Source organism: Paenibacillus pasadenensis (genome assembly GCF_023715725.1).
In the GTDB taxonomy this organism is placed as follows: Bacteria; Bacillota; Bacilli; order Paenibacillales; family Paenibacillaceae; genus Paenibacillus_O; species Paenibacillus_O pasadenensis_A.
The window spans coordinates 1-115343 of the sequence record NZ_JAMBOT010000007.1; the positions used below are offsets into that span (position 1 = coordinate 1).

Consider the following 115343-nt stretch of genomic DNA (forward strand, 5'->3'; position numbering starts at 1 on the left):
CATGTATTAGGCACGCCGCCAGCGTTCGTCCTGAGCCAGGATCAAACTCTCCATAAAGGGTTGTTCGACTTGCTCATTTATAACGTTGACTTGCTTCACTCGTTGTTCAGTTTTCAAAGAACAAATTTCCAAATCGCTCAATCAGCGACCTTTATAATTTACCACATTCGCCTAGTGCATTGCAAGAACTTTTTTTCGAGAACCTTTATTCAAGGTCACTCATCAGTTTGTTTTTGCAGCCCGTTCGAAGCGGCGAGATTTAATTTAACACATTGCTTTAGACAACGTCAAGGGTTGTTCGACTTTTTTTTCAAAGTTTTTTAAAAAGCCTCCAACCCTTGATATGTCTGAATTTTTACTGTTTTCGATGTACTCCGGCAGAAGCTTTAGCAAAGCCAATAATCCGTATTGGAAGCTCCGTATTTTTACGGACACCGTTTCTGTAAATCACCTCAAACTGCAGTGTGTAGTCTCCTTTTGACAACCCTGAGGCGAGCTCTCCCCAACGCTCATCAAAAAGCTCACCTGTATAATGTTCATTTAAACGAACCATGTTCAGAACGGTTGAGGTCTCTATTTTGTCCCCTAGCTTACCAACGGCCGACAGCTTAACCGTCACCCGGCTTACCTCCGCCGGTACCGGATAACCGTGAACAATTAGTTTTTCTCCTGCATAAAACTCCTTGGGATTATGCTCGGTTTCATGGCCGGCTTTTACATGGATGTCCTTCCATTGTTCCGTGTGCTCTACTTCTGCATCAAGGCGGAGCGGAACGACATGAATGGATTTAGAAACAAAAGCTTGGGCTTTTCCATCACTAACCTCCAAGCGAATCTTGTATTCCCCAGGAAGCGCCCTCTGTATAACAGGAGCATCATGAAACGTCTGGACTTGTCCCAAAGGATCTCTAACTTCCCATAATTCCGTCAGTCCGTCTCCATCCGGATCGGTGGAACGGTTCAAGAGCTGCACCCTGTCCCCCTCATAAATGGGTTTAGGCGACCAGTCAAATTCCGCTTCGGGAGGTCGATTCGTTTCTATATAAAAATATCTGGCTGCGCTCACTCCCCAGTCGTATCCGTCAAACACTCTGACATTTACATACATATAGATACGCTCCGGCAGGTCAGATGCGGGCTTATGCGTTAAAGCATTTCCGTTTTGAATGCCCGAATCATAGATCAACGCGCCTCCGTACCGATACACTTTAACTTGATATTTTGACTCAGGATCCCCGTCTGAATCGCTATACCCCCATCTGAACCCGGGTCTAAGCTCTATCAGCTTTTCAGGAATGTTCTGATTACTAGACGAGGGAACGCTTAATGCTGCTGTTGGTATCCGATTAATGATTTGAATATCGTTAATTGCAGTAGCCGTTTGGCCCAGTTTATCTTCCACGACTTGACGGAAGCGGAATGTACCCATCGAGCTGAAGGTTTTTGACCAGCCTTCTCGGTTCTGGCTCGCCATCGTCTCCGTGCCTCCGTCAAGATTCCGGATAAAGTAATCGTGTTTTAAATTGCTTCGGCCTCCGTCCTCTTTATCCCATGCCGTTGAATTGACATTAATAGCAACCCCTCGATATGAGATAGAATGACTTAGCTGAAATCCGGCATGAGGAGGTTCGTCCGGCTGCGGCAGGCTGCCTATATAGATCGTCTTTTCCGTAAAATCGCTCCATGCTTCGTATTCATCTTTTACTGCAAGTCCGACAGTATATTCCCCAATCTCGTCTGGAGCAACTAGCTTGCTGCTGACAAATTTACCGGATGGTGAGATATAATAGAACTTTTTCTCCAGAATCCCTTTGGTCCGTGCGTAATCAATACCCGTATTTTCTGACGAGTACGTAGAGCTATTCATATATCGGTCAGGATCGCGACTTCGGTCGCTCCAAAGCACCGTTCCGTTAGAAGCGATTGAAAGATCAAAGTCCGAAACCGGTCTCCGGTGCACAATTACATCTCTGATATAAGTGTTGGACTTTTGGCGATAGTCGTTAAATTCTGTTTTGGGATATGGATAAGTTGTGTTGGGATCGTCCGTTGCGGTATATGACACTCGATATAATCCGACTTTGTCCAACCTATTAAGCGGCGCTGTGTAGGTTTTGTTGTTATGATCGGATGATCCTGACTTGCCATCACCAGCATCAAGGAATTTGAAATTAAGCTGAGTATACTTCCATGCCGTTCTTTCTTTAATAAATGGATCATTTTCGGTGTCGCTGCCTGAAATGGAATATGCAATGTCTGAGTCAATAATGGCCACGCCATTCATAATGGTTGAACTGCTCAAACGGTTCAAATCAGCGTAGTTCATGTTTAATATCTCTGTTTTGGGTATTTCCGCAAATGGGCCGAATGTTCCACCATTGCTGTATGAACTGTCCATGATATCAATGACCGGAGTTCCATCTACGTACACTTTAATTTTATTGTCCAGATACTGAAGTTTAACTGAATATGACTGGTGCAGCGAAAAAGGGTAATCCACTTGCTGAAGAACGGCTCGATTTCCACTGGAAACTTTTACAAGCTGAATCTTTTTCTGATTTAGCTCCACCCGGTACATATTACGGTGATCCTGTGCTGAAAAGCTGAATCCGGAGAAAAGCTCGGAGCTGCCCGTCGACATATTTAATCTCAGCTTAAAGTTAAAGGCAGCGTTTTTTAGCCTAATTGTGCCAAGAAGCTGATTATGAGTGGAAACGGATTTAACTTCTTTCCGCTTTGCGGCAGACGGATCGTAAAAGATTACCGTCCTTCCTGTGTAAGTGCCAAAGTTTCCAGAATCGCTCTCATACCCGATAACCGTTCCGTCATCATTCAGCTGCAGCGATGGATAGGATAGTCCGCTTCCGCCTGCCACATCCACAACCTGGCCTGTATTCGCATTTTCCTTTTTTAGCGTACCGCCAGATATATAGAAGGAGTAATTGTTGTTATCCAACAAACCAGCGAAATCTTTTGTTCCAGGATTAGTCGTTGTTGATCCGTCTGAATTCAGTTTTCTGGGCTGAGCGTAGCCCCCTAAAGCGATGTTATCCCAAGTAAATAAACTTGTCGGATTGTATGGCCCGTTATTAGGCGCATTTGGTGTCGCAGCTCTATTTTTGATGTCAATGATGTCATTAGTTGTAAAGGCCCATTTCCCGTCTAAAGTTTGAGCAACCCCGCTGTAGCTGGAATAGGTCGACAGCCCCTCCATTATGAGCTGGTCTTGGTCCACGTCCCATAGCGATATCCCCTGTCTAACTCCGGAAGGCCGGGTAGAATAGCTGCTAACATTGTACAAATATTGCATTTGGTTATTTGGAGCATTTGCGTACTGCGATCCATAAAACCATTCTCGTTTTATGCCATCCGGATCTGTCCAAAGCTCGGGGGCTTCCACTCTGCTTGTACCGTCCCAGTTCACGATGATTCGTTTGTGTCCATATGTGTAACCACTGCCGTCCTCCTTATAGTCATAAAAATAATCCGCAAACCTCCCGGAGATGCCATTTGAACTGATTGTTGATGAATTACCAGAACGATATATAATCGATCCGTTTATTAAAATGAAATCCGACGTCCGGAACGGCTGTCCAGCCGGATTGATGAAACTATCAACGTAATACCATTTAAAGGTTCGATCCCCTCCGCCCCAAACCCAGTTCTGCGCGGTATAAACGATGCCTTTGCCGTAATCGATACCGTATATTCGCAGCGATTCGCGGAATCCTTTGTGCTGAAACGAACCATTTTCAAATTTGTAGATGTTATACCCCAGTGGAGAGCCTCCGGCCTCAACCGCAAAATATCCGTTGCCCAAACTCTTGGCTCCCTTAAAATCGCTATCAACATTGGAAATGACTCCACTGTCGAAAACGTAGGTTCCTCCGGGACTTGGGCCGAAAGAAAGTTCGTTTCTTCTAAAGGAAGTAACGAGTAGCGAGAGCGCCCCATTGGCTTCATTGTAAGACCAACTGCTTGTTTTCCTATCCGTCTGAAAATCGCTGTTATTCCAATTGGCTACGACATTTCCTTTCATTGCAACCGGAATAACTGGTTCAGGAGCGATTGCTTCGGATTTAATATCAAAAGAGACGGTGGGAGAATCATTAATGCAGTTCAGCGTATAGTTTTGGCTGGCCTCTTTGCCGTAGTCTTCTTTGACATAAACGATGAACTGATAGCGGCCAACCTTGGTACATTTAAAATCGAAGGTTTTATCTGATCGCATTGTTATGGATCTGGTCGTTTCTTCCGTAAATGACCCGTTATTATTGGAATCGTATCGATACGTCACGCGGTTCTCAACGATGGTGTCGCCGTCTGGAGAGTAGGATGTATTTTTAAAAGGCACATTGATATTCCTTAGTGATGGTGTTGGGAACTCCAGCCTTGGCGTCGGCGGCATATCTTCCAACACGGTTAATTCATGTACTGCCGGTTGAAGAGACTTTAAGCCCAGCGAATCGTAAACATTCAGCCTAATTTCTACTTCACCTGGCGTTTCATAGATGGTTCGAATATCCCCGCTCCACTCGTCCTTTGAATGATTGATAACTCTTTCTTTGATCGGGCTATAACTTTTAGTCGAGGTAAATGGTGAAGGCAGCGGTCGATTCTGTTTCACTTGGTCCGGTCCGTCTATGACAGCCACGGGATTCGGAGGTACAACCGTAATAATGGTGCAGCCGCTCCCAACAGCGCCCCACTGATCGCGGACCGATGCGCAAATTGTAAAATAACCGGGCTTATCCATTAGTACATTTGGATATTCCCACATCATGGTTTCCCCGCCATATCGAGAGGGAATATTTTGAATCCATTGGCTCGAGTTTCCAGCAAAATCGTACCCTTCAAATGTAACATCGTCGCCATCCGAATCGGATAAGCTAAGGACATTCAAGATAAGAGCTTGTCCTTCGTAGGCGGTTGGTATAGATTTGGCAGGATCTCCAGAAGGATCAATCCAGCCTATTTTAATTTGTGGTGGGACATTATTGTTGGGCCCGGTAATGGTAAGCGTTTTGGGTCCGACTATTTGTTCGCCGCAGCCAGTTTTCAGAAGCATATACACTTGGAAAGTGCCTACGCCAAGGAAAGACGGCCATCTGTCAAAGGAATAAGTCGTCTCATTTGGGTACGTTGAATAAGCCGGACTGGTGTAAGTAAACATGCCCTGCTTGATTTGCCATGTATGAGAGATGTACGTGCATTGATTTAGGTTAAAATCCTTCGGTTTTAAGCTGAAGGTTTCTCTGTAGGCTGTTACCGGTTTGATAACGTCAAAATCACCGGTGAATTGCTCTGGTGATGGTGTTGGTAATGAACCCGGTGAGAATGTTCCTTCAACAATATTATTCTCTTCACTCTCCTCTGTTATAGCACCTGCGCTGTCGACTGCAAGTGTAAATGTCTTTGGTGTGTTTGTTGTGAATGTACTGGTGAAGGTCAGCGTGCCGGATGTATCTTTCTTCATTGAAGGGATTGTTTCGAGCTTTAGAACAGTTCCGGTTTGGTCGGTAACTTTTATGTTAAAAGGTTGTGTTACATCAAGGTTTTCAAGATCGTAATTAGCCGTGAATGTTGCTGGTTTGCCAATTTCGATCTTACCGGGTCCAGTGATATTTACTGCAACAAGATCGGGTTTGGTTGGCTCTGAAATCCGTTCGTAAGTTACGATGATTTCATAGCTGACTTCGTACGTGTAACCTTCCCAATCGGTTTTGGAATCAATGACATATCTTCTTCCTTGCACGCCCGATTCGGAAAACGGAGATAGCTTATCGTAATCCAATCCGACCCTATTATACTGACTTGTTAATGGCTTATGGGCTTTAATATAGCCATAACCATCCTGGCCTTTTCCGAAATAATCGATTTCCAGGCCATCGGTATATGGCTCTGCATTCACAATATTAATTGATTTGGGTTCAATCTTTGAGCTCGGAATAGTTGTTCCGTTACTGTCCTTGAGATTAGGAGGACCTAATCGGTCCGACCAGGCCGCTGCATGGCCTGCGTCTGGAGCAGTTGGGTATCTCAGACTGGGATGTATGGCAGCCCCTAAGTTGTCTGTAGAAGGAATCAATCCTGGATACAGTGAAACCCCATTGCTTAACGTGGACGATTGAGCAGTAAAAGTGAATGGTCCTGCATCCCCGGTGGACATCGTCCAGCTTCGTCCGTCAGATGTCCGCCAAATATCGTAATACATATGAGAATCGCCTTCGCCTGTTAATTTGACGGGCTTCCCAGTAATCTCAGGAATTTCAATTTGATTGGCACCCGCATTATAGCTGCCTAGTTGCCCTTTATCGATTCCATTGATTTTAACTTTGTAGGACTTTAACTTGTAATTGCTCCACGATCGTATCGATCGTTTGAAATCTTTTATAGTCGTTATAGAATAACGATCCGAACCGACTAATGGGCCATCAACAAATGTCTGGCTGGAATCCGTGGCTGCAAAAACTGGTGGAAGATTGGTAAGCATTGCAATGTAAGAGGACAGGAACGATAAAATTAAAAATACAGCCAGTTTTTGTTTCATACCAATGGATCCTCGCCAAAGATTCTACCTTTAAATTTATCGTTTAGAGGTATCTCGATTTTATTATTGCTATACCATACGAAGTAAAAGAAAGGGTAATTTCTTCTTTTGAGATCATTAAACTCCGTCTTATCAATGCTAAATAGCGCCCACGTATCGAGTTTATTGTTAGCACTCAATTTCAGCTGATACTCCGTCATAAATGGGCTATTTTTATTTTCGAGGACCATAGCTCCGGTCATTTTAGGAATAGCTACTAATGCTCTAAAAGAAGTAACCTCTTTAGGCACGATCTTTTTGTTTTTCATGGTGACTTTAAAAGCAACAACATAATCGTTTGTCGGGGATTTGCCATTGAACTTAACGAGCCCCTTCACCCAATCCCGATAAGGCCCATTAGGATCTGCCGGATCAATAATCAGAATTTGCTCAAACTTGGCGTCTACGTTATAGCTCAACGCCGCTTCAAACGGGAGGCTCCTGATTTCCCCGCCCCACATCGTCCCCACATTCGTTCCCTTATAAGCAACTTCCGCATAAGATGCGGCACGTTTATCCATCGGCAGCGTACCGCCATCTAATAGAGTTAGCACACGATCAATGACAACCGTTGCCTGTGCCCGAGTAGACTTCTCCTTCAAGCCAAGCTCCCCGCCGGACAAGCCGGAAAGGATGCCGCGCTTCGCTGCCTCATAAACGAGCTGAGGGTCAGTCGTTTTTCCTTGGCGGAGCTTCTCGTCCACCGCGCGCACGGTTAATCGAGCCATCTCCTGGCGTGTAATCGGCTGAGACCAGCCTCCGTTATACTCGCTCGTCTTATGGATGCCCGCAGCTACTGCCGCGTTTACAAAAGGCGTGTACCATGTCTCTGTTGCTGCCGGTACATCCAGCTGCAGCGCAGCGCCCACCAGCTTAATAAATTCAGCGCGGCTGATTTCCTTTTGCGGTTTAAACGTCCCATCTGCAAAACCATTCACATAACCTTTGCTAATCAGCTTTTGAATTGAAGAATAATACCAGTCGGACTGCTTCACATCTTTAAATACAGCCGGAGCTGACGCCTGCATAGGAGTAGACTGTATATTAGCGGCTGCGACCAGTAAAGCTCCTATAGATAGCGATGTTATCGCTTTTGTTATCGTTAATCTCATATAAATAGCCCCCTTATATATCTGTAATCGGCAAATAAAATAGAAAAAGCACCCGCCGCAGAATAGACCTGCGAACGGGTGCTTCCCGGTTCCAGAAAATAGATGATTTTCTTAACTGAGTTTATTATATCTAATATCTGGAACTTTTCAAGACTTTCTTGATTTACTTCGTTACGTTGACCTTCAGAACGTCGCTAGACGTTGTGCCCGCTGCATTCACGAGCTCAATGCGGTATTCATAGACTCCTTTAGCACGGCCGGTAAGCGATTTTACTGCCTGCTGAGCGCTCGGCGAGTTCGCCGTAAGTGCTTTTGTTTCAATCAGAACTCCATTCTCATAGAGACGGTACTCCGTACCGTTCGTGCCCCACCACATGTTCATCGTCAGCTTAAAGCTGCCGTCGCCATCCCAGTTGTCGTGGGAAAGAACAGGTTTGCCTGGTGCAGCATCCGTTACGGTTACAACAAGCGGATCACTCTTCGTTGTGCCGAGAGAGTTAACCAGCTCAGCCGTATACGTGTAAGTTCCGTTTTTATTTCCTTTTACTTCAACTTTAGCGGTTTGAGCTTTTGGAGAAGCGTCATCCAGCGCTTGCGTGCTGATAAGAACGCCGTTCTCGTATACTTTGAGAACATCTCCGTTATTGCCCCACCACATATTCATCGTGACGGTGTAATTGCCGTCTTTCAAGCCGTTCGCCTGAGCGATATTGCTGGAAAGAACCGGTTTGCCCGGAGCTCCGGTATAAAGCGGCAACGCAACCTTAACCGTCACGTCCTGCGCTTGTACCGTGAATCCGTTCCATTTCACCGTTGCTTTGATAACGGTGGTGCCAACGGCTACAGCTGTGATTTTGCCTCCTGCGTCAATTGTTGCGACATTCGGATTGCTGGAGGTGTACGTTACAACCGCGCCGATCAGAGAGGTCGGAACGCCGCTGCTCAGCTTGCCGGACACACGAGCGGTAGCCGTCTTCTCCGGTTGCAGCTTAGGAGAATCGACCGACAGCGTGACCTGGGAAAGCGTGTTGAGCGGAGCCGGATTCAAAATGGTAACTCCAGTATCTGCCCCAACTATTCCGCTCGCCGGCTCCTGCACATTCACCGGAAGCGTGGAATAGATGCCCATGCGGTCAATGGTATTGCCCGAGAAGGTAATATTTTCAGCATTTTTCACCAATATGACGGAGGTTGGATCAATGCCCTTGTCGGCTCCATTGTTGTTAGGCTCCGTCAGATGTGTTTTCAGGAATTTGTTGTTTTTGACCGTTGCATTGCCCACGCCGGTCAAGTTTAGATTAAGTCCGTTGACGTTATCAAATGTGTTGCCTTCAATTAAAATGTTGTCAAACGCGAGCTCACTCTTAACGTTGCCAGCTGCAAATCCGATCGATCCTGATTGATCGGACCAAGGCATGTAATGATGATAACCAGTTCCAATAATCTTGTTGTTGCGAATAATCAGATTGTTAGCCGCACCAGCGTGGCTATCCGTTACAACTTCAGGAGACACAATGATGGCCTTGTCGCCGCCACGGAAAGTATTGCCCTCAATCAAACCATCGCCGGCTTTCAGCAGCATTCCGCGACCCGGGCTGTAAACGTCATTGTTTTTGAACACAAAGCCGTTGGCCATACGGTCAGGACTGAAAATAAATTGTTCAGCTTGGAAAGGCGACTGACGGTCGAGCTTGATTTTATAATAGGTTTCTTCCGTAAATCTCCACGGTGTCCAATCTGCAGCGGAAACGATTTTTTGAAGAAGCGCCGCATCCATGCCAACCGCAGCTCTAGTTACATGTTCAACCGATACAACAATGGCTTCACTGCCGTTTTTGTTAAAATCTCTAAGACGGTCGCCTGCTTTAACGCCTTGGCTTCCGTCGCGGAGTACGATATGGATTTCGTCGCCTTGAGCTTTAACGACGCCATAGTCCCCGGATTGAATGCTGAAGGAATCATCCCCTGCACTGTAAATGGTGGAGTTTTCAACAATCGGTCCTTTTTTGGACGTTTTGAATTGGACTCCGTCCCATACTGCAGTAAGCAGCGGTTTTTCTGTACCTCCTGGAGGTGGAGGACCTGGAATCAGCTTAAAGCCATCCAATACCGTGCCGCCTTCGCTGCCGGCCTCAAGGAAACCGAAGCCAGGAGCGGTATGAATCGTGAAGTTTTTGAACACAATTCCGCTGCTGCCGCCTACCGTAACACCATGCGGAATTCCGCCTGGTCCAGGTCCGCCGGCGAGCGTTACCGGATCGCCAACATCAACATTCCGGCCAACGCCGTTCAGCTTGATGCGAACCGTGCCGTCCTCGTTCCATGCAGCGCTTGTTCCCCAAAGATGGTTAATGCCGTGTTTTTGGAAGTTGGTCTCCTGATCATAGATGGAAAGTCTGGAGTATAGCTTGCGCGGGTAACCTGCGGCAAGCTCGATATCAACATAAGACAGATCCGCAGCAACAACCTTCACTTTGCCTTGCGTAAACGGCAGCGGATCATAGTTGATGACCATTCCGCTGATCTTCACGTTTTTACTATTTTCAATGTTAAGAGCCTTGGTCAGTTTGGTGCCGATAACCGTTACGCCGTCAGCTACAATTTCCAGGTTGTTCGCATTCGAAATGCTGATGAGCACATTTCCGGCTTCTTCCCCAATCCGGTACGTATTTGGTGGTATAACAACTTTGGATTTGCCAGCTGCAATGGCAGCGTTAATCATCGATTGAATATCCATGACGCCAACCAGCCTTTTTACCATGTCAAAAGCTTCCATTCTAGTAAGGGAAGCCTGCGGCCCGAATTGCGCCGGGTACGGGTCGTTTGTCGCTACAATGCCCAGCTTGCTATCGGCTTTAACGTAGTCAACCGCCCAATCGCTAATTGAAGCCAGGTCCGACAGGGAAGAGATATCGCCAAGCTGTGCATCCTGCTCCATCGCGCGGTTGTATCCATTGATGAGAATGGACGCCGCTTGTTCGCGCGTCAACGGCGCATTCGGGTTCAGCTTGCCATCCACAATCAGATTACTGTCAATCAGCTCGTTGTCATAGGCGCTTTGCAGCATATCCGCTGAAGTGTTTTCTGCCGTCACATCGCTGAAAATGCCCTCATACGGCACGCTTGGAAGCTTCAGCATCTGAGACACCATGTAAAGCAGCTCCACCTTAGTGAGCGCGCCTTCGCCGTCTACGACAATTTCCGCTTGATCTTTCAGCGCTCCGTCAGCAGTCTCAACGGTAATAATCGCTGTGCCAGGGCCATTAACCGTGACAAGACCGTTCTCGTCAACTGATGCAACCTGCGGATTGCTTGTTGTCCAGTACAGGTTTTTGTTTAATGCGTCAGCTGGAGCAATAGTTGCTTGAAGCGTAATTTTTTCGCCGATTCCAGGAGTAAGCTGCTCTTGGTTCAACGTTACGGATGCAGGAGATACGGTATTAACGATTTCCGTAAATTTAATGACCGGATCCCAGATCAAATCATCGTATCCGTTTGATTTGTCCTTACCGCTGTTCGAGATAAAATAAATCCGGTCGCCTTTAATGACCGACACGCTCAGATCCGGGAAATCGATCTGTTGTTTAGAAGCAATCGGCTTCCATTCACCGTCGGCAACCGCTGGCCAAATCTGCGTACCGTTTTTCATAATCTTCAGCTGTGCGCCGTCGAATGTATTCTGATGAATCGTAATTTGATGCGCTTTAATGACCATCGTTCCCGTTGCAGGGGAAATGAACGTGCGGGAAGTGTCCGCTTGCGTTCCCGGGGTCATTTCACTTCCGGAAATCCGGCCCAAATCCCAATTTCCAGATGTTTTCCACCAGCTGTTTCCAGCAAACGTTGGAAGATCCACATATGAACTGGAGTTGAGCAGGCGATATTGGTAACGCCAGTTGTCAGCTCCTTGAGTTGCCGAAAATCCTTCGGATGCTTTAAACGCAGGGAAACCGGCGGATACAACAGTGGCGCTGTCCGTAAGTCCGCCATCCATCGTTGTAACCGTAATGACTGCCGTCCCGCTTGAAACCGCTGTCACAGAACCGTATACCACAGTCGCAACAGAAGGATTGCTGGAGGACCAGATCAGATTTTTGTTTGTCGCATTTTCAGGCGCAACTGTCGCGTTAAGCTGTACGGTATCGTCAACGTTCAGCGTCAGCTCATGCTGGTCCAACGTGACCGAAGTTGGCGAAACAGCTTCCGTTACTTCGGTATAACTCACAACGGGATCCCATGTAACATCATCCTGCCCGTTGACATGGTCTGCACCGCTATTAACGATAAAATAAATGCGGTCCCCTTGAGTTACTTGTGCCGTCAGCTCAGGGAAAGTAACCGTTTGGTTGGCATTAATTGCTTCCCACTCGCCTGTAGTCGGCCAGATTTGTGTCTCATTTTTCAAAATTTTCAGTCTTGCACCGCCATACGTACCCGGATTAATAGCAATCAGCTTGGCGGCCGATAGCTTAACCGTTCCGGATTTGGGCGCCACAAACGTACGGGAGGTGTCTGCCTGTGAACCGGGGGTAACTTCAATGCCTGCTACCTTGCCCCAGTCCCAGTTTTGATTCGCTCTCCACCACGTGTTGCCAACATTGGTAGGAAGATCCTTGAATTCTGACGAATTGAAAATCCGGTACTGGTATCGCCACTGGTTTGCGCCCTGCTGGTTGGAAAAACCTTCTGATGCCTTGAACGACGGCAAAGCAGCTTCTGCGGCATATACGGCGGCATCCATTGGAAGCCGAACGCTGAACAGCAGCATCATAATCGCCAGTATACTGGCTAGTTGTCTGCGGGTACTGCCTATACTCATCTAATTTTCCCTCGCTTTCAAGCTCGCAACACCCAAAAAATACTCAAGCTGTTGCCTCGCTTGGTAGTGGTTTTAAAGCGCTTTCATAATCCTGAGCATCCTTCCTTCATCGATTGAATCTGGCTTTCCAGGCATAGGGAAGAAGAAGGCTGCATCCGATTCCTCAGAAAGCAGCCAACTCAACATGAATTATGATAAATGTTTCGGAATCAAACCACCCCCTTTAAGTCCAGCGTTTACGCTGGCTAGTACCGGATAATAGTTTTACCTGCGGGAGCCTTTAAGCTCCATGATGTCCTGCTCTTTGCTTGTCAGTTCAAGATTCAGGCGGCGGATTTGCTCTTCAAGCTTCGCAATTTCCTCCGGTTTAGCTGGAGCGCTCGCTTGTACAGGAGCTGTGTCCCATTTCGGAGCGGAAGATTTGGCTTCCGTTGCCGCTGGAACGTAGGAGGCATCAAACACAAGCGGTAGCTCTGGCGCCGTGGAACGCAGCGTGATGACATCCGACTTCAGTCCATGGATGCTCGCTTTAACACGGATTTCACCCGGCTCGGTCGTAGCGCGGACAAAAACCGTTGCGATACCAAATTGCGTTTTCATCGGATTCATCCCAGGAACCGGACCTTCGATAATTTCGGCAGGACCTTCGACTTCGAAATGCACAAACTCGTCAGCCAGCACTTTTGGGACGCCTTTGTGATCGACGAGCACAGCGCGAACCGGTACGAAGTCGGAACCGTCTGCTGTAAGGGCAACATTGACGTCATCCACTTCCAGCTTGACGCCTGCCAGCCACTCCGAGTAGGTTTTTACCTCGCGGCAGACTACTTCTCCTCCGATAAGGCCTTCGGCAATCATTTTGATCTCGCCCGTTCTGTTCCGCCATTTGCTCGAAATGACGTGGAAATCGAACACATCCGGGAACACGATCGGCGGATGAGGAACATCCGTGCCCGATTCAGGCTTCAGCGTGCCGACAACTTCGCCAAGCCAGGTCAGACGAACCTCTTCACAGTTAGTAAATACGGTAACGTCGCTTCCCGACACCTGCGAAATCTCATGCGCAATATACACCATCGGACCGGTATTGATGCCGTTCAGCTTGTAGTCCGGAGCGTACTGGCTCTTGAACAGATAGAACGAGTAACGCGGCAGACGGAATACGTCCAGAACGCCTCCGAAGAACGGATCCGGATGGTAGCCGCGCTGATGGTCGATTCCGCACCAGAGCGTTGCGCCGATCCGTTTTGGCGGAGTGTTATAAATGTCCTTCAGGTCATGTGCGCGTACACGTGACTGGTTAAGCATCGCTTGCTCGCCCCACTCCCGCTTAACACGCGTCATCGCGTTCTGGGAACCGAAGTTGTCTACCTCTCCGCCATCGCCGTATTCGCGGGTTAGAGAGCATTTTTCATCTTCCATGCTGCCATGGTAGTAGAAATCAAATCCGGCCAGCTTTGCCCCGTCGACGTCTGCACAGGTGAATGCGCCTGGGAAAGGGAACTCCTCGTGAACGACACGATGCAGCTCCTTCAGCATTGAAATCGGCTGATCTTCCGTTTCGTTCAGCGCCGTCTCCCACAGCAGCACGGCAGGACGGTTGCGGTCGCGGCGTACCATAGCACGAGTATCCTCAATAACTCTTTGTTCAAAAATCGGATTCTCATGGTTGTAAAATTGCCAGCCAGGCGTTGCTACCGTTACGAGCAGTCCAAGCTCGTCGCACGCATCCATGAACGCCGGATCAAGCGGATAGTGAGCAGCGCGCACAACGTTGGAGCCGCCTTCCCGCAGCAGCACGGCATCACGCCATTGACCCGAGTTCGGCAGCGCATTGCCGACATAAGCGTAATCCTGATGGCGGTTTACGCCGCTCAGCTTGTAGCCGATGAATTTTTTGTTTACGAACAGGCCGTCATCTCCGCGCATTTCAAACAGGCGAATGCCGAAACGGGTTCTGAAGCTGTCCACAATTTTCACGTCTTCCAGCACCTCGGTGCGGATGAAGTGCAGGTATGGATCGTCCGGATGCCAAAGATGAGCGTTTTTCACCGAAAGCTGCTGTTCAAACGCCTTCGCCTCGCCAGGCTGCAGCTCCGCCGACTCTTCCTTAACAAGCAGCACGCTGCCTTCCATGTTTTCCAGAATAGTGCGCAGAGTGAACCGGCGGCTAGCCGTTCCCTCATTGATCACTTCCGTTCTCACCGCAAGCTCGGCACGATCATCTTCCGCGTCCTCAACGGCTACGAATACGCCGCCGCCGGCAATCGTTTCGCTCAAAAGATCATGCGTCACATGGAGGGACTCCGTTTCGATCAGGTACACATCGCGGTAAATACCGCCAAGATACGTGAAGTCGAGGTATTCCTGCGGTTTGCCCGGCGGGTACAGCGGATCGTTGGAGTTGTCGGCGCGAACAGCGATAATATTGTCCCCGTCATGGCGCACCAGCTCCGTAATATCGGCTGCAAAAGGCAGGTAACCGCCAAGATGTTGAGCTACGCTTTGTCCATTGATCCAAACGTCGCCGATGCCCATAACGGCTTCAAAATAAACGACAACACGTTTGGTTTTCATCGATTCCGGAAGAGTGAAACGCTTGCGATACCAAGCGACCCCTTGATAGTTTCTCATTCCGCTTGCGTTTTCGCCGAGAATTTCGAGACCGTGCGGAAGAGCCGCTGCCTCCCAGTCGCTATCGTCAAAACTTTCGTTCTGCGCCCCTACTGCGTCGCCTTTGCGAAAGCGCCAACCCGGATTGAAGTTAAATACTTGCCTTGGGCTTCCTTCAATTCCGTAAAACCCGGCTGTGGAATATTGCGGTACTTTCGTTTCGTCTCTCATTCTTCACTCACTCCTCTTTATTCGTTAAAGAATTTGATTCTCTGCTAATCCAGTCCCAGCTCTTCGCGCAGCTTCGGTGCAACCTCGTTATAATGCTGCGCCTGGTCAAAAATTGCCTTGTTTAAGTCTTTGCCTTCCCTAAACGCATCCAGAGTTTCGCCGTCCCACCAGTTAATGTATTGATCCGATCCGACAATTGGTCCGCCTGCCATCATCTCAACGGCTGTTACAGCATTAATGTTGGTGCCTTTCCAGATCGGGGTTTCCAGCAGAACCTGCTTCAGTTCCTCGTCTTCCGTCAGTGGAAAGTCGCCATTTAACATCATTAATTTTTGGGCTTCCATCGTGTGCATAAACGACAGGAATTTCACCGCTTCTTCCGGGTATTTGGAAGCCTTCAATACGCCGATCCCGGTAGCGACGTTAATGCCAATCTGCTTCGCCTGGCCTTTTGGAAGCGGAAGGACGTCCCAGTTGAACTTGGCCTTTTCCTTCATGTTTTTGCCTTCCCATACTCCATGGACTTCAAAGGCGACCTTTCCGGCTAGCCACTCTATTCCTTCCTTCTCAGTCTTCTCCCATGTTGCTCTCGAACCGTCGACCCTCGAAAAATCAGCGAGCCATTCGATATCTCTGCGCGCTTCCGGTGTCGTCAATGTGCTTTGTTTATTGTCCGCATCCATAAAGTTCAGATTGGCCGCGCTTCCGTTGGAAACTCCCAGTGCGCTGGCAATCGAATTAATATTGAAGGGACCGTAGGCAACTCCATACTCGCTATCACTTGGCTTAGTTACTTTTTTGGCAATTTCACGGTAGTCGTCCCATGTCCAATCGTTTTTTGGCATATCAATGCCATTTTTGGCCAGGAGGTCCTTGTTGACGTAAATGACAATAGGGTTTTCTGCCCTCGGAAGACCGAGCTGTGCCTCCTTGTACTGCAGGCCCGGCAGTGAGTTTTTAGGGATTTTTGCCAAACTGAGAACCGGATCGGATTTCATATAAGGAGTCAGGTCCAGCAGCAGTTCGTCTTTTCCAAATGGAATAACATCCTGCACCCAGGTAATGTCAGCAGGAGTGCCGGCCGCTTGCAGAGCTGCAATTTTCTCCATCACATCGCCCAGACCGCCGCCTTTGGCTTGCTCGATCTGAATCTTGATGTTCGGATTTTGCTCGGTGAACAGATCCAGCATTTTTTGCTCGCCTTCGCTAACTCCAGAACCGCGCACATAACGCAGTGTAATCGGTTCGCCGTCTCCGGTCGCCTTTTTATCTCCTGTTTCTACCGATGGACTGTTCTCGCTTGTATTAGCAGTGGTAGCAGAAGTAGGACCGTTTTGGGAACATGCAGCCAGCGTCAGCATACTTAAAATCAGCAGGCTTACCTTCTTGTTCAACATGTTTATTTCCTCCCAAAATGTACTCTCTTCGCTTCCTTGGTGGAGCACCTGAAAATTTCGTTTACTCCAGACCAAACTCTTGACGAAGCTTCAGCGTTGCCTCGTTGAAGTGCGCCGCTTGATCAAAAATCGGTTTGTTCAAATCTTTGCCTTCTTTAAACGCATGCTGCACGTCGTCGCTCCACCATTGAACGTATTGATCCGCGCCTACGATCGCACCAACCGGCTCTGCTCTCATTTCTACACCGATTGTGGCCAGAATGTTTGTGCCTTTCCAGATCGGCGTTTCCGTCAGCGCTTGTTTCAGCTCCTCGTCTTCCGTCAGCGGGAAGTCGCCGTTTTGCATACCTAGCTTTTGAGCTTCCATCGTGTGCATGAACGACAGGAACTTCACAGCTGCATCCGGGTTCGCAGACGCTTTCAGAATGCCGATACCCGTGCCGACGTTATATCCGATTTGTTTCACTTTGCCTTTTGGCAGCGGCAGAACATCCCAGTTGAATTTCGCCTTTTCACGTTTGTTGCGGCCTTCCCACGCGCCGTGAATCTCAAACGCTACGTTGCCGTTCATCCAGTCCGTACCGGTTTTCTCGATGACTTCCCAAGAACCGATGGAGTGATCGACACGCTGCAGATCGGCGATCCACTCGATGTCGCGTCTTGCTTCCGGTGTCGTCAGCTTGCTTTGCTTCCAGTCCGCATCCATGAAGTACAGGTTTTCGGACGTTCCGTTGGCTACGCCCAGTACGCCTGCAGTAATGATGGAATTGAAGTGGCCGTATGCGATGCCGTACTCGCCCTCATCCGGCTTTGTCACTTTTTTGGCGATGTTGCGGTAGTCATCCCAGGTCCAGTCGTTTTTCGGCATATCGATGCCATTTTTGGCCAACAAATCTTTGTTTACGTACAAAATGATCGGGTTTTCCGCACGCGGCAGCGCCACTTGCTGTCCTTTGAATTGAAGCGCCTTCAAAGAACTTTCCGGAATTTTTGCCGTGCTTAGCACCGGGTCCGATGTCATGTATGGCGTGAGGTCGACAAGAAGTTCGTCCTTCACAAACGGAAGGATATCCTGCACCCAGATCAGATCCGCTGGCGTTCCGGCTGCTTGCAGCGCCGCCGCTTTTTCCAGCATGTCATTCAGGCCGCCGCCTTTGGCTTGCTCGATCTGGATTTTGATGTTCGGGTTTTGCTCTGTGAACAGGTCCAGTGCTTTTTGCTCGTTCGGGCTAACGCCGGAACCGCGCACATAACGCAGCGTAATCGGTTCGCCGGATGCTTCCGGCGCCTTGCTCGGTTCTACCGATGCGCTCGGTTGCGGTGAAGCTGTACCGGAATTGTTAGCTGGCGCCGAGTTGTTGGAGCAAGCGCTTAATACTAGCGAGGAACCCATCACTAAACTTACGAGCATTGTACCCATTTTCTTTTTGTTCATTGTCGACCCTCCCATTTTGTTGGCCCTTCGTATATAACTGTCCGGTGAAAACTATGCCTTACCTCGGCTACGCTCTGATTTTCACCGGACTCTGATTCTCTTTCTGTACCGTTATTGCAGACCTAGCTCTTGACGAAGCTTCAGCGTTGCCTCGTTGAAGTGCGCCGCTTGATCAAAGATCGGTTTGTTCAAGTCTTTGCCTTCCTTGAACGCATGCTGCACGTCGTCGCTCCACCATTGAACGTATTGATCCGCGCCTACAATCGCACCGACCGGCTCCGCTCTCATTTCAACGCCGATTGTCGCCAGAATGTTCGTGCCTTTCCAGATCGGCGTTTCAACCAGCGCTTGTTTCAGCTCCTCGTCTTCCGTCAGCGGGAAGTCGCCGTTCGCCATGCCCAGCTTTTGGGCTTCCATCGTATGCATGAACGACAGGAACTTCGCAGCCGCATCCGGGTTTGCAGACGCTTTCAGAATGCCGATGCCCGTACCGACGTTGTAACCGATTTGTTTCACTTTGCCTTTTGGCAGCGGCAGGACATCCCAGTTGAATTTAGCTTTTTCTCTTCTGTTCTTTCCTTCCCACACGCCGTGGATTTCAAAGGCGACGTTGCCGCTCATCCAACCCGTGCCGGACTTCTCCAGCACTTCCCATGCTCCGATGGAATGATCGACACGCTGCAGATCGGCGATCCACTCGATGTCGCGTCTTGCTTCCGGCGTCGTCAGCTTGCTTTGCTTCCAGTCCGCATCCATGAAGTACAGGTTCTCGGACGATCCGTTGGCTACGCCAAGTACGCCAGCGGTAATGATGGAATTAAAATGGCCGTACGCGATGCCGTACTCGCCCTCATCGGGCTTAGTCACTTGTTTTGCAATGTTGCGGTAATCGTCCCAAGTCCAGTCGTTTTTCGGCATATCGATGCCGTTTTTCGCAAGCAGGTCTTTATTTACAAATATAATGATCGGGTTTTCCGCACGCGGCAGCGCCACCTGCTTCCCATTGAATTGAAGCGCCTTCAAAGAACTATCCGGGATTTTTGCCGTGCTCAGCACCGGGTCCGATGTCATATATGGCGTGAGGTCGACAAGCAGTTCGTCCTTCACAAACGGAAGGATATCCTGTACCCAGATCAGATCCGCTGGCGTTCCGGCTGCTTGCAGCGCCGCTGCTTTTTCCAGCATGTCATTCACGCCGCCGCCTTTAGCCTGCTCAATCTGGATTTTGATGCTCGGGTTCTGCTCCGTAAAGAGATCCAGCATCTTCTGCTCGTTCTCGCTTACGGCCGAACCGCGAACATAACGCAGCGTGACGGGATCGGAGGACGGCGCCTTGCTCGGTTCAACCGATGCGCTCGGCTGGGGTGAAGCTGCGCCGGAGTTGTTAGCCGGCGCCGAGTTGTTGGAACATGCGCTTAAAACAAGCGAGGAACCCATTATCAAGCTTACGAGCATCGTGCTTAATTTCTTTTTGTTCATGTCCATGACCTCCGCTTGAATTTTATATTGTGAATTGATATTTAACTTTCAAATATCAATCAACCACCCCAGTGCGTTCGATCCCTTCAACAAACCAGCGCTGCGCTACCATATAAAGAAGCAGCGGCGGAAACACAATCAGAAACGCTCCTGCCATCTTTGTGCCTTCTGTTACCGGATTAAGCGCCTTTGCTTCGGCAACCGGGTTTGGCCCGTAGATGACGGTTTCAAGAGAGCCTAGCCGGATGGAGAGCGGCGTAAAATCGTTGATAAGGAAAAAGGACGTTAAGTAGAACTCGTTCCAATACCAAACGAAGGAGAACAGAAACACGACGAGACAGGCCGGAAGCGACAACGGCATGATGATGCGGAAAAACATGCGGATTACTGTAGCTCCGTCAATAAGCGCGGCTTCTTCCAGCGCCTTCGGCAGCGATCTGAAAAATTGCCTGAAGATGATGATGAAAAGTGCGCTTTTTAAACCTTGGCCGAACAACGCCGGGATAAGAAAAACAAACGGCGTATTCAGCCAGCCCAGCTTACTGAAGATGACATAGAGCGGGATGATAATAATTTGCGGCGGGATCAGAAAGGTCAGGAAGACGAGTCCGAAAAAGATGCTCTTTCCCGGAAACTTCAGCCTAGCCAAAGCGTAGCCTGTCATGCCGCAAACAAGCACCTGAATTAAAGAGCCGAACAGAGCAATTGTTGTTGTATTCAGCAGCGACTCCGGATATTTCAATCCTTTGAAAGCCCGCTCCAGGTTGCTCCAGTCGATGGAACGCGGAATCCATTTTACGGTAGGATCCAGCAAATCCGTTAAATCCTTGAGCATCGTCGTAATCATGTAGAAGAATGGCTGGAGGTACAGGAACGCTACGATCGATAACAGGTAATAGATGAAAATTTTGGCCAGCCAGCCGTCGTTCATGTGCTGCCCCAGGACGAGCATCTTGATCTTCTGGGCCTTTCTTCCTTCCAGGAAGGACCGAACCGACCTCTTGTTCGGAGTCAATTCTGCCTTCATGCCGTATACCTCCTCTTCCGGTTCGAGCTGTTCAGGAACCATAACATGAGAGCGATGATGACGATAATCAGCAAGAAGTAGAACCATGCCAGCGCGCTCGCATACCCGTATCCGGTTGACACATTGAACATGTGCTTGCGGATTTGCTCCATGACCGGATTAATCGGTGAAGTAAACAGATCAACCGTTGTATACAGAAGGTTCAGGGCGATGAAAGGCACGATGCTGGGGAGCGTAATTTTCCAGAAGCTCTCCCACGGCGAAGCGCCGTCGATCCGAACTGCTTCGTATATCGTCCGCGACACCGTTTGGAACCCGGCGATAAAGATCAGAATCTGTACGCCCGAGGACCAGAGGATAATAATGATCATGCTTAGCAGGCTAATAATCGGCTCCGCAAGCGAAGAGCTGAAGTTCTCTTCCACGAAGGTGTCGATGCCGTATTGCGAGATGAAAGGAACGTCTCCGGCGCCTTGCTGGAACAGCTCTGTCAGAACCTGGCCAGTCGAGAAAATAACGGGAAGGAAAAATATGGCCCGATATATAAAACGGCCTGGAAAGTTCTGATTAAGCAGAATGGCGACTAATAGAGCAAAGATAATGATGATTGGCAGAATTAGAATCATTTGCTGGAAAAAGGCGATAATCTGTACGCCGTATTCGTTGTCTTTCAACAAAGCGTCCCGATAGTTTTGCAGCCCGATCCACTCGTACTTGAAGCCCTCTCCAGTAAAACGCACTTTATTGAAGGTCAGGTAGAGCGACCAGCAAATTGGAAACGCCATGAAAACGAGGAATCCGATGATCCACGGAAGCATGAACAAGTATCCCATGCCGTACTCATTCCATCTGAACAGGAATTTCGCCCTTTTGCGGCTGCGCAGCTCCGATTTCTCATTGCTTTCGGGTCTGCTTTCATTACTCTGGATGACCGGGTTCATCGGCTCCCTCCCTTCTCCACGCGGAACGATTTGCTGTTGTAATCGACCGTTACGCTGACTCCATTGGCGTATTCGGTTACGAACACGTTGTCGGACAGCTGCCGGTGATCCTTAATCGGCTGGTCGTACGTAGAAGCCAGCCCATCAAAATCCTTGTACTCCTTGAGCAGCTTATCTTTCCAGAACTCATAACGGCTGCTGTAAACGCCCCATGAATAAGTGTCCAGCAGCGTCCGCGTCGACTCATGCGTCAGGATGAAGGCCGGAACCGCGCCATACTCGATTGCCTTCAAAAATTCCTTTTCATAGTCGTTGCGGACATTTCCGTCGCCCATGTTGTAGCTGATGCTGCCGTGCAGAACGATTGGCATGAACGGAACCATTTCGTCTACGCCGTACTGATCGTTTACATCGTTCGGGACTCCCTGGATATGCTTGGCGTATTTCAAGGAATATGCGTTTCCAAAATAAACTCCATTTGTTCCAAGCTCTTCATTCGCGTATTGCTGCATCTGCTGGAACACTTGAGCCGTATCCTCACGCTGGAAGTTGTACTTTGGATTGTAGTCGCGATAAATGGCGGAACCAATGCCGTCAAACTGGAGGCCGTCAACGCCAAATTTCTTCAGGTTCTGTCCAATATTTTTTGTCAGGTTATACGCTACGTTCGGGTTGAACCAGAACCAGCCTCCGTCAATCAGCACGTTGCCTTCAATGGAACGAATGCCGAATGTTTTGGGAGAGTGTTTAACAAACTCCGTATCCGCTTCGGTCACTTTTGCCTGGAACATAACTTTGTAGCCGTTCTCGTGCGCGGAGTCGACAAACGACTTTAATGCTTTGTCTCCGCCAAGCTTGCCTTCGAGCGAGAACGTCCGCTTTTCGCTGAGGCTTCCGTCCTTCAGCCAGGCTTCGTAAGTAATGTTCATTGCTTCAACGCCGGATTTTTTGAGATCCTCTTGAATGAACTTTGCTTGCGGGAACGTCGTTGCCGGCGCATATCCCGCATAACCGTTCCAATCCGAGTCTCCCGCGATCAGCGTCAGATCGAGCGGCACATGATCGACCGGTTCCAGCTTCGAGGTGATCTTCTCCGAATCCAGCATGTACTTCCGGTAGGCTTGAGCCATTCCTACATAATCGGCGTCGTCGCCGGTGAGGAAACGATATTCCACCGCTCTGTCCTGTTTGGTCATCTGTTCCTGAAACGCGCGGACGGATGCTCCTCCAAGGCTTAAGCGGCGATCATACTCCTGTCTGTAAATAAACTTGGCGCTTACCGAGTTCATGGTGCCTACAGCTCCAGATGGAATCGCCTTAATCCAAGCGGTGAATTCTCCCTTGTCGATAATAGCGACAAACGCGTTATCTCCCTGTTTCATGCCGAATACCGGCAGTGCAAGCGGAGCCATATTCGTCTCAGGGAACTGATTGCCCGTGTATTCCGGTCCGTATATCGGCTGCTCATAACCTTTGCCGACCAGAATATTCTTTTGCGGGAAACGAATCAGGCCGCCCGGACCGTCGGGTATGAACATGTAGCCCGCTTCCGCTTCCGGTGCTGCCGCTCCGAAGAATGGCAAAGACTCAATGGAAATGAGCCGGAACTCAGCTTTTTCGGTAATGCTTTCGACGGGAATATTCACCTTCAGGCCATTTTCGGTCAGCTCATATTCCATTCGAAAGCCAATTTTGATGTCCTTGAAATGATAGTCTGCTGCAAAGCCGGTTTCCGTACGGCTATACTTGACCTCCAGCTGCTCATCCTTGGCGTTTTTAATTTGCCGCTGGATTTTGGAGGATGTGAAATATTCCATAATGAACGCCGACTCCAGGTTCGTGCGGAGCAGTCCGGATACTTTCTCCTTTGCAAGCTGTTCCGGAGTTGCAAAAGCTTTCCACTCAAAACCTGTTTCCGCGTCACGTACGGCGACATTGCCCGTTGCTTCATGAAGCAGCAATGCGTACCGCCCGTTTTCCTTGATCGTCGTCCATCCCTTTGCGTCGGCTGCGCCGGATCCCAGCGAAGTCCCTTGCGCTACAGGCATAAAGTTGGACTTCCTTGGCTCAAAATCCACCTTTCCCGATAGGTCGGGAGCGGACAAGATCGAATAGAGCCATACCGCCAACAGCACGATAGCAACCGCGGCCGTAATGGTTACTTTCCGATTTTTCCAGATCGGTTTATCCAAGGAACGTCACCTCCTTATACAGCTGATAGCCAAAGTCCCATAGGTTGAAGGTAAGACCAGCGCTTACGGCAATGAAAATCCAGATAATGCCGATTGTAATCGCGGTCGTAATCGAATTCCGAATGTTTTCGATGAATTCGAAGTTGTGGGTGACTTGAGCCTTCACGATAAAGAGAGTGATAATCCATAACCACATTACAATGGATAAGGACGAGATCAATACTTTCTCCTCAAGCACCAAAATGTTGGACAGAATCATAATCGGAATCGAGAATACGACAAACGGCACCATTGCAAATATCGACCCCTGGAACACCTCGCGGAAACGTCCTTCTCCGTCTTTGATTGTGCTGACCAGATAGTTGGCAACAATCCAGGTAACGATTGGAGCAAGGAACGGAAGCAAGTCAATCCACCATACAACAGCTTTCAGGTTGATTGGGTTGAAGGTAAATCCGGTCCAATACAGGCTTACAATTTTCACAAAAATAATAAGAATAGCGATAATGCCGAGCGTTAAGTAAGATACGTTTCTCCCTTTCAGGCGGTAAAAGCCGTCATAGGGATGAATCATCGTATAGAGAGCTGTTTGCAAATCATCCAGCACCATCTGTACAACCTTTGGCAAGCGGCGTTTGAGCGCCCCGGCATAAGGTTTCACAGCAAAGCGGTAAAGCAGCCAAAGAGCAAGGAGAGAAACCAGCGTAAGCACGAAGTATTTTTCGATCCAGCGCATCCGGTACGTCCAAAACGCTTCCGAGTAGCCTTCCGCATCGTACGTAATTTTGAAATACTCCATCGCTGCTTCAATATTGCCTTCTTTATTGGCCACCTCGGCAAGACCGCTGTAGATCAAGCTAATCAGCTCGTTCTGCTCGACAACCTCCTGCCAGTTCGCCTTGCTCTTCTCGTAATCTCCTTCGTAATAATCCGTAGCGGCTTGGAAAAACGTAGTGCCGAAGCCAGTGCGGTTATACATCTGAATCAAGTTGAGATTACTGTCCAGAACGAGCAGATCATTGCGGGAGTTAATATCGATGCTTACCGGATTGGAAAGAATGCCTCTCTGGTCCGGCTCCTGCAGCGTTTTGCCGAAACGGAACAGCTCCGTGCCGCTCGGGCTGTAAATCGTAATGGTGCCCTTTCCACGCGTTTCGCGGCTCGACAGCCGCTGGTCAAGCACATAGATGAATTGATTGCTGTCCAGAGCGACATCGACAAGCTGCGCCGAGTCATGCTTTACGCCCTTCAGGCTGTTGCTGCCGCCAGCGCTCAATTGTTTGATCTGGTCGCTTTCCGCGCCGGTTGTTGTTGTGAAAATAAAACCCTCATCGCTCAACGTTACGTTGCTGACTTCCTGCGGACGAATCGCCGTTTCCTTCTCCAGCTGCTCTTCCGTAAAAATCAGCCGCTTGATGCGGTCCATCAACGTTGCGCTTGATTTGTTGCCTCCGAAAAAGCCGGTGAATTCGTCCTCTTTACCGATTCTCATGAGCCCTTGATAGGAGCCGCGGGATACCGCGTAAAGTACGTTGCGGTCGTCAACGACGATTTTCACAGGCACAAAATAGTAGCTTTCCGGTAAAAATTGCGAGTCCGGTTTTTTCAGCTCTTTCGTGAACACGCCTTCACTGTTGTAAATAACGACGCGCTGATTGCCTGTGTCTGCCACATAGATCATGCCGTCGTGAGTGACAAACACTCCTTCCGGCCCGCTCAGCCTGCCTGGCCCTTCCTCAGTGCCAATGGCACGAATCCATTTTCCCTTATCATCCAGTTGCACGACACGGTTGTTTCCCGTATCCGCCACATAAATGTCGTCATTATCAGCTACAAACAAATCCGCCGGCCGGTTCAGCGCGGTGTCTCCAGAGCCAACGATCATATCTCCCGTCGTATACACATCCTGCATATAGGAGATCCATTCCTGGCCAGTGCCATGATTCACATAAAACGTATCGTATGGCTCTGAGGCGCTGGCGGAGGCGGGAAAAAGCATGATGACGATGAGTGCAATCCAAATGATTTTCCTGCTTTTGAGCATGCAAGCCCCTCCTTCCCGATCCACTTGCGTTTTGCATCGCTCCGCCATCATTTCACGCCGGAATGGACCATCGTTTCCATCATTCGTTTTTGGAACAGAAGAAAAATGATCAAGTTCGGCAGAAACATAAGCAATCCGGCTGCCGCTGCAATTCCCTGTCCGGCAATTGTGTTACCTCCGGCTCCTGCAGACGTAAGAGTCGTAATGTAATACGGCAGCGTCTTCATGGTTTCATCCTGCATAAACAAAGTGGATGCCTGCGTATCGCCCCATACGGCTTGAATCGTAATGATTGAAATCGTCGCAACAGCCGGGAACGCCAGCGGCAAAACCAATCTGGCAAATATTCTGAGCTCCGTCGCTCCGTCGATTTTGGCCGCTTCGATCAAGTCGTTTGGAATCTGGTCGATAAATTGCTTCATTAGAAACACCGCGACCGGCGAAGCGATAAACGGGAGAATATGTCCCAGATACGTATTGTTGATGTTCAGCCAGCTGATAACGAGGTAGCGGGGGATGCCTACCGTTTCAGGCGCATACATCAGAGCCAGCATAATAATGGCCATCACCAGCGACTTGAAATAAAACTTGTGCTTCGACAATACGTATGCGGCCATCAGACTTGTAAAAATGACTGCGAACAGCGTACACACAACAACGATCAAGCTGTTGAACATATACCGGGTGAACGGAACAGCGCCAGTCGCTGTTTTCATAATGAGATCGTTGAAGTTCTGAAAGGTCGGCTGCCTGACGATAAACGTCGGCGGATAGTTGAACAGCTCGCTGAACGGCTTGAACGCATGGTTGAAAATAAAGAGAATGGGAAGAAACAGAAACGCCGCTACAAGAACCAGAGAGATCAGCAGCACAATCTCCGACCAGCTCATTCTCTTAATTTGATAAATAATCGCTCCCACCGCTATTCACCTTCCTTTTGACCAAACAGGCGGTAGCTGAGTTTCATGGCAAAATATGAGATGACTAGCAGCACGACGGAAACCATGGATGCGTAACCAAGCTCATATCTCAAAAACGCGTAATCGTCGACATGGTTTAAGATCAAATGCCCGGAATACTGCGGACTGATCGGCGCACCGGACAGCTGTGTTGAGATCGCGCCTGCCTTCAGCGTTCCGACAATTGCCATGACGGAGCTGAACAGCATTTGCGGTTTCATCGATGGAACGGTAATGTAGAAAATCTCCTGCAGGCGGTTGGCAATACCGTCGATGCGGCCCGCTTCATACAGCTCGCGGTTGACCGTATCAAAGCCGGCAAGCATTGCCAGAAAGCCGACGTTAAAGCCCATCCATACCGTAACCACGATCATGATATCCAGGAAGTAATCCGGCGTTTGCAGCCACAAAATCGGTGCTTTGATAAAACCGAATTTGAGCAAAAAGTGGTTGAGATAACCGACATAGTCACCGCTGAACGCAGCCTGCCACACGACTGTCAGCGCAAGCCCTCCGACCATGGAGGGCGCGTATATGGCCAGTGCGACGATATCCCGGACGCTTTTTGGCAGCTGGTAGATGAGCCAAGCCAGGAAAAAGGTCAGCACATAACCGACAGGTCCGACAAAAAAGGCGAATTTGATCGTGTTCGGCAGAGCGTATTTCATGAAAATCTGATCCTGGGTAATGAGCGAGATAAAGTTGTCAAAGCCGACAAAACGCGGCATATGAAACCCGTCATACGAGGTGAAGCTCATGAACATCGCCATAAACACCGGGACTAGAATAAACAGCGTAAAACAGATCAGGAACGGCGCCAGGAAAATGTACGACAGGCGCTGCCTCCATAATGCCGACAGCATTTTTTGAATCGAGATGGCGGGCATCATGCGCATGGGACGCTTTGTGGTCGTTAGATTTGGTTTCATTAACGAGAGGCCCCCCAATCGTATGGCTTAATATCGGAATCCATACGCAAATCCTGCGATGATGTGATCCCCAGATTTTTTTGTTTTCTAAGCATTTCTTTTTCAAGCGAACTGATTGATTTATCCAGAGATTCCTTCGGCGGAACCTTGTCAACAACAACCCGGTTCCAGGCGAACTCCAATTCACGAGTCAGGAAGTAGCCGCCAGGCACGTTTGGCACGTTTTTGATCCAGCGATTTTGCTCCAGAATCGCGCTCAGATCGTCCGGCGACCAAGGCATTGTAGCCAGCGCGTTCATATTGGCCGTATTCCAGCGGTACTCAACGCCGAAGTACGATTCAATGTTGCTGCCGTACTGCCGCTGAACTTCATCCGAGGTCCACCATTTAAGGAAGGTCCAAGCTTCTTCCTTTTTATCGCTTTTGTCCAGAATCATCGAAGCCATCTGTCCGTTCTGAGCCCATCTTGCAATTTCCCCGTCGCCCTGCGCGATGCCTGGCATCGGTGCAACGCCCCAGTCTCCGCGGATTTCCGGCGCCGAGGACAGCAGCTGGAGATAAGTGTTGAAATCGGCTACGCCGATCGGCATGTCTCCCAGCTTGAAGTGGTTAAAGAAGGATGGAACGTCTTTTGGAAGACCGTACTTCGTGAACAACTCGGCCCATAACTTGAATCCGTCATAGGCTCCGTCCGTATTGAATCCAGGGCGAAGGCCGTCTTCCGAGTAAAACTCCGCTCCATTCATGTAGAAAAACGGCGCAAAGTCTTTATTCGGATAGTAGAAGGTCATTCCGGCTTCCTGCAGCGAAGGAAGCAGCTTTTTCACATCGTCCCATGTTTGCGGAAGCTCTTCCCCGAGTCTCTCCATCACGCTTTTCCGATAGAACATAAGATGGAAGATTTGCGTTTCCGGAAGAGCGAAGACGCCTTGGTTGTATTGGAACGCCCTCATTCCGCCTGGATGAAACCGCTTTACAATTTCTTCATAATCACTGAACTTCGTAAGGTCGGCTGCTGCTCCCCGCATTGCAAAATCCACCGGGGTATCCTGCCATACGCCGAGCACTGCATCCGGCTGATCGCCGCCGGCGTTGCTCAAAATCAGCGCATTCGGATCAGGCATTAGGTTAACGTTTACTTTAATGCCGTACTTTTGCGTAAACTCCTGATTGATCATCTCTTGAAGCAGGTTGGCGTAATCGCGGTTACGGCCGATCCATACATTCAAGCTCTCTTTTTCGTTGAATTCACGCGTATCGTATTTTTGATAGAAGGTGCGGAAAAAGTTGCCCAGCATGTATGGCGCTTGAATCAATGCGCCAGATTCCTTCAAGCCGGTTTTAGTGCCAGGCTCTCGAACGACCAAATAATCTACCGTCATACCCTGCAGATTGTAAGACTCAAACCAGGCGCCCAGCTTTGATTCCGCATCAGCAAAGGAACGCAGCGAATTCGGAATTTTATCAACATCTGCCATCATGTCATCCACGATGGAAATGCCGGTTTTGATCGTGTTCGTAGCTGTCGAGGAGTTCTGGTTCATTCCGTTCAAATATCCTGTAATGGCGTCCAGTCTGTCCCGGATCGACTGAAGCCTCGTTTTGATATCTGGAATGTAGCTTGCCAAATCCCACGTACGGGTGCTGTCACCGCTGTTCGCGCCGTAATCACCGGTTACTTTCCGGACTTCTCTCTCAAGCTCGTAAATGTCGTCGATCGTTTCGCTAAGCGAAAGATACGGACTGTTGACCCCCGATGCATCCGCTGTCATGCGTATAACGTGTTTGCCTTTTTCCAGATGGAACTGGTACGGCTTGCCTTCCGTGTCTTGAAGCGTGTAGATGTCCAGTCTCTTATTGTAAGGGAAGGTATAATGAAGCATTTCGCTAAATGGAACTTTTCCGTCGATTGCAATCGTACGGTATACATTGGTGTTGCCTTGATAACGCTGAAAATATTTGACGTCAAGCTCGTACATGCCGGTTTCCGGCACTTCAAACTCCCACTCAATCCACTCGCCGGGCTTTTTCCAGCGCTCTCCGTCAATAACGTTGTACTTAATTCTTCCGGCAGGATCAGGCGACACATGAGCCTCGTTGCGGCTGCCCGTCTGCACGGAGGTATGTGATTTTTGCTTGTAAAGCTCCGCCTCGATTTTGGTAAACCAGGATTTCCCTTCGCTCTTTGCGTCCGCATTTTTCAGGTATTCCGCATAGGCCGGAATTTGAGCAGGAGCAATGAAACGAATGGTTTTCCACAGCATCGGCTCGTTCTGGGCTTCAAACCGGATCGTGTGTTTACCCTTCGCCAAGTAAAACTCCAGCGGCTTGGAGGAAAGGTTAAAGTCGGAATAAACCATCGACTTCCAGCCTGGGATCTGGACTTGTTGGGAACGGATTTCATTTCCCAGCACATCCTTATTGTAAGGAACGGTTTTATCCCGCCAATGCTTAACGAATTCAATGGAACCGGCTTCAGCAAACGGAGCTTTTCCGTCGATTTTCAGTCCGTAATTGATCGAGACGCTGCTTTCGCTTGCCGATGTATACAGCACCTCCAAATTGTAGAGACCGTCCTCCGGAATGTCGATCTCCCACTCCACGGCGCCGCTTCCATTTTTCCAGTCCAGAACTTCCGTTCCAGATTCGGCGTCTTTTACCTTCTCCGTCCTCGCACTGCCGGAAACGGTTGTATACGCTGCCGCCTGAATCTCGATCGGCTGACCGGCATAGCTTTTTTTGCCTGCTGCCGTATTCTCGCGCAGCAGCGACTGATAGAACGGGATGCCCTGATCGTTTTTCTCCGGCACCTTCACGTTATCGGCCGAGATCGTCGTAAAGGAGTTTTTGTCCGTAACAGATTTAATGCTGTAATACCCTACGACGACGGCAATAATCGCTAAATATATGAGGGGCTTGCGATATTTCATAAGAATGCCTCCGTTCCATCTAGCGGCAGATCGAATTACCGGTCGTCTCGTCAAAGAAATGCGCTTTGTCCATTTGCAGCGCAATCTCCAGCTTTTCCTCCGGCAAATACTCTTCGCTGGCTTCAACGATTCTCGATATGACCTGCTCTTCTCCCAGTTTTAAATACAGGAACGTATCTGCGCCCATCAGCTCTTTAATCTCGATTAAAGCGTTTACTTTCCAGTCCGGGAAGTTGTTGACCACAGCTCTCTCGCTAATGACATGTTCGGGGCGCAGGCCGAGCACGATAGAGCGCAGGTTGTTCGGATTCACTTTTCGGATGTGAGGATAGTAGGATTCAGGAATCCTCATTCTCATTCGTTTGTTTTCAAAATAGAATCCGTTCGAGCTTTCCGTAATGGCTCCTTTAATGAAGTTCATTGCAGGAGAGCCGATAAATCCGGCAACAAACATATTGCTTGGATTGGAATAAACGACGGAAGGCGTATCGACCTGTTGAATGAGTCCGTCCTTCATGACCACAATGCGCGTCCCCATCGTCAGAGCCTCTGTCTGGTCATGCGTTACATATACGGTCGTCGTTTGCAGCGACTGATGCATCTTAATCAGCTCGGCGCGCGTCTGCGCTCTCAGCTTGGCATCCAGATTGGAAAGCGGTTCGTCCATCAGAAACACCGCCGGCTCCCGCACAATCGCCCTGCCCAGCGCAACGCGCTGTTTTTGTCCGCCGGACAGCTGGCTTGGCTTTTTCTCCAGATGATTCGTAATTTCCAAAATGCGCGCCGCCCGTTTAACCCTGAGTTCAATTTCATGCTTTGCTACCTTGCGGAGCTTTAAGCCGAGAGCCATATTTTCATAAACAGAAAGGTTAGGGTACAGAGCGTAGTTTTGGAACACCATCGCGATATCCCGGTCTTTTGGCGACACATAGTTGATGAATTTGCTGCCAATATAAATTTCACCTTTCGAAACTTCCTCAAGTCCCGAAAGCATACGCAGCGTGGTCGTTTTGCCGCAGCCGGAAGGGCCAACCAGGACGAGGAATTCCCCATCCGCGATCTCAAGCTGGAAGTCCTTTACGGAAGGTTCCTTTTCGGATTTGTAGTATTTATAGACGTGACGAAACGAAACACTCGCCATTATGACTCACCTTCGCTTTCGTGTTAAGTCATCCCTTGGAATGCGCTTTCAATTTTATCACATGGTTCAGAAAGCCAGCCCTTTTTCTTTCCATAATTCATCTAAAGATAATGATGCGTAATTGTTGCTCAGATCGATCGTTTCCGTTCCAATTGTACCTTGCAGCTGATCCGGAAGGAATTCGTTGTTTTCAATAATAATATTTTTGCAATTGCGGAACGACAGCGCGTTCATTAATGAAGATGTTGCCGGATACCGCTCTGAGCGTTCCACCGTATTCCCTGAGAAAACGATGCCGTCGACCGAGTTTGCATTAACCAGCGTCGGATGGAACGTAACGAAGCGATTGCCCTCGATACGGATATTGGCATGGTAACAGTCCTCGTGCGGATTGTTCGGGTCAATCTCAGGATCAATATCAATCGCCGCGTGTCCCCACTGCGGATAACAGTAATTGCAGTCTTGGAATGTGTTGTTGCGAATCGTAATGTCCTGAACGGCCCCGGACTCGTACCAGTAATTGCCGTCTCCCGAAATTTTGATGCCTGCTCCAGGCGTGCTGATTACGTTTTGCTCCACCAGCACTTTGCCGGCAGTCGTAATCAGGAATCCTCTAGCCCGGTTTCCTCTTACTACACTTTTACGGATCGTCAGATCGGCCTTCCAGGAAATATTTTCGATCAGATCCTCAGCGCCAACCGACGCCGGAAGCTTCTGAGTGAAAGTAACCAGACTGTATTCCGGGTTGAGTGTCTTCACTTCTTTTACAACGGCCAGCTCGAATGGCAGCAGCGATACTCGATTCAGGAAGCGTACCGTTTCTCCTGGGAGAGCAACCACTGCACCTCTTTGCTGTGAATGCACCAGCTGAACCATGATCGTATGTTCGTCGACCAGTTCCGTAATTGGAGAATAAATTCCGTGAACATTGCAAGGATCATCCATTTGATTTTCGAACAGGCAGCCTTCCAGCAGAATGCTTCCACGGCAATACACGAAATGTGTCGCATCGGCTGCTGTGGAGAACAACCGGCCCGAACCCGGCTTGATCATGACGTTAAATGCGTTCAGCTTAATGTTTTCGCTGCGTTGAGCGATAACGCCCATGCCAATCGTGTGGTACATATTAATGGAAGCAAGCTCAACCTCGGTGCTGTTGTTAATAAACACCCCCGGACAATCCCGGTAGCCGCATTGGAAGATCAGCTCGTTGCCGATTTTTGGCTGCTCGCCGGCACCATGATAACGCAGCAAGCCGGGAGCGAGCTCTTCCACTTTGAACTTCAGATAGCTGCCGTAGTTAAGATAATCTCCGCTTCCGTAGGCGGGGCCTTTCGTTTGGGAATCCATCTCGATGATTCCTTTGCAAGGCTCCGTCCATCCCTCGCCTAGAAAAATCAGACTGTTTTCGACAACTTCATACGGGTATTCCTTTGGTATTTCAACATCGAATGTTCCATCCCCTACCGCAATTACTTTTCCTTGAGAAAGAATTGGGCGTTCCCAGTCGATACTAGCATTTTTTACTGTAATATCATCGCAGCCGTCAAGCACAAAGGGCACTGTCAAACCATGAAAGATGAACTCAGAGCCCTGTCCGTCGATAGTAAGCCCTTTCATTTCAAACAATGGAAATGCAATCCTGCGGTTTTTATCCTGATCATGATTCGGGATAAAGTACTGCTTCTCTACCGCTTTATCCGGCCAAAAATGATAGCGCCCCTTTGGAAAAAGCAGCGTAGCCCGATCCAGCTCCCTGCAGCTTTCAATGGCTCTGAATACGGCGACGGTTGCGTCCTTTTCTTGATCCGGCCCAACACCAAAGTCCTGTATGTTGACAATAGACACTCTCATCTCTCCGATCCCAAAATCTCTCTTAGTCGTCAAGTAAAAATTAACGTGGAATTTCGACTTAATATCTTGATCTGTTTTTAGTTTAATTTAGTTTAATTTAAACGTCAACTAGTAATTTTTTTGGATGAGAGAACATATAGAACGAACTTGATGCATAGCTAAAAAAGCCATCTCCTCAAGGTAAAACACTCCTTGAAGGGATGGCTGGAACAGCTATATTCGTCTTTAAACTTATAGAGATTGCCGCTCCACATAAGTGGTCGGCAAAATATAGCGAATCGGAAAATCCCGTTCCTCGCGCAGCTTGGAAATTGCGGCCTGTACCGCCATAACGCCGATTTCAAAAGTCGGTACGCTAATTGTCGTCAGACCCGGCGTAAGGTATCCGCCCATTTCGTTATTGTCAAAGCCCAGTATTTTGACCTGCTCCGGCAGCTGAACGCCTTTTTCCCGGAAAGCGTGCATCGAGCCGATCGCAATGAGGTCGCTGGCTGCAAAAACAGCCTCAGGAAGCTCGTTCGTCCGTTCCAGAAATTCCGACATGGCGGACTTGCCTGATTCAATCTCCCAATCCTCATGCTCAATAATAAACTCCGGGCGGAGCTCTTTCCCAAGCAGCTTGTGGGCATCGGCAAAAGCCTCGTACCTGGAGCTGGCCTTGGAGCCGATGAATGCCATTTTATCAAAACGGTTCACCAGCTTGGATTTGAGCCAGCCCAGCGTATCCGCGTAAAAATCGATGCCGACATAGTCTACGTAATCCGGAATGAACTTGGGTTCAATTCCGGCAATCGTGACCTGAATATTCTTGTTTTTGAGCATGTTAAAATATTCAGGATTGGTGCCAGCCACCCAAATAATTGCATGAACACCCAATTCTTCCAGCTTATCGCATAATTCGGACGGTTTATAAAGGTCCAAATCAAGACAGTTAAAGGCAATCGGGATGCCTTTTTTGACCGCCTCCGATTCAATGCCCTTAATAATATGATAGCCGTAAGAGCCTTGAGACGCATAGGATGAGAGTCCCAGGACGTAAGCGAGCTTATAGGCAGTCTGCGGCTTCTCCGCCGCAACGCCTTTTTTGCTTTTCACTTTATAATTCATACTTTCAACAAGCGACCAAATTAGCTTTTGAGTTTCTTCGCTGCAAACGCTTGTATCGTTAAAATTGACGACGCGGGATACGGTTGTAACCGATAGATTCGTTTTCTTCGCGATATCTTTCAACGTGACCATGCTTATCCTCCTCGACTCAACCTGACTGCCGCAGAAACGTTCATTTATCTACTTTACTTTATCCCAACTTTAAAAATCAATAATTATACTTAAATTAATCTAAAATTAAATTGAAAACGTCTTGAAAGCTTACGCGTTCGACAAAATTGAGCAGCTTGTTTCTGTCAAAATCTTAACCGCCTGTTTGGTATCTCCAATTGGCCTCAATGCTTATCTTATCAAAAATTCAGTGCAATATATAACTCAATCCGGATCAAAATCAATTTATTTTCATTCAAATCGAGTCTTCCTTACTAGTTAATTATTCTGATTATACAATTCTGCTTGAAAATCCGAATTTAATATCCTCATTTTACAAATGTTAGTTAGAATATATGATATAGGTATAGGTTGATCTGCATATTAAAAAAGCATCCGCCGCAGGGAAACCTGCGAGCGGGATGCTTTCCGGTAACTGGAGTTGAGTCAGAGAAGAGGATTACCTCGGCAGCTTGTAGCGAAGTTCTAGTGCATCCGGCTCAAGAGGACCCGCAAGCACCGCAACCTCGCGCAAATAACCGCGTTGCACGCTTTTTTGCAGCAGCAAGGAAAGATCGATCGGCAGATCGGAAAGCGCAGGATGGCGGGAAAGCTCAGACATGCTCCACGGCTCATCGCGAGATCCCATAATTTGAAATATAAGCGTACAGCTTGATTTCATTTTGCTCATCATCGAGAATTCACAGGCAAGCAGCACCAATTGAATGCGCTGCTCCAATGTTTCCGGGCTTGTTGAAAGTTCTTCATAGAGCTTGTATATACCGGGGTGAAACCGCCGCATTTGGCGCCAGACCGAAGGCTCGGGATGTCTGCCGGCCTCGATCAGCTCCAAATGCGCGTAATGATTAAGCGTTTTGATAATGTGATTGTGGGCATCCAGCAGGAAGCCGTCTTCAATATTCTGCTTAGCCAGCAGAAAGGAATGCAAAAATTGGCTGTATTCAACCAGCAGCTTACGATTCATCAGCTCATCCGAATATATGCGAACATCCGATTTCAAGCGTTCGATCACATCCTCCGGATCATAAATAATGTCGCCGCGCAGGATCCACTCCATGACGTCTCTATGCCGGCTGTTCTTAATCCAGTTCAGAAGAAGATCGCGGGCCACACGCTGAATCATGACATGCTGGCCATCCATGCGCCGGTGCTCAATGGAGGAGGAATTGCAGGCTGTCTCACTGACGACAAGAAGAAGCACATCCAGCCCTTCCAGCTGACGCTGAAACGGATACGGATCTCGGACGGCCACAAGGCCGATTACATCTTCCTCCTGCTCAATCAAGCTGGAAACCTGTTTGTTCAAAATTTCCACAACGTTATCCCCCATATAGCTTCCACAGGATGTTTCCGCTATAATAATATTCTGTAGGTTTATTTCGACAAACTCCGGCGGTTTCCTGCCGATGCTGTAACAATTCGGGACTTCGTGAAGGGATTGTGGAACAAAATGCTACTAAAGTCCAGTAAAATCAATGAATTTCGTCTATGGGGCCTAGTTCTGATTCTGGTCGGGATGGGCGTTATGATTCTTGGGACCGCAGGCATCGTATTCTGGGGACAAACAGGCAAGGTTTTTGCCGGAATATTTATGGTTATCGGCATGATTGCCCTTCTGATTAGCGTCGGCATTTACTTCTGGGCCGGTATGCTGTCTACCAGCGCCGTCATGCTGATCTGTCCGGAATGCGGACGCCAGACCAAAATCCTTGGCCGCACCGACCGCTGCATGTATTGCAAGACGATTTTAACGCTTGATGCCCAAAATGCCACGCATGGCTTGGACGAGCAAATTCAAGCGGAATCAGCTGCTCCAGCGAAGCAAGACGCGCCGTCTTCACAAGGCTGACATTACTTCCGCCTCAACATGACCTTCACGCCAAAAGCCGCTTGTCCTTCTTCAGTTCAACTGAAGCGGACAAGCGGCTTTTTATATTGGATTTACTTTTTGAGCTCGCTGTCGATAACCTTCCAAATGCTGTCCGTTTGAAAAGAACGGGCCCAAGTCGCGACGCCGGCTAAGCCGTATTTATGAACAAGCTGCACCCTTGCCTTAATCGACACCTCATCCTCGATCCAGATCCGCTTAGTCAGCTTATCGCTCTCCGCGTATTCGACATAATTCTGGCCCGCGTCCGAATCGAAAGTCGGTTTAAGCTTCCGCTCCCCGATAAGCTTTTTGACGGCGTCCATGCCAACCGCTTTGGAGCTCACGTCAACACTTCCGTCCGCAGCTTTTGTTTCGCTCCAAATTCTTGTATACAGCGGCATGCTCAGCACCAGCTTGGAGGCGGGAACGCTGTCCTCCTCGAGCAGCCGTTTAAGCGATTGCTCTACCCATGGAAGCGAAGCGACGGAGCCGGATTTGGGACTGGCTGCCCAATGCTCGTCATATGCCATCAGCATCATGTAATCAACGCTTTGCGCCAGCGCTTTGCGGTCCAAAAAGAGCGACCACAGCTCACTGTTTGACTTTGGCGTAACATCAATCGATACGATAAGCCCGGCGTCATGCAGCATCGGGGTCATCTCCCGCACAAACTGCACCAGATTTTCCTTATCCGCGGTATACACATTTTCAAAGTCAATATTGATGCCCTGCAGCTTGTACATCTTAGCATAAGCAAGCAGCTGTTGAATCATTGAAAAGCGCGCTTCGGCGCTGGCAAGCACTTTAGTCGTAAGCTCCGGGTCAAAGGCATTGCTGAAAAGCCCCCATACTTGAATTCCGTTTTTGCGCGCCCAAGCGGAATAAGCGGCATCAGCTTTGCTGCGGATTTGTCCGCTTTCGTCACTCAGCTCGAACCAGGTCGGGCTGACTACGTTAAGCCCCTGCATAGCGGGATATTTTGTAGGATCAGGCTGTTTGTTATAAACAGCTTCCCACGTCATATTAATTTTTTGGCCTTCCTTCCAAGGAAGGTTCGGTTTCTCTTCTTTGAGCGGAGGAATCGTTTCCTCGCCGGTAAGCTTCAGCTCTTTTTGACGGACATAACCGCTGTTTCCAGCAGGTCCTTGAACTTTGTACCAGCCCTCCAGCTCTTCCCATACCGTCATTTTGCCGCCGGCTGGAGCAACCTCGACATACGGGCTGCGAATGGACGGTTCAGTGCGGATATAGGCTTTTTCTTCGAGCGGCTCAGCCGTCTTTAGCTTGTCCCCCGCCTTTACCAGCGTCACGATGCCGGATATTTCCTGCACCTCAGCTTGTATGCCATAGAGGGTCGTAAGCGGCTCCAGCGGCGTATATATCCGTCCGTCCCGCTCGTCCGGGGCGACGGCCAGCTGAATCGGCTTGTTGCCGAGCTTCGCCTGCTGATCATTTTCCTTCATTCGCAGCACTTGGGAATCGCTTGTGAGAATAATTGACTGCGACTCTTTTTCGTAATGCACCGGAAGCTCGCTTCCCAGCACTTCAACGAGAGCTTCCAGCGGAATCAGCGTTTCGTCCTTTTCGAACACAGCGCCAGCATTTAAGTATTTGCCTTCATAAAAAATAGGGTGATCCGTCCCGTATTCCGGCTTTTCATGCTTTTTGCTCGGAACTAAATTCATATAAGCCGCCCATGCGCCGGCAACCATTCCAATAATGACGCAAAATCCGATCAGCTTTTTAAATCCGCCGTTACGGCGCCGGCCGCCGTAGGCGTTGCTTCTACTCATGATTCACTCTCCTTCAGTCTACCGTTATGACGAGCCGCTGCGCGGAAAAGTTGTCCCTATCAGTCTATGAATCGGCTAGCAAAATAATGAAAAACCTGGGGAAGCACAATCGCTTCCGCCAGGTTCAGTTGTGATGCGCGGCCGCGCCGCATTGGGTGCACACCCCGTAAATTTCCATTCGGTGGCCCTCCACCCGGAATCCGGTCTCTCTGGAAGCAGCCCGTTCCACCTCCATCAGAGGAGGGTAGTCAAAATCAACGATATCCCCGCAAAGCTTGCAGATCGCATGATAATGATCGGATAGATTCGCATCAAAGCGGCTGGAGTCGTCTCCATAGGTCAATTCCCGCACCAGGCCGGCTTCGACGAAAAGCCGCAGGTTATTGTAGATCGTTGCGACGCTCATGCTCGGGAAATCAGGTGACAACGCTTTATAGATCTCATCCGCAGTCGGATGAGTCATGGAGTTCATCAGAAACCCAAGAATCGCGTGACGCTGCGGGGTCATGCGGACGCCGCTTGATTTAAGCTGCTCTAAAGCTTGTTCTACGCTGGCTCCCATACCCGAATCACGCCTTCCTTATAGTGTTAATTACTTTGTAGTAGTTCTATTGTACGCACGGAATTAACGATTTGTCAACGAAGGAGGGCGCCCAAAGGCTGGAATTGTCAAGGCGTTGCCGGATACGCCATGATCGAAATATCGCTGTTAGCGTCAACGCGAATTCGATGCGTGCCTAGTCCAATGATGCCTTCAACCGTTTTGTTTGTCACCTCAAGCGGCAGCTCTGACGTGATGGCGCCAAACGTCACCGCTCCGTCCATCTCAAAGGAAGCTGTTTTCGGAAGCGACAGCTTCACCTCGCCGATGGAGCTGCTGATCGTCCAATTGCCTCCGACAACAGAGCTGCGGATGCGAATTTGTCCGTTCAACGTATCCGCCTGCAAGCTATCCTTTGCGTCCTCTACTTGAATGAAACCGTTTTTCGTCTCAAGAATCGCCTTTCCCGCAACTTTGGCAATATCCAGATTGCCGTTGCTCGTTACGGCGCTGAGCTCTCCCTCGATGCGCGACGCTGTAATTCCGCCATCTCTAGCGGTCAAATGAACGTCTCCTTTAATACCCGTCGCCGTTATGTCGCCGGTGCTCGTTTCGGCCTGGACAGGACCAACAATGTTGTGCAGCTCAATGGAGCCGTTCCGGTTGCCCAATGTAACGCCTCCTTTAACGGTAAGCCCCGCTACGCTAACGCTTCCGTTGCCAGCTTGAAGCGTTAGCTTAACTGCATCCTTGCCGGGAGCTTCCGTAGGCGATACAGATGGGCTCGGCGTGCCGGCGGCGAGCAGCAGCACATTGCCGGTATGGTCCGGTCCGCTCGTTGCAGATGCCGGTCCCACAAGAGGAGAGGAAGAAGGTGAAGGACTCGGCTCGTCCTCCTGTGTCCGCAAGGAGCTTTCCAAATCTGCCGGTACTGTTACGATCAGGTTATACCGGGGCAACCGGGAGCCGTTCGCACCGTATGGCATGCCTTGCGCCGTAATCTGCAGCTTGTCGTCAGCACTGAGCTTAAGCTTGGATTTTTGGCTCACGGTGTCGGCTTCCTCTGAATCAGCCGTATCCACCCATAATTCCGCCTGTACCGTAACAAGCTTTGAATCCGGGTCGCTTGAGGCCTGAATCCGAACATCGCCATTCGGGTTGTCGATTACAACGCTCGATACTGAGCTTTCAAGCGGCAGCTCAAGCGGCTCCTGACTGTAGCGGAAGCCTTTTTCCTCGGATAAATTCTCCAGGCTTACTCTTCCCGCATATTGATCCAGCCAGCGAAAAGGCAGTCCGCCATATTGCGTTACAAGATAAGCGGATCCGACAAATACGATTGCAGCAAACACCGCTCCTGTGCCGGCAGCAAGCCGCCGGCCTGGATTGCGACGCTCCAGCAGCTGGTACATCAGCATTTCAACGCCTGCCAGTACGAATAGCAGCGGCCACCAGGCGGAGAGCAGCCCAATATCGTTGCGTTCCTTAACCTGATCCCATAATAAGATGAACCCGCAAACCGCTAAAACTGCGCCTGCGCTGAACCGGCCCAGACGAAACAATTCCGGCTTTCGGCGAAAGCCCATCCAAACCGCCAGAATAAGCAGCACAACGCCAGACGCCATATCGCCAATCCAATCCAGACGCGGCTGCACCGCTTCCGTCGGCCGGATCAGGAAAAACAACAGCAATCCTCCGAGCACAAGCATAATGCTATGTTTCGGAGTAAGCGGCCCGATGCGGCTATCCGTCCCTGGCGCCAGCTTGTTGCGGCTGGAAATTTCCAACGCATCAAATACGCTGAAAAAGTACAGCGCAGGCAGCGCATATCCCAAATACAAAAGGAGCAGCGCCCGGCTGCCGCTTGTCGCATCCGAGAAACGGACAAGTGCAGCCAGATCAAGCAGCACGAGCAGCAAAATCATTAAACCCCGCCCGTACCAGCCCAGATATAGATGTCCCCCTCCCGGCATAACGGCGGCAAACAAGCCGGTCAGCCACCGGCTTTTTGGACGCTGCCCCCCGCTCATTCGGCGCTCACCGCGTGAACGCCCTCAAGCGATTTTATTTTTTCCATTAATGGAATCAGCTTATCCTGCTTGGGAAAACTAACGTTAAGCAGCAGCATCACTCTGGAGCGCTCCAGCTCCCGGTCGCCGTATTCCTGCAGTGACAGCCTGCGCATAATAACGCCCTGCTCGGTCAGCAGTGCGCTTAATGCCATCAGCAGCGTTTCCTTTTCATCCGCCAGCACCTTGATATGGTGCTGCTTTTTGCCGTTGCTGAATTTTTTCTCCAGCTTGTTGAGTACAACGAGCACGAGCAGCACGAGCACCGTAGTGGCTACGGCGGGCAGCAGGAACCCTGCGCCGACTGAAAGTCCGATCGCTGCCACGACCCACAAAGTTGCTGCAGTTGTCAGACCCGTTATCGATTTACCAGTAAAAAGAATCGTTCCTGCGCCTAAGAAACCGATACCAGTTATAACTTGAGCAGCAAGGCGGGCCGGGTCGAGCCGTACATTCGTTTCATTGACGAATTGGGCAAACCCGTAAATTGACAATAACATAAGCAGGCAGGAGCCGAGGCAAACAAGGATATTCGTTCTAAGGCCTGCCGCATGATTGGACTGCTCCCGCTCAAAACCGACCAAACCTCCAAGCAGCACCGCTAAAAAAAGCCTCAATAATAATTCCCATTCATTGATATACCACGGACTATTCGGAGCAATTGAATTCATCACACTGTTCATGGAATGCCTCCCGAATCAAGAATGCGGCTGACAGCGCCGGATAACGGATAACCCTCAGGCTACTATATGCGGCGGATGCCGGTAATTAGGATGAGCTAAAATTGCGGGATATAGGAAAAACCGCCCTCCTAAGCCTGGAGGGCGGCCGCTGCGGAACGAGCGATTAACGATTGAGATAATCGACCAGCAGCTTGTTGGCGAGTCCCGGATTGGCTTTGCCGCGGGATTCCTTCATCACTTGGCCGACGAGGAAGCCAATCGCTTTTTCCTTGCCAGCGCGGTAATCTTCCACCGACTGCGGATTGGCGGCAACGACTTTTTCTACGATGCCTTTAATAGCGCCTTCGTCGCTGATTTGCACCAAGCCCTGTTCTTCGACGATTTGCTGAGGCAGCTTGCCGCTCTCCAGCATTTCCTTAAAGACGGTTTTGGCGATCTTGCCGCTGATCGTGCCTTTTTCCAGCAGTCCGATCATCTCTCCGAGTCCTTGGCCGGTAATCCGTACCGCATCAATTTCTTTATTGTTCTGGTTCAAATAAGCGAGCAAATCGCCCATGATCCAGTTGGAGACAGCCTTGGCATCCTGCGTATAGCCCAGACTTTCTTCAAAGAAATCAGCCAGCTTTTTGGAAGAAGTAATGACCCCTGCATCGTAAACGGGCAGCCCATACTCCGTTGTATAACGGGCTTGCCGCGCATCCGGCAGCTCTGGAATGGAGGCGCGCACGCGTTCCTTCCATTCGCTGTCGATATGCAGCTGCACCAGGTCCGGGTCTGGGAAATACCGGTAGTCATGCGATTCTTCCTTGCCCCGCATCGAAAACGTTTTGCTCTGGGAATCGTCCCAGCGGCGCGTTTCCTGCACGACAGTGCCGCCAGAATCGAGAATGTCCGCTTGGCGCATCTGCTCGTACTCAAGACCGCGCTGCACGCCACGGAAGGAGTTCATGTTTTTCAGCTCGGCGCGCGTGCCGAATTTCTCCTGGCCCCAAGGGCGCAGACTGACGTTGGCATCGCAGCGCAGGCTGCCCTCTTCCATTTTCACGTCGGAAACATCGCAGTATTGCATAATAGCGCGAAGCTTCTCCAGATAGGCCTTTGCCTCCTCCGGCGAGCGTAAATCCGGCTCCGACACGATCTCCACGAGCGGCGTGCCGACACGGTTGAAATCGACGAGCGAAGCGTAGCCGCCCTCGACATGCGTCAGCTTGCCTGCATCCTCCTCCAGATGAAGGCGGGTAATGCCAATACGTTTTGTTACCCCGTTGACCTCAATGTCAATCCAGCCGTTCTCGCCGACTGGCTGGTCGAATTGAGAAATCTGATACGCCTTGGGCGAATCGGGATAAAAATAGTTTTTGCGGTCGAATTTGCTCACGTCGGCGATGGTGCAGTTAAGCGCCATCGCGGCTTTCATCGCATAATCGACTGCCTGCCGGTTGAGCACCGGCAGAACGCCGGGATGACCGAGGCAGATGGGACAAGTATGGGTATTCGGCGGGGCTCCGAACGATGTGGAGCAGCCGCAAAAAATTTTGCTGGCCGTATGAAGCTCCACATGCACCTCAAGCCCGATGACCGTTTCGTACGAATTGAATTGCGTCATGGCTAAAGCTCCTCCTGCTTGCATGATACGGGCGCTCTACAGCTGCGGGCGCGCCTTATGATGATCCGTGTTCTGTTCAAAGGCATGCGCTGCGCGCAGCACTGTCGCTTCGTCAAACGCTTTGCCAATCAGCTGCAGGCCGACCGGAAGGCCGTCTGCAAACCCGCAAGGGACGCTGATAGCCGGAACGCCGGCCAGACTGACCGGAATCGTGACGATATCGTTCATGTACATCGCGAGCGGATCGCCGACCTGATCTCCCAGACGGAAGGCAGGCGTTGGCGCCGTCGGTCCCAGCAGCAGGTCGTATTTCTCAAATGCTTGATCAAAGTCGCGTTTGATCAGCGTGCGTACCTTTTGGGCTTTCAAGTAGTACGCATCGTAGTAACCGGAGCTCAGCGCGTAGGTGCCGAGCATAATGCGGCGTTTAACCTCTTGGCCGAAGCCCTGGCTGCGCGACTTGCGGTACAGATCAATCAGATTATCCGGATTGTCCGCGCGCACGCCGTAACGGACGCCGTCGAAACGGGCCAGATTAGAGGATGCTTCCGAGGAAGACAGCAGGTAGTAGGTCGCGACCGCATATTCGGTATGCGGCATGGACACTTCCTCCCATGTAGCGCCGAGACTCTCGAAAACTTTAAGCGCCGCCTGCACCGACTCTTTTACTTTCGGATCGATGCCCTGGCCCATGTATTCCTTGGGAACACCGATGCGAAGCCCTTTGACGTCGCCGGTCAGCGAGCTGATATAATCGGGAATCGACACATTCGCCGAGGTGGAATCCATTCCGTCATGACCTGCTATAGCTTGCAGCACATAAGCGGAATCCTCAACGTTTTTGGTGACGGGGCCGATTGCGTCAAGCGAGGAGGCAAACGCCACCAGGCCGAAGCGGGATACAAGCCCGTACGTCGGCTTCAGACCGACAACGCCGCAGTAGGAAGCAGGCTGGCGGATCGATCCGCCTGTGTCGGAGCCGAGCGCAAAATACACTTGTCCAGCCGCAACGGATGCGGCGGAGCCTCCGCTGGAGCCGCCCGGCACATAATCCGTGTTCCACGGATTGCGGACCGGCTTCACGCTGGAGTTCTCGTTGGAGCCGCCCATCGCGAACTCGTCCATGTTCAGCTTGCCGATTGTAACGGCGCCAGCCGTGCTCAGCTTGCCTGCGGCCGTCGCGTTATAGATCGGATCGTAGTTGGAAAGAAACTGGCTGGCGCAAGTCGTACGCAGTCCCTGTGTGACGATGTTGTCCTTGATGCCCGCAGGCAGCGCGTGCAGCAGCCCTTTCTCCGCACCGGCCCGGTCCAGCTCAGCCGCTCTAGCCCGCGCTCCTTCCTCGTTCAGCGCCAGAAACGCGCCTATGCGCTGGTCCGTTTCAGCAATGCGCTTGAAGGACGCCTCGGTCAGCTCGGCCGCCGACAGCTTGCCGGATGCCAGCTCGTTATGTAACTCTTGCAACCGCATATCAAATAAAGCCAACCGTTGTTCCTCCTTTCAATACTTGAACCCGTTATTCCAGCACCGCCGGAACCTTGAACTGTCCGTCCTCGTCATCCGGAGCGTTCTGCAAAGCCGTCTCGTTGGACAGCGACTCCTTCACGGCGTCTTCACGCATGACGTTTGTTACCGGCAGCACATGGCTGGTCGGCTCCACGCCTTCCGTATCCAGCTCGCCAAGCTTCTCGGCGTATTTCAAAATCGCATTTAACTGGCCGGTGAACTGCTCTTTCTCCTCCGCGCTCAGCTCCAGCCGCGCCAGGTTGGCCACATGCTCGACGTCTTGAACCGTGATGCTCATTGCTCTAATCCCCCTTGCCTTGTGTCAAAGCGTTGACTATATTCAAATCATTCCTTGTATTATACCTTGATTACGCCAACATTCTCAATGCAAAGCGTTAATCAAGCAGTATGGTGAGCGCAGCAATTCGCATGTTTTCCCCGGCCGCTTTTAAAAGCACAAAAAAAGCAAGCAGCCGTAACAAATTCCGGTTGCTTGCCTGCTGACTCGAGTGTATGGCTGAGTCCGTCTCTTTTGAAGTTAACCTTCCAGCGCTGATAAATCGACCTGGCCGCCCGGCTCAACGACCTGGCCGCGAATGCCGAGCTCTCCAAGCTTGGCCACAAAGGCTCCGGCATCCTGCCTAATCGGCGGGAACGTGTCGTAATGAACAGGCACAACGAGCTTGGCTCCGTACCATTCGGCCGCCTGAAGCGCATCCTCAGGTCCCATCGTGTAATGATCGCCAATAGGAATAAATGCGACATCCGGCTTCAACCTGCGTCCAATGAGCGCCATATCCGAGAATAAACATGTGTCGCCTGCGTGCAAGAAACGGATTCCTTCCACCTCAATGACGTAACCAGCCGGCATGCCGCCATAGATAATTTTTTGTTCTTCGGCAATTACTATGCCCGAGCTGTGAAAAGCCGGAATCATCGTTGCCTTGGCAAAACCGAGATCCACCGTTCCGCCCATATTCATCTCAAGGGTTTTGGCCCCTTTCCAGCCCATATAGGCTGCAAGCTCCGGAATCGCCACAATCGGCGCTCCAGTACGCTTGGAAATCGACGCTGCGTCCAGAATATGATCCTGATGCGCATGGGTGAGCAAAATGTAATCTGCCTGCACTTCTTCCGCACTCGTTTTGGCGAGCGGGTTGCCGCTCAAAAACGGATCTACTAACAGGGACTTGCCATTATCCAGCGTAATTCCAATACAGGACTGACCATGAAATACAACTTCCATCATGCCACACCCTTTCACAAGTATCGTATTAAATCCAAGCTTTGAGATTCACCTGGCGGATAAAATCCTCGCGGCTTTGAACGTCCTTGGAGGAGGCCTCTTCCTCCTGAGGTTCGGCAGTGTCTCCCTTTACAATGCGGTTGAACAATTCTTCATTATGCGTCGCCAAGGCAAAATCAATGAGCGCCTCGCGCTCAATACGGTCTGCTTCAAAACGAAGCAGAACTTCCTCAACCTCCACATCGTCCCCCGGGACGAGAAAATTGCGGTTTTCAGCAGGCACTCTTACTACATAATCAAATACATTATCCGCATTGCGGTCATACGCAATTATATATCCATACTCCCCGACAGGAAGATTCTGCTCATATTGATCGGACACGATCACGATCTTTTCCCCGAGCTTTAACATTCGTAACCCCTCCCCTAACAGCTCTATTAAAAATTGTACTAGATGAGAGTAGGGTTAGCAAACGGTGGAAGAGTTCGTTTCTTTTAAATCAACTCGTAATCCAAATGGACATCTCAGCTTCCTGGTTTACCCAATTAAGATTGTAGTGTACTATTTTAATGAAAATTTACAATCAAATTCAATAGTTGTGTGGGAGGTAATATAATTGATTGAATTTAACGGAGAATCACTCAAAGATAATGAAATGAATATAATTAATACCGCAAAAAAATATTCAGAAACAAAAAAGTGGAGCATTGTAGAACATGAATCGAACTATTTACTTCTTTCACCTCACCCAAAATGTGAATCATTAGAATTCGATTTTACTTCAGGTTCAAAATTTGAAGGATCTATTAAAACTATATATGCCCCTGAGTCCGTTCATATTGAAATTGTTGATTTATTTATTGAATTAAAAAAATTAACAAAATACCTGGAATTATATGATGTATCAGGAAAATGGGATAACGAATTTAAAGTAGACTTAAGCTTCGAATTGAATCGCTTTTTTGAATTATCAACAAAAATAGAGAAAAACTTTAAACTAACTAAAAGTCAGAAATTAATGGAGGGCGCGCCAAAAGGAGATATACAATACTGGACCGAGGATTATCATAATGATTTTTTGGATTCAGATATCATTAAACATATCCTGTCTGAAAACATAAGAGATTCGATATATTTAATGTCATCCGAAGAACTACATGAAACCCTAACAAATAAACATAATTCTGTAATTGGCTTATATCCGATTAACTATCAAGATAATTTCTTTCATTTTTTTGTGCATATGGCTTTTCTTTGGGCATGGGAAATTTCCAATGTTAAAGGAATTTCAAGAAGAAAAAATAATTGCATAGCATTTGCATCAGCTCTTTATGATGGAATTTGCGGAGAAGTGTTAAACGGATATGTGAATAAGAAACATAAAAATGCTTCAGATTTGCTCTTAGAAATATATAAAATTAAAGGTGCTGTAGATCAAGACCAGACGATAGAAATTTTATTATCCTTGGCTGTCTATTGTGAAGTAATTAAATAATAACAAAGCAGGACGTTATTTAACCCACTCCTCCATCCGGCTGAAATTCAAGCCTGCCTCATACCTCGAAATAGTGCCGCAATAAAAACACTCACGCTTAGCCAGTCTCTCCTGACTTAAAGCGCGAGTGTTGGAATCAGCCTATTCAATTATACTTTCGCTGCCCAAAGCTCGATTTCAATCTTAATCTCCGGCAATCCCAACTCGGAAATATAACCGACGGTCATAGCAGGATAACTCCCGCCAAACAGGGCTTCCCAATCGGCATATAGGAAATCCCAATCGATCTTTTCGGTTGCCCATAGATTAGCTTTAATAACATTCTCCGAAGTCAAATTCTCGGAATCCAACACGCTTTTGATATTGTCAAACGTGTTCCGAATCTGTTCGTTCATCGGTTCCGGTATTCGGCCGTCCTTGTCGGTGCCGATTTGGCCGGAGGTTACGTACAGCTCTGCATTTCTCGGAATCTTGGTCAGATGGGTATAATTCCCTACAGGGCCCGGCATTCCCGCCGGGTTGCTGCGTACGATTGTATTCTTGTCCATTTCAAAACCTCGCTTCGATTAAGTACTGTTTCATTACAGAATCAATTAAGGACAGAGCTATCCCGTTACACCCGATTCTAGAAAAAAACAGCCGTGGAGTAGCCATAACCCGAAGGCAAACTTAGCAGAGACTTTTTCTTCATGGCCGGCAACTCCTCTCTACGAGATGTCTTGAATTCAATTCATAATACCAGTCATCTACTAGCCTGGCAACACGAGCTGGGCCGCCCCTTTGATATGCCATTCCACCGGTTCCATAATGGAAAACACGCGGGCATAGACAACATGCACGATTAAAATGACGCCGGGGCGGTCCAGCGTCACCTCGTAATTAAACTCGCTGTTGCGATAGGTAAACGGGAAGCTTTCGTTTCTTCCGACTACATGCCAAGCGTCCACCGTCACGCGATCTCTTAATCGTGAACCTGGCAGCGGCACTCCCTGTTCATCCAGCTTTAAGTTCTGCTGCAAATAGGTCATTGCTTCCTCTAAAGCCTTGGTCTCATCCAAAATAAACCTTCCCTCGGCGAGTTCACGCTCGTCCAGTTGCTGCGCGGCCGCATGAGCAGCCCGGTTGACGGCATGTTTAGCATCAAAAAGAACACGAACCGCCCGCTCCTCGTCGGTTTGAGCCGCCTGCGCCGCCAGCCAGATAACCGTCATGAACAGCGCAAATAGAAGCTTATGCACCTCGATTCATCACCTCTCTTTAACGAAAGCGCTGCAACGTAAATAGTCTAGAACTACGGCACAAACTCGCTCATTTTCAGTCCCGTGACAACAATTAACTGTTCTTCACCGGGAACATCGATTCCAATCAGGCTGTCGATCCGAAACATACCTTCATAGGGATAACTGGCTGTAAGCCTGAGGCCTGTCCCCCGCAGCAGCGGCATCGAAGGATTGTCGGCCGGCTGCCCATTCGTCGAGCTAACGGTGAACAGCACCGACTCCGTTCTCAAACCGACTTGTTCGAGCCGCTCCCGCGCTTGCCGCAGCATCGGTTCGTCAATGTAGCCTCGGCTGGCACTGGCCCCGATCTCTAGCAGGTAATCCACTTCTTTTTGCAGCATCGCTTCCCGCATCACAAGAACATGTTTGTAAATCGGAGAGAACATCATCCAGCAGAATAAGGATGCAAACAGCACAAAAACAAGAATTTGCTTCAAGGGTCCGTTCCCCGGATGCTGTCTGACATGGCGCCGCCGAATCCCCGCAGTCCGGCCCGTGTCCCTTCCGGCCCTTCCACAGTTGCCATAAACAAGACAACAACGGCGATGAGCAGCAGCAGGGAGGCTAGCAGCTCCTTCACTTAGCAGGCCCTCCTTTCTATTGCGAACTAAGGGACAAGATTTCCAATTTGGGTGTTGGCGGAAGTTCCTTGAGACTGAATACGAGAGCGAGTGCCGGTAGCATTATCGGAAATAATCGTATTAAATAGCACGAGCATGACTACGATCATCATGACGGTCATCAAAATGTTGCGCATCGTTCCACCTCCTTAGACAGAATTAACTTTCTATTTCGTTTAAGTTTTAAAGGCTCCTCAGTTCAAGGAATCGAACAGCTTCTGGCTTTCGCGGACCCATGGATAGATGAATACTTGGAAAGTGTACAAAATAGGAATCCCCGCGATAATAAACAGCACATAGGAGCTTGATTCCTTCCGGCTTTCCTTCATCGTCTCCAGCTTTTCCTTGTAATCTCGGATACGCGCGCGAAGCAGCTCGTAGTAGGCTTCATCCTCATGCTGCCGCAAGGAGTCGATCGTTTCCGCGAAGCTGATGACATCCTCGGTGCCAATTCGCTCTTTGAACTCCCGGATCGCACTTCCCGCATCGTGATACCACTCGCCAAGCAAATGCTGCAGCTCGCGCCGGATTGTCCGGGTATAGGGAACACAGCGCATCAGCTTGGCATGAATATGCAGCGACGAGCCCTGCAAATACAGCAGCTGTGTGCTGACGGTATGAATCTCACGGACAACTCTCGCCGTACGGGCCAGCCTAAGCGCCTGCAACACGGATTTGTCGGCTAACAACAACACGATTAAAACTGCCAGCAGCAGCCAAACATAAACCGGGAGCAGCATTCCCTGCACAAAGCCAAGCCAGTTGCCAACAGCCATAACCATTGCCAAACCAGGAATAACCGACAATCCTATTCTGCGTGAAGCCGCATAATAAGCTGCGTCCACGATCCAGCCGCAGCCGGCAAAAAGCTTTTCCCTCTCCAGCAGCATCGGACTGGAACGATTTAGGCCGAAGTACCGCAGACGATGTTCCGGCAGCTTGGCTGTCTTCCAATTGGCAGGCTGTAAATGCAGCCAACGAGGCCGGATTTTTGTCAGCCGTTTCAATAATACAAACAATAAACCGCAGACTATCAGAATTTGTCCGGCATAAGTGGCTGCATAGATCATACGCCCCCAAGACTCATAAACTTCCATGCCCACGACCCCTTACATTTTTTTGCGGGAGAGCCATAACCCCATGATGAAGGAAGCAAAAATCATCATTAACGAATTGAGCAGCATATTCCGCCCTCCTGCATCCTGCACATAGTAACGATAGGAATTATCCGGGTTATAGTAAAAATTGATGCCGATATAAAAAGCCAAAAATAAAATCGGTGTAAAATTGGCAATGCGAATTTCCAGCATTTTGTGCCGCTCCTGCTCGTTCGCCCGGCGGGATTTGCGCATGTCGCCGATCAGCTCATGCAGATTGCCCGACACCGAATGTCCCTCGGTCAGCGCAACCCGGATAATCTGCACAAAATAATCCGCCCACACATGACCGAGCGACCCGGCAAAAAGCCTAAGGCTTTCCTCGTCATTGCCTCTGACGCTCAAATTTCGGTAAAGCTGCTCAAAGGCTGCCTTTAAATGACCTTCAAGCCGATTCTCCTCCACCATTCGTTTCAGCGCCCCCCTTACCTGGCGCTGGCCTGCAATCAGATAACATTGATAGAACAGCTCTACTGCGGGCAGGAACTCAAGCCTCGTCTGCATCTGCCGATGGACCAGCATCGACTTCAGCATTAGATAAGGAAGCAGGCCTAACATCAGACCGAGCAGCAGCGCTCCCTTTGCACTGCCGAACAGAACTGCTCCCGTACCCGCTCCAGTCACGAGGAGCATACCTGAAAGCAGCACCAGTCCTTCCGGCTTAATGCCGGACTGAAGTGATTCCAGCGTATCGGCAATCTCCCGGTAAAAGGCTCCAGACCGCTCCAAAAGCTGTCTGAGACGAAAGCTCAGGCTTTTCCTGCGCCGGTAGTCCAGCCTGGAAGCCGCTTGGATGGAATCTTCTCCAAACCGGAGCAGCGCTGCCAACAGAGGATAAAGGCTGACCGTAAGCAGCAACCCCATTGCCAAAACAAGCCAAGAAGCGTTTAACATCGGAAGCTTTCCTCGACATGACGGATGAAAACATCGTCAGCTTCTACCGTTTTTCCCGGTAAACAGCGATGACCCGCCTTCTCCGCCGCATCTGGTTCTCCCGGCGTTGATCCTGCATCCTCTTCCATCACGGAAGCGCTGCTCCAAAAGCCCGCCTCATCCAGCGACAGCCCGGCATCTGCCAGCCTGCGGCGAGTGGCTTCGCCGGGAGCCGACGCCATTGTCCACCCTCTCCCCGTACGGTATGCCGCCCATTCCTCCAACCTTACCTCGCCTTCCTCCCAATGCAGCTCGCCTAGCCGGGTTATCCGTCTTTTGCCGTCCGCCAGCTTCATCTCGATTCCAATCTGCGTCACATAACGGGTGATTCGCTTGCACAGCCTATCCGGATTCATCGCCCGATTGTCCAGCATGCACATATCGGTAATTGCCTCCGGCACATCCTCCAGTCTGCTTGCATGAACGGTTGTCATGCTGCCCGAGTGGCCGCGCGTACAGGCGCGGACATAAATGTTGGCGTCCTCATCACGAATTTCGGCATGGATAATGCGCTGCGGAGATTGGCGGAGCGCAAGCTTGAACGCCTGCGCGGGCCGATGAAGCGCATCCTCTTCGTCCGTCTCGTATTCCACAACGTTTTTGTCAGGAAAATCTCTTCCGAGCATCATCTCCAGCCTGGACTCCAGCGTGACGAGCCGCTCCTCGTCCGGCAGCTCGGCGATAAGGGATTTCAGCAAATGTGTCTTCCCGGAACCCGTCGGCCCAATGAGCACCAGATTGTATCGGCAGGCCAGAACTGCCTTCAGCATAAGCACAATTCTGTGAGTCAGCGTGCCGTAGTCTGGAAGGGCCAGCTCGTCCAGCCGGAATGCGCGGGCATTGTAAAAGCGCATCGTCAGTGTCGGCTGCGAGGTGAAGCCAAAACCCGTCATCGTCACGCGCGTACCGTCACGCAGCATTACTTCCGCCCATCGTTTGCGGCGATTAATGCGGTCATTGTTGTACAGCACCAGATTTTGCTGAATCCGCTCTACCTCCTTCAAGCTTTGAAAGCGGTAGGACGAACGCTCGGTCCTTCCCTCGCGCATGAGGTATATCCCCGTGCCGACAACCTGGATCTCTTCAAGTCCGCTGCGGTCCTGCAGCGCCAGCTCAAGCACGCCTAGTCCGATCACCTCCGCGAACAGCGCTTCCGCCAGCGAATGATACTGGCCGCTCATGCCGGGCAGCTCCTGCAGCCTCAGCTTCAGCAGCCTGTCCTGCACAAGCGCCATGATCTCCTTGCGCTCTCGGGGATAACCCAAAACGGCGCGATTCAGCCGTTCGCCGTACTCCCGGCGTTCTTCCTCCGTCATGCCTCTCGGCGATGACAAATACGCACGCATATCCTCAGCCGCTTTCGCAAAATCAAGGGCCGGTTTTTCGGATGATGAGCTGATCAAGACTGCCTCTTCAATGCGTCCTTCCACTTCATCGGAACCTGTGCCTGCCCGGACCCGCGCCGAGTATGCCGATGGCGAGAAACGGCTGGCACCGCTCATACACCAAGCTCTCCCCGATGCGCTTTGAGCTTGCGGTACCAAGGCTGCGACTTCATGACCGGTTTGCATGTTAATCCATGCCGTGCTGCAAGCTTGTCTGCCGCCATGTCCATTACAACCCTTCCGTCGGCATCCTGCTTAAGCCAACGATGATACTGCCCTCTGTCCAGCGACCGGTAAAAGGACTCATTCATTCTGAACTCTCCGATCGCGGCCAACCCCACTTCCTTCTCAATCTCCTTCATGCGATACCCTCCATTCATCCAATTGGATTGCACGACAAGCAGCTCATACTGCTCCGGCTGAATCCCAAACAGCGGGGAGATTTGCCGAATCCACCGGTTGCCGTCCTCCTGAAAATGCGACAGAGCCGGTGTCGTGCACAAAACTCTTGAATCTGCCGCGATTACGGCTCCTATCGTAGCCGCATTATCCCAGTAACAGCCTCCGTCCGCGAAAACAAAGTCAAAGCTTTGTCTGGCCGTTTCGAGCAGATGCTCCGTTTCTTCCATCGTGTAATGCTCCGCCTGATCGCGTAGCAGATTACCCGCCAGAACATGGACCTTCGGTTCGTCTGGAACGGAAATGCAGGCTCTGCGCAGCCGCTGCGGCGTCAAAGAGGCGGACGAAAGCTCCGGCCGTAAGCTGTCCAGCGTCACAGCCGGTATATCCAGCCCTAAGTAACGATGAATTTTGGCGCTTTTTAAGTTAAGACAGAGAAAGCCAACCTCCTTGCCAGTACGCTCAGCCATTCGGCATGCAGCAGCAAACGCGGCCGTTGTTGTTCCGATGTTAGGCGTCGTTCCTACAAAAGCTGCAACCGGCGCGCTCATCGGGAGCTCTCCCCGCCAATACGGTTCAGCGATTCCGGGCTAAAGGCGACGACCAGCTTGTTATCTCCGCCTTTGCAAAGCGCGTCTATTTCCAGCCATTGAGCCTCCGACAGATTCAGATTGATAAATTCGATCGCTCCGTTCGCATCCCGCCGCGAAGCGTACATTTTCTGCCGGTCTCCTTCGGCGAGCGATAACAGATTGGGGTTGTCCGGATCGTCAATTTCCTGGTTGCCGCTTGTTTTGACCGAGGCCACCGTAACTGGCTCCAAGAACAAACGCCTGGATGCCAGAGCGGGGCCCGACACATAAACAAGAACACTATCTCCGGCACGAATGCCGCTTGACACTGAAAGCATATATTCTCTTGGCAGCTGGAAGGTCGACTGGCTTCGGCCTGGCAGCAGCCGGTTAAGATCTGTCTTCCAGCCCCGAAGCGGTTCGCCTTCGCCAAGCGGAACTACCGCCTCTTGCCCGGCAGCATGCTCGACGTTTGTAACCATATCCTCGGTATACGCCGACGATGCAATCGTCTGGTACTGCAAATCCCGCGCTTCCAGGCGTTCTCCCGCCGCAATGAATCTTTTCGGAACGACCACCTGCACCGAATGCTCCTTTTCCAGCACATGAAGCTGGACTAAATACAGCCCGTACACGAGAAGCGCCGATAACAGCGCCGCTGCGATAAACAGCATTCTGTTTTTCCCTTTGCCCATCTGTCTCCTCCCCCATCGCAAGCCTGGAAAATAAAAAAACGCAAGCAGGAACCCGATTGGGTTCAACTGCTTGCGTTCTTCGCGAGCTAGGCGATGCACTTGCATCGAATATGCAATTAATTGAGTCCATAGTATCAATAGAATAAATGGCTGTCCAGCTTTTTTTTCCATTTTTCGTAATTTTGGGCAGAAATCCTTCCTTGGATTCCTGCCCGCCTAAAAATCAATCAAGCCCACGCTGATCTGCAAAGCATCATCGACATGACGCATCATCTCGTCGTCAAGGTGGGTTATTTTGTCCGTGAGCCGCTGTTTGTCGATCGTCCGAATCTGTTCAAGCAAAATGACGGAATCCCGGTCGAAGCCATGGGCTTTGGCGTCAATCTCGACATGAGTCGGCAGCTTAGCCTTCTGAATCTGGGCCGTAATGGCCGCTACGATAACGGTGGGGCTAAACCGGTTGCCGATGTCATTCTGGAGAACGAGAACAGGGCGGACGCCTCCCTGCTCAGAGCCGACAACTGGGGATAGGTCGGCGAAAAATACATCTCCGCGTTTAACGATCAATCGCTACACCCCGCTCACGAGACGGCCGAGTGCTCGGTCTGCGTCTTCCTCCGCTTGGAAAGCTTCCGAGGCCATATTCAGGTTGATCTTGGCCATTTCCAGATAACCGCGCTGCATCAACTCACGGATTTGACGTTTTTTGCGCTCCACCAGATAAAGTTTCATCGCTTGGCGGATAAATTCGCTGCGGTTGGAATTTTCCTTGGCGACGATCCCGTCTACTTCTTCCAGCAGATGATCCGGGATACTGATCATGATTCGTTTGGTATTCTGTACATTGGCCACCAACTCGCACCTCCAAAACTTGTCAAAGCCCATTACCATTATGTCTCCGTTGCCAATTGCCTATACTCCACCATACCTATGAGATGCCTGTTTCCATTAGAACAGGAGAGGCTTCGGCTTGCTAAGGCATGACAATTCGCCGCTTGCCGACGAAATTCCTGCTTGACCTGCGCAAAAAATGACACATCAACGGAAAGACGCCGCGAAACCTGTCATCCGCTTCAAGCTGCGGTTATTAAGGCGCTTGGAGCGGATTGGAAACCTCCACAATCTCGCCTCCGCGTGTATACACTCTTGGAACGCGCGCTGCTAACATACAGATCAGCTCATAAGGGATTGTGCCCAGCTGCGCAGCCACCTCTTCGGCTGTAATGACAGCTCCATGCTGGGAGCCAAACAGTACAGCCTCCTCACCGGGTGCAACCGGCGCGGAGCCGGCTGCGTCCGCAGCACCGAGCGCAATCATGCACTGATCCATACAGATCGTACCGGTAACCGGAAGCCGTTGGCCGCGCACCAGCACATGCGCTTTGCCGGTTAACATACGGCTGAAGCCGTCGGCATATCCAACCGGCAACGTGCCGATCCGATCGCCCGCGCCGGCGAAGTAGCGGGTGCCGTAGCTGATGCCCCACTCCTCCCGCAGCTCCTTGACCATGACAATCTCGGTTTTCAGAGACATCACCGGACTTAGCTTCACCCGGGAATGATCCACCTCGGCGGAAGGATATAGGCCGTACATGCCGATACCGAGCCGGAGCATGCCGCCTCCAAGCTCAGGCGTATCAATGCCCGCGCCAGTGTTGGCGCTGTGCAGAATCTCAATCGGCAGAGAGCGGCTGCGAATCTCGTTCACAATTAACGAGAAACGTTCATGCTGAAGGTTTGTATAGGTTTTGTCCGCCTCATCCGCTCTTGCAAAATGGGTGAACAGCCCTTCCACCTGCAGCTGCGGCACGCGCAGAGCGGCTTCAATAAACCGCATGGCGTCTCCGGATCCGTCGGCCAGCACGCCGAGCCGGCCCATGCCGGTGTCAAGCTTGATGTGCACCTTTAGTTTGGAACTGTCCGCGGGCAGAGACCTAGCAGCCTCCAGCACATCGTCCCGGAACAGGGCAATAGTAATATCAAGGGATCGGGCGATTGCCAGACCTTGCGGAGTCACATAACCGAGCACCAGAATCGGTGTTTTAATTCCGGCTTGCCGGATCTGAATCGCCTCATCAAGAAATGCAACTCCAAGGTAGTCCGCGCCGCAGGCTTCCGCCTCGCGGGAAATCGGTACCAGCCCGTGACCATAGGCGTTGGCCTTAACCGATGCCATCAGCTTCATTCCATCCGGCACCGAATGACGGAAAGCCCGGATATTGCTGCCAAGGGCATCCAGAGAAATTTCGGCGCGAGTCGGACGGTAAAAATTATCCATCCTTTTCATCCCACTTCCTCAAAAAAACACAATCCCCTCCATGTTACCCGTGACACCTTGTACTGTCAATGAACGCGCGGCCCTTCCACCCCGTCATTTCTTGCCAAATCCGGCGCTGCGGCTGGACTTCGGAAATCCCGCAAAAAATCCGTTCACTAGGGATACAAAGCGCCGCAGCCTTGCCCGGCTGCGGCGCTTCTTCCGTTATTTGGTCATCTCATCCACGACGGATTGCGCCACCTTGATCAGCTCGGCTTCAGGAAGATTGCCGGATGTGAGGCGGAATTCCGTACCGGAGTAAGTCCAGACAAGCGTCTGCTGCTCGCCTTCGCTAAGCTGCCCCATCGTAAAGCCGAGATCGATGATTGAGCCCGACCCGGTTGCGGCATCGACATCCTGCGGCTGGGTCTCAATTAACGTGTAGCTGTAATTGCCGTCGGCGTCGCCGTAGCGGAACATTACGCCTGGATTGCCTCCAAATTCAATGTCGCTGGAATCCTTGAGCGCGATTCCAACCGGCCCCAGATAGGAAGGCTCCATCGGAATAAAGGATGAGCTGGACGAGTCGGCAGCCGGATCGGATCCCTCTTGCTCGCCTGAAGTCGCTCCGTCCTTGCCGCCGTTGCCTTCCGTTCCTGCCGCTCCCTCCGCTTCCTTGCCGGAGGAGGCTCCGCCGTCCTGGCCCTCTGGAACTGCAGTCGTCGCCTCCGCTCCGGATGCCGGAGAGGTGGACAGATTTGTTTTTGTGTCAAACACGCTCTTATCAAGCTTTTCATTGAATTTGAACGAATCAAACTTCACATCCACGAGCACTGCCGAGTTGGAATCCAGCACTTCAACCTGCTTCGGCGCATAGTCCGATTTGCTCAGCCATATTTTTTGCCGGGTCAGCGAAGTGTTCGGATAGTTGGCCATAACATCAAAAACATAGTTTTCTTTGTCGTCGGCGAACTGCCGGGAATTATCCTTCAGAATGCTGGACAGCAGCGTTTGGTACAGGTATACCTGTCCGTTATCCTCCGGCCAATTGCTTTGGAAGCGGAAGATTTTATTGAGGCTAGGCGTCAGCACGAACACGCCCTCATCGTTGCGCAGCACGATTTGCGTCAGGTCTTTCTTTTCGTTCGTCAGCGCAATACGGTAATAGTTCGGCTTCTGGAACTTGATGTCGACCTTGTACTGGAGAGGCTGCGACGCGGTATGCAGCGTCATCGTTCCTGTTCCTTGATACGTATCCGTTTTCTCCTGCAGCTTGCTGAGGTCCTTCACGACCGCTCCGGCGTCCTTTTTACCGCAGCCGGCGATCACCATAACAAAGCAGGCCAGCAAAGCCGCAATCATTCCCATGCGACGCATCTTCTCATCCCCTCTGCTCCTTGAGTTTTCCTAAGCTGATAACATGTCTATGAGGGGTCTTGGCCTTTTATGCGGACGAGAATGACGAGCTTGCAGCTTTGTCCGAAAGAAGAGAATTTTCCCCTACCCGATTCCCGGATTTTGCCCCATGGCAGAGGAATATCCCCCTTTCAGCGAACCAATCTTGCCTTGGCGCTCCCCCGCTGCGGTTCTAGAATTTGTAGTAGGCGAGACGAAATGTCCCGCAGCTTGCACGAAGAATCGAGGGGGAGTACTACCATGATGAAAAAGAAATCCACGACTGCATTAGCCGCACTGTCCATGGCTGCGGTAATGGCTTTGACCGCCTGCGGCGGCAACGAAGGCGGAAATACGGCAAGCCCTGGCCCAAGCGCCGCTCCCGGCGCCAGCTCCGAGCCATCAACAGCTCCCGCAAAGGAAGTATCGCTCCGCGTTTTCTCCACGTTCGGCGGCACGGACGCCGCCCGTGAAGCGTTCCAGAAGCTGCTCGACGATTACTCCGCCAAATACCCTAATGTAAAAATCGAAAACGACGTCATGAGCGCCAACGACGACGGCTTCCGCACAAAGGTCAACTCCGACATGAACAGCGGCAACGAGCCGGATCTGCTCTTTTATTTTGTCGGCTCCGATGCCAAAGGCTTTGTGGACGCAGGCAGGGTTATGCCGCTGAACAGCCTGCTCGACGAGGATGCAGAGTGGAAAAACGGCTTTATCCCTTCCGCCCTGGAATCCGTGAAGCAGCCGGACGGCAATATTTACGCCGCTCCTCTAACGGGCTTTTACGAAGGGCTATTCGTGAACAAAGCGATATTTGAAAAGTATAACCTGGAGCTGCCGACCGACTGGGACAAGCTGACCAAAGCGGTTAAAGCACTGTCCGACAACGGCATTATTCCGCTGGCAGCGCCGTTTGACCAGTCCCACTATGTCATCGAGCATTCCGTGCTGGCTGCAGCCGGCAGCGACGGCCAAAAAGCAGGTCTGCTGAACGGCATTAATCCGGAATGGGAGCTTGGCATCGGTAAGCTGAAGGAGCTCGGCGAGCTTGGCGCATTCCCGAAAGACGCCGCTACAATCGATCTGACGATGGCTGCCAACTACTACTCGCAGGGTCTGGCCGCGATGGTGCTGGAAGGCTCCTGGGCAATCGGCGGCATGCCCGAGGACGTAAAAGCGACGACGACCGTACTTCCTTTCCCAGCCGTTCCGGGCGGCAAAGGCACCGGCAAAGACGTTGTTGGCGGCTTCGGCAGCGGCTTCTACCTGTCCAAAGCGGCCTATGACAACGCGGACAAAAAAGACGCGGCAGTAAGCCTGCTCAAATATCTGACCAGCTCTGAAGCAATTAAATCGATTGCAGCCGCCAACGGCGGAACGCCGGCTGCGAACGTGCAGATCGACGGACTTCCTCAGGTCGCGCTTGACGGCTTCAAAATGGTCGCGGACTCCACGTCCGTCAACTCGCCGATCGACAGCTATCTGAGCCCGGAAACGTTCACAACGATCCGCCAAAACGTAATGGCAGTTGTTAAAGGCGACAAAACGGCGAAGCAGTCCCTTGAAGCCGCCGAAAAGATTGAGAAAGCGAACAAACAATAGGAAATAATCGAACCCGGTCTATACCCGCATTTCTCGCCGCCCCTCTGGCTACACGGGCGGCGAGTCCATTTCGGCAGACTAATGGCTTTGGCCGCACGCCTGTCCGATACCCATTCCAGCTCAACGAAAAAGGTGATTGCATGAAGGGCGATAAAAAATACATTGCCGCATTTCTCGCTCCGGCGCTTATCCTCATCTCGATTTTTGTTTATTATCCATTTCTGAAAAGCCTGTACCTGAGCTTCTACCGCACGAGCGGGTTTTTTGATAAAAAATTCGTCGGCCTGGACAATTACAGGCGGATGTTCACCGACGAGCTGCTCGGCGCCGCAACGCTTCATACGCTGGAGCTGATGCTGTACGTTATCGTATTCCAGGTCGGAATCGCACTTGTGCTTGCAGTCATGGTGGACAGCATATCCAAAGGCAAGCAGTTTTTCCGCACCGTATTTTTCTTTCCGATCGTCATTTCCGGCGCGGCCATCTCGCTGCTGTTCGTGCTTATATACAACTATCAGTTCGGCATGCTCAACAACGCTCTTTCGAGCTTTGGCTTCGAGAAGATATTATGGCTCAGCGAGTCCGGCTCGCTTAAATCCATTGCGGTTCCAACCGTATGGCATTACGTCGGCTTTTACTTCGTGCTTTTTTTGACGGCCATGTCTAAAATTCCGTCTGACTTTTATGAGGCCGCCAAGCTGGAGGGCATTACCGGCATCCAAAAAACGACGATGCTAACGATCCCGCTTATTTTAAGCGACATCAAGGTTGTGCTCATTCTCGCCATTACCGGCACGCTGAAGGTGTTCGACTTTATCTGGATTCTTTCCCGCGGGCAAAACGGCACCGAGGTGCTTGGCACCTATATGTACAAAAAAGCGCTTGTGGACCAGAACTTCGGTTACGGCTCTACAATTGCCATTTATATTGTTGTGTTCGGCGTCGTGCTTTCTTTGATTACGAACCGTCTGCTCAAAAAAGAAGAGATCACATATTAGCTGTAACGGGGTGGAAAACATGCAGCAAACGCAGCAAATACGCAATGCTCCGCTGGAACGGAGCCGCACCGGCAAAAAATTTCCGATCGGCACGGCGTTTGTTTACTTGTGCCTGATCCTATGGGCGCTGACGACGATCTACCCGATGTTCTGGATCATCAACAACTCCTTCAAGCTCTCAAACGACGTCATGAACGATTCATTCCGCATCGCGCTATCCCCGGTGCTGACGAACTACGAAACGGCATTCGAGCGGATCAACATCGGCCGCGCTTATGGAAACAGCTTGATTATGTCGGGCTCAACGGTCCTGCTCGTTCTCCTGTTTGGCGGTTTGGCCGCATATGTACTTTCCCGCTTCAAATTCCGTGGCCGCAACGCGCTGAATTCCCTGCTCATCGCCACGCTGCTCATCCCGGCGTTCGCAACGGTCGTTCCGGTGTACGAGCTGCTGATTCAGTGGGATCTAGTCAACAAATATTGGGGACTGATACTGCCGCATACCGCTGGCAACCTGACGTTTGCCATTCTGGTCATGACCGCATATATGGCGACCATTCCAAAAGAGCTGGAGGAAGCGGCATTTATCGACGGCTGCAACCGGTTCACGATGTTTACCCGGATTTTTATGCCGATCTCCCGGCCCGTATTTGCATCGGCCAGCATCTTTGTGTTCCTGTGGTCCTATAACGATCTGTTTTCTGCACTAATTTTCGTCAACAAGGAAAATGTCCGGCCGATCGTTGCGCTGCTTAACGAAATCAGCTCTCAATACGGCACTGACTTCGGTCTGATGGCCAGCGCCGTATCACTGACGGTTGTCCCTGTTATGATCGTTTACCTCTTCATCCAGAAGTATATTGAAAAGGGAATGACGGAAGGGGCAGTTAAAGGCTAATTTCCGTACAACCTATCCCATTTTCCTCTCTCTTGCATAGGATATCGAAAGAATCCTAGATAGATATACAGGAGGAAGAATATGATACTCATTTTGTTTATTTTGCTCGTTCTTGTTGTTGGAGTCTTTGATGCAAAACCTAATTACTGCAGCTCCGGCGATGGCGGCTCTTCTATAACCGGTACGAAGGGATTCAATATTTTCAATAACAGTCCTTACAGATTAGAGCTTATTTCAATCAGCAACCCCCTATTGAATCCTCCTGACTTGAATATACCTCGTGGAGGCAGCCATCACTTTGAGGTGCCGTGCAGCTCTTCCCTTTACCTGGAATATTACGCTTATTCCGAAGATAATTATTACTGGGGCAGCTTAAAGGTTGAATTTTTTACGAGCTCGTTATGTTTGAACTACGGGATCAGAAACGATAGCTCAACGGGAAAAATCAACTATACAAAACGTTCTTATATCGCTGTATATGTATATTAAAAAACAGCACAAAAAAAAAGCTGTCCCGCTTTTCAGAGCGCGGACAGCTTTAATCATTGGTTATGATCGTTGTCACCAGCCGCTTCCGGCGGCGGGGCGGGACCGCGTTTAAGACGGCCGGACTTGCGCAGCGCTTCTCGCAGCAGAAATTCAATATGGGCATTTACGCTTCGGAATTCGTCGCCGGCCCACTGCTCAACCGCCTGATAAATTTCCGGGTCGAGCCGGAGCGGGAAAGATTTGCGTTCTTTGGCCATGACGGCTAATTGTATAACGTGCCGGCATTGATGACCGGCGTCGTTCCCCGCTCGGACACAATAGCCACCATCAGATTGTTGATCATCGCCGCGCGCCGCTCGTCATCAAGCACAATTCCGCGTTTCTCCAGCTGCTGCAGCGCCGACTCCACCATTCCGACTGCCCCGTCTACAATTTTCTGCCTTGCTGATACGATTGCTTCCGCCTGCTGCCGCTGCAGCATTGCACCCGCAATTTCCGGTGCATAGGCCAAATGGGACAAGCGGGTTTCCATAACCTCAACTCCAGCCACCATAAGCCGGTCCTGCAGCTCTGCGAGCAGCAGGCTGCTTACCTCATCCGCATTGCCGCGCAGGGAAATCGCCGAAAGATCCTCATAGGTATCGTACGGAAACTGGGCGGCCAGATGACGGATCGCCGTTTCACTCTGAATTTCCACGAACGTTTCGTAATCATCCACTTCAAAGCTGGCGCGCGCTGTGTCCGTTACCTTGAACACAATTACTGCCGCAATCTCGACCGGATTGCCAGACGCATCGTTCACCTTCAGCTTCTGGCTGTTGAAGTTGCGGACTTTGAGCGACACCCGAGCCTTCGAGCTGAACGGCATTACGAGCCAGAGCCCGCTATCGGTTATCGTGCCTTTATAACGTCCGAAAAATGTAACCACCTTCGCCTGATTCGGCTGAACAATCGTTAAAGCACTGAACAGAACGAATGATACGATCAGTAAAATCGCTCCAGAAACGTAACCGATCGCCGCCAGGTCTAATCCATCGCTAATAATGAATAAATACACAGCTACCGCAATCGCCGCTAAAGCGATCAGCATCGCCAAAAACCCGTTTGTATGCCATGCCTTGCGCTCCTTCATCAGACCAGCTCCCCATATCTTTTTGATATTTATATGATATCACTTTTTCTTGGAATTGGAAACTGGAAATTTCTTAGCTTCGTCCATATCGCCAAAAAAAGCCGGCCGCCAAGATTACTCGGCAGTCGGCTTTGCGGATGACGAATCGTATGGACAGGCGAGTTACTGCGGCGCAGGCGAAGCCTTTGGAGCGGATGACGGAGCCGGTGCCGGCGCAGGAGCAGGCATTTTGAGCTTGCCTTCATGATGCAGCTTCCGCAGCTCCTCGCGCAGCTGCTTCTCGTTCATGCCTTCGGTTTTAATCCCCTGTGCCGCGGCAAAAGCTTTAAGGCGCACCAGCCTTTTCTCCTTCATTACCTGTTTGAATTGCGCCCATTTTTCCGGCTGTTTTTCCTTCATAGCGCGGACTTCGCGGATCAGCTGCTCCTCGTTTTTACCGTCTGTTTTTATGCCAAAAAAGACGACCGCCTCCTTCAGCATATGGCGCTTATGCGCCTCGCGAAAACGTTTATGGCCAGGACGGCCCTTCGGGTGATAAATTTCGCCATGCTGCTTGTAGGAGCCTTCCGGCTGTGTCGTTTGCGTTTGCTGCGGCTGCGCGGCAATGCCCGCACCTGCTGGAAGGACAAGCGCGGCGGCCAGCGTAAGAGTAGTGAACAGATTCATCGTAATGGCACTCCTTTTGAATCGGTTTGGTTTCTCCTTTACGTTCCCCCAAACTTAACTGATTATTCCAAAATATTCTTATATGCAGCAAAAAGGCGCCCGATCAAGGGCGCCTTCAAGGTTCATTTATACCGATTGCCTGTTCAGCATCTGCATGAATTGATCATCCGTCAAATTCTGCCTCAGCACTTCGGATACGGCAATATCGTCGCAATCCGCTTTGGTCAGGTTTTTGCCCTTCATGTAGTATCCGTTGGTTTTGGCCATGGCGTAGAAGCCGCATAGCTGATCCGCCATTTTGACTGCCTCTGCCTCGTTATCGCAGCTCGCCAGAATGTTGCCGAAGCTGAGCGGATTTTTAGAGCTCTGAATGTTGACACGATAGGGAGCTGCAGCGTCCGACTCCTCGTACTTGACCAGAATCTCGATGTCGGAACACGTATTTCGATATTTGATAGACATCATCAACACCGCCTATGGGAACCTCGCTTGAGGTAGATTCGGTCAGTGCCGTTAGCGCTGCCGTACTAGCTATTAAACCGCTTCCCGGACCGCTAAACAGCGGACTCACATTTGTTCCCGCCGGTTGTCGTCCCGCAGCAGATCGCCCATCCAGCCCTTGCTTCGCATCCAGACATAAACGGACAGCGTGGAGGCGCCGATGACGCCAAGCGCGATCCAGTAGCCCATCTGCCATTTCAGCTCCGGCATATTCTCAAAGTTCATGCCCCATATCGCTCCGATGGCCATCATCGGCGTGCACAGAATCGTAAATACCGTGAGCGTCTTCATAATTTCATTGCCCCGGTAATTCGAAATGTTCTCCTCCAGCAGCAGCAGCGATTCCAGCTCCTGATTGTACTCATCCTGCAGCATGATCATGCGCTCCAGGCGCGATTGCAGCGCGTTGTGAATCCTGCTGTTCTCCATCCGCTCGGGAAATGCCTCCTCCAGCGCGTAACGGATTTCGCGGATCGGCCTCGTCAGCCCCGTCCAGTGCAGCAGCGCGTAGCGCAGCTCGACGATTTGCCGGAACATGTTGCCGCCGTTGCGGACGCGCAGCGTTTCCTCCATTTCCCTCAGCTTTGTCTCAAACCGGTCCATGCCTTCAAAAAAAGGCTCCATCACGCCGGCGAGCAGGTGAACAAAGCCGTCCAGAGCGGTATCCGCATCCTCGGCATGCTCAAAAAACAGCTCCGCCTTTTCGCATTTATCAATGACGGTTTTTGGCTCGAACTGAATCGTATACAGCTCTTTTTCCGTCAGCAAAAAGTGAAAATAAGTCGTGCTGCCGGAGTCGCTGTCCGCGTCCCCGATGACAAGCGTGCCAAATACGGCATTGTTTTTCTTCTGAAACGATATTGCTGACAAATAATTCGTATCCCGATCCCGGCATGACTCCGCCCATTTTTGAAAATGCATGTTATCGCTAAGCGCCTCTGATGCTTTGTCCGGATCCGAAAAAGCATGCCATGCCCATTGCTCCTTGTTTCCGGATTCACGCGTCCCGTCCAATTGGTCCGCCTCTTCCGCAAGCTCCATACCCTCGCTTTTGCCAAACTGCTGTCCTTTCATCCCCGAACCCCTCTTTCGCCGTATCTATTCTAGTTCCCCATACCCGTAACTTCTTATTCTAGAAACAATCTGCAGCCAAACGGACGCTTCCAATTTCTGATAAAAAAAGCCCCTGGAGCGCTGCTCCAGAGACTGCTTGCGATTAGCCGATAATAATCTGCCCTTCGGGATATCGGAAAGGCTCTTTTTTTGGTTTGGAGCGGAAAGCAAACGCCAGCGTCAGCAGGCCGAGCCTGCCCATAAACATAAGCGCGATAATGATTCCTTTGCCGTAATCGGAAAGCTCCAGCGTCGCTCCAAGGCTGAAGCCGACTGTGCCAAATGCCGATACCGCCTCGAAAAGCAAGACGAGGAAGTGGCCGTCCTCCACCGTCGTTAACAGCATCGTAGCGCCTACGATGACGATTACCCCCATCAGCGTAACCGTGATGGCCCGATAGAGCTCACGAGCCGCAATGCGATGCCGGAAAATAACCGCATCCTCGCGGCCGCGAATGATTGCCCCAATGCCGGCCAGCAGCACGACAAAGGTCGTAATCTTGATGCCGCCTCCCGTTGAGCCCGGCGCCGCTCCGATAAACATTAGAATGACCATAAGCAGCTGCGTCGCCTGCCGTAAATCGGCAATCGGCACCGTATTCAGGCCGGCCGAGCGGAGGCTGACGGACTGGAACATCGAGGCCCACAGCTTGCCGTCCAGCCCCAATGCGCCGAAGGTGCGGGGATTTGTGTATTCAAAAATAAAAAACAGCACCGCTCCCCCAACCGTCAACACGAGAGTCGCCCATAGCACTACCTTGCTATGCAGCGACAGCTTGCGCTTTTCCGGCCAGCGGATCAGATCCGCCATGACGATAAAGCCCATGCTGCCGAAAATAATCAGCGCCATGGAAATAATATTGATCGCCGGATCGTTCACAAACTGGCTCCAGCCTCCGAGCAGCTCAAACCCCGCATTATTAAAGATCGACACCGCGTGGAAAATGCCGTTGTACACGGCTTGTCCAAACGTCATGCTGTCCATCCACACTGCGGCGAACAGGATCGCTCCTACGCTCTCGATCGCAACGGAAAACAAAAAAATCCGGATGACAAGCTGCACGATGCCGCTCATCTCGGTTTGATTGAGCGCTTCCTTGAGCACGAGCCTGTCCCGCAGTGATATTTTGCGCCCTAGCGCCAACGCAAACCAGGTCGCCGCCGTCATGAAACCGACACCGCCAAGCTGGAACAGGCAGAGCAGGACGATTTGGCCGAATCTGGAATAGTGCGCGCCGGTATCCATGATCGTCAGTCCCGTCACGCAGGTCGCCGACGTCGCCGTGAACAGCGCATCGAGAAATTTAATCCGCTCGCCGCTGGCCGAAGCAGCCGGCAGGCTGAGCAGCGCCGTGCCAATGATGATCAGCAGGAAAAATCCGGCGGTGAGCACCCTGGGCGGCGTCAAATAATGCGGTTTGATGATACGGTTGGAAAGCACTGAAGAAGCCCCTTTCTTGCATGTCCGACACAGCGCATGAGCGCATCCTCTATACTATAGCCGAATACAAGAAAAGCAGTCCACTTAGGACTGCTTTCCTGCACGATATTCGGGCATCAAGTAACGGCCGATCATCCGCTCCAGCAAGTCCGGCCGAATCGGCTTGCTGATATAATCCGTCATACCGGCTTCCAGACACTTCTGCCTGTCGCCCGGCAGCACGTTAGCCGTCATCGCTACGATAATAGGCTTCGGCGCGGCGGACTTCATTTTGATCAGGCGCGTCGCTTCAAGACCGTCCATTACGGGCATTTTCATATCCATGAAAATAAGGTCGTACCTGCTGCTGAGCGCCATATCTACCGCAAGCTCGCCGTTTTCGGCCACATCGGCAGCAACGCCGAGCCGGTCCAGCAGCTTCAGGATGAGCTTTTGATTGACGTCATTATCCTCCGCCACAAGCACTCTGGGCTGGCTAAGCGGCTTATACGAGCGATCCTGGCTCAAGCTCGTGAAGGGCACAAGCTCGCCGCGAAGCTCAGATGAACCGGCCGTTAATATTGAAGTTGCAGACGAGGCAGCGCTAATTTCCGCGATGGAGTCGCTCAGCATGGCTGAAAAGGAGAAGGGCTGGGACTCCTGCCAGCTGAACGGCGTCTGGTTTTGCGACACCGCCGGGTAATCGTCCGCTCCAAAGCTGAGCCGCTCGTCTACACGCTCCAGCCGTGTCGTAAACCGGAATTTCGCTCCCGCAGGCGCATTTGGCTCGCAAATAATTGTGCCGTCCATAAGCTCCACCAGATTTTTGCAAATGGCGAGCCCCAGGCCGGTTCCTCCATACTTGCGGGTCATTGAGGAGTCCAGCTGAGAGAACGGCTGGAACAGCTGCGCCATTTTCTCCTCTGGAATTCCTACTCCTGTATCGCAAACCTCAAATTCCAGTATCAGATCGTCACTCATCGACAATGCCGGCGCATGCAAACTAACCTCGACCTTGATATGCCCCTCATTCGTAAACTTGATAGCATTGCTGATCAGATTCATTAATATTTGCCGGAGCTTGGTCACGTCGCCGTACAAATATGCCGGAACATCTTCCGCAATCGTGCATACAAGATCAAGGTTATTTTCACGCGCTTTGGCCATGAACAGGTCAATGGACTCATCCAGGCAGCTCTGAAGCGCAAACGGGATCTTTTCCAGCTCCAGCTTGCCCGCTTCAATCTTGGCATAGTCCAAAATGTCGTTGATGACTCCAAGCAGGGAATCTCCGCTTTTCAAAATAATTTCCGTAAAATCCCGCTGTTCCTCGTTCAATTCCGTTTCCGTCAGCAAATTGGTCATGCCGAGAATGCCGTTCATTGGCGTGCGGATTTCATGACTGACCATTGCGAGGAAATCCGTCTTAGCCCGGTCGGCAATTTCGGCCGCTTCCTTGGCGGCTAACAGCTCACGCTCCGCTTTTTTGCGCTCCGTGATGTCGCTCACCGTACAGGCAAATATCAGCTCGTCGTCCACATGAGTGCTGCCCATCTTGATTTCAGCGTGGAAGCGGCTGCCGTCCTTGCGCTTTGGCATCACCTCGATGAGCCGTCCGGACGATAAGCCCTCTGCCGTCTGCTCCGTCATGCCCTCCAGCCGCTTCATGCACAGCTCCGGCATCAGCTCGTGAATATGCTTGCCAATCACTTCCTGCTCCTCGTAATTAAACATCGGAAAGAGCGAAGGATTAACGGTCAGAATCATGCCCATGTCGTCAAACGTAATCATCGTATCCATCGAGGTGCTGCTGATGACGCTTTTGATCGCCTCCGCCTTTGTCAGCTCGTAGGCGGTGCGCATCAGCTCCTTGTTCATCCGCTCCAGCTCCTGCGTCTGCTGCTGCAGAAGCACCTTTTGCTGCTGAAGCTTTTTGTTGCTGATAAACATGCCGACGAAGCCTTCGATTTTGGAGCGGAATATTTGCGGCACAAACGGCTTCAGCATATAATCGATCGCGCCGACCGCATATCCGGTAAATAAATGCTGCGACTCCTTGCTCGTAGCCGAAACAAATATGATCGGAATTTCCTTCGTTTTTTCACGCGACTTGATCATGCGCGCCGTTTCAAAGCCGTCCATGCCCGGCATCTGCACATCCATCACAATAACAGCAAAATCATCCTTAAGGAGAGCCCGCAGAGCCTCTTCGCCGGAGAGGCATTTGACAAGGTTGTAATTCAAGTCCGCCAACACGGCCTCGATGGCAAGAAGATTCTCCGGATAATCGTCTACGAGCAAGATGTTGATCGGTCCGTCGTACTGGATCATGATCCCTCCTCTCCTTTTCGGTCATTTGACTTTGCGGTAAATCCGGTTGATGAGATCGAGATCGTCGAACTGGCTGGAATGCCGGGTGAAATTAATCGATTCCTTCGTGCCGAGCAGCAGCACGCCGAACATGCTGAGACTGTCATACAAAAGGCCGTGCACATGATTTTGCAGCTCCTTGTTGAAGTAGATCATCACATTGCGGCACAAAATGACGTGGAACTCGTTGAACGATCCGTCTGTTACAAGGTTATGCTGGGCGAACACGATATTTTTCTTAAGAAAGCTTTGAAAAATGACGGACTCGTACCGGGCCATATAATAGTCGGAAAACGACTCCGTCCCTCCAGCCTCCTGGTAATTACGCGTATACTGCTGCATCCGTTCAATCGGGAAGACGCCCTGACGGGCGACATCCAGCACCGTTGCGCTCATATCCGTCGCATAAATGCGCGTCCGGTCGAGCAGCCCTTCCTCATGAAGCAGGATGGCCATGGAATAAACCTCTTCACCCGTGGAGCAGCCGGCATGCCAGATGCGGATGAACGGGTACGTTTTGAGCAGCGGCACAACGTTGTGCCGGAAGGAGCGGAACACCTCGGGATCGCGGAACATCTCCGTTACATGGATAGTAAGATCCGACAGCAGCCGCTCCATGCAGCCCCGGTCGTGAATCATTTTATCCGTAAGCGCCGTCACCGTCCCCAGCCGTTCCGCGTGCACGCGATGCCAGATGCGGCGGCGAATGGAGGCATAAGCGTAATTGCGAAAATCATATCCGAACAGGCGGTACATCGCCTCCAGCAGAAGCTCAATTTCAACCTGTTCCTTTTCATCCGATTCACTCGGACCCAAATGGTTATTTATACAACCACACCCTCATCAATGAGAGCAGCTGATCGACGTTAACCGGTTTGGCTATATAGTCGCTCGCGCCTGCCTCAATACATTTGTCCCGGTCGCCCTTCATAGCCTTGGCGGTTACGGCGATAATCGGCAGCTTGTCGAAGCGGTTGTCCGCCCGAATGTGTCTCATCGCCTCGTATCCGTCCATCTCCGGCATCATAATATCCATCAGCACCAGATCGAGATCCGGATTTTTCTCGATCTGCTCAATTGCCTCCCGCCCGTTCTCGGCATAGATAATGTTCATCTTATACCCTTCCAGAACGTTGGACAAGGCGAATACATTGCGGATGTCGTCATCAACGATAAGCACGTTGCGGTCCTCGAAAATCGTCTCCACGCTGTGCAGCATGCGCAGCACGTTGCGTTTATCCTCCGGTAAGTCCGCCTCGACCCGATGCAGGAACAGCGTCGTCTCGTCAAGCAGCCGCTCCGGCGATTTTACGTCTTTAACGATGATCGTTTCGGCGTATTTTTTGAGCATCATTTCCTCGCGCTTATCAAGCTCGCGTCCAGTATAAATGATAATCGGCAGGTCGTGGAGCTCTTCATTGCGGCGAATCTGATCCAACAGATCAAACCCGGTAATGTCCGGGAGGCCGAGATCAAGCACCATGCAATCGTAATGATGCTCGGTCAGCTCCCGCAGCGCTTCCTTGCCGGAGGATACCCCGGTAATGACCAGATCGTCATGACCGATCAGCTCCTCAATCGCCAGTCTCTGCGCCTGGTCGTCCTCTACGATAAGCAGCCGTTTCAGGCTCCGCTCCAGAAACACGCCAATCTGCGTGAACAAATCGTCCAGATGGTCTTTGGACACCGGCTTTTTCAAATATGCGATTGCCCCGAGCGACAATCCCTGCTGCACCTCATCAATGACCGAGATCAGATGAACCGGGATGTGGCGGGTGTTAGGATCGTTTTTGAGATGATGCAGCACCGACCATCCGTCCATAACGGGTAGCTGAATATCCAGCAAAATAGCGTCAGGCGTATACGTTCTGGCGAATGAGAGCCCTTTGTCGCCCTGTCCGGCGACAATCGCCTTAAAGCCGCGTGCATGCGCAATATCGACCAGCACTCTCGCAAACGCTTCGTCATCCTCGACGATCAGCACAACCTTGTCGCCTTCTTTGAGATCTTTAATATCGTCTTCAACCTCAAACGACGACATGGCCGAAGGAGAGTTCGGCTTGCGGATCGCGGCCGGGACCTCAACAAGAGCTGGCTGCTGAGGCTGAACCATTGCCGCAGCAGCCTCGTTCATGCCGCTGAAGCCGGTTTGCGAATCAAATTCGGCGCTCTCCCCCTCCCCTTTGAACAGGTGGAATTCGGGAAGAGTAAATACAAACGAGCTTCCTTCACCCGGCTTGCTCGTCAGGCGCACGCTGCCCCCCAGCAAATTGGCGAGGTCGCGGCTGATTGCCAGGCCGAGCCCGGTGCCGCCGTATTTGCGGCTTGTTGTGCCATCCACCTGTTGGAACGCTTCAAAAATAATCGACTGTTTATCCTCCGGAATGCCGATCCCCGTATCGCGAACCTCGAACGAAACCCATTCTCCTTCAGCGTTGTCAGGCATCTCTTTATCGGCAGCCTTGCGGATATTCAGAGTTATCGAGCCCTTGGTCGTGAATTTAAATGCGTTAGACAGCAAATTCCTTAAAATCTGCTTGACGCGATGGCTGTCCGTAAAAATCTCCGAAGGTACGCCTTCATCAACCTTGGTCTCAAAAACTAATCCTTTCTGAATGCTGACCGGCTGGAAGCTGCGTTGTGCATAGAGTTCAAGATCGCGAATCGGAACATGCTCGGTCACAACGTCCATTTTGCCAGCGCCGATTTTGGAAAGATCCAAAATCTCGTCGATCAGCTTCAGCAGATCCGAACCTGACGTATGAATTGTTGTAGCGAATTCAACCTGTTTCGCTGTCAGATTGCCGTCCTTATTGTCGGACAGCATTTGGGACAGAATAAGCAGGCTGTTGAGCGGCGTCCGCAGCTCATGCGACATATTGGCCAGGAATTCCGACTTGTACTTTGAAGCCAGGCCCAGCTGAACCGCTTGTTTTTCAAGCGCGTCGCGCGTTTCTTCGATTTGCTTGCTGCGTTTCTGCGTTTCCTTCATCTGAAGCTCGAGCATATGCGTTTTTTGCAGCAGCTCTTCGTTTGTCTGCTCGAGTTCCTCTTGCTGGGATTGCAGCATCTCCTCGGAGGACTTGAGCGCGCGGGTTTGCTCCTCCAGCCGCTCGTTGGAGCTGCGCAGCTCCTCCTGCTGGCTGATCAGCTCTTCGGACTGGGACTGCAGCTCCTCGCTCATCGTTTGAGATTCGCGCAGCAGCTCTTCAATGCGGATGCGTCCAAATAAGTTATGCAGCACCATACCAGCCGATTCTCCGACCTGCTCCAGCAGCTCCACGTGAATGCCTGTGAATTTTTGCAGCGTTGCAAGCTCCAGAACGCCGATGACTTTGTTCTGGTACTGGATCGGGACGATGTACAGCTCGCGAACATGCGCTTCGCCGATTCCGGAAGAAACCCGCAGGTAATGATCCGGCACATCGGTCAGATGAAGCGGTTTGCCGTCGGCAGCTGCCTGGCCCGCAAGACCCTCGTTCATGCGGATGACGGAACGCATGCTCGTCTCTTCCATACCAGCATAACTGCCTCTAAGGCTTAACGTCCGCCCTTCGCCCATATGATCCCGAATATAAAGAGCGGCATAAGTGGAGCCCGTCAGCGGCGCGACCAGTTCGGCCAGCTTTCCGGCCAGCTCGTCCAAGTTAGTCGTGCTCTGGGTTTCGACCGTAACATTAGCCAAATTTGTTTTGAGCCAGGTTTGCTCCTGCATGTTTTGGTTATACACTTTTTCGGCATGTGTTTTTTCATCGAGATCGTCGGCAAGGGCGATAAAAGCATCCGTAACTTCCTTGAACTCGCCCTCTTGGACAGGCAGATTACGTCTAGCCTCGTACGTAAGCGTACCTTGCGAAAAGCCTTCAATTATTCCCGACAGCCCGCGAAAGCCGCGATTGAGCGACCTTGTGTTCCAAACCATAATCAGCGCTCCGGCGAGCATGCCGGCAATCGTAAGAGCAACCATGATGCTTGTTGTCGCCTCATTGTCAGCCCGGGTCTGGTCGACCAGCTGAGTGAGCGCCCGTTTATGATAAGCGGACAGCTGATCCGCTTTATTGACGACAGCTTCCTGATAAGCAAGGCCAACCGATTCGCGCAAGGCGACTGCTTCGCTCCCTTTTCCCATGCTCACCAGACTTGTTGCCTCGTCGACGTAGCCAAAGAACAAGGTGACATCACGCTCAAGCTCGTCCATCATCTGAACCTCGGCGTCGCTGGTAGAAATCGCTCCGATCTGAGCCATGCCGTCGAGCACGGCTTGGCGGTACTTTTCAATGCTTTCGCGATTTTTCTCCACGGTCGCGGCCGTTGGAACCGTCAGCACGTTGACCATATATTTGGCCGCGTTGTTCGTATTGCTTCTCAGCTCCGTAGCCAAAGAAACTTTATTATAACGGCCTTCATAAATTTCGTTGAGCTGATTACTCATATTGAATAAGTTGCGCACTCCCGCAACGCTGAAAATAATAATGATAGCCAGCAGCAAGGCAAAGCCGATCTGAACTTTTGTCCGTATTTTCATGGAGCTTTCCACCAGATCCCCTCTATTTGGTATCTCTTTTATTGTACATAGTCCTGTGAGCAGAGTCATCCGATTTACCGCGTTCAAATTATGGGAAGGTTATTCTTGCATATACGCACGAAGCGGCCGCTGCCCGAGGGACTGCGACCGTCATCATGCTATTTATCTGCCTATTAACCTTTTTAGCGTAATTTGAAACAGCTAATTTGAAAAAAGTTTACTCATTCCTCGTTTGCCCAGAAAAAGTCGATTGAAATGACAAGGCCTGAGTCTCGATCCAGAAACAGCTTGGCTGCAAATCCGTTTGCATCCACATATCCGACGCCATCCTCGGCCTTGAACATCGGTTCGCCGAACGTTTCCACCCAGCCCTCTACAGAAAAAGGCAGCTTTGCGCCGTTTAACTTGATATAGCCGGCTTCCGGAGACACGCTAATGTAATCGATCGTTTCTTCGATAAAGCCGATTTTCATTTCCGGGTAGCTCCATAACGTTTGCTCCTCAAAAAGCTCGTCCTTGAGCGCCGATTCCGGTATGCCAAGCTTGGTCACAACATCCTCTTTTCCGTCTGCAAGGCTGATTCCGTTCACATTGCGAAAGTGAGGAGTTGATGTTTTTACTGCAGCTTGCTCGGTTTCCTCTTCATCTATATGGCTTTTAAGTGGAGGCGCAGATTTGGTATTCGCTTCGATCAAGACATGGCTTTCGGCAGCAAGCGACGGCGCATACGCCGGACGCAGCAGCACCCCAATCATTGCCGTCACCATCAGCAGGCAAGCGGCGGCAGCGAGTCCTATCATCCTTTTCATGCGCCTTCCTCCTTTGATCTAGTGGTCATGCTATTTCTTCCATTACCACTTTCTTCTGCGCATAAAACAAAAAAAGCGCATATTGCGCTTAATTGTGTCGGCCGCTAAATCCGTCCAGTCGGGATAACGCTTCAAGCAGTTCATTTCGCGAAAAATGCTCGCCGATAAATACAAGCACATCCGGCTGGCTGTATTCCGGAGGAAGCGGCATAAAATCGGCTTCCTTAAACGCATATTGCAGCTGGTAACGGCTCGGCGTGTCGGAGAACGTAACGATTCCCTTGACGCGATAAACCGTATCAGGCAAGGAATTCAACATCGATTCAAATGCGCCGCTGTCAAACGGAGTCTCCGGGTAAAATGAAACCGCCATGAGATGCTCATGCGACTGGGCTCCATGGTCATGCTCATGATTTTCACAGGTATGATTATGCTCCGATTCGCATCCACAGCTTGCACTTCCAAAAGCGCCTTCACTGTTCCGGACTTCCGCCGGAGTTACGGCCTGGCCAGAGCCATCAAGCAAACCGCCAAGCCAGTCCAAATCTACTTTGGAGTGTTCCGTACAGACCAGCTCTGCATGGGGATTAAGCTCCCGCAGCTGCTGCTGCAGCTCCACCAGTTCCTCGGGATAAAGCCGGTCGCATTTGTTTAGCACAAGCCGGGTCGCGCAGCGAACGCCGTCCAGCAGAAGGCGGTATGTGCGGCGGCTTCCTTTGCGGAGCTGCAGCAATCCAGCCCCGTCAACGACGGTAACAGCAGCCGCTAGATGAACGGATGAGGACATGGAAGCCTCCATTACTCCTTCCATCAGCTCCAGCGGATTGGCCGCTCCAGTCGCTTCCACCAGAATGACATCCGGACGCTGTTGTGTAAGAAGCATCAGCTCACCCGCCAGATCCGCTTTCATCGTACAGCAGATGCATCCGCTCAGCAGCTCCTTGACCGGCACGTCCACGCCTGCAGGAAGCTCCACCAGTCCGGCATCGCCGAGTTCGTTCATGATGACAGCCGGTTTCATTCCGCGTTCTTGATAATAAGCCAGCAGCCTGGCAAGCAGCGTCGTTTTGCCGCTGCCCAAAAAACCACCTAATATAATAACAGGCATGGATGCGCCTGTCTTAGCGTATGTATAGGACATTTGGTTGCCTCCTGCGTTTGATGCTTTTCTTCTCCTGATGCATCGTCAAGTATACTCTTAAGCAGTGTCATCGTATACGGGGAATAAATCTTTTAAAAATTAATGAACAAAAAAGGGAAACTAATGCTCAGTAGGGAAATATTCATCATGAGGGAGGGGACAAACGAAATTCAAATAATAATTCACCTCCTTAACTAGTTATGAAAGGGGCGTTATGGGATGGAACGACTCGAAATTGCGATGGGCAGCCTCGCTGGCATGTTGAATCCTGCCAAGGCAAGCCCGCGCGGACAACCTAAGTTCCCCGGCAGGTCAGCCGGTACCCGGAGCATGGAGCGTACACGGAGGAGCCAGGGTGAGAGCATGGCTTGGCTGCCTATTCCGACATGACAAAAAACCGGAGACATCCTTTTGGACGCTCCGGCTATTGTATAAGTTATGAATAAAAATCAGTGAGTGCGGGCGATGATCAGAATTTTCCCCTGATCGAGAACTTCCTCGTAGCGCTCCGCTTCCAGATCCGTCAAGCCGACCGATTCCAGCTTAGAGCGCAGTGCATCACCTCTCGAGCGGAACATGTTGGCCATGGAATCAAACATCCCTTCTTCGGACATACCGATCTTATTCGCGTCCGAATTCTCTACGAGCCTGTCGGTTTGATCCCGATCATGCGCCAGCACGTAGATCTCATCTCTGTTATACCCGCGCCGATTGAGTTCCCTGACTGCGGACATAGCGTCCGTACCGTTTTCCACGACTTGAATGCTTGGCTTCATCGAAAATCCCTCCTATGGTGTTCGGTAGATATGGTGCCCATGTCAAGCGAATGCCTTGTGCATTCGTGTCGAGATCCGCTGCTGTGCGGTTCCCGTCTTGCATACTATAACTCTACCCCTGACTTCCGGCTGATGAAACAAGCCATCCTGCTTCGCGGCATCTAAATCCTATTTGACACCCTTGATTTTGCTCTGCAGGTGAGCCTGCACTTTTTCAACCTCGGTTTCAAAAGCTATTAAACACGTTTAGATTATACCTAGACAAGATATTCCGAGCGAAAAAATGGAGGGTGTTCTCATAATGATTCATTCCAACAGCTGTATGGCCATGCTTCTTGCAGGAGGAGAAGGGAAACGCCTCGCCCCCCTGACCAATAGACTCGCTAAACCTGCGGTTCATTTTGGGGGCCGTTATAGAATTATCGATTTTCCGCTGAGCAACTGCGTGAATTCAGGGATTACTAAAATCGGCGTTTTAAGCCAATATATGAAAAATTCCATCACCCAGCATATCGGCGACGGCCGCGCATGGGATAATGCCGAGATTGCGCTGCTCTCTTCTTCCGACGAGAAGAACGGGTATGTAGGCACGGCGGATGCAATTTATCAACATATCGATTTCATTGAAGAACAAAATCCGGAGCATGTGCTGATCGTGTCAGGCGATCACATTTATCAAATGGATTACACGGAAATGCTCACCTTCCATAAACAACGCGGCGCTGCTGCAACGATTGCCGTAAAGGAAGTGCCATGGGCGGAAGCTTCCCGCTTCGGCATCATGAACACCGACGAGCGGTTCCAAGTAACCGAGTTTGTTGAAAAGCCTGCCGAGCCAAAAAGCAATCTCGCCTCGATGGGCGTCTACATTTTCCGCTGGGCGGACCTTAAGGCCGCTCTGGAAAATGACGCTCGGCAGCCGCAATCCTCACGCGATTTCGGCAAAGATATCATTCCGCAGCTGCTTCGCGAGGAGCGCAGCGTAGCGGCGTTTCCATTCCAGGGCTACTGGAAGGACGTCGGCACTCCGGATAGCCTTTGGGAGGCCCATATGGACCTTCTGAACGGAGTTATCGACTTGAACCGTCCGGAATGGCCTATGTTCACCCCTTCTCTTTCGATGAGCCCAGCCATTTATATAGAAGGCCGCGGAGAGGTGAGCAACTCCATCGTGCAGCGCGGCTGCCGCATTCAAGGCGTTGTGGACGGCTCGATTCTGTTCCATAGCGTGCAAATCGGCGAAGGCAGTACGATTACGGACAGCATCATTATGCCAGGCGCCCGAATCGGACAGAACGTCCATGTGCACCGCGCCATAATCGGCGAGGGCAGCTACATCGCGGACGGCTCCACGATCGAAGGCAACGGCGAAACGCTCACCGTGCTCGGTGCCGGAGAGTTCCGCTACAGCCGATCCCCGCTTCGCCGTATTCGTCCGGCCTCGGCGCTGGAAGAGGTTCGCACAGGGTCTTAAAAACTGTAGCGCTGCTCCAGCTGTTATAGAATGATTTCAAATGCCTGGCTTCCTAGTTAAGGAAGCCGGGCTTTTTTTGCTCGGGTACCACCTTCCGTTATCAGGCAGTTCAACAAAAAACCGCCGAACCATAGGGTCGGCGGCCGTGAATCATACAGGCGAATCGGACATAAGAATCCCATCAAAGTTTTCCGGACCAACGCGAACCGTTCCAAGCAAGTTAGACGAAACAAATGCCGTGTAAACAATTTCAGACCCGACAACTGGCGGATTGAAATCAGCTGCGGAAAACGAAACAATTTGCGGTGCCAAAACACTTAAATCAAAGGTGGAAGTGGCAGAGTAAACAACTGGGTCAGTCGGCGAAGTGCCACGAACAACTGTGACTGTGATTCCAAGCAATGCCAAAGGAAGCTGCAAAGCGATTGTCCCCGTAAGAATGACACGCGGATTGGCTCCAATACCTTCTGTACTTAAACCAATTTGGCCAAACAGCTGCGGCGTATTAATAACTAGAATTGGAATTGCGATGGAGTTGGCAAAGCTGGCGTTTTGAGAGGTTCTACCGTCTACGAATTTGTTCATTAGTCTCACCTCCTTATCTCTTGATGATCTATTCTATGATCTATTTTTGGAAATGATTGGACGGTTTCAATGGGAGGTTCACATATTCTATCATTCGACCCCTCTTTGCGAGAAAATAAAAGAGCCACCGTATAACGGTGGCTCTTAAACAAAAACGGGACCCCGAAAGGTCCCGTTTTCTTATCTATTGGGCAAGATGATTACATCATGCCGCCCATGCCACCCATGCCGCCCATATCTGGCATAGCTGGTTTGTCTTTTTCCGGTTTGTCGACAACAACCGCTTCGGTCGTCAGAACGACAGCCGCAACGGAAGCTGCGTTTTGCAGAGCGGAACGAGTAACCTTCGTCGGATCGACGATTCCCGCTTCAAACATGTTCACCCAGTCGCCGGTAGCAGCGTTGTAGCCGATGCCGACTGGTTCTTTTTTGAGGCGTTCTACGATAACGGAGCCTTCAACGCCAGCGTTGGTTGCAATCGTACGAACAGGCTCTTCCAGAGCGCGCAGGATGATGTTCACGCCTGTTTTCTCTTCGCCCGTCACGTTAAGCGCTGCAACAGCGTTAAACACGTTTACAAGCGCCGTGCCGCCGCCGGAAACGATGCCTTCTTCCACAGCTGCGCGAGTGGAGTTCAGAGCGTCTTCAATGCGAAGCTTGCGCTCTTTCAGCTCGGTTTCGGTCGCTGCGCCAACTTTGATAACCGCTACGCCGCCGGACAGTTTTGCCAGACGCTCTTGCAGTTTCTCGCGGTCGAAGTCGGAAGTTGTTTCTTCCAGCTGAGTGCGGATTTGTTTTACGCGAACGTCGATGTCGGCTTTGTCGCCAGCGCCGTCAACGATGATCGTGTTTTCTTTGGTTACGCGGATTTGGCGAGCGGAGCCGAGCTGCTCGATTGCCGTGGACTTCAGATCCAGGCCGAGCTCTTCCGTAATAACTTGGCCGCCCGTCAGAGCTGCGATATCGCCCAGCATTGCTTTGCGGCGGTCGCCGAAGCCTGGTGCTTTAACGGCAACACAAGTGAACGTGCCGCGCAGACGGTTCACGATCAGCGTCGCTTGAGCTTCGCCTTCAACGTCCTCAGCGATGATCAGCAGTTGTTTGCCGGATTGAACCACTTTCTCAAGCACAGGCAGGATCTCTTGAATGTTGGAGATCTTTTTGTCCGTAATCAGAATGTACGGGTTATCCAGAACAGCTTCCATTTTGTCCGTGTCCGTAATCATGTACGGGGATACATAGCCACGATCGAACTGCATGCCCTCTACAACTTCCAGCTCGGTGTAGAAGCCTTTGGACTCCTCAACCGTAATAACGCCGTCGTTGCCGACTTTTTGCATCGCTTCTGCGATCAGCTGGCCGACTTCCTCGTCACCGGAGGAGATGGCAGCAACTTGTGCGATGGATTGCTGGCCTTCGATTGGTTTGGAGATGTTTTTCAGCTCTTCAACAGCAGCGCGGACTGCTTTTTCGATGCCTTTACGCAGAACGATCGGGTTAGCGCCAGCCGTAACGTTTTTGAGGCCTTCGCGAATGATCGCTTGTGCCAGAACGGTTGCGGTCGTCGTGCCGTCACCGGCAACGTCGTTCGTTTTGGTTGCTACTTCTTTAACCAGCTGAGCGCCGGCATTTTCGAACGGGTCTTCCAGTTCGATTTCTTTCGCAATGGATACGCCGTCGTTTGTAATGAGCGGGCTGCCGAATTTCTTCTCCAGCACCACGTTGCGGCCTTTTGGTCCGAGCGTTACTTTAACTGCGTTCGCAAGCGCGTCAACACCGCGCAGCATACCGCGGCGCGCGTCTTCACTAAACTTGATTTCTTTAGCCATTGATCATTACCTCCCAATAAAATAGTCGTTGCACTAAGTATTAAATCAAGATGTATAAGCGCCGGAACTAAGCTGAACAGCTTAGCCGAAAATCGCGTGAATGTCGCTTTCTTTCATAATCAAGTACTCTTTGCCTTCATACTTGATCTCGGTTCCTGCATACTTGGAGAAGAGAACACGGTCGCCGACTTTAACTTCCAGCTCGACGCGAACGCCGTCCTTCAACGCTCCGCTGCCTACCGCTACTACTTTACCTTCCTGCGGTTTTTCTTTTGCCGTATCCGGCAGAACGATACCGCTGGCGGTTGTTTCTTCTTTCGCGATCGGCTCGATCAATACGCGTTCACCCAAAGGTCTGATCATGAAAAATAGCCTCCTTAATTGAAAATGATCGAAATTTGTCAAATTAGCACTCGTACGAGGTTAGTGCTAATAACCTTTTTTATCATACTCAAACTTGAAGCCAATTTCAAGAGGTACACGCTTGTTTGGAATTTCTTCATCTTCCTTATTCCAAAAAAAACCGGCAAAAGAAAAAGAAGCCGCATTGCGGCTTCCTCGTAGTAACTGGATGAAAATCAGAAGCGGTCCTGCTGGCCTTCGTCCATGTTTTCAAACTTTTGGGATACAAGGTGCAGCGCTGCACCTGAAGTATAAATAAATACGCTGCCAATCAAGAATCCGATGCCAACCATTAGGGTTAGATTCGTATCGCTGAAGTGCGTGATCTTCCACAGGGAAGTTACAACTCCGATAATCAAACAAGCCCAAGCCATTATATTCATGAATTGGAAGAGACGGTCGACCGCATTCTTCGTTTGTTGTACCGGTTTAATGGACATCATTTTCGCCATGCTTGTCACATCCCGTTCAATATTGTAAGTGGTTTCATGTCTATACTATAACACATTCGTAAAGCTTTGTTCAAACATTTTTCACATTTTGAACAAATTTATGTCACGAAGGCTTCACATTTACTATTTACACCGATTCCATTGAACTTGACACATCTAACTTCAAGACTTAATATACCTCAAATTCGTCGATTTTATGAAAACGCTGCGATTAAATGTGAACTGGATTTTCTTAAACAAAAAAAGCCCCGCATATGCGGAGCTTAGTCAGCAAAGCTATTCCGTTACGGCTGCTGCTTCGTACTGCTGCTCAAACTCAGCATCCTTCTGCTGCTGCCTGCGGTAAATTCGGGCGCACATAAGAATGCTGAGCTCGTAAAGCAGAATGAGCGGAACGGCCACGAGCACGTCGGACACGACATCCGGCGGTGTGACGGTAACTCCAATGACCAGCATGACGAAGTACGCCACCCGCCTCATCTTGCGGAGTCCGGCCGGAGTTAAAATCCGGATCGCGGTCAAAAACATCAGCAGAAGCGGGAGCTCAAACAGTAAAGATATCGGCACAACGATATTCACCAAAAAGGTGAGATACTGCACAATTCCGTACGTCTCCTCTAAACCGAGGCTTTTCGAAATTTCCGTTGTGAATGTAAACGCCATTGGAAACACAACAAAATAAGAAAAGGAGATGCCAAGCAGCAGCATCAACAGCGCGTAAGGAACGTATCGCAGAGCAGCTTTCTGCTCATGCTTGCGCAGCGCGGGCTTGACGAAAGCCCATAACTGATAAAAAGCGAGCGGCACAACGGGAATTAGCGCGATAATAAAAGCAAATTTCATGTAGATGCCAATGCCGTCCCATAGCGAGAAGGTGTGGAAACCTCCGATTTCTTTGGCCTGCTCCGTCGCGGTCAAATAACCGTACATCGGCTTGGCAAAAAAAAGACCGAGCACTAGGCCCGCAATCAGCGCCAGCATTACGATGAAAATCCGCTTGCGCAGCTCTCCCAGATGCTCCATAAGGGACATAAGCCCCGCGTCGCTGAGCAGCTTGCGCTCGCGGACGGGCTTATCCCCGGGTCGGCTGGCCATTCGTGATCCTCCTTATTCATGCCATACGCCGCGCTTTCGTCTGGCGACGGAACGAAGCGTACGCGAGAAAAGTACAGTAAAAATTACGACAGCATAACGCAGCAAAGCGCCAACAGGCTGCGGATTACTCCGGCAGCCTGCGGGCATCGGCACGGCTTGCTTCAGGCTGTTGGGAGCCTTCGTTGCCGGATACCTCGATCCGGGAAGCAGAAGCGGAGCGTTTTTGGTCGTCATCATCCATTAGATCGCGTGCGCCGGCTTTGAATTCCTTCAGCGTGCGTCCAAAGGCGCGTCCCAGCTCCGGGAGCTTGTTCGGCCCGAACAGCAGCAGCGCAATGACGGCAATCAGCAAAAATCCAGTAGCACCAATTCCACCAAGCATATATCTGTTTCCTCCTTCGGAACCGGCTATAGGCCAATTCCACTGAAAATGCGCATGAAGCGGACTAACAGCCATGCAGGCCGCCGTAGCCCATTGCGGTTATATCCTCCCGGCGGATCTTCTCCCCCGCAAGCAGACGGGGCAGTAGAACGTCAAAGGAGGTGTATGGATCGTGCATGACACAACCGGGAAGCCCAAGTACGGGCGTTCCTTCCAAATATCCGACTAGCAGCATAGAGCCTGGAAGCATAGGCGTCCCATAGCTGACGATATCCGTTCCGGCAGCGCGTATTGCACCCGGCGTCCGGTCGTCTGGGTCAACGGACATGCCTCCTGTAAGCAGTATCATATCATAATCTTTGGCTTTATACGCAACGATATTGCGAACGATTTCATCGCGGTCGTCCGGCACAAGCACCTGCTCGGCCACGACGGAACCGAGAGCCTCCAGCTTGGCGCGCACCGCAGGGCCGAAGCGGTCCTGGATGCGGCCGCTGAATACTTCCCCGCCGGTCGTAATTAGGCCTACTCTCATCAATTGCAGCGGCTTGACCTCGATGGGAGCCCGGCCGTGCTGATCCCGGAAGCGGGCAGCCAGCTCCTCGACCCTGGCGATTTTATCCTCCGTCACGATGAGCGGAATAACGCGCGTAGCGGCCAACTGGCCGCCAGCCTCCACGAGCCGGTCTCCCCGGATCGTGGCCAGTGCGATTTCGCCGAGCCGATTCACCTCGTTCACGTAACCGGGGTCGATTTTGGCCAAACCTTGAATGGTTGATTTAAGCGCTACCTTGCCCTCATGAGGCTGTCCCAAATCGACATGGGCTCCTCGATGCGCAACGGCCATGCGGATGGCGGCGTCATCCTCGTGCAAGTCTCCATCAGCCAGCTCCATAACATAAATATGGGCTTTTCCGATATCCAGCAGCGCCGGGATGTCCTCTTCCCGAACGACATGCCCTTTGGCGAATAAACGGCCTTTGAAGCTCCCGGGGATAATTCGGGTCAGGTCATGCGCGAGCCTCATGCCAAGCGCTTCTTGCACGGGAATTTCCAGCAGTCGGGTGCGACTGCTCATGCCCCGTGCTCTCCTTCTCTTCCCGAAACGATGGAGAGCGCATGAGGCAGCTGATCGATGACGGCCATCAGGCATTCGTGCACGCCTTTGGGATTGCCCGGCAAATTAATGATTAGCGTACGGCCTCTGATTCCGCTCACTCCGCGGGAAAGCATCGCGCGCCTCGTCCGGGACATCGTGCTGCTGCGCATAATTTCCGAGATTCCGGGAACCTGCCGCTCAATCACCTTCAGCGTCGCCTCTGGCGTAATGTCGCGCGGGCCAAGCCCCGTTCCGCCTGTCGTCAGCACCAGATCGGCTTGAAAGTAATCCGTCATCTCGATCAGTGCCGCCATAATTTCGTCCTGCTCGTCCGGCACGATGCGGTAATCGACGATACCGCCGCCGAGCTCCTCCTCGACGAGCTCACGGATTACCTGCGCGCTTGTGTCCTCGCGCTCGCCCCTCGAGCCTTTATCGCTCGCTGTGAGAATCGCTACCTTCCAACGCATCTTGCGTTCCTCCCGTCCCTATGCCCCTCTATGTCCGGCTGTAGTCGCCGTTTATGCCGCCTGTCTTGGATACAAGCTCTGTAGGCCCGATTCCCATATCCTTTTGCATCGCCTTGCACATGTCGTAAACGGTCAGAGCCGCCGCTGACACCGCCGTCAACGCCTCCATTTCAACGCCGGTCAGCCCTTTGGTTTTGACAAGCGCCTCAATATAAAGCTCATTGCTGCCATTGTCCGAAAAGGCGATGTTCACCCCAGTAAGCGGCAGCGGATGGCACATTGGAATCCAGGCGGAAGTATTCTTCGCAGCCATAATTCCCGCCACCTGGGCTACGGCGAGCACATCGCCCTTAGCGATCCCGCCTGATTTGATGCGGCCCAGCGTATCCGGCGACATCGTGACGGTCGTACGGGCAGCCGCCGTGCGCGCCGTCTCTTCTTTTTCCGATATATCGACCATCTTGGCGCGCCCTTGCTCGTTGAAGTGGCTGAGCGTTTCTCCGTTTCGTTCGTCCCTGCTCACTCCGATTCCCCCTTAACCTGCGATTGCGTCCAAATCAGACCCTGCTCCGTTATAAGCCCGTCCAGCACCGTGTCGTGAGGCTCCATCGGGATGTTTGAGATCAGCTGGGAGCTGAATCCTAGCCCAATCCATAACGGGATAACCTTATGCTGAGCGGCAAAAGCAGCCCTGTACCGGTCGTAGTACCCGCCTCCATAGCCCATTCTGCCTCCGTACCTGTCAAAGCCCGCTCCAGGAACAAATACCGCCTGCGGAACGATGTCCGCTGCAGGCTCAGCCTGATCCGGATTCGGTTCTAAGATGCCAAAAGCCCCTGGAATCAGCTCGTCCCACGATTGGAAGCGGTACACGCTCATCGAGCCGTCTTGCTTCCGCACCTTCGGCAGCAATACCGTCCGTCCCTCCGCCCAGCACCGTCTCAGCAATGAAGCCGTATCCAACTCCGTACGGAACGATACAAAAGCCATAACGCACTTAAAATCCTGTGAAGCGATCCATTCCGCCGCATGTCGGCAGGCTTCGGCAGACGCTGATTCCCGCAATTGTTGCGGTAATGCGTCCCTTGCTGCAAGCAGCCTGCTCCTCAGCTCTTTTTTGGTACCGGCGGGCCGGTTCAGACCTGAATCGTTCATAAGCTCACCATTCTTGCCATAATTGTCTATAGTTTACCACTGAGCGGTTTGTTTCGCCAATAAGGGTCGATTATAGCCTCAGATTAAGGTATTCTACATCTATATAGAAGTTTTATTGAAAGGAACATCTGAATTTATGCTGCTGCAGGTCAACGATCTATCTAAAAGTTATGGCATCACAGCCATATTGTCCAATATTAGCTTTCAAATTCAAGACCGTGAGCGCGTTGGGCTCGTCGGTGTTAACGGAGCGGGAAAGTCCACGCTGCTGCAAATTCTCGCCGGACTGATGTCCCATGACGGCGGCGTCATTCACCGCGCCAAGGAAACGCGCATCGGCTATCTGGCTCAAAACAGCGGCTTGCAGTCCAATCGCAGCATTATAGAAGAAATGCGTGCGGTATTTGCCGCGCTGATTGAGGCGGAACAGGAGCTGCGGCGCCTGGAGCGCGAAATAGCTGACCCAGCTTTGCATGAAGACGAAAAGCGCTATCAGGATACGCTGGAGCGGTACGCCAGGCGCTCGGACTGGTTCAAGGACCAGGGCGGCTTTGAGATTGAAACGAAGATCAAAAGCGTCCTGCACGGCATGGGCTTCGGAGATACCGATCCCGGCACTCCCGTCAGCTCTCTTAGCGGCGGCCAAAAAACGCGACTCGCGCTCGCCCGTATTTTGCTGCAAGCGCCGGATCTGCTTATGCTCGACGAGCCGACCAACCATCTGGATATTGCCACGCTCACCTGGCTGGAGGACTATCTTCGCGGGTATGCCGGCGCCATACTGGTCGTATCCCATGACCGCTATTTTCTGGACGCCACTGTCGGCACGATTATTGAGATCGAACGCCATCAGGCGAAGCGATATGCCGGGAACTACAGCCGTTTTGTTGATTTAAAGGAAGCGGAATTCGAATCGGCTATGAAACAGTTCGAAAAGCAGCAGGACGAAATTGCCCGCATGGAGGAATTTGTCCGCCGCAACATCGTTCGTGCGTCTACAACGAAGCGTGCACAGAGCCGCCGCAAGGCGCTGGACCGAATGGACAGGCTGGATCGTCCGCAGGGCGATTTGAAACGCGCTCATTTTCGCTTCGAAATTGAACGTACAACCGGCCGCGACGTGCTTGAGGCCAATGACCTGTCCGTGGGATACGGAGACAATCCGGAGCCGGTGTTCCGTAACGCTTCGATACGGCTGGAGCGCGGCGATACTGCAGCGCTAATCGGGCCGAACGGCATTGGCAAATCCACTCTGCTTAAAGCTCTGATTGGCAAACAGTCTCCCTTGACCGGCTCCATTCGCTGGGGAACTCATGTGAAACTCGGCTACTACGATCAGGAGCAGACCGAGCTGAGCGGGACTAACACCGTTCTGGAGGAAGTATGGAGCGCTTTTCCCGGCGTAGAGGAAGCCCGTATTCGCACTGTGCTCGGCAATTTCTTGTTTAGCGGCGACGATGTCAAAAAACGGGTCAGCTCTTTAAGCGGCGGCGAAAAAGCCCGTGTTGCGCTGGCCAAGCTCATGCTCCTGCAAGCGAACGTCCTGATTTTGGACGAGCCGACCAACCATTTGGACCTGTACAGCAAGGAAGTGCTTGAATCGGCTCTGCTGGACTATGAGGGCACGCTGCTGTTCATCTCTCACGACCGTTACTTCCTGAACAAAATCGCCGAGCGGATGATTGAGATGACCTCCTCCGGCACCGTCGACTACTTGGGCAATTACGACGACATGATGGAGAAAAAGAAAGTGATGGAGGAGCTTCGCCTTGAAGCGCGGGAAGCTGCCCGGAACTCCGCTTCAGCCGCTGCTTCCGCAAACGCGGGAGCTGCAGCGGACAAACAGGCTGGCGGCGCAAGCTCTTATGAAGCCGACAAGCAGGCGAGGCGGGACGAGCGTGCGCGCCAGCGGCGAATGGAGCAGCTTGAGTCGGATATAACTCGGCTCGAAGAGCTTAGCAGCGAGCTGGAGCTGCGCCTGGCCGATCCTGATGTTTATCAGGATTATGTTCAGGTGCAGTCCGTGCAGGAGGAGTTGAGCTCCGCTAAGGCTCTTCTGGAAGCAGCGTATGCGGAATGGGAGTCGCTTGCCTGACGGAAAAAGGCTCCTTGAATTGTTCTGTGTATAAATGGGGCTGACTTTAAAGCTACACAGGCGGCTTTTGAGTCAGTCCCTACGGCAAATTTGGCGTCAGTAAGGTGATCAGATGACTTTACTGAGCCCGGGTTGCCGGGTTCCGGCTTCCGTAAGGTCGTCAAACGACCTTACGACGCTCACTTTGCCGGGGTCCGGCTCCCGTAAGGGCGTCAAACGACCTTACGACGCTCACTTTGCCGGGTTCCGGCTTCCGTAAGGGCGTCAAACGACCTTACGACGCTCACTTTGCCGGGTTTCGGCTCCCGTAAGGGCGTCAAACGACCTTACGACGCTCACTTTGCCGGGGTCCGGCTCTCGTAAGGTCATCAAACGACCTTACGACGCTCGCTTTGCCGGGTTCCGGCTCTCGTAAGGGCGTCAAACGACCTTACGACGCCCACTTTGCCGGGTTTCGGCTCCCGTAAGGTCGTCAAACGACCTTACGAGGCTCACTTTGCCGGGGTCCGGCTCCCGTAAGGGCGTCAAACGACCTTACCGCGCCCGGGTTGCCGGGTTCCGGCTCTCGTAAGGTCGTCGCTCATGGCACAACCTCATTTTGGCAACCTTATATCAACTTTTGACTTGACTTTAAACGACTTCTCGTTATACAATATTCCGTATTGATTAACCCGCCTATTCCCCTTCTTAAAGGAACCGAGCTATTACCCCTGGTTCCGCCGTTACTTGATTCCCATTGATTAGCCTTATGAATGATTCTGATTCACACTGGCGCGGTCTTCGGAGCCGCAAGGACGGAAGAGAGGTAGGGCTTCCGTTGTTTTAGAATGCCGATTAGCCGAGCTAAACGTTCGGGCTCACGGCGCAGAAGGGCAACACCAAGCAGGACATGATTAGTCTGTAGGTTAAGGATAAGAAGCAGGAATATCCGTCTTGGCGAATGCACATCGGGCTTGCGAGCAGCAAGCGCATCGTTTCAAGCATGGGTCAATCATATCGCTGATTAAATTCCGGTGCCCGAGGCACCGCGTTCAGCGCAGCAAACTACGACTTCACCGCAAAAGAAGTCAAAAAAACACTCAAAAAGAAGGCCTTCCGCCGCAGCTGCATGCAGCCGGCAGAGGGCCTTCGTCCATTTCTCCCTAGTTTTCCACAGGGTTGTCAACAAGCAGTGAATAATTTTCAGTTTTTTCTAAAGATTAACGGTATTAAACAATCCCATTACAGCGCCTTTTGTCGAACTTTGAACAGGAAATGAATGTTATTCACCGATTTTATCCACATTATCCACAGTTTCATCTACATTTTTATTCACATGGCTGCCGAGAATCGCTGCATTGCAAGCAGCGACATACGCCTCTGCGGCAGCAAGCACGATATCCGCATGGATAGACGTGCCGCGATACCGCTCGCCGTTCATCAGGACGGAGACGACCGCTTCGCCATGCGCATTCTCGCCTGTGGACAATGAGTGCAGCTCCAAGTCCTCCAGCTCTGACGCATGCGGAATTCCTTGTCGAATGCAGCTGACAACTGCCTCTAACGGCCCGTCTCCCTCGGCAGTGAATACTGCCTCTTTGCCGGAGGAATCGCGCAATGCGACGGTTGCCTTCCGCACGCTGCAACTGCCAGCCAGCACCTGCAAATCGGTCAGCACATAAGGATCGGGCTGCGTGTCCGTTTGTTCGCCGGCGATGCGGATCAGCTGCTCGTCGGTGACGATTTTCTGCGCGTCAGCCTTCTCCTTAAACGCGGCATAAACAGCATCCAATTGGGCGTTATCCAGCTCAATGCCGAATTCCGACAGACGGTGCTTGATCGCATGACGCCCTGAATGTTTGCCGAGCACGATCATGCTCCGTGGAATGCCCATCGCTTCCGGGTCCATAATTTCATAAGTGCTGCGGTTTTTGAGCAGCCCGTCTTGATGAATCCCGGATTCATGCTGGAAAGCATTACGTCCGACGATCGGTTTATTAAAGGCGATTGGAAAATGCATCATTCGGCTGACCAACCGCGACGTTTCAAAAATCTCTTTCTGGCGGATTCCCGTCTGGACGCCGATTACCGATGCCCGCGTGTCCAAAATCATCGCCAGCTCCTCCAGCGAACAGTTGCCCGCGCGCTCGCCGATGCCGTTGACCGTTACCTCGACCTGTGAAGCTCCGGCTCGTACCGCTGCCAGGCTGTTCGCCGCCGCCATTCCAAGATCGTCGTGGCAATGAGCGCTGTATCTTACGGTCTCCCCGCCTCTTGCTCCACGGCGGACGGAGGTGAACATATGCGTAATTTCTTCGGGCAGCGCGTATCCGAGCGTATCCGGCAAATTAATGATCGTTGCTCCTTCGGCAATCGCCGCCTCCGTAAGCTCCGTCAGAAAATCCAAATCAGCGCGGGTAGCGTCCATAGCCGAGAACTCAATCTCCTCGACAAACTGTTTGCCATAGGCGATAACCTCTCTGGCGCGAGCGACCACTTCAGCCCGGCTCATTCGCAGCTGATACTGCAGATGAATGTCCGATGCGCTGATGAAAATATGCAGCCGCCGCTTCGCCGCATCCTGTGTCGCTTTCACGGCAGCGTCGATATCCCCTGTAACGGCTCGGGCGAAACCAGCGATTTCTACCGTCTGGAGCTCACGGGAAATGCGTTCAATTGCAGCGAATTCGCCCGGACTGGATACGGCAAAACCCGGTTCAATGACGTCAACTCCAAGCCGGGCCAGCTGTCTGGCGATGATGATTTTGCGTTCTGGCGCAATTGCCGCCCCCGGCGATTGCTCTCCATCGCGCAGCGTCGTATCGAAAATTTGAATTTTGCGTGCGCCGGCTGCTGGCGAGCCGTTCGGTTGTGATGCTGTGTTGATGTCCATTTGGTTTTGGTCCGTTTTGCTCATAGTATTCCCTCCATTAAATTCGGTTTTTATTAAGCTTATTGGCACAAAAAAACCTGCCGTCTCACGCAAAGGTTTCCCTTTGCAAGAGACGACAGGCTGAAAGCCTTGCCGCGGTACCACTCTTGTTGCCCGCCCTTGCAATGGATTCCGGGGATAAAGTGAAGGCATCCTTTACCCAGGAATCCGCTCCAAGACGGACCCGCTCTGCTCCCCCCGCTATCAGCTGCCCTTTTTAGGACAGACCACAGCAAGGCGAAGTCCCGATGACGGAGGACAACCGTAACGAAGTATTCGCAGACTAACTCTGCTTTCCACCGTTCCGCTCCCAGGCGAGTTACAGTTCGTCCTTGGCTGCGTCGCACCACCCCGCAGCTCTCTGCATGACCGGACGGAGCTGTTGCTCCTGTTCTCAGCGTTTCATCTATTAGACCCGACGGCAGTGGCAGTCGGGCAAATGAATCGGCAAATGGCGACGTCTCGCCCCAGCGGTTGGTATGATGCATGCCTGGTTCAGCCAGAGATTGGTTTCCGCAACAACTCAGCTGCGCAAAAAAAGCCTGCCGTCTCACGCAAAGGTTTCCCTCTGCAAGAGACGACAGGCTGTGCCCGCGCGGTACCACTCTTGTTGGCGTTCTGCGAAGAAGCGCCCTCTTAGCCGCAGCTGATGTTCAAAGTCCGGACTGTGAACATCAGCTGCGTGGCCGTAACGGGGCCGTCCGTACCGCCCTGACGTCTTATCCGCTGCCGCTTTCAGCCTTCGAGGCCGGTGCGCGTGCAACCCAATATGACGATTCAGGCGATCCGCTCCCAGGTGAGCTTCGGTTGTCCTTCGGCTGCGTCGCACCTTCCCGCAGCTCTCTGATTCGGCCCCTCAGGAGCCATTGACCCGGACTTAATCCTACTGTTCCTGTTCTGCGCGTTTAAGCATGATCGATTCCATCCAACTGTTGAAACGACTATACGCCAGCCTCCTGCAGCATGTCAAGCCTGCTTTGCTGCTGCCAAAGATGACCATACGTCAACGATATGGTAGAATAAGTGATTCATAGGAAACGGACGCAACTTATTCCATTCCTATATCGTCTAAGCTAGAGCGCAAGACCGCATGAGAGGTGATTTTTCAACATGAATACTGAAACCCGCGCTGTTCATCCGGCATCATCGGATGCGTCTGTCCCCCGCCGCACCGCCAAACGTTCTCCACTGCCGTTTCTTATCGCCTGGATCGTTATTATTGCTGCCGGAGTTTCCGGAGCCTGGTTATATACGCAGCATCTTCAAAAGCAGCTAACGCAGCAAATTCAGCAGCAAACGAACCAGCAGATCGCGCAGATGCAGTCCGAATACAACGCCCGTTTGGAAAAGCTGGAAAGCACTTACGCCAGCGATATGGCTGCGCTGCAAAGCAAGGTCAACAGCCTTAATGAGCTGCTCGCCTTCAACCGCGACAATGCCAGCAGCAAAACAGACAACAGCAATCAGCTGTTCACGCAGCTGAATGAGGTACAGAAGCAGCTCAACGAGCTGAAAAAAAATATGGAAGTGCTTAAATGAACCAGCACTCCATTCCCGTATCTGCAGGCGTATCAAGCGACGACAAACCGGCAAACCACGGACAAATTCGGCGCTATCGGCTTCCGCTCGATGTCCGGGTCCTCAATCGATGGATGCTGATGGCGACCGCTCCGTTTCTCGGCGCTCTTATTTTTTTAGGATTAAACTCGCCTGAAGTCCGGCTGCCCGGCGCAGCCACCGGCGTTCCCGTAACAGCCGCCGCTAGCGAGTCCGTGTCGAATACAGCCGTAATCGGCGGCTCGCTTGACCAAGCGGCTGTTGTCGCGGGCCAGACGGCCGATTCCATCAAACGCGGGGCTGAACTTTACCGCCAAACGGGCCAGCGCATGAACGCAATCGTTCAGACGGCCCGGGAGCAGAGCCAGAGGCCGCTTATGGTTTACGACCGCCGCATCATGCAGCCGCTTGGAAGCCCTTCAAGGACGATTCAGACGGATCGGCTGACAGCCCAGCTGTTTCCGGTTAAAGCCCAGAATTTTAACGCCTATGCGCTAAAAATCCGGCTGAAAGACAAAAACGCGATGAAGCTTGTGCTCGGTAAAGACAAGCCCGGAAGGGCTGAGACGACGCTCGCCGCCGTCAATCGGTATAAAGCCGTTATCGGGATCAACGGAGGCGGTTATGCGGACGACGGACGCGGCGGACGCTACCCGCTCAGCACGACCGTTGTAGACGGAGAGTATGTGAACGGCTTTGAGCCTTCGTATAAGGATCTCTTTTTTGTCGGGCTCAACCCGGAAGGGAAGCTGATCGGCGGAAAATACAGAAGCCGTGAACAGCTGGAACGGGAGCAGCCGCAATTCGGCGTTTCCTTCGTCCCTGTTCTGATGAATGACGGAATAGCGCAGCCGATTCCTCCCAAATGGCAGCTGAGTCCGGCCCGCGCTCCGCGAACCGTCCTCGCCAATTATAAGGACGACCAGCTGCTCTTCCTTATCGCCGACGGTTATGACGAAAAAGGCAGCTCTGGAGCTACGCTGTCGGAAATGCAGATTTTGCTGTCCCGCTTCAAGGTTGTTGACGCCTACAATCTCGATGGAGGAGGCTCCTCGTCGCTCATTTTTGACGGCCGGGTCGTAAATAAACCTTCGGACAAACGGCTGCGGCCGGTTGCGACGAATTTCCTGTTCTTCTCTTGAGGCTTAAAAGTCCGATCATACAACTTGCACCGAGGCCGCTGCTGCAAAGAGTAAAAAAAGTTCCGCTGCCTTTTTAATCCTGACAACTAAGTTGTCAGGATTTTTAGTCTAGGATAACAAACAGATGACCCGCATTTCATTGACCGAGGAGGGATGCCCGTGAGACTGGATCGTTTGCTTGGGATGACATTGGAACTAATGGCCAAAAAGCGCGTAACGGCTGCGGAGCTAGCCGCCAAGTTCGAGGTTTCAATCCGCACCGTCTACCGTGATGTCGAGCTGATCAATCAGGCCGGTATCCCGGTCGCATCGTTTACTGGCGCGGACGGCGGATTCGAGTTGATGAACGGTTTTTTTCTGACGCGGCAGCACTTCTCTGTGGATGATTTGTCGGTGATCTATACGCTTTTAAAAGCGATGGAAGGAGCGATGGGAAGCGCCGTAACGCCCGCAATGCGGAAGCTGGCCAGCCTAAACCCAGGATTGGCGGACGCTGGAAGCAGCGAAGCCTTCATCCTGAATAGCAGCACATCGGATGACGAGAGAGATATCGTTCAACAGCTTTTTCAGGCAGTCCGTCAATCCCGTGTCGTCGAGCTTGCCTACACAAGCGCATCCGGAACGAAGTCCGAGCGCAGCGTGGAGCCGCTGAATCTGTTGTGGGAAAAAGGCGTCTGGTACTTGGAAGGTTACTGCCGATCGCGCTTGGCGAAGCGATATTTCCGCGTATCGCGTATCGCAAGGCTCGAGTTGTCCGAGGAAATTACTGTTGCCCGAAGTATTCCAAACGAGCCAGAACAGGAACAGGATGAAATTCTGGGAATTCACGCCCATCTTCGCTTCGACCTCTCGGTACGGATGCGCGTACTGGAGCAATTCCCGGGTCAATGCTTGTATCAAGACGATTGTATCGATGTGCATACAACCTTTTACAAGAAAGAGTACGCAACCTCGGTTATTGCCAGTTATGGAACGAACATCGAAATTCTATCGCCGCCTGAACTGCGGGAAGACGTCATCGCCCACATCGATGCCATACGCCAACATTACGCGAAAAAACGAGGAGGAGCTTAAACATGTCGATTTTGGTAGCAGGAGCAACTGGAACGGTTGGACAGCATGTAACGGAATTGCTGCTGCAGCGGGGAATTTCCGTTAGGGCGCTTACGCGCAATCCGGAACGGGCAAAAGGCAGGCTGCCGGAAGGCGTAAAGATCGCGGCAGGCGATCTGATGAAACCTGAGACACTGGATGAAGCCCTGCAAGGGATTGAAGCCATGTTCCTGATTACTTCAAGCGACGAGCCGGATGCCGACCTGAACACGGACCCGCAAGTCATAGCGCTGGCAAAAGCAGCTGGCGTGAAGCGCGTTGTCGTCCTTGTCGGCTATGAGGAAGGTCCAGTTGAGGAAGCGCTGCGGGCCAGCGGCATGCAGTGGACGCTAATTAAGCCGGCCGAATTCATGGCCAATGTGCTGGCGGATTGGCGGCAAACGATCCGCGAGGAAGGCTTCGTACGGGAATTTTACGGGCAGGCGCTAAGCGCGCGCATACATGAAGGAGATATTGCCGCAGTCGCTTCCGAGGCGCTGCTAGAAGACGGCCACCATGAGCAAAGCTATTCGCTGACCGGACCTGAAGCGCTGACGCGCCGGGAAGCGGTGCTCGCGATTGCCGCTGCGATCGGCAAGGACATTGCATTCATCGAGCTGACCGAGGATGAGGCAAAACAGCAATGGCGGGATCAGGGCTACGACGAGGCAAGCGTTGAGTTTTTCGTGCAGATGGCGAAAAATCCTCCGGAGGCCGGTTACACCGTGCTGCCGACCGTTGAGCAGGTACTCGGGCGGCCGGCTCGCTCGTTGGCCGAGTGGGCGGCCGAGCATAAACAAGCGTTTCTGACCTAACAAAAACACCCGCAAGCGGCGATTCCACAAAAGGGAACGCGGCTTGCGGGTGTTTTGCGCCATGCAGGGCGGCGGGGGATGCCATTTACTCGCCCATTCCAACTCAGCTGCTCGCGGAAGGAATCGGCTTGACCGACCATGCTTCCAGCGACAGCCCTGGATCAGCCTTCAAGTCAAGCTCGTTGAACTGGCCGTTTTTCCACTTTAAATGCGCGGCTGCTCCAATCATTGCAGCGTTGTCCGTACAAAGGGAATGCGGCGGAATAAGCAGCGGAAGCCCTGCCGTTTCACACAGCTCCGTCAGCCGCGCGCGCAAGCCGCGGTTAGCCGCCACCCCGCCGCATAACAGCAGCTGGCGAACGCCAAATTCCCGGGCAGCTCTCATCGCTTTGCCGGTGACAACGTCGATGACCGATTCCTGGAAACCGCGTGCGAGCGCCGGCACGTCGAGCGGTTGATTTTTCATATTGGATTGGTTAATTGCCGCGAGCACCGCCGACTTTAAACCGCTGAAGCTGAAATCGTACGAATCCGGCTCCAGCCAGGAGCGCGGCAGCTCAATGACCGAATCCGCCTCGGCGGCAATCCGGTCCACATGCGGCCCCCCAGGGTAGGGGAAATGCAGCGCCCGGGCGACCTTGTCGTACGCTTCGCCAACCGCGTCATCCCTTGTGCGGCCAATGATGCGAAAGACGCCTTCCTCCTCCAGCAGCACCAGCTCCGTATGCCCTCCTGACACGACCAGGGCAAGGCAGGGATATTCCATCTTGTGAACGAGGGCATTGGCGTAAATATGGCCTGCGATATGATGCGTGCCAATGAGCGGCACATTCAGCGCCATTGCCAGGCTCATGCCGGAAACGATGCCGACAAGCAGCGCTCCGACGAGCCCCGGTCCTTGCGTTACCGCAACGGCCGACAGCTCGCGGGGCTGCACGCCAGCTTCTTGCAGCGCCTGCTCGATGATGAGCGTTATGACCTCCACATGTTTGCGCGAGGCAATCTCCGGCACAACGCCGCCGAACAGGCGATGCGTTTCAATTTGACTGGATACGATATTGCTCAAAATTTCCGTGCCGCCGCGGATAACCGCAGCGGATGTTTCGTCACAGCTCGTTTCGATGGCGAGTATTAGAGCTGTGTTCTCGTTAGCGTTCATTGCGCCCTTCCCTTCGCTTCGCCGCGGTCCAGCTCCGCCCACATGATGAGCGCATCCTCGTTGTTGTCCGAGTAGTATCCGGGGCGGATGCCAGAAGGCTCAAAGCCGAATTTGCGATAAAGCGACTGGGCCACCTCGTTGGTGACGCGCACCTCCAGCGTCATACGCGACGCCCCCAGAAATGCGGCAAGCTTTTGCAGCTCAGAGAGCAGCCTCGCCCCCAGCTTCCGTCCCCGGAAGGAGCCGCTGACCGCGATATTGGTAACATGGGCCTCGTCCATGATGAGCCACATGCCGGCATAACCGATAATTTCTCCATTCAGCTGCATGACCATATATCGTGCAAAGTGATTATTCGTCAGCTCATTGATAAAAGCGTCCGACGTCCAGGGAGAAGTGAAGGCCTCATGTTCAATGGCGATGATTGAAGGTATATCCTCCAGCTTCATGGAGCGGAACAGCAGGCCGCCGTCGTCCTCCGACCGCTCCTGCAAAGAGTCAAAGTCCGCCATCGTTCTACGCCTCCCGGGGTTTTTCCAGTAATTTAGCTTCCGCCTCAGCCAGCTGCGTGTAGTTAGGAACAAATCCGTGCGCATCATCAGCTTCACCTCCGGCAAGGCGCCGTCTCCCCAGCCAGGCTACGGAACCCCCGTCCATCGTATGCGGCTGTCTGAAGACAGCAACCTCTAACCGCTTCTCGCTAACCAGCTGCTCCAGCTGCTGGATAGCTGCCTCATGTTTGTCCAAATCTCCTGTGAAAACAAGAGCTTCGGGCCGGTCGGCTGGCTGCACGGCCTCCAACCGCTCGGCCAAAGCGGCCGCCCAAGGCTCCGCCAGCCGCAGCCCGTCTGGCTCCAGCCGGCTCCATGGCGCGTTTAGCGGCAGACTAGCCGCTTGCAGAGGCGCTCCTGCTTGGGCAAGTTGCGCTTCCCCGTTTGCAACGGATGCATCGGAAGCAAACTGAGCTTGGACGTTTGCCGCGGAAGTGTCAGCGGCAAGCGGGGCTTGGACGTTTGCAACGGATGCGACAGCCGCATGCGGCACCTTCCCGCTTGCTGCGGACGCTCCAGCGCCAAGCGGCGCTTGGCCGCTAACTGCCGTCCCGCCGGCGGCAAAAAGCGCCGTGTACACTTGCCCTCGGCGCGCATCAAGCAGCGGCACGACCCAGCTGTTTGGCATCGGCAGCGGCAATGCCGCTCCCGGCGTTTGCTCTGCAGCGGGCTCCCCTGCTACGGAGTCCATATCTGCTATAGCTTCTCCGGCTCTCGCCGTCTGCGCGGCATGCCAAGCGCCAACCGCCAAGCTCTCCAGCGAGGATACGCCGAGCAGCGGCACTCCCCATGTCCAAGCGAGCGTTTTGGCAATAGACGCAGCAATACGGACTCCGGTGTAGGAGCCGGGGCCTTGTCCCGCCGCAATGCCTCCCAGCTGCGAGCCGTCCACGCCGGCCTCCCGCAGCAGCTTGTCCACAGCTGGCACCGCATGCGCGGAATGGTTGCGCTCCGCAGGCGATTGCACGCTGCCGAGCAGCTGCCCCCCGCGCATAAGCGCCGCCGCCAGAACCGGCGTCGACGTATCAAGCGCCAGCATGAGCGTATCGTTATCCGGCTCCAATCCGCCCGGCTGAACCGCAACCTGCTCCGTCAGACGTCCCTTGTCGTCCTCGATCATGCTTTTCCGCCTCCTTCCGGCATACCGGCAAGCTCCCGGCACCAGGCTGAGTAACGGCTGCCCATGCCGCGAAGCGTTATGCTCCTCTGTTCGCCTCCCAGATGAGTTAAGCGAATCTCAAGCCGCTCCTGCGGCAGCAGCTCGGGAATGAGACTCGCCCATTCCACAAGCGACACGCCCTCGCCGTAAAAATAATCGTCCAGCCCAAGCTCATCCGCTTCCGGCGTAGACAACCGGTATACATCCATATGATAAAGCGGCAGCCTGCCGCTTTCATACTCTTTTATAATCGTAAAGGTCGGACTATTAACCACGCCCTTCACGCCGAGTCCTGCGGCAAAAGCCTGCGAAAACCTTGTTTTGCCCGCGCCAAGATCGCCGTCCAGCGTTATGAGCGTGCCAGGCTCAGCGTGCAGGGCCAGCCATTGGGCCAGCTTTACTGTGTCCGCTTCGCTGTCTGCGCTCCATAACACCTCGGCCGTTTCATCCATCATCTGTTCCACCCTGCTCTCTGCCATGCTGCATCCGTTCATGGAAGCTTGTTCCCATTATATCGGCCGCCCTCTGCTGCCGCAACCGGACGACTCTCTTCCCTTTCCACAAGCAAAAAGCCCCGGCTGCGGGCTGTTGCCCGGCCGAGGCTTACTGCCTCCATCCACCCTTGTATTAGAGCGACGGATGTACGATATCGAGTGAAGCTCTTTAGTGGATGTCCCGCTTTTTGAAGCGGCCGCCCTTCACATCATGGATATTGCCTACAGCGAGAAACGCCGCAGAATCCATATCGGTTACGATTGATTTGAGCTTTGCTTCCTCCAGACGGGTGATGACGACAAAAATGACCTTTTTCTCGCCGCCGGTAAAGCCGCCCTCGCCATTGAGGTACGTTACGCCGCGTCCGAGACGGCTCATGATCGCCTCGCCGATGTCCCGGTATTCGTCGCTGATGATCCACGCCGCCTTCGACTCGTCGAAGCCCTCGATGACGATATCAATCATTTTATATGCGATATAGTAAGCAATCAGCGAGTACATCGCCCGGTCCCAGGAGAAGACGAAACCTGCGCTAGTCAAAATGAACAGATTGACGAACATGACAATTTCGCCGACGGAGAACGGAAGCTTTTTGGAAAACAGGATTGCAACGATCTCCGTTCCGTCCAGCGAACCGCCAAAACGAATGACAAGGCCTACGCCCGTGCCAAGCACCATGCCGCCAAAAATGGAAGCAAGGAATTCATCAATGGTCAGCGGATCAACGGAGTGAAGGAGAAACGTTGTCAGAGACATGATGCTAATCCCGTACAGCGTGGAAAGTGCGAACGTTTTGCCGATCTGCTTATATCCGAGAAACAGAAACGGAAGGTTCAAAATGAAGAGAAAAAGTCCGAGCGGTATATCGGTAAGATACGAAAGTATGATGGAAATGCCGGTAATACCGCCGTCAATAATGTTGTTCGGAACGAGAAAAATCTCCAGTCCGACAGCCATCAGAATTGCGCCGATTGTCAGAAAGACAATCCTTTTCACTATCTCAATCATCGGCAGCTTTAAATGCTGTCCATGTGCCGCAGCCATAACCCCTCACTCCCTCTCTATTTATCTATACTTCTAATTATAAAGTAACTTCGAACGAAATTAAAGGATTTTCGACCATTTTAGGCAAAATTTCTCCGCAAAAGTGATTATATCCTCAGTTATTGCTTGTTATGTTCAGTTATCTCGTTTTCTCTCGATTTCTAACAAATTTTCGGAGCTTCAGCTTGTTCTCCTCCACTTTTATATGTATTTTTGGATTTGCATCCTAGACCGGATTCCGGTTAAATGAAACCATGGAGGAGATGCTACAATGTCGAGCAAACGCCAAAAAGCCGCCGCGAAGCAGAAGGCTTCACAGAGGCAGCATGCACTGGATTCAACAAGATTGCTTTGGACACGCAAACCGCAGACGCAAGTAAAACCTAACCGCAAACACGAAGAGCGCCGGTCCTGGTGCCGAAAGGCCAAGGACGACGGCGCTTTTTATTTTAGCTGCTGCTGTGTTCGGCTTAGTTCTCCCGCTCCGGCTTGCCCTCATGCAGCTGATCAACGGATACCGTTTGCGTGTTTTGAGGCGTCGTGCCGACCTGTACGGTAGCCATTCCGTTGGACTCATCCACATTTTCAATCCAGACGGAATGCCCTCCTAAGTGTACGGGGAACATTTCCGACGAGCTGTAAATCTCCATCGCGCGTTTAACGTCCATTCATACTCTCTCCCTTTTCGCTTCACTCATTTTAATCGGCCATTAATTGGCCTTTAATCCGTCCGAGCTGCTCTGAAGGCTCGTTCTCCGGCTCCGCCGGCAGGCCGATATCCTCCCTCAGCATCATCGTATCGGTTGTCGATTCGCCGATATGGCCGTTGTGAATCGTCACTTGGCCTCCGCCAAGCCCTTCGCCAACCATCCGATCGATATCCATTTCGTAATCCACACGCCCGCCATGATCGCCTGTTACGCCGACCCCGGCGTCCGTCACGCTGCGCGCGCCGCCCTGCTCCAGCGAGCCGTCCAGCTCCGTGCTCATTTCTGAGCTCAAATCGGCCAGGCTCTTGTCGTCTCTGGCGCTGGCAAGCATATGCCGGCTGTCCAGCTCCTGCTCCAGCTTGCGGCGGATATCCTCTTCCTTCATGATGCTTCAACCTCCTTTCGCATCGTTCATTCGCGAGTAACGGCTGCATCCAGCCCTAGAACAAATATGCCCGCCCCTTGAGGGCTTCATGCATGGGATGAGCGGCGGCAACACACACTGAAAGCAACGAATACGCCGGTTGCTCCGGCGCAAGGAGGCCTGACGAAACAGTGCATACGGTGTGGAAAGGCGCGATAAGCTTTGGACTGGTCCACGTTCCGGTCAAAATGTTTTCCGCTACGGAAGATAAGGATATTTCGCTGCGAATGCTGCATTCCGTTTGCGGCAGCCCTATTGCCTACGTGCGGGAATGTCCCGTCTGCGACAAAAAAATTGAATGGGACGAAATCGTGAAAGGGTACGAGTACGAAAAAGGCCGCTACGTCACGTTCAGCAAGGAAGAGCTGGAGCAGGTCGCTGGCGAAAAATCCAAAACGATTCAAATTCTCGATTTTGTCGCGCTGGAAGAGATTGATCCGATTTATTTTCAGAAAACATACTATCTGTCCCCGGATCAGGCTGGAGGCGGCGCTTACTCGCTGCTCATGGAGGCAATGAAGCAGTCCGGCAAAATCGGTATTGCAAAAATCTCAATCCGCGCCAAAAGCAGCCTTGCGGCAATCCGCGTGCTGGAGGAAGGCTGTTTGGCGATGGAAACGATCTTTTATCCCGATGAGATCCGTTCCGTGCAGCAGGTGCCGAATTTGCCCGGGGCCGTGGCGGTCAACGAGAAGGAACTGACTATGGCCAAGCTGCTGATTGACCAGCTGTCCACGCCGTTCGAGCCTGAAAAATACACGGACGACTACCGCACCGCCATGCACGATATGATTCAGGGAAAAATTGCCGGAGAAGATGTAACCGTTGCTCCGAGCCAGGAGCCCGGACATGTGCTGGACCTGATGGCTGCGCTGCAGGCAAGCCTCGAATCGGGCAAAGCTCCGGCGGCGCTGCCGATAACTGACCCTGGAACCCCAGCCAGCAAAAAGAAAAAATCGGTTGCTTCTGATGAGGACAAAGCCCCCAAAAAAGCGGTCAAACCGCGCGCCAAAAAGAAAAAGGATATCGGCGCTTCCTAGATGAAAGCTCCGAAAGCAGCTTTTCCGCCTGAGCTTGGCGTTCCGATGGCGCCCGTGAGCGCTGCGAAGCTGCCCGTTGGGGATAATTGGGGTTATCAGCTCAAATGGGACGGCGTCCGGCTGCTGGCTGTTATCGGCAAGGACGGCCGCGTGCTGCTGCTCTCGCGCCAAGGCTTGTTCAAAAACGAAATCTATCCCGAGCTGACAGCATTACTGGAGAGCTGCGCTTTAACGCTCGGTCCCTGTGTGCTCGACGGCGAGCTGATCAGCTGGACGGGAGAGCGTCCCAGCTTTCAGCGCGTGCTGCTGCGCGAGCGGACGCGGGGTTATGGCGGCAGCTCCGTCATGACGGAGCTTCGCCACCCGGATCCCGGAACCGCTCCTTGGCGGGGTGAGGGAATATTTGAAGGCAGTTCCGGCGAACTTGGCGGGGTTGAGCTAGACGGGGGCGAGCTTGGCGAAACTTTGCCCGCTTCAGAAGAACGTCGTAAAAAAGGGGCCTCTACCGGCAGTACACCGCCATCCGGGTTACCTAATGCAGACGGCATTTTTTCGGCTCCACCTGGGCTAGTCTTCGTTCTATTCGATATTCTCCGCCTCGGAGCGGCCGACTTGCGGCCTCTGCCCTATGTGCAGCGTCACAAAGTGCTGTTAAAGATGGGCTCCTTGCTGCCTGCTGGCCTGCTTGTCACCGAGCTATATGTAGACGGGGATGCGTTATGGCGCTGGGTTAAAGCGGTGCGCTGGGAAGGCGTTGTCAGCAAACGGCTTGATTCGACCTACCGCGAGGACAAAAAACACCGGGATTGGCTCAAAACGAAAACCGCGCTGCTCGTAGACGTTGATATCGTTGGTTTAAAGGTACGGGAAGGCCAAACCGCCAGCCTGATAATGAGCCTGGATGGGGATTATTTTGGGAGCGTTTCGCTAGGACTGACCGGGGAAATGCGGACGTTATTGACGTCCCGTTTTGTGCCGGAGGACGCCTTTGCAAACGGCGGCAGCCAATACGGCGAGATGCCTTTTGCCGGGCTGCATCCCGATCTCAAAGGGGAGCGGATCGTGTGGCTGGAGCAGCCGATTCCTTGCACCGTGACGGGGCTGGAAATTACCGAGGCCGGGCAGCTGCGCCACCCGAAGCTGGCCGGCTTCGGCCGCAAAGGTTAACAGGGCGTTGAGCGGGCTACTTAGGCGAGCGCATTTCCGCGCTCCTTAAGGGCGTTTGACGCCCTTATTTCGCTCGCCGAGCTCAATCAGTACATCTAACCACCACCCAGCAAGCACCCGCACAAGGAGGTGACCACCCGCATGGCCGTAAAAACAAAACCGGAAAAAGGCATCCTCGTCATCGAAGGTGAGACGCTGACGATTACGAATCCGTCTAAGCCGTTATGGCCCGAGGCCGGCGTGACGAAGCTGATGTTTTTGGAAAAGCTGATCCAGCTTTCCCCCTACTTAATCCATCACTGCCGAAACCGGCATCTGACGACGATCCGATATCCGCATGGAATTCACGATAAATATTTTTATCAAAAAAATTGCCCCGAGCCGCGGCCATCCTTCGTGCGGACCCGCAGCAGCGGCGGCATTGAGTATGTTGTACTGGACTCGCTTCCGACCTTGATTTGGCTTGGCAACCTGGCATGTCTGGAATTTCACGCATCGTTTGAGCAGGCGGAAGATGCCGATCATCCGACGGAATGGGTTATCGATCTGGACCCGACGCTGGAGGAGGAGCCTCGCATTATGGAAGCAGCCGCGTTTGTTGGGGAGCAGCTCGCTGCCCTTGGCATTCAATCCATTCCCAAAACAAGCGGCGCTACCGGTGTGCAAATTATCGTGCCTTTGGAGGACAGGCTAAGCTTCGACGAGCTCCGATTCATCGGCCAATTTGTCGGAGAGTTTATGGCGCAGAAGCTGCCGAAGCTGTTCACTGTCGAGCGGCTTAAAAAAAACAGAGGCGATCTTATTTACTTCGACTACCTGCAGCATTATGCGGGCAAAACGATCGCCGCTCCGTATACGCCACGGGCCAAAAAAGCCGCGACCGTATCCACTCCGTTGACGTGGGAGGAAATTTCCGCCGGGGCTCAGCCGCGCGACTTTCATCTGCTCAACATCGCCGAACGGCTGGCGGAACGGGGCGACCTGCTTCAGCAAGCTCCTAAACAGCGGCTTCGGCCAATACTGGAGTTTTTGCGCCGCAAGTAACTGCCCTTTTTACAGGAGAGGCGACAGCATATGGGCAATGACCTCGGCTGCCTTTTGCCGGACCGGACGTTTCTCGAATTCATGCAGGCTCAGCTCGTAACACTCGTCAAGATCCGCCTGGAAATCCTCCTCCAGCCGCTGGATCGCCTTGGCGCTGTAAAGATGGGCGTTAATTTCAAAGTTGCTGAAAAAGCTGCGCATATCCATATTTGCCGTCCCCACGGACGCCATCAGACGGTCCACGATCATGACTTTGGCATGAATAAACCCTTTACGGTAGCGGAAAATACGCACCCCCGCCTCCAGCATATCCTGCACATAGGACAGCGATGAAAACAGCACCAGCCTTGAATCCGAATGATGCGGCAAAATAATCCGGACATCGACCCCGCTCAGCGCCGCCGTCCGCAGGCTCATCAGTACGCTCGGATCGGGAATGAAATACGGCGTTGCGATGTACACCTTCTCTTTTGCCGCGCTAATTGCCGAAAATACACCCTCCAAAATCGTGTCGGAGCTCGTATCCGGGCCGCTGGCGACAATTTGCACCTGTTCATTGCCCTTGCACTCATGTTTTGGCAAGTACTCCGGCTTTTGCAGCTTCTCGCGAGCTGTGAACCACCAGTCTCTCATAAAGACAAGCTGCAAATAATACACGCTGTCCCCGACCAGCTTCATGTGCGTGTCGCGCCAAAAGCCAAGCTTCGGATTTTTACCCAAATATTCGTCCCCGATGTTAATGCCGCCCACAAACCCGACCGTCCCGTCCACTACGACAATTTTCCGGTGATTGCGAAAATTAACCCGTTTGTCAAAAAAAGCGATGCGCGGCGTCAAAAAACAATGCGCCTCCACTCCGGCCTGCCGCAGCTCCTGCACGTAGCCGTGTTTGAGCTCCAGACTTCCAATTCCGTCATAAATAAGACGCACTTCCACGCCTTCGTGCGCCTTGCGGATCAGTACTTCCTTAAACCGGCAGCCTATCTCATCGTGACGGACCGTGTAATAATCGAGATGAATGTGATGTTTGGCCGCCTCCAGCGCTGACAAAATCGCCTCATAGGTCGCTTCCGCATTCGTCAGCACCTCGGTTTCGTTACAGCCGGTAATCGGCAAAACCGAAAAGCTGCTGAGCAAATTGAACAGCCGCTCCTCGTGGCGAAACTCCGGACTTTCCATGTCGGACGGGCGGTGGACAAGCGCGCTTTGGCGCAGCGCCAGAAGCTGCGGTTCTCGGGCGATGAACCCGCGGCGGCGCACCGTCCGGCGGTTTTGGTACTCTTTTGCAAGGAAGTAATACATCACAAAACCGATGACCGGAAGGACAAACAGAATCAGCAGCCATGCGACAGTTTTGCCCGGCTGGCGGTACTCCAGAATCAGAATCGTCAAAATTTGAAAAAGAAAAATCAGGAGAGCGATGAGCAGCCAGAACACATAGGCACCTTCTTAGCGTTAAAATCGAGCCTTTCTTCTATTATTAGTATCAACGGCAAAAAGCAATTTCAAGCATGGTACAGGAAATGTTCCTTGGTTGGTGATAAATCGATAGATCGCTTAGCTTGCCGCAAGCTTGGCTAAGGCTTTCGCAGTGAGCGCCATATGAGTTAACTCGCTTACTCTTGGCCTCTGCCAGTACCATACTCGCTGCCGCTTCGATGACTGAGGCCGTCTCCGTGTAAGCTCCTCCTACTAGCTCCCGCCATATCTTCAACTAAATTAGCATTCCTATGCTTGGCAGCCTCGTCCCCCAGTCATGAAGCCTATCAAAGCCGAATACATACTACATAGCACGAGCCTAGACTGGGAGGGGATGGAGCATGTTCAAGGAAAATAAACGCTGGTCGGCTGCCGATACGCTGATCGGACAGGGAACGCGCGCCGAAGGTACGCTGATCTGCCAAGCCAGCCTTCGCATTGAAGGTGAGTTTCGGGGCGACATCGAATGCAAGGCGGATGTTGTCGTCGGAGAAAGCGGCGTGGCGCGCTCCAATATTTCCGCACGTGACATTACCATCTCGGGCAAAGTATTTGGAGATGTTGTTACAACTGGGCGGCTAACCATTATGAGCAGCGGGCAGCTTTTCGGCAGCGCCTCAGCTGCGTCTTTAATGGTACAGGACGGCGGCATTCTGAGCGGAAGCTGCAGGATGGAGCAGCCGGCTGCTGCTGAGCAAACGAATGCTTCAAGTTTGGCGGTGAAAACAGAGGACCATTCGACAAGCAAAGCTCAGACAGCAGGCGCTGCAGCTGCGGTGCAGTCAAGAAGCGATTCGTATAACTCAACACGTTCAGGGAGCGATTCACTGACTCCGTCTCCTTCTGCAGTTTCGGCACTGGCAGCACATTCAGCCGTTCAGTCAGATGGAATGGCTCCATCGGGTCGCTCCGTTCATTCCCCGCTCTCCTCTCATGCCGAGTCCAATCTCAATTCCGGATCCGCACAACCTCCGCTGCGGGCAAATCACACCGCAGAGTCCCCAACGTCTCGCGAGTTCCGCGACAACAGCGCTAAGGAGCGCCGCCAGGCGGGCTAGTTGTTCGTTTCCTTATTCTTAGCTTGAGATTTTATGTTTATTTCGAATACAATTACCTTCAGATGTGACGAAGAACGTCCTATTTCCCATTGAAAGTTGCCGTGATCCTTTTGCATCAAGGATTGCGCTTCTCTCTATGCGGATTTAGGGCGTTTTTTGTACTCAAAATAATTATCGGGGAGGAAAATTATGAATAGATTTAACTTGGAAGGATTTGAACAAGCCCATGAGCTTTGGCTGAATGAGCATCTTCTTGCACGAAAGGGCGAACGAAAAGACCGGCTCAAACGAGGTCATGCTCATGGGGAGATTCTTTTTCTAAAAGAAATATGGTGGCCTTTGTTCGGATCGTTTGAGGATCTGCACCCTGAATATGAAATATTGGACTGGAGAGGAGCTCCGTGTTACTTGGATTTTGCGTGGTTGCCTGGAACACACCGCTTTAATATCGACGTTAAGGGCTATGGGCCGCATGTGCAGCAAACGGATCGCACCCGCTACAACAGAGAGCTGCTTCGCGAAATTTACCTTCAAACTCTCGGATACCGGAATATCTCCATTCCCTATGACAGCCTGCAAAAAGATCCTGCGCTTATACGACAGATGCTGAAGGGTTTGTTGGGTCCGTACACGATGCGCAACAAACACGAGAATGACAAACGATCCTTTAACGAAACCATTATTATTCATTATTTAAAAAGTAGTAGCGGACGCGTCTCACCTACTATGATGGCTAGAGATCTAGGATTCAATAAAAAGACTGCGGCAAAATATTTAAGGCTGCTTGCTGAAAAGGGGATTGTTCGACCCATTAAAAACAATGTTCGTGTTACAAGATATGAATATATAAGAGACATTAATGAAGCATTTTAATTTGGGGTTTTAGCGCAGTCATTTGGATTGTAATTAGAGTTTTATCTTGTACAAGATGATGAGTTCGTGCGCTGGGCTCGCTCCTTTTAGTCCTTTTTTGGTCTTATTTCGCTTGAAAAGGCGGGGTCGCTCTCCTTTTAGACCTTTTGGGTCTTATTTCGCTCGAAAAGGTGGGGGCGTGCCCTTTTTAGACCTTTTTTGGTCTTATTTCGCTGGAAAAGGTGCGGTCGTGCCCTTTTTAGACCTTTTTTGGTTTTATTCCGCTCGCAAAGGTGGGAGCGCTCTCCTTTTAGTCCCTTTTTGGTCTTATTCCGCTCGAAAAGGTGGGGTCGCGCTCTTTTAAGACTATTAAAGGTCTTATTTCGTCCCAAAGAGGAGACTCGCCAATCCCTCACTCTATTTGCCATTCAAAAACAACCAAATAAAACCCGCAGGACGATGTCCTGCGGGTTTTCAAAATATAGCGCGGGGATTGCTAAGCGACGCCACCTGCGCAATTCCTACGAGGATATCCCACACTAATCCCAATCCCACTCGCAGTCGCGGCCTAAATTCCCTAAGCAGCCACATCCCGTTTCGTGAACACGAACCAGGAGAGCGCCATAAAGACGATGTAATAACCGGCGAGCACAGCAAGCGAAAAGCCGAGCGTCATCATATCTTGGTTAGAGCCGCCCAATGCCGCATCCATACGGAGATACTTGGTCAGATTCAAGTGCTGGAACAGCACATAATCTACCCACGGCTTATTCACAAGACTAAACAGCTGGGACAGTACCTCGCTCATCAGGACGATGAACAGCGACAGGCCAATCGCCAAGGCGCTGCTGCGGAAAACAGCGGAGATCATGAACGCCAGCGTCACCGTGACGATGAAGGAAACCAATTGAAGCAAAAAGTACTGGTTCATGTACGACCACGCCGACATCCCCGGGTCCAGCACACCAAAAACCTGCTGTGCCATGACGCCGCCTTCATAGCCGAAAACGAGGCTGTTAATTAGCAGGGTGGATACATAGACGACTGCCAATGTAATCAGCACAAAAATCAAGAGCGACACATACTTCGACAATAACACTTTGCTGCGCGTCCAAGGACGGATGAGCAGCAGCTTGATCGTGCCGTTGGTGAACTCGCTTGCCACGATATCCGCCGCAATAATAACGCAAAATATGTTCGCCAGCGGAATTAGGATCATCAATTCCATGCTTGTCATATCCCACATCTTGATCGTACTGCTCGCCGTAACAGAAGCGATAATTGAAATCGCCGCCGTCAGCAGCACCAGCAGGCCCAGCATAATCCAGGAGCGGACCCGCCGGAAAATTTTCATATTTTCATTCGCCACAAGGGCGGCAAAATCAAACAACGGATTCCCCTCCTGTCACTTCCAGGAACTGGTCTTCAAGCGACTTGCTCAAAGAACGGATCGCATACACACGGATGCCTCCGGCGACCAGCAATGCATTCAGCTCCGCAATGTCGTCCCGCAGCGCATCGAGCACGATTGCCCCTTCGCCCGCGCGGACCTGCAGCCGCACTGGCACTCCGTCCGGCGTACGAATCGTCTCCTGCAGCACCCGAGCCGCTTCGTCAGGCTGATCTACCTCGAACAGCACCTGAGCCGGCAGACCTGTTCCGCCAACGCTTGCCCCGCCGCCAGGCCGAAGCGAGCGAAGATCGATTAATTTTCCTGCTTGAATAATCGCGACCTGGTCGCACATCAGCTCCATTTCGGAGAGAAGATGGCTGGACACAAATACGGTCGTTCCTTCTTCAGCCGCAAGCCTGCGCAGATAATCGCGAAGCTCGCGAATGCCCGCCGGATCGAGACCGTTTGTCGGTTCGTCTAAAATGAGCAGCGAAGGCTTATGCAGAAGCGCTTGCGCAACGCCAAGCCTTTGCCTCATGCCGAGCGAATACGTTTTGACCTTATCGTCAATCCGCTTATCCAGCCCTGCAAGCCCAATAACCTCATCGATCCGGTTGCGGCTAATGCCTGGAACCATCCGTGCATAATGGAGCAGGTTCTTGTATCCGGTTAAATATTTGTACATCTCCGGATTTTCCACGATTGCGCCGACATGACGGATCGCCTTTTCATAATCAGTGCGAATGCTTGAGCCTCCGATGATAATATCACCCTTGCTCATTCGCATCAGACCGACCATCATGCGGATCGTCGTTGTTTTACCCGAACCGTTGGGACCGAGAAATCCGAATACCTCTCCTTGCGGAAGATCCAGACTCAGGTTGTCGATAATCGTTTTGCTGCCAATTCGTTTTGTTACCTCTTTAATTTGTACAATAGGCTGGCTCAGATTGCTCACCTCACAGTTTCCCAGTCATATCCAGAACATTATAGCTCATTCGGCCCATTGAAGGAAATCGCAGCCGCACTGCCACCATCGTCTAACTGAATAGTTCATCTCCGCGCTCCAGAACTTTTAATGGGGAAATATCAATCCGAGGAGGAGCCGCTTTTCCATTCAATTCAAAAAATCCCGGCCTGTCAGAGGCCGGGATTCGGTACGATGAAGTTACGAATGGCCGAAAGGCCGCCTGAAAAGCTAAACGTTAGGAGCAGAGCTTACGAAACGGCCCATATCCCACATAACCGCGCCCGCAGCGAGCGGAGTCAGATCAAGCCCGCCAGCCATGGAATCAGATACAGCTTCAGACCTCGTATGCGTACAGCCACAGCAGCATCCCAAAGAATAAGAATACCGGTAAAATCCGGTTTGGAACAGAGTCGCAGCCGTTTGCAACTCCAACATCTGCTCACATCGTACGCAATGGAAAAACTGACCTGCTACTGCCACATTCATCACTCCTTATTATTGATTGATACTGCTTCCTACTTGTATACCCATTTAGATACGAATCGTATCCATTCATCAACTCTCTTATCTATTGAGCCCTGTCCGCTGAAAGAGCAGACGGGAACCGTAACGTTAAGCGGAAATGGAGTAATAGGCAAAACGAGATTGGGAAATATCTCTTGCCGCCACAGGAGCAGCTTCCCGGTCGAGCGTTTCTCCCGTACCTTCGTGATCGCATGATTTGCAGCAGCCTAGCGGATGCGCCACTCGAAAATACCCGGTTCGAAACAGGACGGAGGCCGCATCGTAAGGCAGCAGCTTTTCGCATCCCAAGCAGTGGAATTGCTCATCAAATTTCAACATTATATAGTCCCCCTTGAATCTTCGATCATTGGTACGGTTAGTGCTGCTGTCCTAGTAGCTGAGAAATACGACCTCCACATTGTTACATTTTGTATCTCATAGAATTAAATTTATGACAATTCTCGCTAAACGTCAAGTCAAATTAAGGAATATGTTTTGAAAAATGTCGAACCCGCTTCCGCTCTATGTATACGCTTACAATTTCGACCAAATGATAAGAATTCCTTCTTTAATTAGCGATAAAGATAAAATTCCAGCTTCTTTTCTTCACACTGCTGCCACATACGGCGAAAGGGCTTCTATAAAGGAAGCCCCTTCTTGCTGATTAACCGATCTTTTCCCATTGCTCCCGGCTGCGCTTATCCATCCGGTCTACATTCGAAAGCTCGAAACGCCGGCCGTCATCGTCGGTCACAATCCAGCGTCCGTCTGCCAGCTCATGGATGCCTTCATGTAAAATGCTCATGTGCAGCGTGCTTGGGCCATAATCCGTGTCGACCGACCAGACCCACTCCGGCCCTTTTTTGCGAATGGACAAAATGCGCTCAATGCGCGGAATCATGTATTCGCGTTCCAGCTCCAGAACGGCTGCGATACGGCTTTCCTCCTCCAAATGATCGAGGCTGGGCAGCAGCAGCAGCTCTTTGCCGGTGTCCGCCGTACGAACGGAAATGAGCCGGTCCGGCATGGAGTACGGAAAACAACGCACCAGCTTAACCCGTCCCATAGGCTCGCCGCCAAGCACCGCTTTGAGGTAACCTTCGCGGCTGTGGTAGAGCATCACCTCATACGGTTGATTCCGGTGCATAAATACGATATTGCCGCTCATCAGCCCACCTCCGAAGGAACTTCCGTCATCTGTTTTTGTGATTCTACCAGCCGGTAATAGGTGCCTTTGCTCTGATAAAGCTCCTCATGGGTGCCTGACTCGACGATCCGCCCGTGCTCAAGCACGATCAGCCGGTCGGCGCCGCGAAGCGTCGAGAGCCGGTGCGCAATTGCAATTGTCGTACGGCCGCGCACGAGGCGGGAGAGCGCCTCCTGAATGGCGCGCTCGGTTTCCGTATCGACCGAAGCTGTCGCCTCATCGAGAATGAGAATGGCCGGGTCGAGAAGCACGGCGCGGGCAATGGCGATCCGCTGCTTTTCTCCGCCAGACAGCCGGTGGCCGCGCTCGCCGACCTGAGTCTCGTACCCTTCTGGGAGCCTGCATATAAAATCATGGGCATTGGCCAGACGGGCCGCTTCCATAATTTTTTCCGGGGAGGCGTCCTTCATGCCGTAGGCGATATTTTGCGCAATTGTGCCGTCAAAAAGAAAGGTTTCCTGCAGCACCACGCCGATGCGCGAGCGCAAACTTTCCTGGGCAATATCCCGCAAATCGACGCCGTCCAGCGAGATGCCTCCGGCATCGGGATCGTAAAAGCGGCAGACGAGGTTGATCAGCGTTGATTTGCCGGCACCGGAAGGACCGACAAGTCCGACCATTTCGCCCGGCCGGATCGTCAGATCGATATCCTTTAGCACCGAGCGGCTTTTATCGTAACCGTAACGCACGCCTTTAAAACGAATTTCGCCGCTTACATGATCCAGCTCCACCGCGTCCTTGCGGTCCGGCGTGTCGCTTGGCGCATCCATGAGCTCAAAAATCCGCTCCGCCGAGCCGAGCACCCGGTTGATCATATTGAGAGAGCCGCCAAAATACTGAAGCGGTCCGAAAAACATCACGAGATAAGAAGCGTATGCCGTCAAAGTACCGAGCGACATCCCGCCCTGCAGCACTGATTTTCCGCCGGTATACCAGACGAGCAGGCCAAAAGCCGCAATGACGAGAGAGAACAGCGGCGATACGCCCATCCACAGATTGCCCATGGAGATCATTCGTTTGACGAGCGTGTCATTCGCTTTGCCGAAACGCTCCTTTTCGCGTTTTTCCTGTGCAAAAGCTTTGATGACACGAATGCCTTGCAGCGATTCGCCGATTACGTTGTTCACGTTCATGATGCTCATCCACTGCGCGTACCACATGATGCGGATGCGGGGCCACAGCCAGAAAAATCCGACCGCCAAAAACGGCACCGGAATTAAAATCATCCACGTCAGCGGCGCGTTCAGGTAGAACAGCAGGCCGAGCACTCCTGCCGCCAGCAGCACCTGGGACAGAAACTGAACAAAACCTTCCGTGAGGAAGCCCTTCAGTTCTTCGGTGTCGTTTTGGACGCGGCTGATGAACTGCGAAACCTGTCTCCGGTCAAAATAGCTCATCGACAGCCGCATAATCGCCTCGAACGTCACCTTGCGAATATCGCCCATCAGCTTGCCGCCAAAACGAAGGCCGATGAAGCTGCGGGCCATCGACACACCCGTTCCGACCAGATGTATCGCCGCCATCGCAAGGATGATCCCCATGAGCGCGGACGGGCTGCCGCCGCTGGTGAAATTGTCGATGAGCAGCTTCATCAGGTAGGTAGGCAGCAGCTCGAACACGATACTGACGAGCAAAAGCATGCCGCTGGCAATCATCAGCCGGCGATGCGGCTGCGCGTACGCCAGGATGCGGCGTACCATCATGTATTTGTTGCTGCAGCGCAGACATTTGGTCTGCCTGTGCCAGAGCCGCCTGCCGCATACTTGGCAGGCATTCCGCTCCGCGGCCGCGCCAGCAGGCTTGGCCGCGGCAACGGCCCCGCCGGCGCTGCGCTGCACGCGCGGCGGCAGCTTCGGCGCAGCCTCGCGCCCGGCTTCGCCGCCGGGCGCTTGTGCGGCTGCGCCGCGTTCCTGGCCGGGCTGCTGCCCCGGCCAGACTTCAGCCGCGCCGGCGATGCCTGGCGCGGCAGAACCTGCCGCTCCAGGCATCGGGAGCGGCTCATCCAGCCATGCCGCAATTCGCGGCATGGCCTCGCGGTACGCTTCCATATAAGGAAGCGTAAAACGTGCCCCCTCGCGGAAGCCGTCGCGAGTGAGCAGCATAAGCGCCCCGCCCGCAACGCCTTCCCTCAGCTCGATCTGTTCGATCGTGCCTTTGGGGAAGCGTCTCTGCAGCCGCCCCGTTTCATCCACCACCGCAGCCTCGCGGTCGGTGAACACCAGCTCGTAGCGCTGGAATTGGCGAGCCTCGTTAATATCGCCCTTCAGCCGGAGCCAAGCCTCCGACAGCCGCTGGCTATTTATCGTTCCGGCTGCATCGCCGCCGTGCTGCCCCGCTGAACGGCCCTTTCCTTTTCCAGTCACCCCGAGCATGCTGCCGCCCCTTCCTCTTCCCTTGCCATAAACTTGCCTAAGTAGCTTAAGCGTACTCCGGATCTGTTAGTTAATGAGCTTGCTTACAACTACTAAGCAATCACAATTGACTTTTCATTTCTTGCGGAGAGCATGGGGCCAATTAAGGCCTTATTCAAGTGCGAACTAGCCTAATCGCGCTGATTAAGCCCATTTTGGCCTTATTCTCGTGCGAACTAGCTTAATCGCCCTAATTAAGTCCATTTTCGGCCTTATTCTCGTGCAAATCAGCTTCATCGCCCTAATTAAGCCCATTTTCGGCCTTATTCTGGGACGAACTAGCCTAATCGCCCTAATTAAGCCCATTTTCGGCCTTATTCTCGTGCAAACCAGCCTAATCGCGCTAATTAAGCCCATTTTCGGCCTTATTCTCGGACGAAACACCCTAATCGCCCTGATTAAGCCCAATTTCGGCCTTATTCTCGGACGAAACACTCTAGCCGCCCTGATTAAGCCCAACCTTAACCGCTGTAGCGGTAAAAATCCGACGTGTTTGTAGCTGACGTCACTCCTCGCTCGACCTGTCGGACTCACTCATTTCCATGACCTCTGCTAAACGCCAGATCTTCTAAAAGTAATCCGTGCCTCTTCACCAAACGCCAGCGCTTCACTAGTCCAGCCATCACCATCGATAGCAACCGCCGTTTTTCTATGCCCTAGCAATCCGTCGTTAACGCTCTAGCAATCCGTCGTTCCTGCGATTAGCGTCACTTTAAACCTGTGCGGTAGATCGACTTTCGTGCCATGCTCCATACTCCTAGCCTGCGGGTGAACTTTCTTGCAATAGGAAAACGAAGAATTAGGAACCGCAGCAGCCGCGCTTGCATGTGCCTGGGAGTAAGCCACTCGTTCCGCTGTGAGCCATGTTCGCTTCTCTCCAGGCCATCGCCTGTGACTGTCTCGTCTTCTGCCTTTTCGCGATTACTTCCTCGCCGTTCAAAAGAAGTGCGGCCAGAAGCTGCAGCCACCGTCTTCCTGCCATTAATCCGGCCGCCTTTTTCCGCCGCTAGGGCATCTCTGGACGACCTAGTCCGCCCCGCCCGCGCAGCCATGCGTCCCCGCTTCACGCCGGTCCACAGGCCGAGAATCGACTCCGGCCCGACGGGATCGTCTGGCGCGTAGCTCGTATCTCCGCAAAACACATACTGCCTGTCGCCATCCCCGCCCTGGATTTCGACCAGACGATGTCCGGTCAATACCACGCT

Annotated in this window: 96 protein-coding genes and 2 pseudogenes (1 of these 98 running past the window's edge); 18 read left to right on the forward strand and 80 right to left on the reverse strand. The window is 51.9% G+C overall.

Annotated features, from left to right (window positions below):
• Positions 1-355: 355 nt before the first annotated feature.
• The 19 genes and pseudogenes from M3223_RS16830 to M3223_RS16915 form a co-directional block, all read right to left on the reverse strand.
• The gene (locus M3223_RS16830) at positions 356-6550 is read right to left on the reverse strand and encodes a PKD domain-containing protein (RefSeq protein ID WP_251563641.1); all 6195 of its coding nucleotides are present in this window, start codon (positions 6548-6550) and stop codon (positions 356-358) included.
• Positions 6547-7701: an S-layer homology domain-containing protein gene (locus M3223_RS16835; protein ID WP_251563643.1), complete on the reverse strand. Its 1155-nt coding sequence runs from the start codon at positions 7699-7701 to the stop codon at positions 6547-6549. Before M3223_RS16835 ends, M3223_RS16830 begins: the two co-directional genes overlap by 4 nt.
• A gap of 163 nt (positions 7702-7864) precedes the next feature.
• Positions 7865-8728, reverse strand: a pseudogene (locus tag M3223_RS24650) (chitinase N-terminal domain-containing protein); the annotation flags it as partial.
• 1752 nt (positions 8729-10480) lie between these two features.
• Positions 10481-12520 (reverse strand): annotated as a pseudogene (locus M3223_RS24655) (Ig-like domain-containing protein); the annotation flags it as partial.
• 264 nt (positions 12521-12784) lie between these two features.
• On the reverse strand, positions 12785-15364 hold the full coding sequence (locus M3223_RS16845) for a glycoside hydrolase family 2 protein (RefSeq protein WP_251563647.1): 2580 nt from the start codon (positions 15362-15364) through the stop codon (positions 12785-12787).
• A gap of 44 nt (positions 15365-15408) precedes the next feature.
• Positions 15409-16761: an ABC transporter substrate-binding protein gene (locus tag M3223_RS16850; protein WP_251563649.1), complete on the reverse strand. Its 1353-nt coding sequence runs from the start codon at positions 16759-16761 to the stop codon at positions 15409-15411.
• A 61-nt stretch (positions 16762-16822) separates the two neighbouring features.
• Positions 16823-18196, reverse strand: a complete 1374-nt coding sequence (locus M3223_RS16855; protein WP_251563651.1) for an ABC transporter substrate-binding protein — start codon at positions 18194-18196, stop codon at positions 16823-16825.
• A 111-nt stretch (positions 18197-18307) separates the two neighbouring features.
• Complete coding sequence (locus tag M3223_RS16860; RefSeq protein WP_251563653.1) at positions 18308-19675, reverse strand: ABC transporter substrate-binding protein; 1368 nt, start codon at positions 19673-19675, stop codon at positions 18308-18310.
• Between the two features lie 55 nt (positions 19676-19730).
• Positions 19731-20702 (reverse strand): carbohydrate ABC transporter permease, encoded by a 972-nt coding sequence (locus tag M3223_RS16865; RefSeq protein ID WP_251563656.1) that lies wholly within the window; start codon positions 20700-20702, stop codon positions 19731-19733.
• On the reverse strand, positions 20699-21643 hold the full coding sequence (locus M3223_RS16870; RefSeq protein WP_251563658.1) for a carbohydrate ABC transporter permease: 945 nt from the start codon (positions 21641-21643) through the stop codon (positions 20699-20701). The genes M3223_RS16865 and M3223_RS16870 overlap by 4 nt, the downstream gene beginning before the upstream one ends.
• Positions 21640-23835: a DUF5696 domain-containing protein gene (locus M3223_RS16875; protein ID WP_251563660.1), complete on the reverse strand. Its 2196-nt coding sequence runs from the start codon at positions 23833-23835 to the stop codon at positions 21640-21642. The genes M3223_RS16870 and M3223_RS16875 overlap by 4 nt, the downstream gene beginning before the upstream one ends.
• Positions 23828-25879: a YIP1 family protein gene (locus M3223_RS16880; protein ID WP_251563662.1), complete on the reverse strand. Its 2052-nt coding sequence runs from the start codon at positions 25877-25879 to the stop codon at positions 23828-23830. Before M3223_RS16880 ends, M3223_RS16875 begins: the two co-directional genes overlap by 8 nt.
• Positions 25880-25926: 47 nt before the next feature.
• On the reverse strand, positions 25927-26799 hold the full coding sequence (locus M3223_RS16885; RefSeq protein WP_251563664.1) for a carbohydrate ABC transporter permease: 873 nt from the start codon (positions 26797-26799) through the stop codon (positions 25927-25929).
• A gap of 2 nt (positions 26800-26801) precedes the next feature.
• A complete protein-coding gene (locus M3223_RS16890; RefSeq protein ID WP_251563666.1) occupies positions 26802-27767 on the reverse strand; it encodes a carbohydrate ABC transporter permease in 966 nt (321 codons plus the stop codon).
• The gene (locus tag M3223_RS16895; protein ID WP_251563668.1) at positions 27767-30697 is read right to left on the reverse strand and encodes an extracellular solute-binding protein; all 2931 of its coding nucleotides are present in this window, start codon (positions 30695-30697) and stop codon (positions 27767-27769) included. Before M3223_RS16895 ends, M3223_RS16890 begins: the two co-directional genes overlap by 1 nt.
• 19 nt (positions 30698-30716) lie before the next feature.
• A complete protein-coding gene (locus M3223_RS16900; protein WP_251563670.1) occupies positions 30717-31838 on the reverse strand; it encodes an ABC transporter ATP-binding protein in 1122 nt (373 codons plus the stop codon).
• 66 nt (positions 31839-31904) lie between these two features.
• Positions 31905-33686, reverse strand: coding sequence for a right-handed parallel beta-helix repeat-containing protein (locus tag M3223_RS24560; protein ID WP_251563672.1), 1782 nt, complete (start codon positions 33684-33686; stop codon positions 31905-31907).
• A 237-nt stretch (positions 33687-33923) separates the two neighbouring features.
• A complete protein-coding gene (locus tag M3223_RS16910; protein WP_251563674.1) occupies positions 33924-34931 on the reverse strand; it encodes a LacI family DNA-binding transcriptional regulator in 1008 nt (335 codons plus the stop codon).
• 478 nt (positions 34932-35409) lie between these two features.
• Positions 35410-36285, reverse strand: a complete 876-nt coding sequence (locus M3223_RS16915) for a nucleotidyltransferase-like protein (protein WP_251563676.1) — start codon at positions 36283-36285, stop codon at positions 35410-35412.
• 135 nt (positions 36286-36420) lie between these two features.
• Between M3223_RS16915 and M3223_RS16920 the strand changes: the two genes are divergently transcribed.
• Positions 36421-36819, forward strand: a complete 399-nt coding sequence (locus M3223_RS16920) for a YgzB family protein (RefSeq protein WP_251563678.1) — start codon at positions 36421-36423, stop codon at positions 36817-36819.
• A gap of 92 nt (positions 36820-36911) precedes the next feature.
• On the opposite strand, the gene M3223_RS16925 is transcribed toward M3223_RS16920, so the two are convergent.
• The 9 genes from M3223_RS16925 to M3223_RS16965 all read right to left on the reverse strand — a co-directional run bounded on the left by M3223_RS16925 (position 36912) and on the right by M3223_RS16965 (position 46696).
• Entirely contained in the window at positions 36912-38633 is a 1722-nt protein-coding gene (locus M3223_RS16925) for a glycosyl hydrolase family 18 protein (RefSeq protein WP_251563681.1), read from the reverse strand.
• Between the two features lie 124 nt (positions 38634-38757).
• A complete protein-coding gene (perR, locus tag M3223_RS16930) occupies positions 38758-39195 on the reverse strand; it encodes a peroxide-responsive transcriptional repressor PerR (RefSeq protein WP_251563683.1) in 438 nt (145 codons plus the stop codon).
• A gap of 107 nt (positions 39196-39302) precedes the next feature.
• Positions 39303-41204: a DUF4097 family beta strand repeat-containing protein gene (locus M3223_RS16935; RefSeq protein WP_251563686.1), complete on the reverse strand. Its 1902-nt coding sequence runs from the start codon at positions 41202-41204 to the stop codon at positions 39303-39305.
• The gene (locus tag M3223_RS16940) at positions 41201-41926 is read right to left on the reverse strand and encodes an MgtC/SapB family protein (RefSeq protein ID WP_251563688.1); all 726 of its coding nucleotides are present in this window, start codon (positions 41924-41926) and stop codon (positions 41201-41203) included. The genes M3223_RS16935 and M3223_RS16940 overlap by 4 nt, the downstream gene beginning before the upstream one ends.
• 163 nt (positions 41927-42089) lie before the next feature.
• On the reverse strand, positions 42090-43532 hold the full coding sequence (gatB, locus tag M3223_RS16945; protein ID WP_251563689.1) for an Asp-tRNA(Asn)/Glu-tRNA(Gln) amidotransferase subunit GatB: 1443 nt from the start codon (positions 43530-43532) through the stop codon (positions 42090-42092).
• A 36-nt stretch (positions 43533-43568) separates the two neighbouring features.
• Entirely contained in the window at positions 43569-45017 is a 1449-nt protein-coding gene (gene gatA / locus M3223_RS16950) for an Asp-tRNA(Asn)/Glu-tRNA(Gln) amidotransferase subunit GatA (protein WP_251563691.1), read from the reverse strand.
• 31 nt (positions 45018-45048) lie between these two features.
• A complete protein-coding gene (gene gatC / locus M3223_RS16955; protein ID WP_251563693.1) occupies positions 45049-45336 on the reverse strand; it encodes an Asp-tRNA(Asn)/Glu-tRNA(Gln) amidotransferase subunit GatC in 288 nt (95 codons plus the stop codon).
• 240 nt (positions 45337-45576) lie between these two features.
• Entirely contained in the window at positions 45577-46284 is a 708-nt protein-coding gene (locus M3223_RS16960; RefSeq protein WP_251563695.1) for a metal-dependent hydrolase, read from the reverse strand.
• A gap of 28 nt (positions 46285-46312) precedes the next feature.
• Positions 46313-46696, reverse strand: coding sequence for an ATPase (locus M3223_RS16965; RefSeq protein ID WP_251563697.1), 384 nt, complete (start codon positions 46694-46696; stop codon positions 46313-46315).
• 205 nt (positions 46697-46901) lie between these two features.
• Between M3223_RS16965 and M3223_RS16970 the strand changes: the two genes are divergently transcribed.
• Complete coding sequence (locus M3223_RS16970; RefSeq protein ID WP_251563699.1) at positions 46902-47780, forward strand: hypothetical protein; 879 nt, start codon at positions 46902-46904, stop codon at positions 47778-47780.
• 149 nt (positions 47781-47929) lie between these two features.
• Here M3223_RS16970 and M3223_RS16975 read toward each other — a convergent pair whose 3' ends face one another.
• The 14 genes from M3223_RS16975 to M3223_RS17040 all read right to left on the reverse strand — a co-directional run bounded on the left by M3223_RS16975 (position 47930) and on the right by M3223_RS17040 (position 58455).
• Positions 47930-48328: a RidA family protein gene (locus tag M3223_RS16975; protein ID WP_251563701.1), complete on the reverse strand. Its 399-nt coding sequence runs from the start codon at positions 48326-48328 to the stop codon at positions 47930-47932.
• A 201-nt stretch (positions 48329-48529) separates the two neighbouring features.
• Positions 48530-49018: a hypothetical protein gene (locus M3223_RS16980; RefSeq protein ID WP_251563703.1), complete on the reverse strand. Its 489-nt coding sequence runs from the start codon at positions 49016-49018 to the stop codon at positions 48530-48532.
• A 53-nt stretch (positions 49019-49071) separates the two neighbouring features.
• On the reverse strand, positions 49072-49497 hold the full coding sequence (locus M3223_RS16985) for a hypothetical protein (RefSeq protein ID WP_251563706.1): 426 nt from the start codon (positions 49495-49497) through the stop codon (positions 49072-49074).
• On the reverse strand, positions 49494-49640 hold the full coding sequence (locus M3223_RS16990) for a hypothetical protein (RefSeq protein ID WP_251563708.1): 147 nt from the start codon (positions 49638-49640) through the stop codon (positions 49494-49496). The genes M3223_RS16985 and M3223_RS16990 overlap by 4 nt, the downstream gene beginning before the upstream one ends.
• Before the next feature lie 27 nt (positions 49641-49667).
• Positions 49668-49817 (reverse strand): hypothetical protein, encoded by a 150-nt coding sequence (locus M3223_RS16995; protein WP_251563710.1) that lies wholly within the window; start codon positions 49815-49817, stop codon positions 49668-49670.
• A gap of 57 nt (positions 49818-49874) precedes the next feature.
• On the reverse strand, positions 49875-50777 hold the full coding sequence (locus M3223_RS17000) for a hypothetical protein (protein ID WP_251563712.1): 903 nt from the start codon (positions 50775-50777) through the stop codon (positions 49875-49877).
• A 12-nt stretch (positions 50778-50789) separates the two neighbouring features.
• Positions 50790-51731: a hypothetical protein gene (locus M3223_RS17005; protein ID WP_251563714.1), complete on the reverse strand. Its 942-nt coding sequence runs from the start codon at positions 51729-51731 to the stop codon at positions 50790-50792.
• On the reverse strand, positions 51725-53272 hold the full coding sequence (locus M3223_RS17010; protein WP_251563716.1) for an ATPase, T2SS/T4P/T4SS family: 1548 nt from the start codon (positions 53270-53272) through the stop codon (positions 51725-51727). Before M3223_RS17010 ends, M3223_RS17005 begins: the two co-directional genes overlap by 7 nt.
• A complete protein-coding gene (locus M3223_RS17015; RefSeq protein WP_251563718.1) occupies positions 53269-54105 on the reverse strand; it encodes a hypothetical protein in 837 nt (278 codons plus the stop codon). The genes M3223_RS17010 and M3223_RS17015 overlap by 4 nt, the downstream gene beginning before the upstream one ends.
• Entirely contained in the window at positions 54102-54821 is a 720-nt protein-coding gene (locus M3223_RS17020) for an SAF domain-containing protein (RefSeq protein ID WP_251563720.1), read from the reverse strand. The genes M3223_RS17015 and M3223_RS17020 overlap by 4 nt, the downstream gene beginning before the upstream one ends.
• 216 nt (positions 54822-55037) lie before the next feature.
• The gene (locus M3223_RS17025) at positions 55038-55388 is read right to left on the reverse strand and encodes a type II toxin-antitoxin system PemK/MazF family toxin (protein WP_021877237.1); all 351 of its coding nucleotides are present in this window, start codon (positions 55386-55388) and stop codon (positions 55038-55040) included.
• Positions 55389-55391: 3 nt separating this feature from the next.
• Entirely contained in the window at positions 55392-55673 is a 282-nt protein-coding gene (locus M3223_RS17030) for a CopG family ribbon-helix-helix protein (protein WP_028600570.1), read from the reverse strand.
• Positions 55674-55908: 235 nt separating this feature from the next.
• Positions 55909-57099 carry an alanine racemase gene (gene alr, locus M3223_RS17035; RefSeq protein WP_251563722.1) on the reverse strand — a complete coding sequence of 397 codons (1191 nt, stop codon included), beginning with the start codon at positions 57097-57099 and terminating at the stop codon, positions 55909-55911.
• 204 nt (positions 57100-57303) lie between these two features.
• A complete protein-coding gene (locus M3223_RS17040) occupies positions 57304-58455 on the reverse strand; it encodes an outer membrane lipoprotein-sorting protein (RefSeq protein ID WP_251563724.1) in 1152 nt (383 codons plus the stop codon).
• Positions 58456-58734: 279 nt separating this feature from the next.
• Here M3223_RS17040 and M3223_RS17045 point away from each other — a divergent pair, with 279 nt between their 5' ends.
• The 4 genes from M3223_RS17045 (at position 58735) to M3223_RS17060 (ending at position 62463) form a co-directional block, all read left to right on the forward strand.
• Positions 58735-60078: an ABC transporter substrate-binding protein gene (locus M3223_RS17045; RefSeq protein ID WP_251563726.1), complete on the forward strand. Its 1344-nt coding sequence runs from the start codon at positions 58735-58737 to the stop codon at positions 60076-60078.
• A 140-nt stretch (positions 60079-60218) separates the two neighbouring features.
• A complete protein-coding gene (locus M3223_RS17050) occupies positions 60219-61076 on the forward strand; it encodes a carbohydrate ABC transporter permease (RefSeq protein WP_251563728.1) in 858 nt (285 codons plus the stop codon).
• Between the two features lie 19 nt (positions 61077-61095).
• Complete coding sequence (locus M3223_RS17055) at positions 61096-61974, forward strand: carbohydrate ABC transporter permease (RefSeq protein WP_251563730.1); 879 nt, start codon at positions 61096-61098, stop codon at positions 61972-61974.
• 81 nt (positions 61975-62055) lie between these two features.
• Entirely contained in the window at positions 62056-62463 is a 408-nt protein-coding gene (locus M3223_RS17060; RefSeq protein WP_251563732.1) for a hypothetical protein, read from the forward strand.
• A gap of 53 nt (positions 62464-62516) precedes the next feature.
• On the opposite strand, the gene M3223_RS17065 is transcribed toward M3223_RS17060, so the two are convergent.
• From M3223_RS17065 to M3223_RS17115, 11 genes are all read right to left on the reverse strand, one after another.
• Positions 62517-62720, reverse strand: coding sequence for a hypothetical protein (locus M3223_RS17065; protein WP_251563734.1), 204 nt, complete (start codon positions 62718-62720; stop codon positions 62517-62519).
• A gap of 5 nt (positions 62721-62725) precedes the next feature.
• Entirely contained in the window at positions 62726-63595 is an 870-nt protein-coding gene (locus M3223_RS17070; RefSeq protein ID WP_251563736.1) for an SPFH domain-containing protein, read from the reverse strand.
• Positions 63596-63757: 162 nt separating this feature from the next.
• The gene (locus M3223_RS17075) at positions 63758-64261 is read right to left on the reverse strand and encodes a hypothetical protein (RefSeq protein ID WP_251563738.1); all 504 of its coding nucleotides are present in this window, start codon (positions 64259-64261) and stop codon (positions 63758-63760) included.
• A gap of 126 nt (positions 64262-64387) precedes the next feature.
• Positions 64388-64723 (reverse strand): hypothetical protein, encoded by a 336-nt coding sequence (locus tag M3223_RS17080; protein ID WP_251563740.1) that lies wholly within the window; start codon positions 64721-64723, stop codon positions 64388-64390.
• A gap of 105 nt (positions 64724-64828) precedes the next feature.
• Positions 64829-65836 (reverse strand): magnesium transporter CorA family protein, encoded by a 1008-nt coding sequence (locus M3223_RS17085; RefSeq protein ID WP_251563742.1) that lies wholly within the window; start codon positions 65834-65836, stop codon positions 64829-64831.
• Positions 65837-65978: 142 nt separating this feature from the next.
• Positions 65979-67316 carry a TrkH family potassium uptake protein gene (locus M3223_RS17090; protein ID WP_251563744.1) on the reverse strand — a complete coding sequence of 446 codons (1338 nt, stop codon included), beginning with the start codon at positions 67314-67316 and terminating at the stop codon, positions 65979-65981.
• Between the two features lie 84 nt (positions 67317-67400).
• Positions 67401-69626 carry a response regulator gene (locus tag M3223_RS17095; RefSeq protein WP_251563746.1) on the reverse strand — a complete coding sequence of 742 codons (2226 nt, stop codon included), beginning with the start codon at positions 69624-69626 and terminating at the stop codon, positions 67401-67403.
• Positions 69627-69647: 21 nt separating this feature from the next.
• The gene (locus M3223_RS17100) at positions 69648-70481 is read right to left on the reverse strand and encodes a CheR family methyltransferase (RefSeq protein ID WP_285891333.1); all 834 of its coding nucleotides are present in this window, start codon (positions 70479-70481) and stop codon (positions 69648-69650) included.
• 4 nt (positions 70482-70485) lie between these two features.
• The gene (locus tag M3223_RS17105) at positions 70486-74190 is read right to left on the reverse strand and encodes a response regulator (RefSeq protein WP_251563748.1); all 3705 of its coding nucleotides are present in this window, start codon (positions 74188-74190) and stop codon (positions 70486-70488) included.
• A gap of 221 nt (positions 74191-74411) precedes the next feature.
• Entirely contained in the window at positions 74412-74999 is a 588-nt protein-coding gene (locus M3223_RS17110) for a hypothetical protein (protein ID WP_251563750.1), read from the reverse strand.
• A gap of 88 nt (positions 75000-75087) precedes the next feature.
• A complete protein-coding gene (locus M3223_RS17115; protein ID WP_251563752.1) occupies positions 75088-76140 on the reverse strand; it encodes a CobW family GTP-binding protein in 1053 nt (350 codons plus the stop codon).
• 219 nt (positions 76141-76359) lie between these two features.
• Between M3223_RS17115 and M3223_RS17120 the strand changes: the two genes are divergently transcribed.
• Positions 76360-76530: a hypothetical protein gene (locus M3223_RS17120; protein ID WP_251563754.1), complete on the forward strand. Its 171-nt coding sequence runs from the start codon at positions 76360-76362 to the stop codon at positions 76528-76530.
• 59 nt (positions 76531-76589) lie between these two features.
• On the opposite strand, the gene M3223_RS17125 is transcribed toward M3223_RS17120, so the two are convergent.
• Positions 76590-76916, reverse strand: a complete 327-nt coding sequence (locus M3223_RS17125) for a general stress protein (RefSeq protein ID WP_251563756.1) — start codon at positions 76914-76916, stop codon at positions 76590-76592.
• 304 nt (positions 76917-77220) lie between these two features.
• Here M3223_RS17125 and M3223_RS17130 point away from each other — a divergent pair, with 304 nt between their 5' ends.
• Positions 77221-78390 (forward strand): glucose-1-phosphate adenylyltransferase, encoded by a 1170-nt coding sequence (locus M3223_RS17130; RefSeq protein WP_435368025.1) that lies wholly within the window; start codon positions 77221-77223, stop codon positions 78388-78390.
• A 150-nt stretch (positions 78391-78540) separates the two neighbouring features.
• Here the strand turns inward: M3223_RS17130 and M3223_RS17135 are convergent, their stop codons facing one another.
• From M3223_RS17135 to M3223_RS17180, 10 genes are all read right to left on the reverse strand, one after another.
• Positions 78541-78975, reverse strand: a complete 435-nt coding sequence (locus M3223_RS17135; protein WP_251563760.1) for a hypothetical protein — start codon at positions 78973-78975, stop codon at positions 78541-78543.
• A 200-nt stretch (positions 78976-79175) separates the two neighbouring features.
• Positions 79176-80804, reverse strand: a complete 1629-nt coding sequence (groL, locus tag M3223_RS17140) for a chaperonin GroEL (RefSeq protein ID WP_251563762.1) — start codon at positions 80802-80804, stop codon at positions 79176-79178.
• Between the two features lie 81 nt (positions 80805-80885).
• Complete coding sequence (gene groES, locus M3223_RS17145) at positions 80886-81167, reverse strand: co-chaperone GroES (protein ID WP_090778776.1); 282 nt, start codon at positions 81165-81167, stop codon at positions 80886-80888.
• Positions 81168-81382: 215 nt separating this feature from the next.
• Positions 81383-81658, reverse strand: coding sequence for a hypothetical protein (locus tag M3223_RS17150; protein WP_251563764.1), 276 nt, complete (start codon positions 81656-81658; stop codon positions 81383-81385).
• A 276-nt stretch (positions 81659-81934) separates the two neighbouring features.
• Positions 81935-82753, reverse strand: coding sequence for a twin-arginine translocase subunit TatC (tatC, locus tag M3223_RS17155; protein WP_251563765.1), 819 nt, complete (start codon positions 82751-82753; stop codon positions 81935-81937).
• Positions 82754-82877: 124 nt separating this feature from the next.
• Complete coding sequence (locus M3223_RS17160; RefSeq protein ID WP_251563767.1) at positions 82878-83135, reverse strand: twin-arginine translocase TatA/TatE family subunit; 258 nt, start codon at positions 83133-83135, stop codon at positions 82878-82880.
• A 64-nt stretch (positions 83136-83199) separates the two neighbouring features.
• Entirely contained in the window at positions 83200-84213 is a 1014-nt protein-coding gene (locus M3223_RS17165; protein WP_251563769.1) for a molybdopterin-binding protein, read from the reverse strand.
• A complete protein-coding gene (locus tag M3223_RS17170) occupies positions 84210-84704 on the reverse strand; it encodes a MogA/MoaB family molybdenum cofactor biosynthesis protein (RefSeq protein WP_251563771.1) in 495 nt (164 codons plus the stop codon). Before M3223_RS17170 ends, M3223_RS17165 begins: the two co-directional genes overlap by 4 nt.
• Before the next feature lie 28 nt (positions 84705-84732).
• Complete coding sequence (gene moaC, locus M3223_RS17175) at positions 84733-85227, reverse strand: cyclic pyranopterin monophosphate synthase MoaC (protein WP_353057711.1); 495 nt, start codon at positions 85225-85227, stop codon at positions 84733-84735.
• Positions 85224-85859: a 5-formyltetrahydrofolate cyclo-ligase gene (locus M3223_RS17180; protein ID WP_251563773.1), complete on the reverse strand. Its 636-nt coding sequence runs from the start codon at positions 85857-85859 to the stop codon at positions 85224-85226. Before M3223_RS17180 ends, moaC begins: the two co-directional genes overlap by 4 nt.
• A gap of 136 nt (positions 85860-85995) precedes the next feature.
• On the opposite strand from M3223_RS17180, the gene M3223_RS17185 reads away from it, so the two are divergent.
• Entirely contained in the window at positions 85996-87954 is a 1959-nt protein-coding gene (locus M3223_RS17185) for an ABC-F family ATP-binding cassette domain-containing protein (RefSeq protein ID WP_251563920.1), read from the forward strand.
• Positions 87955-89215: 1261 nt separating this feature from the next.
• Here the strand turns inward: M3223_RS17185 and M3223_RS17190 are convergent.
• Positions 89216-90826, reverse strand: a complete 1611-nt coding sequence (locus tag M3223_RS17190; protein WP_251563922.1) for a 2-isopropylmalate synthase — start codon at positions 90824-90826, stop codon at positions 89216-89218.
• A 1149-nt stretch (positions 90827-91975) separates the two neighbouring features.
• Between M3223_RS17190 and M3223_RS17195 the strand changes: the two genes are divergently transcribed.
• From M3223_RS17195 to M3223_RS17210, 4 genes are all read left to right on the forward strand, one after another.
• Positions 91976-92404, forward strand: a complete 429-nt coding sequence (locus M3223_RS17195; RefSeq protein WP_251563775.1) for a hypothetical protein — start codon at positions 91976-91978, stop codon at positions 92402-92404.
• Entirely contained in the window at positions 92401-93564 is a 1164-nt protein-coding gene (locus M3223_RS17200; protein ID WP_353057712.1) for a phosphodiester glycosidase family protein, read from the forward strand. Before M3223_RS17195 ends, M3223_RS17200 begins: the two co-directional genes overlap by 4 nt.
• Before the next feature lie 159 nt (positions 93565-93723).
• Entirely contained in the window at positions 93724-94638 is a 915-nt protein-coding gene (locus M3223_RS17205; protein ID WP_251563777.1) for a helix-turn-helix transcriptional regulator, read from the forward strand.
• Between the two features lie 2 nt (positions 94639-94640).
• Entirely contained in the window at positions 94641-95471 is an 831-nt protein-coding gene (locus tag M3223_RS17210) for an NAD(P)H-binding protein (protein ID WP_251563779.1), read from the forward strand.
• Positions 95472-95574: 103 nt separating this feature from the next.
• On the opposite strand, the gene tsaD is transcribed toward M3223_RS17210, so the two are convergent.
• The 7 genes from tsaD to M3223_RS24660 form a co-directional block, all read right to left on the reverse strand.
• Positions 95575-96630 carry a tRNA (adenosine(37)-N6)-threonylcarbamoyltransferase complex transferase subunit TsaD gene (tsaD, locus tag M3223_RS17215; RefSeq protein ID WP_251563781.1) on the reverse strand — a complete coding sequence of 352 codons (1056 nt, stop codon included), beginning with the start codon at positions 96628-96630 and terminating at the stop codon, positions 95575-95577.
• Positions 96627-97142 carry a ribosomal protein S18-alanine N-acetyltransferase gene (gene rimI / locus M3223_RS17220; protein WP_251563784.1) on the reverse strand — a complete coding sequence of 172 codons (516 nt, stop codon included), beginning with the start codon at positions 97140-97142 and terminating at the stop codon, positions 96627-96629. The genes tsaD and rimI overlap by 4 nt, the downstream gene beginning before the upstream one ends.
• A 4-nt stretch (positions 97143-97146) precedes the next feature.
• Positions 97147-98301 carry a tRNA (adenosine(37)-N6)-threonylcarbamoyltransferase complex dimerization subunit type 1 TsaB gene (gene tsaB / locus M3223_RS17225; RefSeq protein ID WP_251563786.1) on the reverse strand — a complete coding sequence of 385 codons (1155 nt, stop codon included), beginning with the start codon at positions 98299-98301 and terminating at the stop codon, positions 97147-97149.
• A complete protein-coding gene (tsaE, locus tag M3223_RS17230; protein WP_251563927.1) occupies positions 98298-98792 on the reverse strand; it encodes a tRNA (adenosine(37)-N6)-threonylcarbamoyltransferase complex ATPase subunit type 1 TsaE in 495 nt (164 codons plus the stop codon). Before tsaE ends, tsaB begins: the two co-directional genes overlap by 4 nt.
• 211 nt (positions 98793-99003) lie before the next feature.
• Complete coding sequence (locus tag M3223_RS17235) at positions 99004-99879, reverse strand: YitT family protein (RefSeq protein ID WP_251563788.1); 876 nt, start codon at positions 99877-99879, stop codon at positions 99004-99006.
• A 470-nt stretch (positions 99880-100349) separates the two neighbouring features.
• On the reverse strand, positions 100350-100547 hold the full coding sequence (locus tag M3223_RS17240) for an H-type small acid-soluble spore protein (protein ID WP_251563790.1): 198 nt from the start codon (positions 100545-100547) through the stop codon (positions 100350-100352).
• Between the two features lie 31 nt (positions 100548-100578).
• On the reverse strand, positions 100579-100764 hold the full coding sequence (locus M3223_RS24660) for a hypothetical protein (RefSeq protein WP_251563929.1): 186 nt from the start codon (positions 100762-100764) through the stop codon (positions 100579-100581).
• Between the two features lie 380 nt (positions 100765-101144).
• On the opposite strand from M3223_RS24660, the gene M3223_RS17250 reads away from it, so the two are divergent.
• The 3 genes from M3223_RS17250 (at position 101145) to ligD (ending at position 104264) form a co-directional block, all read left to right on the forward strand.
• Positions 101145-102053: a Ku protein gene (locus M3223_RS17250; RefSeq protein ID WP_251563791.1), complete on the forward strand. Its 909-nt coding sequence runs from the start codon at positions 101145-101147 to the stop codon at positions 102051-102053.
• On the forward strand, positions 102054-103220 hold the full coding sequence (locus tag M3223_RS17255; protein ID WP_251563793.1) for a hypothetical protein: 1167 nt from the start codon (positions 102054-102056) through the stop codon (positions 103218-103220). It abuts the gene before it with no gap.
• A gap of 141 nt (positions 103221-103361) precedes the next feature.
• A complete protein-coding gene (gene ligD / locus M3223_RS17260) occupies positions 103362-104264 on the forward strand; it encodes a non-homologous end-joining DNA ligase (RefSeq protein ID WP_251563795.1) in 903 nt (300 codons plus the stop codon).
• A gap of 9 nt (positions 104265-104273) precedes the next feature.
• Here ligD and cls read toward each other — a convergent pair whose 3' ends face one another.
• The gene (gene cls, locus M3223_RS17265; RefSeq protein WP_251563797.1) at positions 104274-105701 is read right to left on the reverse strand and encodes a cardiolipin synthase; all 1428 of its coding nucleotides are present in this window, start codon (positions 105699-105701) and stop codon (positions 104274-104276) included.
• Between the two features lie 383 nt (positions 105702-106084).
• Between cls and M3223_RS17270 the strand changes: the two genes are divergently transcribed.
• Positions 106085-106801: a bactofilin family protein gene (locus M3223_RS17270; RefSeq protein WP_251563799.1), complete on the forward strand. Its 717-nt coding sequence runs from the start codon at positions 106085-106087 to the stop codon at positions 106799-106801.
• Between the two features lie 189 nt (positions 106802-106990).
• Complete coding sequence (locus tag M3223_RS17275) at positions 106991-107674, forward strand: hypothetical protein (protein WP_251563801.1); 684 nt, start codon at positions 106991-106993, stop codon at positions 107672-107674.
• 556 nt (positions 107675-108230) lie between these two features.
• Here the strand turns inward: M3223_RS17275 and M3223_RS17280 are convergent.
• The 7 genes from M3223_RS17280 to M3223_RS17310 form a co-directional block, all read right to left on the reverse strand.
• Positions 108231-109043, reverse strand: coding sequence for an ABC transporter permease (locus M3223_RS17280; RefSeq protein ID WP_251563803.1), 813 nt, complete (start codon positions 109041-109043; stop codon positions 108231-108233).
• Positions 109036-109995: an ABC transporter ATP-binding protein gene (locus tag M3223_RS17285; protein ID WP_251563931.1), complete on the reverse strand. Its 960-nt coding sequence runs from the start codon at positions 109993-109995 to the stop codon at positions 109036-109038. The genes M3223_RS17280 and M3223_RS17285 overlap by 8 nt, the downstream gene beginning before the upstream one ends.
• A gap of 249 nt (positions 109996-110244) precedes the next feature.
• Positions 110245-110451, reverse strand: coding sequence for a hypothetical protein (locus M3223_RS17290; protein ID WP_251563805.1), 207 nt, complete (start codon positions 110449-110451; stop codon positions 110245-110247).
• Positions 110452-110628: 177 nt separating this feature from the next.
• The gene (locus tag M3223_RS17295) at positions 110629-110859 is read right to left on the reverse strand and encodes a hypothetical protein (RefSeq protein WP_251563808.1); all 231 of its coding nucleotides are present in this window, start codon (positions 110857-110859) and stop codon (positions 110629-110631) included.
• 325 nt (positions 110860-111184) lie between these two features.
• Positions 111185-111688, reverse strand: a complete 504-nt coding sequence (locus tag M3223_RS17300; protein ID WP_251563810.1) for a DUF1854 domain-containing protein — start codon at positions 111686-111688, stop codon at positions 111185-111187.
• A complete protein-coding gene (locus M3223_RS17305; protein ID WP_251563812.1) occupies positions 111688-114099 on the reverse strand; it encodes an ABC transporter ATP-binding protein in 2412 nt (803 codons plus the stop codon). The genes M3223_RS17300 and M3223_RS17305 overlap by 1 nt, the downstream gene beginning before the upstream one ends.
• A gap of 746 nt (positions 114100-114845) precedes the next feature.
• A protein-coding gene (locus M3223_RS17310; RefSeq protein WP_251563815.1) for a hypothetical protein crosses the window boundary here: on the reverse strand, positions 114846-115343 show its 3' portion. 291 nt of this gene lie beyond the right edge of the window; only the last 498 of its 789 coding nucleotides appear in the window; its start codon lies off the right edge, out of view — the gene reads right to left on this strand; it ends in the stop codon at positions 114846-114848.

Bases quoted from the DNA above. Each gene is read 5' to 3' on its own strand.
- M3223_RS17045 (WP_251563726.1), top strand. From the start codon at position 58,735: ATGATGAAAAAGAAATCCACGACTGCATTAGCCGCACTGTCCATGGCT.
- M3223_RS16835 (WP_251563643.1), bottom strand. From the start codon at position 7,701: ATGAGATTAACGATAACAAAAGCGATAACATCGCTATCTATAGGAGCT.
- M3223_RS17020 (WP_251563720.1), bottom strand. From the start codon at position 54,821: ATGGGCAAAGGGAAAAACAGAATGCTGTTTATCGCAGCGGCGCTGTTA.
- M3223_RS16895 (WP_251563668.1), bottom strand. From the start codon at position 30,697: ATGAAATATCGCAAGCCCCTCATATATTTAGCGATTATTGCCGTCGTC.
- M3223_RS17190 (WP_251563922.1), bottom strand. From the start codon at position 90,826: ATGGACATCAACACAGCATCACAACCGAACGGCTCGCCAGCAGCCGGC.
- M3223_RS16860 (WP_251563653.1), bottom strand. From the start codon at position 19,675: ATGAACAAAAAGAAATTAAGCACGATGCTCGTAAGCTTGATAATGGGT.
- M3223_RS17270 (WP_251563799.1), top strand. From the start codon at position 106,085: ATGTTCAAGGAAAATAAACGCTGGTCGGCTGCCGATACGCTGATCGGA.
- M3223_RS17125 (WP_251563756.1), bottom strand. From the start codon at position 76,916: ATGAAGCCAAGCATTCAAGTCGTGGAAAACGGTACGGACGCTATGTCC.
- M3223_RS17120 (WP_251563754.1), top strand. From the start codon at position 76,360: ATGGAACGACTCGAAATTGCGATGGGCAGCCTCGCTGGCATGTTGAAT.
- M3223_RS17300 (WP_251563810.1), bottom strand. From the start codon at position 111,688: ATGAGCGGCAATATCGTATTTATGCACCGGAATCAACCGTATGAGGTG.
- M3223_RS17150 (WP_251563764.1), bottom strand. From the start codon at position 81,658: ATGGCGAAAATGATGTCCATTAAACCGGTACAACAAACGAAGAATGCG.
- M3223_RS17080 (WP_251563740.1), bottom strand. From the start codon at position 64,723: ATGTCTATCAAATATCGAAATACGTGTTCCGACATCGAGATTCTGGTC.
- M3223_RS17165 (WP_251563769.1), bottom strand. From the start codon at position 84,213: ATGAGCAGTCGCACCCGACTGCTGGAAATTCCCGTGCAAGAAGCGCTT.
- M3223_RS16920 (WP_251563678.1), top strand. From the start codon at position 36,421: ATGCTACTAAAGTCCAGTAAAATCAATGAATTTCGTCTATGGGGCCTA.
- groES (WP_090778776.1), bottom strand. From the start codon at position 81,167: ATGATCAGACCTTTGGGTGAACGCGTATTGATCGAGCCGATCGCGAAA.
- M3223_RS17170 (WP_251563771.1), bottom strand. From the start codon at position 84,704: ATGCGTTGGAAGGTAGCGATTCTCACAGCGAGCGATAAAGGCTCGAGG.
- M3223_RS17235 (WP_251563788.1), bottom strand. From the start codon at position 99,879: ATGGCTGCGGCACATGGACAGCATTTAAAGCTGCCGATGATTGAGATA.
- M3223_RS17070 (WP_251563736.1), bottom strand. From the start codon at position 63,595: ATGAAGGAGCGCAAGGCATGGCATACAAACGGGTTTTTGGCGATGCTG.
- M3223_RS16830 (WP_251563641.1), bottom strand. From the start codon at position 6,550: ATGAAACAAAAACTGGCTGTATTTTTAATTTTATCGTTCCTGTCCTCT.
- M3223_RS17255 (WP_251563793.1), top strand. From the start codon at position 102,054: ATGAAAGCTCCGAAAGCAGCTTTTCCGCCTGAGCTTGGCGTTCCGATG.
- M3223_RS16965 (WP_251563697.1), bottom strand. From the start codon at position 46,696: ATGTTAAAGCTCGGGGAAAAGATCGTGATCGTGTCCGATCAATATGAG.
- M3223_RS16870 (WP_251563658.1), bottom strand. From the start codon at position 21,643: ATGAACCCGGTCATCCAGAGTAATGAAAGCAGACCCGAAAGCAATGAG.
- M3223_RS24660 (WP_251563929.1), bottom strand. From the start codon at position 100,764: ATGGATATCGATCGGATGGTTGGCGAAGGGCTTGGCGGAGGCCAAGTG.
- M3223_RS17075 (WP_251563738.1), bottom strand. From the start codon at position 64,261: ATGAATCTGTTCACTACTCTTACGCTGGCCGCCGCGCTTGTCCTTCCA.
- M3223_RS17160 (WP_251563767.1), bottom strand. From the start codon at position 83,135: ATGCTTGGTGGAATTGGTGCTACTGGATTTTTGCTGATTGCCGTCATT.
- M3223_RS17240 (WP_251563790.1), bottom strand. From the start codon at position 100,547: ATGGACGTTAAACGCGCGATGGAGATTTACAGCTCGTCGGAAATGTTC.
- M3223_RS17275 (WP_251563801.1), top strand. From the start codon at position 106,991: ATGAATAGATTTAACTTGGAAGGATTTGAACAAGCCCATGAGCTTTGG.
- M3223_RS17305 (WP_251563812.1), bottom strand. From the start codon at position 114,099: ATGCTCGGGGTGACTGGAAAAGGAAAGGGCCGTTCAGCGGGGCAGCAC.
- M3223_RS16850 (WP_251563649.1), bottom strand. From the start codon at position 16,761: ATGTTGAACAAGAAGGTAAGCCTGCTGATTTTAAGTATGCTGACGCTG.
- M3223_RS17055 (WP_251563730.1), top strand. From the start codon at position 61,096: ATGCAGCAAACGCAGCAAATACGCAATGCTCCGCTGGAACGGAGCCGC.
- M3223_RS16995 (WP_251563710.1), bottom strand. From the start codon at position 49,817: ATGCGCAACATTTTGATGACCGTCATGATGATCGTAGTCATGCTCGTG.
- alr (WP_251563722.1), bottom strand. From the start codon at position 57,099: ATGGATAATTTTTACCGTCCGACTCGCGCCGAAATTTCTCTGGATGCC.
- M3223_RS17210 (WP_251563779.1), top strand. From the start codon at position 94,641: ATGTCGATTTTGGTAGCAGGAGCAACTGGAACGGTTGGACAGCATGTA.
- tsaD (WP_251563781.1), bottom strand. From the start codon at position 96,630: ATGAACGCTAACGAGAACACAGCTCTAATACTCGCCATCGAAACGAGC.
- M3223_RS17105 (WP_251563748.1), bottom strand. From the start codon at position 74,190: ATGAAAATACGGACAAAAGTTCAGATCGGCTTTGCCTTGCTGCTGGCT.
- M3223_RS17200 (WP_353057712.1), top strand. From the start codon at position 92,401: ATGAACCAGCACTCCATTCCCGTATCTGCAGGCGTATCAAGCGACGAC.
- M3223_RS16900 (WP_251563670.1), bottom strand. From the start codon at position 31,838: ATGGCGAGTGTTTCGTTTCGTCACGTCTATAAATACTACAAATCCGAA.
- M3223_RS17295 (WP_251563808.1), bottom strand. From the start codon at position 110,859: ATGTTGAAATTTGATGAGCAATTCCACTGCTTGGGATGCGAAAAGCTG.
- M3223_RS17195 (WP_251563775.1), top strand. From the start codon at position 91,976: ATGAATACTGAAACCCGCGCTGTTCATCCGGCATCATCGGATGCGTCT.
- M3223_RS16845 (WP_251563647.1), bottom strand. From the start codon at position 15,364: ATGAGAGACGAAACGAAAGTACCGCAATATTCCACAGCCGGGTTTTAC.
- rimI (WP_251563784.1), bottom strand. From the start codon at position 97,142: ATGGCGGACTTTGACTCTTTGCAGGAGCGGTCGGAGGACGACGGCGGC.
- tsaE (WP_251563927.1), bottom strand. From the start codon at position 98,792: ATGGATGAAACGGCCGAGGTGTTATGGAGCGCAGACAGCGAAGCGGAC.
- M3223_RS16855 (WP_251563651.1), bottom strand. From the start codon at position 18,196: ATGAACAAAAAGAAAATGGGTACAATGCTCGTAAGTTTAGTGATGGGT.
- M3223_RS17290 (WP_251563805.1), bottom strand. From the start codon at position 110,451: ATGTTGGAGTTGCAAACGGCTGCGACTCTGTTCCAAACCGGATTTTAC.
- M3223_RS17000 (WP_251563712.1), bottom strand. From the start codon at position 50,777: ATGGAAGTTTATGAGTCTTGGGGGCGTATGATCTATGCAGCCACTTAT.
- groL (WP_251563762.1), bottom strand. From the start codon at position 80,804: ATGGCTAAAGAAATCAAGTTTAGTGAAGACGCGCGCCGCGGTATGCTG.
- M3223_RS16890 (WP_251563666.1), bottom strand. From the start codon at position 27,767: ATGAAACCAAATCTAACGACCACAAAGCGTCCCATGCGCATGATGCCC.
- M3223_RS17060 (WP_251563732.1), top strand. From the start codon at position 62,056: ATGATACTCATTTTGTTTATTTTGCTCGTTCTTGTTGTTGGAGTCTTT.
- M3223_RS17015 (WP_251563718.1), bottom strand. From the start codon at position 54,105: ATGAGCGCGCCGGTTGCAGCTTTTGTAGGAACGACGCCTAACATCGGA.
- M3223_RS17095 (WP_251563746.1), bottom strand. From the start codon at position 69,626: ATGATCCAGTACGACGGACCGATCAACATCTTGCTCGTAGACGATTAT.
- M3223_RS17005 (WP_251563714.1), bottom strand. From the start codon at position 51,731: ATGTTAAACGCTTCTTGGCTTGTTTTGGCAATGGGGTTGCTGCTTACG.
- gatB (WP_251563689.1), bottom strand. From the start codon at position 43,532: ATGACGCAATTCAATTCGTACGAAACGGTCATCGGGCTTGAGGTGCAT.
- ligD (WP_251563795.1), top strand. From the start codon at position 103,362: ATGGCCGTAAAAACAAAACCGGAAAAAGGCATCCTCGTCATCGAAGGT.
- M3223_RS17050 (WP_251563728.1), top strand. From the start codon at position 60,219: ATGAAGGGCGATAAAAAATACATTGCCGCATTTCTCGCTCCGGCGCTT.
- M3223_RS16865 (WP_251563656.1), bottom strand. From the start codon at position 20,702: ATGAAGGCAGAATTGACTCCGAACAAGAGGTCGGTTCGGTCCTTCCTG.
- M3223_RS17180 (WP_251563773.1), bottom strand. From the start codon at position 85,859: ATGAACGATTCAGGTCTGAACCGGCCCGCCGGTACCAAAAAAGAGCTG.
- M3223_RS17115 (WP_251563752.1), bottom strand. From the start codon at position 76,140: ATGTCCTATACATACGCTAAGACAGGCGCATCCATGCCTGTTATTATA.
- M3223_RS16935 (WP_251563686.1), bottom strand. From the start codon at position 41,204: ATGAGCGGGGGGCAGCGTCCAAAAAGCCGGTGGCTGACCGGCTTGTTT.
- gatC (WP_251563693.1), bottom strand. From the start codon at position 45,336: ATGAGCATCACGGTTCAAGACGTCGAGCATGTGGCCAACCTGGCGCGG.
- M3223_RS17065 (WP_251563734.1), bottom strand. From the start codon at position 62,720: ATGGCCAAAGAACGCAAATCTTTCCCGCTCCGGCTCGACCCGGAAATT.
- M3223_RS17185 (WP_251563920.1), top strand. From the start codon at position 85,996: ATGCTGCTGCAGGTCAACGATCTATCTAAAAGTTATGGCATCACAGCC.
- tatC (WP_251563765.1), bottom strand. From the start codon at position 82,753: ATGGCCAGCCGACCCGGGGATAAGCCCGTCCGCGAGCGCAAGCTGCTC.
- M3223_RS17085 (WP_251563742.1), bottom strand. From the start codon at position 65,836: ATGAAAGGACAGCAGTTTGGCAAAAGCGAGGGTATGGAGCTTGCGGAA.
- M3223_RS16925 (WP_251563681.1), bottom strand. From the start codon at position 38,633: ATGAGTAGAAGCAACGCCTACGGCGGCCGGCGCCGTAACGGCGGATTT.
- M3223_RS16940 (WP_251563688.1), bottom strand. From the start codon at position 41,926: ATGAACAGTGTGATGAATTCAATTGCTCCGAATAGTCCGTGGTATATC.
- perR (WP_251563683.1), bottom strand. From the start codon at position 39,195: ATGGGAGCCAGCGTAGAACAAGCTTTAGAGCAGCTTAAATCAAGCGGC.
- M3223_RS16880 (WP_251563662.1), bottom strand. From the start codon at position 25,879: ATGCTCAAAAGCAGGAAAATCATTTGGATTGCACTCATCGTCATCATG.
- M3223_RS16975 (WP_251563701.1), bottom strand. From the start codon at position 48,328: ATGGACAAGAATACAATCGTACGCAGCAACCCGGCGGGAATGCCGGGC.
- M3223_RS16910 (WP_251563674.1), bottom strand. From the start codon at position 34,931: ATGGTCACGTTGAAAGATATCGCGAAGAAAACGAATCTATCGGTTACA.
- M3223_RS17135 (WP_251563760.1), bottom strand. From the start codon at position 78,975: ATGAACAAATTCGTAGACGGTAGAACCTCTCAAAACGCCAGCTTTGCC.
- M3223_RS17040 (WP_251563724.1), bottom strand. From the start codon at position 58,455: ATGCGTCGCATGGGAATGATTGCGGCTTTGCTGGCCTGCTTTGTTATG.
- M3223_RS17110 (WP_251563750.1), bottom strand. From the start codon at position 74,999: ATGAAAAGGATGATAGGACTCGCTGCCGCCGCTTGCCTGCTGATGGTG.
- tsaB (WP_251563786.1), bottom strand. From the start codon at position 98,301: ATGATCGAGGACGACAAGGGACGTCTGACGGAGCAGGTTGCGGTTCAG.
- M3223_RS17010 (WP_251563716.1), bottom strand. From the start codon at position 53,272: ATGAGCGGTGCCAGCCGTTTCTCGCCATCGGCATACTCGGCGCGGGTC.
- M3223_RS16960 (WP_251563695.1), bottom strand. From the start codon at position 46,284: ATGGAAGTTGTATTTCATGGTCAGTCCTGTATTGGAATTACGCTGGAT.